The organism is Streptomyces sp. NPDC056835 (genome assembly GCF_042789485.1).
Lineage (GTDB): Bacteria > Actinomycetota > Actinomycetes > Streptomycetales > Streptomycetaceae > Streptomyces.
Genome location: NZ_JBHUBB010000009.1, coordinates 57,672 through 173,014 on the forward strand (window position 1 = coordinate 57,672; position 115,343 = coordinate 173,014).

Below are 115,343 nucleotides of genomic sequence, written 5' to 3' on the forward strand. Positions count from 1 at the left end.
CGGCCGGCGTCGACCTCCAGGACGCGGTTCATGTACCGCGACAGGTCCAGGACGAGCCCCGGTCCCACGGTCTGGCCGGCCAGACTGGTCCCGGCCCCGCGCGGCACCAGCGGTACGCCGTACTCCCCGGCCGCCGCCACCGCCGCCCGCACATCGTCGGTGTGGCGGGGGAAGACCACACCCACCGGGGTGATCGCGTACATGCTCGCGTCCCGCGAGAACAGATGCCGGGTGTAGTCGTCGAACCCCACATCACCGTCGAGCTCCCGCCGGAGACGGTGTGCCAGGTCCTCCGCCGCCTTACCGCCGATCGCGGGGGCGTCCGAATTGGTCATTGTCATGTTCACTCGCTCCACATGGTTCGGACCGTCAGCGGGAACGCAGCACGTCGAGGGCGTCTCCCAGACCGCGCGGACTGATGGGTACGCCGGCGAGTTCGAGGCCCATCTGCACCCCGGCGAGCGTCCCGGCCAGGGTGAGGTCGTTGAAGTGGCCCAGATGCCCGATCCGGAAGACCCGGCCGCTGAGCTTGCCGAGGCCCGCGCCGAGGGACATGTCGAACCGGTCGAGAATGATCTCGCGCACCTTGTCGGCGTCCTGGCCGGTGGGCAGCAGCACCGCGGTCAGTGACCCCGAGTACTCACGTTCGTCGGCGCAGAGCACCTCAAGTCCCCAGCCCAGGACGGCGGCCCGGGTCGCCTCGGCGTGCCGGGCGTGCCGGGCGAAGACCGCGTCCAGCCCCTCGTCGGCGAGCATACGAAGCGCCTCCTCCAGGGCGTAGAGGAGGTTGGTCGCCGGGGTGTACGGGAAGAAGCCGCGCCGGTTGGCCTCGATGACGGGCCCCCAGTCCCAGAAGGACTTGGTCAGCCGGGCCGTGCGCGAGGCGGCGAGCGCCTTGTGGCTGACGGCGTTGAAGCTGAGGCCCGGGGGCAGCATGAGCCCCTTCTGTGATCCCGCGACCGTGACATCGACGCCCCATTCGTCATGGCGGTAGTCGATCGAGCCGAGCGAGGAGATCGTGTCGACGAGCAGCAGCGCCGGGTGCCCCGAGGCGTCGATCGCCTGCCGGATCTCGGCGACACGGCTGGTCACGCCGGTCGAGGTCTCGTTGTGGACGACACAGACCGCCTTGATCGTGTGTGTGAGGTCGGCCGCCAGCCGCTGGGCCACGGTTTCCGGGTCGGTGCCATGGCGCCAGTCGCCCGGCACGAATTCCACCTCCAGACCGAGGCTCAGGGCCATGTCCCGCCACAGCGTGGCGAAGTGGCCGGTCTCGAAACAGAGCACCCGGTCGCCCGGGCTCAGGGTGTTGACCAGCGCGGCTTCCCAGGCGCCGGTACCGGAGGCGGGATAGATGACGACCGGGCCCTCGGCGCCGAACACCGGCTTGATCGCGTCGAGCAGACGCAGGGTCAGGGCCGCGAACTCGGGGCCGCGGTGATCGATCGTGGGCGCCGACATGGCGCGGAGCACCTGGTCGGGGACGTTTGTCGGGCCCGGGATCTGGAGGAAGTGGCGGCCGGTACGGGAGGTCATGCGAGCGGCTCCCCTCAAGGGTTGTGCCGTGAGACGGCACGGCGTATCGTGTGGTGGCACGGCGGAGCATAGGGTTCGCTTGTGGAAGGAGTCAATGGATGCAGAACGTCCTCAACGCGCTCAGGGCGCTGGAGGAGGTGGCCGCGCGTCAGCCGGTCGGGGTCGCGGACCTGGCGCGGGCGATGGAACTCCCGAAGAGTTCCGTCCAGCGCGCGCTGGTCACCCTGCACACCGCGGGGTGGATCCGCCCGGCGGGCGGCGCCCCCACTCGGTGGGTGGTCACCACCAAGGCGCTGCATGTGGGCCGGCATGCCACCGGCGAACTGGGGCTGCGTGATGTCGCCGTACCGGTGATGGAGGACCTGCGCCGCCGTACCGACGAGACGGTCCATCTGGCGGTGCCCGAGGGCGGCAAGGTCGTGCTCATCGAACGGCTGGAGACGGCCCAGCCGGTGCGCATCATCCTGTCGTTGGGTCAGAATCTGCCGCTGCACGCCTCGGCCAACGGCAAGGCCGTGCTGGCGGCGAGTACCGCCGAGGTCGTCGACCGGCAGCTCGCCGAGGGACTGTCCGGCTTCACCGCCACCACGATCACCGATCCGGAGGCGCTGCGCGCCGAGCTGGCCGAGATCCGGGAGCGCGGTTACGCGACGAACGGCGGCGAATGGCGCACGGATGTCTCGGCGGTCGCGGCGGCCGTCATCGGCGGCTCGGGGCAGCCCGTCGCGAGCATCAGTGTCAATGTCCCGACCAGCCGTCTGACCAGCGAAGACCGGTCCGCCTACGGTCTCTTGGTGCGGGAGGCCGCGGCGGCGGTCGGCTCCGCGCTGGGGGGAGTGCGTACCCCGAGGGGAGGTGACGGTTCGTCAGAGCACGGCTCTTGACGCCTTCTGGCGCCGCTTCCATACTTCCGACTGCGGAATCGGGATTCCGTATTGCGGAAAAATTGGAGCCGGACTGAAGGCGAGGAAGCCTTGTGTCAGATCACGTCATCTCCATCATCGGTCTCGTATTGATCTTCACGGTCGCAACCGTATTCTCGGTGCATATGGGCGCACTGGCCATCGTGGTCGCGTTTGTGGTGGGAACCGTATTCGTGCACGAAACCGCGGATGACATTTTCGCGGGATTCCCCGGGGATCTATTCGTGGTGCTGGTCGGTGTGACCTTTCTCTTCGCGATCGCGAAGAATAATGGCACGGTGGCCTGGCTCGTCCACGGGTCCATGAGAGTGGTGCGTGGCCGGATCGCGCTCATCCCGTGGATCATGTTCCTGGTCACCGCCGTACTGACCGCCGTCGGCGCGGTGGTCCCGGCGGCCGTCGCGCTCGTCGCGCCGATCGGCCTGGGATTCGCGAAGCGCTACCGGATCAATCCGCTTCTGATGGGCCTGTTCATCATCAACGGCGCCAGTGCGGGAGGCTTCTCACCCATCAGTGTGTTCGGCAGCATCACCAACGGAGTGATGTCACGGAACGACCTGCCCGGAAATCCCGCGCTGTTGTTCCTCTGCTCCTTCCTCTTCAATGTCGCGCTCAGCCTCATCGTGTTCTTCCTGTTCGGTGGTCGCACACTGCTGGGACGGCGGGAGACGGTGGCCGGTCCGGGCGCTCCGGCCGGGGAGGCGCGCGACGGCGCCGGCGGGGGCGGCGTGGCCGGTGACGGCGGCGGCCGGACGGTCACCGCGGCATTGTCCTCCACGTCCTCGGGGCCCTCCGGAACCTCCGGGTCCTCGGCGGCGGCCACGGCGGTGGCGCCGGCGGGCGGCGGCGGCCTGGCTGTCGCGGTCCCCGACGGCCGGGCCACCGTCGAGGAACCACCGCTCACCCTCGACCGCGCCCGTGTGCTCACCCTCCTCGGTCTGCTCAGCCTGGTCGTCGGATCCCTCTTCTTCGACCTCAATGTCGGGCTGATGGCCCTCACCGTGACCGTCGTCCTCTCCCTCGTCTCACCGGAGTCGGCGAAGGGGGCGGTGGACAAGTGCGCGTGGTCGACGGTCCTGCTCGTCTGCGGCATCGTCACGTTCGTCAGCCTGATGGAGCGGATCGGCACCATCGACTACCTCGGCGAGGGTGTCGCCTCGGTCCGTACCCCGCTGCTGGGAGCCCTGCTCATCTGTCTCATCGGGGCGGTCGTCTCCGCCTTCGCCTCCACCACGGGCATCCTGGGCGCGCTGATCCCGCTGGCGGTCCCCTTCCTGCTGGGCGGTGAGGTCGGCACGGTCGGGCTGATCGTCGCGCTGGCGATCTCGGCCTCGGTGGTGGACTCCTCGCCGTTCTCGACCAGCGGCGCCCTGGTGGTCGCCAACTCACCCGAGGAGCGCCGGGACACGGTCTTCCGCGGTCTCATGGTGTGGGGCCTCGCCATGGCCGTGGCAGTGCCCCTCGTGACCTGGGGTGTGTTCGTCGTCCCGGGCTGGTTCTGAGGACGCCGGGGACGCGGTCGGTGTGCGCAGTGTCGTTTCGTCGATGAATTCGCTGGACCATACGGGTGAGTTCGTGGACGCGGGGCTGTCGCGGGCACCCGCGCACTGCCTTAATCCGGTGTTGTGATCAAGAACCTCGTGTGGCGCGGCCTTCCCGCGCTCGCCCTCGCGGCCCTGCCCATCCTGGCCGCCGTTCCCGCCGCTGACGCTGTGGAGAGCGGCCGCACCGTCCGGAGCGCTGGGCCCCAGGAGTCCCTGCGGAGCGATTCCCACTTCTACCCGCCCGCCACCCTCGGCAAGAACCAGGCGTGGACTTCCGGCAACGGCCGTACCATCCTGCGTGTCCAGAGCGACGGCAACGTCGTCCTCTACAAGGACAACCGTCCCGCCTGGCAGGCCCCGAACGTCTACCCCAACGCCGACCGCCTCGTCATGCAGGAAGACGGCAACCTCGTCGTCTACAACAGGGCCGGCAAGGCCCTCTGGGCCGCCGGAACCTGGCGCAAGGGCCGGTACCTCGCCGTCCAGGACGACGGCAACGTCGTCGTCTACAACAACGCCAACCAGCCCGTCTGGGCCACCAACACCGGCGACTGACCGACCTTCCCATGCGCTGAGCCCGCCGCCGTGAGGTGGCGGGCTCTCGTGGGCCCCGGTCACGGTACGCGGGGCCCGTGAACGCGCCGCTTCCCTGTTCGGTACCAATTAGGTACCGTAGGGGTATGCCGTCACTCAACATCAGCTTCACCGACGACGAGCTGGAGGCGGTCCGCGCCGCCGCCGCCGCCGAGGGCAAGTCGCTCAAGCAGTACGTTCACGACCTGCCCCTCCGTGAGCAGCAGCGTCTCCAGTTCGTCCGCTACGCCGTCAGCTGGGGCGAACAGCACCGGGGCGAGTTCGACGAGGCCTTCGCCAACGAGGTCCCACCAGCGCGCCACGACAGGCGGGCGGAAGCCGCCTGATGCCGGTGCTGTACATCGACGTGGCCTGGCTCCTGGACGTACAGGAACAGGCCGTTCCGGAAGATGTCTCGGTGGCCGACTACTCGGCGCTGGTCGCCGCTGTGGCCCGGCACAAGACCCGCATCCCGCGCCCGGCGACCAGCGAACCCGATGTGGCCTGGCGCGCGGCGGCCCTCATCCACACCCTGGTGCGCCTGGAGCCCCTGCCGTACCGCAACAGCCTGTACGCCTGCCAGGTCGCCGCCGCGTATATGCACGCGTCCGGCGAGGGGATCGATCCGCCGTACGGGGCTCTCGTCGAACTCGTACGGGCGATCCAGTCGGGAAAGGCCAGTGTGTACCAGGCGGCGGACCAGATCCGCGGCTGGCGCATCTGAGGCGCGCGAGCCTCTTCGGGGAGGTCTCCGCTCAGGTTCCCTGCGGCTGACGCCCGGGAGCCGGAGCGGGAGACGGGCCCGGTACGGCGGCCGGTCTGGGCGCGGTGACCGGAGCCCGCGCGGGTGCCGGGGCCCGGTCGACGCGTTCCAGCAGTGTGCTCACCGCGCCCAGCACCAGCGTGGTCACCTCGGTGGAATCCGCCGTCGACAGCGGTTCCTTGGGTGCCACCACCCGCAGCAGACCGATGCCCAGCAGCCAGGCCAGCACGAGATCCGCGCGCAGCGCCGCGTCCGGGCGGGCGGTCAGTGTACGCAGCACCCGTGCGTACTCCTCGCCCAGCTGCTCGCGCACCGCCGAGACCACCCCGCCGTTGCCCCCCGACCGCAGGAACGCCTCCAGGGACGGGTCCCGGTCGGCGGCGGGCGCGAGGAGATCACGCAGTACCGTGGCGAGCAGGTGCTCCGCGGGCGTGGTGGCCAGCTGTTCCCGCCCCACCCCCGCCATGACCTCCTCGAAAAGCGCCTCCTTCGAGCCGAAGTAGCGGAAGACCAGCGCTTGGTTCGCCTCGGCCAGGCCGGCGATGTCCCGCACCGTGGTGCTGTCGAAACCGCGCTCGGCGAAGAGAGTGGTGGCCGCGTCGAGCAGCGCCTGTCTCGTCTCCGCGGCATTGCGCCGTCTCTCGGGACCCTGGTGGGCCATATCGCACCTCCCCTACTCCGTGCACCGGACACGGTAATGCCCGGGGCGGGCCGATCCACCGGCCGCGAGGGCCCGGTTGACGGGACAGGACGCCCCTCCTACCGTTTGTAATCGAGCGCTTACATTCTGCGGCTCGCGCAGGGCCGACCCGTGCGCGGAACGAGCCGCGTCAACGACTCGCGATCGGGGCTCTTCGATGACCGATATACAGGACGCGCCCACCGAACCCGTCGGCTACCCCTTCAACCGGACCGACGGGATCGCGCTGTCCGAGGCGTACGCCCACGCCCGTGACCTCCCGGGGCTGCTGAAGGTCAAACTGCCGTACGGGGAGCCGGCCTGGCTCGCCACCCGCTACGCCGATGCCCGGCTCGTGCTGGGCGACCGCCGGTTCAGCCGCGCGGAGGAGGAGCGGCACGACGCTCCCCGCCAGTGGGCGGAGCAGCGCGACGGCGGCATCCTCGCCATGGACCCGCCGGACCACTCCCGGCTGCGCACCCTGGTGGCCAAGGCGTTCACCGTCCACCGTGTCGAGAAGATGCGGCCCGACATCAGCCGGCTCGCCGACGGGCTCGTGGACGATCTGATCGCCGCCGGGCCGCCCGTGGATCTTGTCGAGGACTTCGCGCTGCCGATCCCGGTCGCCGTGATCTGCCAGTTGCTCGGTGTGCCGGTGGAGGACCGCCCGCTGTTCCGCGAGTGGAGCGACGCCGCGCTGTCCACCAGCGGACTGACCGCCGAGGAGTTCACGACCAAGCGCGAGGAGCTGCGTGCGTACATGGCCGGTCTGATCGCCCGGCACCGGGAGGAGCCCGCCGACGATCTCATGTCCGGGCTGATCGAGGCGCGTGATGTCGACGACCGGCTCTCCGAGCCGGAACTCGTCGATCTGTGTGTCGGCATTCTGATCGCCGGCCACGAGACCACGGCGACCCAGATCCCGAACTTCGTCTACGCGCTGCTCGAACACCCGGAACAGCTGCGGCGGTTGAGCGCGGAGCCCGCGCTGATCCCGGGAGCCGTCGAGGAGTTGCTGCGGTTCGTACCGCTCGGCGCGGGCGCGGCGTTCCCCCGTTACGCCACCGAGGACGTCGAGGTCGGCGGCACGCTCGTCCACGCGGGGGAGCCGGTGCTCGTCGCGGTGGGAGCGGCCAACCGGGACGCGCTCAGGTTCAGTTCACCGGGCGTGCTGGACATCGAGCGCGAGGGCAACCAGCATCTGGGCTTCGGACATGGTGTCCACCACTGTCTCGGCGCGCCACTGGCCAGGGTGGAACTCCAGGAGGCGCTGCGCGCGCTGCTGACCCGGCTGCCCGGTCTGCGGCTGGCGGGCGACATCGTCTGGAAGCGGCAGATGATCGTCCGTGGCCCGCGCACGATGCCGATCGGGTGGTGACCGATGGCCTGGCAACTCCATGTCGACGGAGAACGCTGTATGGGGTCGGGCATGTGCGCGGGGATGGCGCCCGACCACTTCACCCTGGAGGACGACCGGGCGCGGCCCCTCGCCGGGAGCGTCGAGCCCCATGAGGCCGTGCTGGACGCGGCCGACTCGTGCCCGGCGATGGCGATCACCGTCGTGGACGGAAAACGCGAGATCGCCCCGCGCCCCTGACATGCCCTTCCGTCCCTGACACGCCCTTCCGGCCGTGATTCGGCCACCTCGTCCCCCGATGCGAGGCGGCCGAACCCAACACCGGAATTAGATCGCCTCACTCGGACGGATGACAGGCCCGGTCACTGGTCACGGTGCCCGAACTCCCCGGTGGGGTGTGCACGACGCACAGAGCGGCGCGCGGGTGGTGCGTCGTGCGCGGTCGGGAGGACGGCTCTCTGGTCACGGTGCACGGTCGGGGGCGAGCGGGATCTCGCCCAGCAGACCGAAGGCGTACACGAGATCGTGGACGCCGGAACCGGTCGTCAGCAGATCCCGGTTGAGCAGGCGCTCCGCGGTACGCAGATGCGCCGCGACGGTGGTACGGCTGCTGCCGAGGCTCCGAGCGGTTCGCTGCGCGTCGGTGTTCGTCTCGATCCAGGTACGCAGTGTGGTCCGTACCCGGCGATGGTCGGCGCCGCCGAGGGGTTCGAGGAAACCCTCGGCCCACGCGGCGGCCGCCCGGGTGTGGAACAGAGCTTCGGCGCCGGGGACGGCCGGGCCCCCGTCGACGGGTTCGGCGTCCTGATGCAGGCTGGTGATGGCGAGGGCCAGCGCGACGGTAGCGCGGGAACGGACCTCCCGGAGGTCGACACCGAGTGCGTCCTCGGCGCGTTTGAGATGGGCCGTGACGGTGTTGCGGCTGATGCCCAGCAGACCGGCCACACCGGATCGCGGGAAGTGCATCGCCAGCCGGGTCGTTTCGAGGGCGAGCGCGGGCAGCGAGCGCAGCGGCCGGAGAAAGGAATGGGCCCAGCCGACGGCCGCGTCGCGCGGGAGCAGTCGTTCCAGCGGCTCCTGGCCCCGGTAACCGGCCACCCTGCCGGGGGTGTTGCCCGCCACCGCGAGGGCGTGCTTGGCCTGTTCGTACGCCTCGGCCGTCGCGTGGAGCGGATGCGCGCCGCTGATGCCCAGCGCGTAACACGGAGTTTCCCCGACCAGCTCGCGCAGGGCCGCGCCCAGACCGCCGGGACCGCCTGGTCCGCCCAGCGCGTCAGGACACCGCCCTTCGTCGCCCCGCGGTCCGTCGTCCTCGGCGATCAGGCAGATCAGATGCTCGTCATAGACGGGGCAGCGCACCATCAGACCCCGGCCGTGGTAGCCCGAGGAGTCCTGGTAGGCCCGCGCGAGCCGGTCCCGGTCCTCCGGCGGGCAGCGCAGCAGATGGACCCGGATCAGGTCGCAGTCCAGCAGCGCGGGTACGGCCCCGGTCGTCATCCGGCGGGCCAGCACCGGATCCCCGGCCATGAGCGCCATGAAGAGGGCCACCCGCAGTTGGTGCGCCTTCTCCTGGTATCCGTGGAACGCCGTGTCGGCCGCGCGGGCGCGGTGCAGGATGCTGATGACGCTTCCGGTGTGCGACGCGAGGGACGAGGCCCGGGGGCTCAGCCCGGCGGGCCCCGCGAGCACCAGCACCCGGCGAGGTGACTCGGTCCCGACCGCCTCCAGCCGTAGGTGCACCGCCCCGATCTCCGTGGCGGCCGAGGCCATCCGGCCGGTGACCAGCCGGGTGAGCATCGGCCCGAGCGGCCCGAGGACCTCCTCGGGGAAGCGCGCGGTGGACAGCTCCATCGCGCCCGCGCCGTCGATGAGAGCGATCTCCGTGCCCAGCTGGCGGTGGAGCCAGTCGACCACGCCTCGCATCCCGGCGTCCGGCCGCCACGCCAACTGCCCGACCACATAAAGGAATTCATCGAGCCGGCCGTCGGGCGCCCGTCTCCCCGGGTCCCCTTCCATCAGTTGCTTCCCTCCGAGTCCGTACGGGACGAGTGCCCCTCCCGGCAACGTCCAGTCTAAGGCGCGTCGCCCCAGGGTGCGTTGCACCGAGGAGGGGCGTCGACGTCCCGCTCGGCGCTCCGGCCGGACGCTTCCGCATCCCCACCGGGCGTGCCGGACTCGGCACAGGCTGTGCCACGGGGGTGGGCGGGAGCATGACCGGCAAGGCAGCGGGCCCCTCCGGGCCGGGAACGGACCGGCGTTCCGCTCTAAGCGGTCCCCGGCCTCAACTGTGAGGCCCGCCACCGAGTTGCCATGACACCCCGACCCGACCCGACCCGACGCCCTCCGTTCGTGGCCGTATCGGCGGTGACTCCGTCGGCTCGCTCAGCCGGTGAAGTGATGCCTCCCGGAACCGGCGGCGAACACGGCGCAGCCGTCCTCCCGGCGCAGGAACGTGGCGGTCTTGTGCCGTACGTCCGACCCGCCCTTCCCGGTCGCACCGGTCGCCGTGCCGCCCTCGGGGATCCACACCTCGGCGGTGGTGTTGGCGGGCAGGGAGACGGTGAGCCGGAAGCCGTCGGAGTCCGTCGTCCAGTGTGTGGTGACCGGGCCGTAGAGCGAGTCGTAGCGCCCCTCGGCCTCCGTCACCCCGCCACCGGGCCGCGGCCGTACGACGATCTTCCGGAACCCCGGGCCACCCGGGGCGATACCGACGATGTTCGCGTACATCCACTCGCCCACCGAGCCGTACGCGTAGTGGTTGAAGGAGTTCATCCCGGCGTCCTGGAAACCGCCGTCCGGCCTGATGGAGTCCCACCGCTCCCACATCGTCGTGGCGCCCTGGTCGATCTGGTAGCCCCAACTGGGGAACGTCCGCCGTGTCAGCAGCCGGTAGGCGACATCGTTGTGACCGGTGGCGGTGAGGACCGGCAGCAGCCGCGGGGTGCCCAGGAAGCCCGTCGACAGATGCCAGTCCTTGGCCCTGATGAGCTCGACGAGCCGGTCGGCGGCGCGCCCGCGGTCGGTGTCGGCCAGCAGGTCCATGGACAGGGCCAGGACGTACGCGGTCTGCGTGTCGCCCTTCACCCGTCCGCCCGCGGAGACATAGGCCGCGCGGAAGGCGTCGCGTACGGCGCGGAACAGGGCGGCGTACGGCGCCGGGTCCTTGCCCAGGACCTCGGCGACCCTGGCGACGAGGTCGGCGCTGTGCGCGAAGTAGGCCGTGCCGATGACGTCCTTGGGTGTCTCGTCCTGGATGTTGAGCCAGTCGCCGAACCCGTCGGCGGGACGCAGATAGCCGCTGCTGTGCGCCTCCAGATAGTCGAGCCACTTCAGCATGGAGGTCCACGACTGCTCCAGCACCCGGACGTCCCCGTACGCCTGGTAGAGCGCCCAGGGCACGGTGACCCCGGCGTCTCCCCAGCCGGCGGCGCCGCTGCCGACCCCGGCGATATCCGGGGCGACATGGGTGAGGGCGCCGTCGTCCTCCTGCGCGTCCCGCAGATCCCACAGCCACTTGGTGAGGAAGCGCGCCGATTCCATGGTGTACGCGGCGGTGGGCGCGAAGACATTGATGTCGCCGGTCCAGCCGAGCCGTTCGTCACGGGCGGGCGTGTCGGTGGGGACGGAGAGGAAGTTGCCGCGCTGGCCCCAAGTGATATTGCTGTGCAGCTGGTTGAGCATCGGGACGTTCGTTCTGAAGTCCATCGTGAACGGCGCCGACGTGTGGATGACACGCCCCACGACCGCGCCGGGCGATGGCGTCCCCGGATAGCCCGTCACCTCGACATAGCGGAAGCCGTGGAAGGTGAAGCGCGGCTCATAGGTCTCCTGGCCACCGCCCTTGAGCGTGTAGGTGTCAGTGGCGCGGGCGGTGCGCAGATTGTCCGTGTAGAGCGTGCCGTCCGGGTTGAGCACCTCGGCGTGGCGCAGCCGTACGGTGGTACCGGCCGCGCCGGAGACGGTCAGCCGGACCGCGCCGACCATGTTCTGGCCGAGATCGAAGACGAAGACGCCGGGCCGGGGTTCCGTCACCTTCTTCGCGGGCAGCTCACCCGCCACCCGTGAGGGACCGTCCACCTCCGCCACGAGCGCGGCGGTGACCTCGTCGACGGATTCGGCCGCCAACCAGCCGGTCGCGTCGAACCCGGGGCGCGTCCAGCCCTCGGTCTCCAGCCGGGCGTCGTACTCCTCGCCCGCCATCAGATCGGCGCTGGTCACGGGGCCGGTCGCAGCGCGCCAGTCGGTGCCCGACAGCACCCGCTCAGTCGTGCCGTCGGTGTACGTGACCTCCAACTGGGCGAGCAGGGCGGGCCGTTCGCCGTACTGGTGCGGGCCGAACCAGGCGATGTTCCCCGCGTACCAGCCCGCCGCGACCGTCGCCCCGAGGGCGTTGGCACCGGATCTGAGCAGCCGGGTCACGTCGTACGTCTGGTACTGGACGCGCTGGTGATAGTCGGTCCAGCCGGGCGCGAGCCGGTCCTCGCCGATCCGCTCGCCGTTGAGATACGCGTCGTACAGCCCGAGTGCCGTGGAGTAGAGCCGGGCGCGTGCGACCTTCGCCCCGCTCCGCAGCCGGAACTCGTGGCGCAGCTGCGCGGCGGGGGAGTAGGAGACCCGCACCGCGCCCCAGGGGCCCGAGCCCCACGCGGCGAGCGTCTTGGCGGCGGGCCACGCGGCGTCGTCGTAATCGGTGCTCTGCCAGTCGCCGGAGGGCTCCCGGTCGGTGGTCCGCCAACTGCCGTCGGTGGCGAAGGCGGTGGTGCCGTCCGCTGTCGTCAGCTCCAGCAGACCGAGCAGACCCGCTGGACCGGTGGTCGCGTTGGTGGCGGAGACGGCGATCACATTGGCGCCGGGGCGCAGTTGGCCGGTCACATCGACGACGACGGGGCGTTTCCAGTTCTCCGCGGGGCCGTTCGCCTCGGTGTGCGCGACACGGACGCCGTTCACCGAGGCGGTGCAGCCGTCGTCGGCGGTCATGACCAGCCGGGCGCGGGTGACGCCGGCCGGTATCTCGGCCCGGCCCCGGAACCAACGGGTCGCCGCCGGGGCGCTGCTCGCCGGATCCCCCTCGGGGAACCAGATCCAGGAGGCGCCGTCCAGTGCGGGCGCGCCGACGAGCGCGGCCGGCGCGGCGATCCAGCGTGCCGACCAGTCGGAGGCGTCGGTGAGTCCGGTCTCCCACCAGGACGGCGCGCTCCACCCCGACGCCCTGCCGTCGGCGTCCCACACCCGCACCGACCAGTGGTAGCGGGTACGTGCCTTCAACTCAGGGCCCGCGTACGGGACCAGGACCGATTGCGAGGAGGTGATCCGCCCGCTGTCCCAGACGTCGGGCGTGGCAAGACGTTCCGGAGAGGTGGCGACCCGTATCTGATACGCGCTCTGCCGCACTCCCGGCCGGTCCGACACCACGGGCCAACTCAGCCTGGGACGCGGGGTGTCGAGGCCGAGCGGCTGGCGGACGTACTCGACGGTCGGTTCGCTGACGCGCGCGCCCGCCCCGGCACTCGGCCCCGCGGCGGGGGCCATGGACCGATCGGCTCCGGCGGCCGGAACGGTCCCGGCGACAAGCGCTGTGCCCAGGGCGGTGGCGGACGTGCCGAGCAGTCGTCTTCTGCTGATCACAATGCGACTCCGTTACGACTCGAAGATGAATCGTTTCACTTTTGTGAAAGTAGGGAGACGCGTGTGGCCTGTCAAGGGTTCTGTGGCGACCTTGCCACGGCCGGGAGAATGACAAGTTCCCCCTATTGACGGGGTGGTTGGCGTTGCTCTAGCTTCCCTGGAGGATCGGTTGAATCCTTTCATGTTCCTTGTATGTGTCCACTCCACGCGATCTTGAGATGTCTCAGTGCCTAGACTCCTGGCCAAAGCTTCGATCGGGACCTGGAGTGAAGATGGCGCAGCAGGAGAATCCAGTACGGCGGATCGACACGGGCGAGGCGCATTCGGCCCGCGTCTATGACTACATCCTGGGCGGAAAAGACAACTACCCGGTCGACAAGGAAGCCGGAGACGCGATGTGCCGCGAGTGGCGGGCGCTGCCGGTGCACATGCGGGCCAACCGGGAGTTCATGCATCGCGCGGCCCGGCATCTCGCGCGGGAGGAGGGCATCCGGCAGTTCCTCGACATCGGCACGGGCCTGCCCACCTCGCCCAATGTGCACGAGGTCGTCCAAGAGGTCCGCCCCGACGCGAGCATCGTCTACGTCGACAACGACCCGATCGTGCTCGCGCACGCGCGGGCGCTGCTGACCAGTTCCCCCGAGGGCCGCACCGCCTATGTCGACGCCGATATGCGCGACCCCGACGCGATCCTCGGCTCGCCCCAGTTCCAGGAACTCCTCGATCTGCGCGAACCGGTCGGGCTGCTGATCATCGGCATCCTGCACTTCATCCTCGACACCGACGACGACCACGGTCTCGTCCGGCGCCTGCTGGACCCGCTGCCGGCGGGCAGCTTCCTGGCCATGACCATCGGCACCGCCGACTTCGCCCCGCAGGAGGTGGGCCGCGTCGCCGCCGAGTACGCACGCCGCGGTATGCCCATGCAGCTGCGTACACACGCCGAGGCCGAGGCGTTCTTCGACGGTCTGGATCTGGTCCAGCCGGGCGTCACCCAGGTCCACCACTGGCGGCCGGACGCCGACCAGGAGGACATCGACGACCGCGACATCGCCATGTACGGAGGCGTCGCCCGGAAGAACGCCTGAGTATCACCTGCCCGGTCGCCGGCCGATGCCCATGCGAACGCTGTCGCATGGGCATCGGTGTGCCAGTGCGTCAACGTGTCAACACACCATGTCCGTACGTCAGTTGATGAATACGGACGGGCTGCCGGACTGGCTCGTGTCCTTGACCGGGCCGTACTTGGCGGAGAAGTAGCTGGAGCCCGGGCAGGTGGCCGGCCCCGACGACTTGCTGAACAACTGGTTGGCGAAGGTGATGGAGTTGTCGGTGTTGGATGTGGCGCCGCTCAGCCCTGTGGAGGTGTAGACGCAGGTCGTCAGGCCGAGCAGGGTGTTCAGCTTGACGGTCGTCTGTACCGCGCCCGCCGCTCCGGCGCCCACCGTGAGCGGCCCCCCGGAGGTGACCGTCGTGTTGTAGGGCAGCCGGTCGACGGTGATGCCCTGAACCCCGGTGGTTCCCAGAATGTTCGATGTGCAGCCGCCGAAGGTGTGCGCCGTCAGCGACTCGGTGGCGGTTCCCGGCGCGGCCGGATTGCCGGTGACGGTCGCGGTGAACTGCGACGTCGTGCAGGTGATCCCGGTGGATCCGCCGGCAGTGGTACGGATCGCGACGCTCGCGCCGCCGCTGAGCGAGGAGGTGAAGACGTCCCCGACCGCGACGGCGGGGCCGGCCGCGCTGCCGTAGGTAAGGACATTGCCGGCGGCGGCCCCGATGGCGGCCGTACCGGTGGTGGACGTCGTACCGGTGGCGGAGGCCGTTGCGGTGGTGGTGAGCGCGACAGCGGCGCTGACGCCGGCGACGGCGAGAACAGTGCGCCGTAAGCCCGTGCGAGTACCCATGCGAAGTCCCTTTCGCGAGCGGTGAGGTGAAGTGAGGTGTGAGGTGTTACGTACGCGCTGTGGCGGCTCGGCCGGGCGCGTCGTCATGGCCGGCGAGGGATGCGGCCGGCTGTGGCACCCGCTCCTCACAGAGTGGCGGAGCGGCAGGACGGTGCGAGAGGGCGGTGCCCGCGGGGCAGCGCCGAGAGGGCGTGTGGGGTGAACGGTCGCGGTACGGGACCGGCGCCACGGACCCGCACCGCGCCGCGGACGAGCGCGGCACAGAAGGAAACCCAAGAGGGTTGTAAACCTGTCCCCTGCACGGAGTCAAGGCCCCGAGAGGGAAGTCGCCGATGAATGTTACCCACGGTACCCAGACGTCAGCGGCACTGCCGGGGGCGCGCACCGGGCCTCGTGCGCGATCAACACCCAATTTTCACAAGGTGGTTGACCGCGTGGATACCTGGGAGTAACTTTCCGGGTCGACTCCCATGGCCGCGCCGTCAGCCAGGGTGTGTCTTCAAAGCAGCGCCGTCCGCCCGCCGGGCGGGCGGGGCTTTGAATACATGCTCCGGTTCCGGGGAAACCCCGCCGGCGCCGGGAGCCGTCCGCGCCAGGACATCGCCGCGCAAGCTCGTTCCGGTCATCACACCATCAGGAGCAGCTCATGGCCACGTCCGAAATCACCGGCGGTGAAACGCCAGAGGAAGCCGAACGGCGGGGGAGAGTGCGGTTCCGCCGCGCCGCGCTCATGGGCGTACCGGCGGTCGCCGCGGCCGCCACCCTCGGGATCCTCACGGCGCAGGGCGCCATCGCCGCTCAGTTCGCCATCTCCGGCATGCCCTTCACGGTCACGGCCGACCGCCTGGAGGGCGAGGGCTTCGAGCAGTTCGGCGGCATGGACAACATGGCGGAGGGCAGCCCCAACGCCGGTGACACCGGAGGCCAGGTCCTGGTGGTGGTTTCCGCCATCAAGAAGGCCAAACTCACCAAGCTCTGCCAGAGCGTCGAAATCGGCGGCACCTATCTGCACATCACCGCGGGCGACAAGGGGACACCCGTGTCCGCGACCGATCTGACCACCGACTCCACGGTCCTGACGGGCAATCAGGCCGATTTCGACAACATCGAGATCGGCGGCGACGCGAGCACCTTCACCAAGGCGGGCGTCAAGGGGCCCCTCGGCGTCTTCGGCCAGCAGGCCGACACCGTCACCATCACCAATCTGCGCCAGACCAACTGGGCTACCACCGCTGCCAAGTTCCGGCTGCCCAACCTTCATCTCAACTTCAGTTCGAAGGGCTGCTGAGCGTGGCTCCCCTCGAAACGAACCCCCCGGCCGGGACCGCCGTCCCGGCCGGGGGCCGCCATCCGCTGCGTGCCTTCACCGCCTGGCGCGGACGCCGCCCCTTCTGGGGCGGGGCGCTCCTGCTGCTCGGCGGAGTGGAGATCCTGCTCACCGAACAGGCCTCGATCTCGGTTGTCCTGCAGGCGGGCGCGGGAGGTATCGCCGCCTATCTGCTTCCGCTGGTCATGGCCGTATGCGGGTTGCTGGTACTGCTGAACCCGGGGCAGCGGCTGTTCTATTCGGTCATCGGTGTGCTGGTCACCCTGGGCACCTGGGTCACGTCCAATCTGGGCGGGTTCTTCGTCGGTCTGCTGCTCGGCGTCATCGGCAGCTCGCTGGCCTTCGGCTGGCTGCCCGACCAGGAGCCGCGCCACTGGCGGCGGCGGGCTCCACGCGAGACGGTGTGACGGTGCGGACCGATGACGCGTACAGGCCGGTCCATAGGTAGGTGACGGTCACCCGGTCGTGGTCACCCGTGCGCCGGAGGGCAGCCGGGCCGTGAGCAGGGCCCGTACCCGGTTGACGGGACGAGTGCCGAGACGAGCCCGATCGGCCGGACGTGCCGCTGCCACCTGTCAGGCATCCCGGGTCGCCTTCGTTCCTGGCCGGGTGACGCCCCGTCACCAGTGTGGGGGGACAGCCGGCGCATCGGGATGTGCTGAACGGATCGTGTCCGGGCGGCGTGCCCCGGGCCACCGTCTCGATTACGCCATGTCCACGACAAGGAGCCTCGGATTGTCCCCGCCCCCAAGGGACATGGCGCGGTTCAGCCGGCTTCCTGAACGCCGGACGCGCGCTGGTCGGGGACGCCGCCGGTCGCGCCCGGGGCGCGGGCCTCGTACTGTTCCGGAAGGGCCTGCGTACGTACCCGGCGCACATAACCGTCGACGAGCCGCTGGAGCACATCGACGGTGGTGGCGATGTCGCGTTCCTCCACGCCGTGCAGGGCCCGTTGGAGACTGTCGCGGTTGGCCCGGTGGAGCTGGGTGAGCAGAGCCGTGCCCTCCGCCGTGATCACCACCCGGCGGGCGCGGCCGTCGAGCGGATCGGGTGTGCGTTCGACGAGCCGCTGGGCCTGCAACCGGGCGATCTGACGGGTGACATGGGAGGGCTCGACCATGAGCCGGTCGGCGAGATCGCCGACCCTGCTGCCGCCTTCGCTCTTGTCGAGGGCCAGCAGCAGATACACGTCCGAGCGGCGCGCGGTGACGCCTGCCTGCGAGATCTGCTGGTCGTGCGCCTGGGAGCGGGTGAGCAGATACGACAGCAGAGCCAGCATCTTCTCCAATGCGGCTGTGGGTTCCGGGGCGGTGTCGGCGTCCGGCATGGAGGAACTGTAACGGCATCACCGCGCAAGGGGGCGCAGTCGGCGGCGGTCGGCATTCGGCCAATGTGGAACCCGCTCCTCTGCCCCCTTCCTTCAGTACGTACAGGCGCGTTAGCGTGACCGAGAGTTAATTGCTTTTGTTAGGCAATTCGCTCGCCCGGTCTCCCTGGAAGTCCATCCGCACCCTGTGCGAAGGAGAACCCCCCATGACCGTCACCGACCACCCCCCGCTCCTCACCGCCCCCGCCTCCCGGGGCGGTTGTCCCTTCGCCCCGCCTCCCTCGTACGAACAGGCACGCGAGGAAGCCCCCGTGACCCGGGTGACGCTCTGGGACGGCTCCCAGTGCTGGCTGATCACCCGTCACGAAGACGTCCGCGCGGTCCTCGGCGACCCGCGGTTCAGCGCCGAGGCGACCCGCCCCGGCTACCCCTTCCTCACCCCCGCACGCAAGAAGGTGGCCGAGGGCGAGTCGAGCTTCATCCGGATGGACGACCCGGACCACGCCCGGCTGCGCCGGATGCTCACCGCCGACTTCATGGTCAAGAAGATCGAGGCGATGCGCCCGGAGATCCAGCGCCTCACCGACGATCTGCTGGACCGGATGACCGCCTCCCGGTCGGCGGCCGACCTGGTCACGGAGTTCGCGCTGCCGCTGCCGTCCCTGGTGATCTGCCGGCTGCTCGGGGTGCCCTACGAGGACCACGACTACTTCCAGGCACGCAGCCGCGTCCTGCTGCACAACGATTCGACGGAGGCCGAGGTCCTGGTCGCCAGGGACGAACTGGTCGAGTATCTGACCACGCTGGCGAAGTCCAAGGAGCAGGCGCCGGACGACGGCATCATCAGCCGGCTGATGGCCCGGGGCGAGCTCACCATGCCCCAGACGGCGGCCATGGGGCTGCTGCTGCTGGTCGCCGGTCATGAGACGACCGCGAACATGACCGCGCTGTCCGTGCTCGCCCTGCTGCGCGAACCGGACCAGTGGACCCGGCTCCAGGAAGACCCCTCCCTGGTGAAGGGGGCGGTCGAGGAACTGCTGCGCTATCTGACCATCGTGCACAACGGGGTCACCAGGGCAGCCACCGAGGATGTCACCGTCGGCGGCCGTACGATCCGCGCGGGCGAGGGCGTGATCTGCACGCTCAACACCGCCAACCGTGACGCGGATGTCTTCCCGTCCGGCGGGGACCTCGATGTGACCCGGGACGCCCGCCGCCATGTCGCCTTCGGCTTCGGCGTGCATCAGTGCCTGGGCCAGCCGCTGGCCCGGGTGGAGCTCCAGATAGCGCTGGAGACCATCATCCGCCGGCTGCCCGACCTGCGGCTCGACGTGCCGTTCGAGGACATCCGCTTCCGTGCCGACATGGGCGTGTACGGGGTGTACGCGCTTCCGGTGGCCTGGTGACCACCGGAGCGGAGAGGGAGAACATGGAAGTTCAGCTCGACCAGGACAAGTGCTGCGGAGCGGGACAGTGCGTCATCGCCGCCCCTGAAGTGTTCGACCAGCGGGACGAGGACGGCATAGCATTCGTACTCGACGCGCGGCCGCCGGTCGTGCTGCACGAGCAGGTACGCGAGGCCGCGCTCATCTGTCCGGCCGCCGCGATCCGACTGGAGCCATAGTGAGCGGAGCGGGAGTGAGCGAAGTCCGGCATGTGACCGTCGTGGGCGCCTCGGCGGCGGGTATGTCCACCGCCGAGGGGCTGCGCCGGGCCGGCTTCGAGGGGCGTATCACCCTCATCGGTGAGGAGGTCCATCTCCCCTACGACAGACCGCCGTTGTCGAAGCAGCTGCTGTCCGGCGCCTGGGAGCCCGAGCGGCTGCGGCTGCGCGGCGAGGACGTACTGAAGGACCTCCGGCTCGATCTGCGGCTCGGTGTCCGGGCGACGTCCCTGGACACGGCGGGGCGCGAGGTCGTCCTGGCCGACGGTGAACGGATCGGCTACGACGCCCTCGTGGTGGCGACGGGCGCCGCCGCCCGGCGGCTGCCCGGTACGGAAGGCATCGCCGGGGTGCATGTGCTGCGCACCCTGGAGGACGCCCTCGGGCTGCGGGACGATCTGCGCGGCAGGCCGCGGCTCGTCATCGTCGGGGCGGGCTTCGTCGGCTGCGAGGCCGCCGCGGTGGCCCGTGAACTGGGCAGCGAGGTCACCATGGTCAGCGATGTCCCGATGCCGCTGTCCGACGTACTCGGTCCGGAACTGGGCACGATGCTCTCCGAGGTGCACCGCGACCACGGAGTACGGCTGGAGACAGGCGTGCTCGTCGAGGGGATCAGCTCCGAGGGCGGCCGGGTCACCGGGGTACGGCTGGCCGACGGCCGTACGCTCCCCGCGGACGCGGTACTGGTCGGGATCGGGGCCAGGCCCAGCACAGCCTGGCTGGAAGGGAGCGGGCTTCCGGTCGGCGACGGAGTGGAGTGCGATCCCACCCTGTACGCCGGGTCGGGGGTCTGGGCGGCCGGCGATGTCGCCTGCTGGCTGCACCCGCGCACCGGCGCCCCGACCAGGATCGAGCACCGCACGAACGCCGCCGAACAGGGCCTGGCCGTCGCCAGGAACATCCTCGCCGGGCCCGGTGACGCCGTTCCGTTCGCTCCCGTTCCGTATGTCTGGTCCGATCAGTACGACCTGAAGGTGCAGATCTTCGGCCGTACACGGGACGCCGACCGGATGCGCGTCGTCGAGGGCGCGGTCGCGGACCGCAAGCTCATCGCCCTCTACGGGCGCGACGGCCGGGTGAGCGGCGCGGTCTCCGTCAACATGGCGCGGGCGGCCCGTCCGTACCGCGCGCTGGTGGCCGAGGGTGCCGACTGGGAGACCGCGGTCGGCGCGCGCACGGAGCTGGTGACATAGCGGCAGTCACTCTCGTGTGAGCGGGTCCGGCCGGTCGGCCGGACCCGCTCTTCGTGAGGGTGGGTGTCGAAGCGCTTCGATCCGACTATGGACAGGTCATAGACATGCCATCTAGTCTCGAAGGCGGATCTGTCGAAGCGCTTCACGCCTCAACCGGCCTGCCTGGAGAGCTGAATGGTCACCCTTGCCGATGTCGCTCAGCATGCCGGAGTGTCCGCCAGCACGGTGAGTTATGTCCTCAGCGGCAAGCGGTCCATCTCGGCCTCCACCCGGGAGCGGGTCGAGCGCAGCATCGAACAGCTCGGCTACCACCCCAACGCCGGTGCCCGCGCGCTGGCCAGCAGCCGGTCGAACATCATCGCGCTCATGGTGCCGCTGCGCACGGACATGTACGTACCGGTGATGATGGAGATCGCCATCGCGGTCGCCACCACGGCCCGTACCTTCGGCTACGACGTGCTGCTGCTGACCGGCGAGGAGGGGCCGGCGGCGGTACGCCGGATCGAGGGGAGCGCCCTCGCCGACGCGATGATCCTGATGGATGTGGAGCTGCACGACGACCGGCTGCCGCTGCTGCGGGAGGCGCGGCGCCCCTCGGTACTCATCGGACTGCCCGCCGACACCACCGGACTCAGCTGTGTGGACCTCGATTTCGCCGCGGCCGGCGCCGTGTGCGCGGAGCATCTGGCGGGGCTCGGCCACCGCGAGATAGCGGTCATCGGCGAGGCCCCGGGAGTGTACGAACGCCTCACCGGCTTCGCCGAACGTACGCTGAGCGGTCTGCGTGAGCGCAGCGGAGAACTGGGGCTGCGGCTGCTGCACCGGCCCTGCGAGGGCAGTTACGCGGCCGTCTCCGCCACTGTCGGCCGGATCTTCGACGAACGTCCAGGTACCACCGCGTTCATCGTCCAGAACGAGGCCGCCACCGACCCGCTGCTGGCCCTGCTGCGCCAGCAGCGGCGCGCCGTACCGGAGGACATCTCGGTTGTCGCCATCTGCCCCGATCAGGTCGCCGTCCATGCCTCCGTCCCCCTCACCTCGGTCGCCGTCCCGGCACAGGAGATGGGACGGCACGCGGTCGAGCAGGTGGTCGCGAAGCTCGCGGGCCGGGGCGCGGACGAAGTCGTGCTGCTGCGGCCCGAGTTGACCGTACGGGAGAGCGCGGGTCCCCGGGCCGTCGCCGGGAACCCGCTGCCCCGGTCGAGCTGATGTGGCGTCAGCCGCCCGAGACCGAGAAGCCGGCCCATACACCCCAGTTCGAGGAGGAGTTGGCCCCGATGGTCCGGGAGCCCGCCCCCGAACCTCAGATGCTGTCGTAGAGCGTTCGGCGATTCATCCGTGGTTCGGTGGTTCAGTGGCTGAGTGGCTGAGTGGCTGAGTGGCTGACCGGTTGGGTGGTTCAGTGGTTCATCACGGCGTCAGCTCGGGCGGAGGATCGCCACACCGTGGCGGCCGAGCTCCACCGCGCCGTCCACCGCGCGATCGCCGAGCAGCTCCCGGTACGGGCCGCCGACCGCGACGGTGGCCTCCTTCACGCCGTGGTTGAGCAGAAAAAGCAGCTCGCCCCGGCGTACCGCCTCCACCCCGTCGGGCAGTCCCGCCAGCACAGGCCGGACACCCGCGCCGTCCGCCACCCGGGCGAGCAGCGCACGCAGAGCCTCCGGCTCGGGGAGCGTCGAGACGTACCAGGCACGGCCGTTGCGCAGGACGGCCGGAAGCCCGGCCAGCTCTCCGCTCGTGTACGAGCTGACGGTCTCACCCGTCGACACCTCCAGCTCCTCGGACCACAGGGTGGCCCGGAAGCCGTCGCACTCCACGGTCTCGTCCGCGTCCAGCGGCCACCACTCGTGGACGGTGCCGATGCCGAACAGGTCGCGCAGCCGGGCGTCCATCCCGCCCGCCCGGACCCGGTCGTCCTCGTCCGCGACGCCCGTCAGAAAGCCCGACACGAGGGTGCCGCCGTCGCGTACGTAACGGACCAGGTTGTCGATCGCCGCGTCGGTCAGCAGATACAAGTGCGGCACCACCACGAGCCGGTACGCGCTCAGATCGTGATCGGGACGGGCGAAGCCGGTGCGGAGGTTCGACTCCCACAGGGCGCGGTGCCAGGCGCGCAGGACCTCCGGGTAGTCGAGCCGGGACGAGAGCCGGCCGTCCTGCTGGTCCGCCCACCAGGAATCCCAGTCGTGCAACACGGCGATCTCATCGCCGGTGTGCGTGCCCGTCACTTCCGGTCCCAGCAGGGCGAGTTCCGCGCCGACGCGTTTGATCTCCCGGAAGGTGCGGCCCCGTTCGCCCGCGTGGCCGAGCATCCCGGAGTGGAACTTCTCCGCGCCCTGCCGGGACTGGCGCCACTGGAAGTAGCAGATGGCGTCGGCGCCGCGTGCCACCGACTGCCACGACAGCAGCCGGTTGAGGCCGGCCGGCTTGGGGTGGTTGACGCCACGCCAGTTGACCGGTCCCGCCGCCTGTTCCATCAGTACCCAGGGCCCCCGCGCCTGGGAGCGGGTCAGATCACCGAGCATCGCGTTGTACTGACCGCCGTACGGATCCCTCGGGTCGGGGTAGATGTCGACGGACACCACATCCTCGCGCTCCGCCCATCCCCAGCCGTCCTGACCGCTCCACAACGGCATGAAGTTGCTGGTCACCGGTATGTCCGGGGTGTGCCGCACGACGATGTCGCGTTCCGCGGTGTAACACTCCAGCAGCGCGTCCGAGGTGAAGCGCCGGAAGTCGAGGGTGTGCCCGGGGTTACGCAGATACTGGGCGCGCCGCGGCGGGATCACCTCGTCCCAGCTGTCGTAACGCTGGCTCCAGAAGGCGGTGCCCCAGGACTCGTTGAGCGCGTCGAGACCGCCGTGCCGGGCGCGCAGCCAGTCGCGGAAGTGGCGTGCCGTCCCGTCGCACCAGCAGTGGGTGCAGTACTCGTTGTTGATGTGCCACATGCGCAGCGCCGGATGGCCGCCGTACCGCGCCGCCAGATCCTCGGTGAGGGCGGCGGCGTACGCACGGTAGACGGGCGAGCTGGGGCAGAACTGCTGCCGGGAGCCCCACCACACGGTCCGGCCGTCCTCGTCGCGCGGCAGGGTCTCCGGATGGCGCGACCCCATCCAGGGCGGCGGGGAGGCGGTCGGGGTGGCCAGGACGACCCCGATGCCGTTCTCCGCCATGAGGTCCATCAGCCGGTCGAGCCAGCCGAAGTCCCGTGCGCCCGGCCTGGGTTCCAGCTTCGCCCAGGAGAAGACGCCCAGGGTGACGGAGTTGACCCGGGCCTCTCTCATCAGCCGCACGTCCTGGGCCCAGGTCTCCTCGGGCCACTGCTCGGGGTTGTAGTCGCCGCCGAAGAGCACGCGGCCCCGTGTGGCGTCGTCCAGGGAAGGCATCAGACGGGGTCTCCGTACTGGATACCGCGGCCGTTGGTGCCCAGATAGACACGGCCATGGACGCGCGGATCGCCGGCGATCACCTCACCGGTCCAGCCCCACTGATGGGCGTCGTCGTTGATCCGGATCCAGCCGGCCCCCGCGTCGTCGGAGCGGTACACCCCGACGAAGTCCTCCGTCGCGCCGGTCTGGAAGACGGCGGGATAGGCCGCTCCCGGGGCCGCCCTGCCGAAGCCGAGGGCGTACGAGGCCCTGCAGCTGGTGACCTTGGTGAAGGAACCACCGCCGTCGGTCGACCGGAACAGTCCGTTCCATTTGGCCGACAGCCAGAGATCACCGGTACGTCCCGGCGCCGCCGCGATCCGGAACTGGACGTCCCCGGAGGGCAGTCCGCCCGCGCCGCGCACAAACGTCGCGCCGGCGTCCGTGGAGCGGTACACGGCGCCGGCGTCCGTGTCGTACACATAGAAGCGCCGCGGGTCGACCGGGTCGGCGACCGGCACCGCGCCCCTGGGGAAGGTGGCCACCTCACTCCAGCCGGCGCCCCCGTCGGTGGAGCGGAAACCGGGATGCCGCGTACCGTCCCAGTGGACGAACGACCACAGCAGCGTGGCGCCGTCGGCGCTCACCGCGATCGGTCCGGGAGCCGTCGACGCGATCGCGGGCTGCCCCGCGAACGGGCGCCAGCTCTGGCCGCCGTCCGTCGAGGAGGCGCCGTTCCCGTGGTCGCCCCAGCCGGTGCGCACCACATAGGACGGCTTCAGCGTGGCCAGCGCCAGACCGGTCGCCGAGCCGAAGACCGGGTTCGTGGCCATGCCCCGGGAGGGGGAGACGGTCAGCGACTCGTGGTACATCACCCCGATATCGCCGAGACCGCTGAGAAGAGACGCGGCTCCGGTGGCGGGTGAGACCAGCTGTCGTACCGCGGACTCCTCCAGTCCCCGGATCCAGGGCGCCCAGCGCACCAGATCGCGGGTCGCGAACAGGGTGGCGCCCGTGCCGTACACGAGGTGCTTCGAGTCGTACGGATCGATCGCCACGGCCTGGATCCACCAGCCGAACTTGGGCGTGGCGCCCCAGCCGAGATAGGGCGTCTCCCGGATGTCGAGCGCCGCGGTGTCCTTGAGCGAGGCCCAGCTCCCGCCGCCGTCGGTGGAGCGGTAGAGGGTGTCCACCGGGCCCCAGCGGTTGTTGGTGGAGACGACGACCGTACCGGGGACCCTGGCGTCGACGGCCACGCCCCCGTAGCCGAAGGCATCGCCCCCCGAGGGCCGGACGGGCGTCACCTCGCTCCAGACGCCGGTGGCGGTATCGAGCCGGTGGACCGACCCGTCGGTCTGGTTGTTGGGGCCCGGCGCGTTGGCGTAAGTGACATACAGGGAGAGGGCGTTCGCGTCGAAGGCCGCGCGGATCGGCACCCGCGCCGACGCGCCCGACGGCTGACCGGGGACGGCCTCCCACGCCACGCCGTCGCTCGTACGGTAGAGCGCGCCGCCGCCGTCGCCCCACCCCGCGTACACCACACGCCCGGCGGCCACCAGAAAGGTGATGCCCTGGCCGGAGGCGCCGGCGGCGGCGGGGAAAGCGGCGGTGGCCCAGCTCGCGCCCCGGTCGGTCGATTTGAGCAGTCCGTCATGGCGGGTGCCGAGATAGAGGGTGTCGCCGTCGCGCGGGTCGACGAGCAGCCGCTCGCCCGCGCCCCGGCCGTCCTCGTTGCCGCCGAGTTTCACGGGCAGAGCGGTACGGCTCCAGGTGGCACCCCGGTCGGTGGAGCGCAGCACGGCGCCGTTGCCCGCCCAGGACTGCGTATAGGCGCCGAGAGCGAGATAGAGCCGGTCGGGCTGGTTCGGATCGACGGCCATGGCCTCGACGCCGAGCAGATGGTAGTCGTCCCAGCCGAGATGGTCGGTGAGCGGTGTCCAGCGCTGGGCAGCGTCGTCCCAGCGGTACGCGCCGCCGATGTCGGTACGGGCGTAGGCCAGCCCCTTCACCGCGGGATGGAAGAGCACACCGGTGAGGAAGCCCGTGCCACCGATGGTGACCGTGCGCCAGCGGTACGGCTGCTCGGCCGCCGCCCGGTCGGCGGCGACGGGGGAGTGCCGGGGCACGGCCATCGCCGGGGCGCCGGTCAGCGCGAGGGCCGCCGCTGTCCCGGAGGCCGTGGTGAGCACCGTACGTCTGCGGGGTCCGTGCGTCGGATCGGACATGACGTCACCTTCCGTCGTGGGGGAGTGCGCGCCGGGGCGGCACCCGGTGAGGTCGTGCGCGAGCAGGCCCGGGGGCGCGTCAGCCCTTGACAGCGCCGGTGAGCATGCCCTTCCTGAAGTGCTTCTGGACAAAGGGCGAGGCGACGGCGACGGGCAGCAGCGCCAGCACCATGACGGCCATCTGCACGGAGAGCGGGGAGAGCTGACCGGTCTTGATCCGCTGCCCCAGGCCCGTCGGCGGTTCCTGCTTCTGCACCAGCTGGATCATGACGTTCTGCAGCGGCATCATGTCCTGGTCCGTCAGATAGATCGACGCGTTGAACCAGGCGCTCCAGTAACCGACCGCGTAGAAGAGCGCGATGACCGCGATCACGGCACGGGAGAGCGGTACGACGATCTGCCACAGGATCCGGAGATCGCCCGCGCCGTCGATCCGCGCGCTGTCCAACAGCTCCGGGGAGATGTTCATGAAGAACGAGCGCAGGACCAGGACATTGAAGACGCTCACCGCGCCCGGCAGGATCAGCGCCAGATAGGTGTCGGTCAGCCCCAGCGCCTGGACCAGGAGATAGGTAGGGATCAGACCGGCCCCGAAGAACATCGTGGCCAGCAGCGTCATCAGGATCCAGCGGTGCCCGACGGAGTTCGTACGGGAGAGTCCGTACGCGCACAGGACGGACACCACCATGCTGAACGCCGTGCCCACGGCCGTCACTCCCAGGCTGACCAGAGCGGCGCGCTGTACCTGACCACCGCTCAGCAGCTCCTCGTACGCGATGAGGGTGAGGTCCTTGGGCACGATCACCAGACCGCCGGCCGCGTCGATGGTGCGCCGCGAGGACAGGCTGGTGACGATCACGATCCAGAGCGGGAAGAGGATCGCGAGACAGGCGGCCGAGAGGGCGATGCCCTTGCCCGCGAGTCCGGCCCTGGTGGGCTTCTCCTCCCAGACCGGACGTGTCGGGGCGGCCCGGAAGCGGCTCCCCTGCCGGCGCCCACGCGGGGCGGCGGTCCCGGAGCCGGTGGGGGCGGCGGTGTCGGTGGCGCTCACTTCTTGTACACCCCCTGCTCGCCCATGAGATGGGCGACCTTGTTGGCCGTGAGAACCAGCCCCAGACCGATGACGCCCTTGACCAGACCGGCGGCGGCCGCGTAACCGAAGTCCTGGTTCCGGATGCCCGTCCACCACACGAACGTGTCCAGGACCTCCGCCGCGTCGCGTCCCACCGCGTCACGCTGGAGCAGGATCTGCTCGAAGCCGACGGTCAGCGCGTCCCCCACGCGCAGCACCAGCAGCAGAGCGATCACCGGGCGCAGCGCGGGCAGCGTGACATGCCACATCCGGCGCCACCGGTTCGCCCCGTCCATCGCCGCGGCTTCGTACAGCTCGTGGTTGACGGAGGCGAGCGCCGCGAGGAAGACGATGATGCCCCAGCCGGCGTCCTTCCAGACGCCCTCGGCCGTCAGCAGGAACTTGAAGAGGCCGGGGTCGGTCATCAGGTCGAAGCCCTCGACGCCGTGGCGCCGCAGTGTCTGGGCGATGATGCCCGCGCCGCCGAAGATCTGCTGGAAGACGGTGACGACCAGGACCCAGGAGAAGAAGTGCGGCAGATACATCACCGCCTGGGCGACCGCACGCACCCTGGGCCGTACGACGCTGTTGATCAGCAGCGCGAACAGGATCGGGACGGGGAAGTAGAGCACCAGCTGGAGGAAGAACAGCACCAGGGTGTTCTGTACGGCGGCCCAGAACGCGGAGTCGCCGAAGATCCGTGCGAACTGTTCGAAACCGACCCAGGGGCTCTCCAGCATCGCGACGAAACCGTTGTCGCTGAGGTACGGGTCGTAGTCCTGGAAGGCCACCACATTGCCGAGGATCGGCAGATAGCTGAAGACGAGCACCAGCAGCACGGCGGGCAGCGTCATCAGGATCAGTGCCCGGTCCCGGCGCAGCCGCACCCGGAGGGCCGGTCCGCAAGTCCTCCCGCGCTTCGGCGGCCGGTTCCCGCCCTTCCGCCGCGGCGGCCGGAGCGAGCTCCGCGCACGCCGGCGTACGTCCGCGTCCGGAAGCGTGCTCTGCGACACCTGCACTCCCTGCCGTCGTGTGCCGTGGGTCAGTTCGCGGCCGGTCCGGACTCGTCGAGCAGCTTCCGGTACCAGTCGCGCAGCCGGTCGCCGCCCCCGCTCCGCCAGTCGGAGACGGCACGCCGCATGTCGCCGACCTTCTTCCGGCCGCGGACGATGTCGTCCTCCAGCTGCTCGAAGTCATCGGCGAGATTGGTCCAGCGCGTGGGCTCGGTGATGGTCAGCCCGTAGAAGGAGCTCTTCTTGGTGAAGGCCCCCATGCGCTGCTGCCACTCCACCTGCGCCCTGGCGATATCGGGACGGTCGGGGTGGGCGACATACGCGGCCGGGTCACCGGTGTAGTCGAAGGTGCCGGCGACCTCGATGGTGCCCTTGTCGTTCTTGACGGGCAGCCCCTTCTCGACCGTGTAGTGCGTGCCCTCGACGCCGTAGTCGGTGAGCATGCGCTCCTTCGTCCCGTACGGCGCGGCGGTGAAGTTCGCCATGGCCAGCACGTCCCTGACCAGCTTCTCGGAGGAGCCCTTCCTGACGAAGGCCCAGATGCTCGCCGGCTGGACGGCGTAGAGCGTCGGGTCACCGCCCGCGTGGCCGAAGAGGTCCAGGGCGCCCATCGCGAACCCGGGGGTGGCCGCCTGCTCGACGGTCTTCGCGTACCAGTGGGAGAGATCCTGGTTGTAGATCAGGACCTGGCCGGCCGTGAACCGGTTGCCGGCGTCGCCCTGTACGGCCTTGGCGTCGGGGTGGACCACCCCGGCGGCATACAGCGTGCGCGTCCACTCCAGGGCCTCCAGATACGCGGCGGTCTCGACCCGGTTGACCAGCTTGCCGTCGACCAGGTCCCACCCCAGGGCCTTGTCGTTGCCGGAGAGCGCCCCGAACATACTGAAGGCGGTCCACTTCATGTCGTCGCAGGCCCACACCTTCGCCCTGGCGCTGGTGATCTCCTTGGCGAGCGCGAGGAATTCATCGGCCGTGCGGGGCAGTTCGTATCCCCGCTTGTCGAAGAGGTCCTTGCGGTAGAAGGGCGCGATGTTCACGACGTACGAGGCGGGCATGGGGATGCCGCGGAGCGCGCCGCCGAAGATCGAGCGCTGCCACGCGTCGGTCGGTACGGCCGCGAGGTTCGGGAAGTCCTTGACCTTGTCGCCGGAGAGATACGGTCCAAGATCCTCGAACTTGGCGTTGACGGCGCCGGGGATCTTGCCGGTCAGATTCCATCCGGGCACGACCACCACATCGGGTATCCCGCTGGAGGCGAGCACCGCGCCAAGCTTCTCGTCGTAGGTGTTGCCGTCCTGGTTCTGCCAGACGGTCCGCACCCCGATCGCGTCGTTCATGGCCGCGTAGTACGGGTTGTCACCGGCCGGCGGGGTACCCCAGTACGGAGACATGACGGTGATGCGGCTGCCCGCGCCGAGCTTGTCCGGCACCGAGTCCTTGAGGTCCGCGGCGGCGATCGCCCGGGTGAATCCGGCGGAAGAGCCGTTCTCGGGCGGGATGTCCGGCGCCACGACGCTCTGTGCCACGAAGGCGGGAAGGATCTTCCGCGCCTCCTTCCCGGAGGTGGTGCCCTCCTTCTTGCCGCTCCGCGTACCGCCGCAGGCGGCGAGCAGCGGGGCGCCGCCGGCCACGGCGGTGGCGGCGACCGCGGTGGAGGCGAGGAAGCTTCTCCTGCTCGGTGCGGAGGAGGACTTCGGCGTCATTGCGTCAAACCCTTCGTGGTGCGCAGGAACATACGGCGGAAGCCCACCGGGCAGCTGCGGAGTCGAAGATTTGTCGAAGCGCTTCGATGTTGCTGCGAGGTTAAATGAACCCTTCGGGAGGCACAAGAGTCACCTCCAAGATTCCTTGCCGCTCGGTCATCCTCGCTCAACAAGCCTGAGAGGAACGGAAGTTGTCCGAGTGTGGGGCCGGTGCCCGGCGTCCCGGGATGTCTTGACAGTAGACCGGTGGACTCGGAGCATCGAAGCGCTTCGAAAGATATTCGGCAGTCTCTTCCGGCCCTTTCGGCCCTACCGACCTTCTCCAGGGAGAACCCTCCGTGACCGAGGACCAGCCGCCCTTCCGTGACCCCGGGGTGACCCGTGCCGCGCGCGTCGAGGATCTGCTCGCGCGGCTGACACTCACTGAGAAGACCGCCCTGCTGCACCAGTTCGCTCCGGCGGTGGAGCGCCTGGGCGTCGCCGCGTTCCGTACCGGACAGGAGGCACTGCACGGTGTCGCCTGGATGGGGCCCGCGACCGTATTCCCGCAGGCCGTCGGGCTCGGCGCGACCTGGAACGAGGAGCTGGTCCGCCGGGTCGGGGAGGCCGTCTCCCAGGAGATACGGACGATGCGCGCGCGGGACGGCCGGGTCGGGCTCAACGTCTGGGCCCCGACGGTGAATCCGCTGCGCAACCCGCTCTGGGGACGCAACGAGGAGGGGTACTCGGAGGACGCCGGGCTGACCTCCGCCCTGGCCACCGCCTATACCCGGGGTCTGCGCGGCGACCACCCCGACTACTGGCGTACGGCTCCGGTGCTCAAGCACTGGCTCGCGCACAACAATGAGACGGACCGGGCCACCACATCCTCCTCCATCCGCCCCCGTGTCCTGCACGAGTACGATCTGCGCGCCTTCCGCGGGGCCGTCGAGGCGGGTGCGGTGGCCGGGGTCATGCCCGCGTACAACCTGGTCAACGGGCGTCCCAACCATCTTTCGCCCGCGCTGCGCGAGCACTTGCGCGGCTGGACCGACCAGGAGCTGCTGGTCTGCTCCGACGCGGGCGCGCCGAGCAATCTCGTCGACGCCGAGGCGTACTTCGGCACCCACGAGGAGGCCACCGCGGCCGCGCTGCGCGCCGGCGTCGACAGTTTCACCGACCACGGCACCGACGCGTCCCTGATCACCGGGCGGATCCGCGCCGCCCTGGAACGGGGACTGATCGGTGAATCCGATATCGACACGGCGGTACGACGGCAGCTGACGGTGCGGTTCGCGCTCGGGGAGTTCGACCCGGAACGCGATCCGTACCGGGAGACCTCGGCCTTCGACACCCCCGGACACCGCGCGCTCGCCCAGGAGGCGGCCGAGCAGGCCGTCGTCCTGCTCAAGAACGACGGACTGCTGCCGATCGCACCGGGCCGCCGTATCGCGCTGGTCGGCCCGCTCGCCGACGAGTGCAAACTCGACTGGTACAGCGGCACCCTGATCCGACGCTCCACCCCGCTCGACGGGCTCCGTGAACGCTTCGGCGCCGACCGTGTCACCTTCACCGACGGCGCGGACCGGGTCAGGCTCAGGGCCGTGACGGGCGGCTGGGTCCGGGTGCCCCCGTCCGGGACGGTGCGGGAGACAGCCCAGGAGACGGCGGAGGAGGCACGAGGCGCCGAGGGCGCGCTCGACCCGGCGCTGTCGGCGGGACGTACCGACCTCCCGCCGCTGACCTGTGACGCCGACGGGTCCGGCGAGGCCACCGAACTGGTTCTGACCGACTGGGGGAACGGGCTGATCACACTGCGCGCGCCCGACGGCCGCTATCTGTCCGTCGCCGAGGACGGGTACGTACGGGCCTCCGCCGATCAGCCCGGCGGCTGGGTGGTCCAGGAGACCTTCCGGCTCGAAGAGCACGAGGGCGGGCACCTCCTTGTACACGCGGGGACCGGCGGGTACGTAACGGTCGCCACCGACGGCCTGAAGGTTGCCGGCCGCGGCACACTTCTCGAACTCGTCGTCATGGAGCGCGGCGAGGACGCGGTGGCCCGCGCCGCGGCCGGCGCCGAGGTGGTCGTCGTCGTGGCGGGCAATGACCCGCATATCAACGGCCGGGAGACCGAGGACCGTCACACCCTCGCCCTGCCGGCGCGCCAGGACCGGCTGTGGCGAGCCGCCCACGCCGCCAATCCGCGCACCGTACTCGTGCTGACCTCGGGCTATCCCTACGCGGTGGCCGACGCGCAGGCCCGGCTCCCGGCGCTGCTGTGGACCGCCCACGGCGGGCAGGCCGGCGGCGCCGCGCTGGCGCGGGTACTGGCCGGTGATGTCTCACCGGCGGGACGGCTGCCCCAGACGTGGTACGCGGACGACGCGGATCCGGCCGGTCTGCTCGACTACGACATCATCGGCTCGCGGCAGACCTACCTCTACTTCGACGGCACCCCGCTGTACGCCTTCGGCCACGGGCTGTCGTACTCCTCGTTCCGCTACGACGCCCTGGAGGTCGGCCCGGATCTGGTGGCACGCGTCACGGTCACCAATACGGGCTCGCGCGCCGCCGACGAGGTGGTGCAGCTGTACGCCCGGCAGGCCGTCCCGCGCGTCCCGCGTCCCCACCGTCAACTGGTCGCGCACGCCCGCGTACCGCTGGCGCCGGGGGAGTCCCGTACCGTCGAACTGGCCGTCAGGAGAGACGAACTGGGCCACTACGATGTGGCGCGCGGCGCGTGGACCGTACCGGAGGGAACGTATGTGTTCGAGGCGGCGGCCTCCAGCGCGGACATCCGCCGCTCGGTCCCGCACACCGTCCCGGGCGACACCCCGCGCGCCAGGGACCTGCGGCGGAACGGACTGGCCGCGGCCGACTACGACGAGCAGACCGGCACCGAGATCGTCGACCGGACCAAGGTGTCGGGCGACGCGGTGACCCCGCTCGGCTCGGACGGCGAGCGGAAGGCGGGCGAACTGCTCTTCCGCGACTGCGACTTCGGGGACGGCGCGAGCGGGGTCACCCTCGACGCGGCGGGCGAGGGGGAGGTCACCCTGACCACGGCCGACGGCGGGACACTCGCGGTGATCGAGGTCCGGGCGGGCGGCGGACCGTACGACTACCGCACCACCCCACGCGCCGAATTCGCCCTCTCGGGCGAGCACGACCTGCGGGTCACCCTGTGCGGACCGCTGCGCCTCGCGCGGATCGATCTCACCGGATGAGCACGCGGACGGGGGTCCGGGCGGCTCGCACCGCCCGGACCCCCTGGCCGTCGAGGGGCCGTAGAAGGGCCGTCGAGGGCCACGATCCAGAGAGCCGGGAATCAACGACCCGCGAATCAACGACCCGCGAATCAACGACCCGCGAATCAACGACCCGCGAATCAGGGAGCGTTGATCAGGTCATGCGCGGGCACGGTCACCTTGCGGGCGCCCTCGGTGCCGCTCAGCACCACCTTGCGCAGCGCGGTGTTGTTGGACAGGCTGGTCTCGTGAAGCCGGCGCTCGGGGTTGGCGAGCACCTCGATGTAGTACGTACCGTTCGGCAGGTCGGTGATGTCGAACGACTGGCCGGGGCGGTACTGGGTGTACGTGTCGCCGGAGCCGACGTCCAGCACCTCACGTACGGAGACGGAGCTCTGCACACCGCAGGCGGTGGACAGATCGGTGTTGTTCGGGTGCCAGTTGGCGTTCTTCACGGTGTAGTCGATGGCATCGGTGTTCGCCAGACAGAAGGCTTCCTTGCCGCTGCGCACGGCCTCCTTCTTGTCGGCGCTCAGCAGGCGGTAGCTGGCGAAGTCGGTGAAGTGCCAGTGCTCGTGGCCCTGTCGCGCGTCCCACTCCATGGTGCCGGCGGGCGCGTAGCCGACCTGCTTGCCCTTGGCGTCGTGGAAGTACTGGTACGCGTCCATCAGGTCCTTGCCGGGGCTGCGGAAACCGTCCACGACCAGTGGCGCGGGACCGGCGTTCCACACATTGGCGCTGAAGGCCAGATAGTCCTTGCCGGGGACGTCCCCGTCCTCGCCGTCGGTGATGGAGATGTCCCACGCCGGCAGCGCGCGCAGATCGGGCTTGGGTACGTCGGGCACGCTCGCGCGGCCGGCCGGACGCTTCGCGTTGGGCTTGAGCGCGGGCGCGATCCGGGAACCGTCGGTGTGCCCGGGGCCGTCGCCCAGATGGGCCGCGGCCTTGCCGGAGGTGAGCGCGTTCGGCAGCGCGGGCGGCGCCGGGGCGTCGGCCCCGCGGCCGTTGCTGCTCATGTGCGCCGAAGCGCCGGGGTGCCCCGCAGCCGCTCCGTGACCGCCATGACCGCCGCCATGCCCCCCGCCGTGACCGGCGGCCCTGGCTCCCGAGGGCGCCGCTCCGACCCCGCCTCCTTCGTCCCACTTGCGGTCGCGCACCGTCACCTTGATCGACTTCGACGTGTTGGGCATGCCGAACAGGTCGCGGTACTTCTTGGTCACGGACACCTTGGCGGTGTACTCCCCGGCCGGCAGGTCGACCGGCTCGGAGTAGTAACCCAGGTTCGTGTTGGTCGCCCAGCCGTTCTCGACACCCCACACCGAACCGAGTGTGAAGGGGTTCGTGGAGCAGCTTTCGGGATACTTCGAGGTGGACGGGGCGTCCGGACGGATCCGGCCCGAGGCGTTGTTCGGGCAGAACGTCTCGGTGGTCTTCACGACCGCCGCGCCCGCCGCGTCGCTGACGGTCACCTGGAGGAAGCCAGGCAGGCCGGAGAAATCCTTCACAAGACCCTTCGGCAGGGTCTTGGTCCGTGTCTTCTTCCCCTCGCGGATGATCTGCTTGGCGACCACGGGTTCCTTGTAGGACGCCCGCGTCACCCGGAACTCCAGAGGCCCGCCATCGGCGGTGACATACGTACCGAGGTCCAGATAGACCCCCGGTTCGCCCTCGTAGCGGTCGATTATCACGGAGTTGGAGGCGGCGATCAGGGAAAGCTCGGGGCCCGCCGGGGTCGCCGCTCCGGCGACGGGCGCGGCTCCCGCCACGCCCGCGATCACCGCGAGCGCCGCCCCGGCGGCGATCGCCGATCGGCGCGTACGGCTGTAGTGGTGAGGTCTGGTCATCGGTTCCTCGTCTGCGAGTGCCACAACAACAGTGGTGCGCACGGATGGCGCGGGGTCCATCGGCCGGGAATATCACGACGTTTCGTGACAGGACCTATGCGTCATCTATGTGCCACCTGTCAGATCGGAAGTACGTCACTCCGGGTTGCCCGCGGACCCGCAAGTCGCCCATGGTTGGCCGGAATTGTGCGACGAACCTCAGATCAAGCCATCAGTGCGTGATTCCTGTCCCATGAACCCCTCGGCTGTGCTAATGAGGTCGGGAGGGACAAGGGGTGGAGTCGCGCGAGTGCTGGGCTCGCGCATCCCGCCGCGGCGGGAACGGCCGGTGCGGGAGCGGACAGCGGACAAGGAGCGGCTCCGTGGGCACAGTGGTCGATGACGCCACCGCTGCCGAGTTCCACGCGTTCTTCGAGCGGCACTACGCCGAACTGTCCCGGCTGGCCTATCTGCTGACGGGCGACGCCGACACGGCCGACGATCTGGCCTCGGACGCCCTGCTCGCGATGTGGCGCCGCTGGGACCGGGTACGGGCCGCCGATCACCCGGTCGCGTACGCCCGCGGGGTGGTCGCGAATCTGGCCCGCTCCCGGATCCGGAGCGCGGTACGGGAGCGCCGCCGCGTCTCGCTGTTCTGGTCGCAGCGGGGCGAGCGCTTCGACGATCCGGACGTACCGGCCGTGCTGGATGTCCGGGCGGCGTTACGGCGGTTGCCGTTCCGCAAACGCGCCTGCGTGGTGCTGAGGTATGCCCTGGACCTCTCCGAACGGGACACGGCGCTTGCCCTGGGCATCTCGGTGGGCACGGTGAAGAGCCAGTCGTCGCGGGGGATGGCCGAGCTGGGACGGCTGCTCGGGCCGGGTGCCACGGCGGAAGAGGTGCAGGCGACGGTGGCCTCGCAGCGTGCCGCGGCGCCCACCCCGGCACGTGGTTCCGCGCGCGCCTCGACACGTGCTGAAGGCAGGGGCTGATGGACGAGCTGCACAGGCGGCTGAAGGAGACGGCGCGGGCCCACCGCCCGGACCGGGAGCGGATGCTCGCGCGCGTCGAGCGGGGCATGGCCGGGCCGGGGACGCGCCCCGCCGGGGCGCCGGCCCACCGCCCGGCGTCCTGGTTCCGGGTCGCCACGGCGGCGGCAGCGGCGGCCGGCGTCCTCGCCGCCGGCGCGCTCGCCCTCGCGGCCGTCATGGACGACGGCGCCGAGCGGGCGGGGACGGTGGCGACCACCCCGGGCCCGTCGGGCGGGACATCCGACGGCCCGCCCGCGGACGCCCAGGACGGCTATCTCTGGTCGGACGGCGCGCTCGACCCGAACAGCAACGCCTACTGGGCGCAGAGCAACATCACGCTCAGAACGGACCGGCCACTGACCTCACTGACCCTCGAACTGCGTGTCGCGCAGACCGGAGGGGTACGGGACACCGGCTCCTGGCGGTCGCTGCCGGAGGAGGACTTCACCGTCTCCGTACGCCCCGAGACCGGCGCGCTGGTCTACCGGTGGACGCTCAAGGACGGTGTCACGGTCCCGGCCGGCGAGCATGTCTTCGCTGCGCAGTACGACCACGCGGAAGGCGCGCGGGACGCCCGGAACGACCGGTACACGGCGGTCGCGACCGGCTCCGACCGGACCGCCGAGGTCCGGGGGGACTTCACCGCGGCACGGTAGCGCGCCGGCCGGGAAGCGCCCCGCTCACAGCGGGCGCAGCGTCCATGACCAGCGATAGGTCCCGGCGCCCAGCCGGTAGCGGGGCAGTGTGTCCGGCCCGCAGGACGCGGTGCCCAGACCCCGGTGGGCGGCGTCCAGATGGACCACGCAGTGCGGCAGCGGTACCAGTTCGTCGTGGTGCGTGGCGGCGGCGAGAGAGGCCGCGCGGTGGCGGGTGACCGAGACCTGCCGGGGCGCGTCGAGCCGTACGGTCAGCCCGGCCCCGGATCCGGTCTCCTGCGACAGCAGCGAAAAGCTCCGTACGCCGGCGCGCCCGCCGCTCTCCTGCGGGCGCAGATACGGGGTGAACAGCCGGTCCACCGGGGCGCGGTGATGGCCGACCGGGCCGCCCGCGCGCCGATCGGGATAGGTCTCCCACGGCCCTTGCCCGTACCACTCCATCCGGTCGAGACCGCTGACCGTCTCGAAGACCGTGCCCACGCGCGCGGCGTCGGTAAGCCCCTCCGGGAGGACCGCGGTCTCCTCGACCAGCAGTCCGCCGCCGCTCAGCGGGGTGAAGACCTGCTCGTGCGCGACGGCTCCGGCGGCCGTCGGGTACGTGACGCGCACCGTGACAAGGCCGCCCACGCGCTCGACCGAGGCCCGTTCGCGTACGAGCCGGTCGAGGCCCAGTTTCCGCCAGTGCTCCGCCGCGCCGCCCAGCACATCGTTGTCGGTGGGCGCGCGCCACAGGCTCAGCGCCGGCGGGGAGGACAGCAGCGGATGCCGCAGCAGCCCGTCCGCACCGATCACCGCCCAGTCCTCGTCCCAGGCCCCGCCCCCGCCCCCGGCCGCGGGCCCCACGGCAGGGGTGCAGCGCCGCCTCAACCGGATCTGCGGGGTGCACACTTCGGTGCCGCGCGGCGCCCATGGCTCATCGTCCCGGGTGGTCACGCGGAGCGTCAGCCACATCTCACCGGCGTCCCCGGCCGGTCCGGCGAGGAGCCCGTCAGGGAGCGGAACGTTCGCCCATCCGCCGGGCGGCACCTCGGGCAGGACGGCCGGCGCGGTGCGGGTGGCCGCCTCCTCCGAGGACAGCACCCATTCGGCGGTCAGCCAGGACAGATCGCGGAAGTGCTGGGCGTTGGTGATCCGCATGTCCCCGTCGTGCCCGTACGACGGCCCGTGGGACGGCCCGTGCGAGAGCCGGACGGGGGCGGCGATCTCGCGGTGCTCGTACATCGCGGGCTTCGGTGTGCGGTCGGGGAAGACGAGCCCGTCCGCACAGAACGCGCCGTCGTTCGGGGTGTCGCCGAAGTCCCCGCCGTACGCCCAGCGATAGCCCTCCGCCGCCACCCCGTCCTGGTACGCGCCCGCGCCCGCGAGGCCCGCCGGGCGGCCGGGATCTTCCCCGTCGTCGGTGCGCTGGAGGATTCCGTGGTCCCAGAACTCCCAGATGAAGCCGCCCTGGAGCCCGGGGGTGGTCTCGATGGCCGCCCAGTGGTCGGCGAGCGTCCCGTTGCTGTTGCCCATGGCGTGCGAGTACTCGCACAGGATCAGCGGCTTGGTCTGCTCACCGGAGGCGGCGTGCGCGGTGATCTCGTCCAGTGACGCGTACATCGGACAGAGGATGTCGCCGGCGACTTCCTGCGAGGACCAGCCGGTCTTGGCGGCGCCCTCGTACTGGAGCGGACGGGTCGGGTCGTAGCGGCGCAGCCAGCCGGCCGCCGCGTCATGGTTCGCGCCGTAGCCGCTCTCGTTGCCCAGCGACCAGACGATGACGCTCGGATGGTTCTTGTCGCGCAGCGCCATCCGGGAGACCCGCTCGGTGAAGGCCGCCAGATAGCGCGGGTCGTCGGCGAGTTCATGGGCGTGGTGGTGGCTCTCGATGTTCGCCTCGTCGACGAGATAGAGCCCCAGTTCGTCGGCGAGATCGAGCAGCGCGGGATCGTTGGGGTAGTGCGAGGTGCGGACGGCGTTGAAGCCGAAGCGCTTGATCGTCTCCAGATCGGCCCGCATCTCCGCGGCGGTGACCGTCCGTCCGGTGAGCGGATGGAAGTCATGCCGGTTGACGCCCCGGACGAACACCCGTTCGCCGTTGACCAGCAGGTCCTTGCCGGTGATCTCGACCGTGCGGAAGCCGGTCCGGTGGTGGGAGGTGTCGGCCACCGAGCCGTCGGGGCGGTGCAGGCGGAGCGTCAGCCCGTACAGCGCGGGTGTCTCGGCGGACCAGGCGCGGACGTCGGGTACGGTCGCCCGCAGCCGGGCCTCGCCGAGGAAGTCCGAGACCCGCGCCTTTTGGGCGCACCACTCGGCGTACTCCCGGTCGGGGACGAGTTCACCGGCGCCCTCGATCCGGCCCGAGACCCGCCAGCCCTCGGGCAGCGGGCCGTGGGCCGCGCGTACCTGGGCGTCGACCACCAGCCGGCCGTCGGCGGGCGCGCTGATCCTCACGTCGGCCAGCCAGAGTGGATCGGTGGCGTAGAGGAAGACGGAGCGGGTGATGCCGCCGTGCCACCACTGGTCCTGGTCCTCGATGTGCGAGGCGTCGGACCACTTGATCACCGTCAGCCGTACGGTGCCCGTCGCGCCGGGGCGTACGGCCGAGGTGATGTCGAACTCGCTCGCCAGATGCGAGTCCTTGCCCATCCCCACCGGGCGGCCGTTGACCTCGGCGATCAGCACGCTCTCGGCGGCCCCCACATGGAGCACGACACGGCGGCCGGCCCAGTCGGCGGGGACGGTGAACTCCCGCTCGTACACCCCGGTCGGATTGGCCGCCGGGGACAGCGGCGGGAACTCCGGCCACGGCATACGCCAGTTGGTGTACCACGGCGGATCACCGGTGTCCTGGGTGGTCCAGCTGCCCGGTACGACGGACTCCGTCCACTCCTCCGACAGGGGCGCGTCCGGCGCGGCCAGCAGCTGGAAACGCCAGGGACCGTCCAGCGGGAGGCCACCGGAGCGGCGGTCCACGGCATGCATGGGCAGCCGCCGCCAGGAGGTGAGTTCGGGGGACTCCCAGGGACGTACGGTCATCGGCGATCCGGTCATCAGCGAATGGCCCCCTTGGCCGGGCCCGCCACGATCCGGCGAGCACCCATGAAGAACATGACGAGCAGTGGCATCGTAGAAGAGCGGCGCGGTCAGCACCGGAATGGCGAGGTCCGCGGCCCCGAGGATCTTGCTGTGGAGCTGACCAACGTCCCCTCGGACCCGGCCACCCGCGCCGCGCCGGGGGCTGCCGGTGTAGAAGTGGTTCAGGTATGAAGTCGGCTCAGGCACCGAAGGCGGTTCAGGCGTGAGGCTCACCATTCTCGGCGGCGGCGGATTCCGGGTGCCGCTGGTGTACGGAGCACTGCTCGGCGACCACGCGGAGGGCCGCGTCACCGACGTCACCCTGCACGATCCGGACGCCGCGAGGCTGACGGCCGTCGCCCGCGTACTGGCCGAGCAGGCCGCGGCCGTCCCCGACGCACCGGCCGTCACGGCCACCACCGACCTCGACGAGGCTCTGCGCGGCGCCGACTTCGTCTTCTCCGCCATCCGCGTCGGAGGACTCGAAGGCCGCGCGGCCGACGAGCGCGTCGCCCTGGACCAGGGCGTGCTCGGCCAGGAGACGGTCGGCGCCGGTGGCATCGCGTACGGACTGCGCACGGTCCCCGTCGCCGTCGACATCGCGCGACGCGTGGCCCGGCTCGCCCCCGACGCCTGGGTCATCAACTTCACCAACCCGGCCGGCCTGGTCACCGAAGCCATGTCCCGGCATCTCGGCGACCGTGTGATCGGTATCTGCGACTCACCCGTGGGTCTGGGCCGTCGCGTCGCGCGCGCCCTCGGAGCCGACCCGGACGAGGCGTCGATCGACTACATCGGCCTCAACCACCTCGGCTGGCTGCGCGGGCTGCGTGTCGCCGGACGCGACGAACTGCCCCGGCTGCTCGCCGACACCGAAGCCCTCGGCTCCTTCGAGGAGGGCAAGCTCTTCGGCACCGAATGGCTCCAGTCCCTCGGCGCGATCCCCAACGAATACCTCCACTACTACTACTTCAACCGCGAAGCGGTACGCGCCTACCAGGAGGCCGAGCAGACCCGCGGCGCGTTCCTCCGCGACCAGCAGGCGCGCTTCTACGACGAGATGGAGCGGCCGGGCGCCCCCGCGCTCGCGACCTGGGACCGTACCCGCGCCGAACGCGAGGCCACCTATATGGCGGCGAACCGCGAGGCGGCGGGCGTCGGCGAGCGCGAAGCCGACGACCTGGAGTCGGGCGGCTACGAGAAGGTCGCGCTCGCCCTGATGCGCGCCATCGCCCGCGACGAACGCGCCACGCTCATCCTCAACGTCCGCAACCGCACCACCCTGCGTGTGCTGGACGAGGAGGCCGTCATCGAAGTGCCCTGCCTCGTGGACGCCAACGGCGCCCATCCGTTGGCCGTCTCCCCCCTGCCGGATCACGCCACCGGCCTGGTGTGCGGCGTCAAGGCCGTCGAGCGCGAGGTCCTGGCCGCCGCCGAAAGCGGCTCACGCGCCACCGCGGCCAAGGCATTCGCCCTGCACCCGCTGGTGGACTCCGTCACCGTCGCCCGCCGTCTCGTGGACGGCTACACGCGTGAGCACCCCGGCCTCGCCTATCTCAACCGGAAGTAGCGCTCGGCGACCGGCCGGTCGTCAGCGGGTCGAAGGCGATCCGCGTCCATCAGGCGGCCCGCGGCAGACCGTCGGCGGCGGCCTCCCAGCGCGCGCGGGTATGACCGGTGTTCGGGCTCAGCGTCCGGTCTTCGGCGGGGAGTTCGGACACGGGCTGTGCGGGCGCGGCCTGTACGAGGGGTGGGGTCATGCGAGGAACGCCAGCCTTTCGCGTCGTACGGGATGGGCGAAGCCGTCGCCCGCGGCCCAGCGTTCGACTTCGCCGACCGCCAGATCCGCCAGCCTTCGTGTCTCATTGCCCTGCGAACCGGCGAGATGCGGGGTGATCAGCGCGTTCTCACAGGTCCACAGCGGATGGTCCGGTGGTAGCAACTCCGGCTCGGTGACATCGAGGACGGCCCGGATCCGGTCCTGCCTGAGGACATCGGTGAGGGCGTCCTGGTCGACGACGGCGCCGCGCGCGGTGTTGATGAGCACACTGTCCCGGCGCATGGAGGTGAGCAGTTCCCGGCTGACGAGCCCGCGGGTGGCGGGCAGCAGGGGAGTGTGGACGCTCACCGTGTCGCTGCCCGCGAACAGTTCGGCGAGTCCGACCGGCCGGACACCGAGCGCCGCCGCCTCCTCGTCGGAGACATACGGATCGTGCAACAGCACCTGGAAGTCGTACGGCCGCAGCAGCTCGATGACGCGCCGGCCGATCAGCGAGGCGGACAGAATGCCCACGGTACGGCCGTAGTTGCCCACGGTGCCGTCCATGCCCGGCGAGCCGTCGCGATCGCGCGCGGCGCGGTAGTCACGGGCCCGTTCCAGCGCGCGCTTGCCGGAGAGCAGGATCATCGCGACGGTGTACTCCGCCACCGGCAGGGCGTTGGCCGCGGCGGCCGAGGACACCTCGATGCCCCGCTCCCAGCAGGCTTCGGTGATATGGCCACGGATGGTGCCCGCCGTATGGGCGACGGCGCGCAGCCGGGGCGCCAGCTCCAGTACGGCCGGGTCGAGGGGCGGGCAGCCCCAGCCGGTGATCAGGATCTCCACATCCGCGAGCGTGGCGCGGGCGCGGTCGGTGGTGAAGTCGTCGAGTACGGGCGGTGGTGTCAGATCGCAGACCGCGCCGAGGGCGGCCAGGGTCTCGGGTCCGAGGACCGCGGCGGCGGCATCCGGTTTCATGGCGAGGGCGGCGCGCGGACGGGGACGTACGGTCGGTGCGGTGGGCATCTCTCTCCTGGGACGGCGGACGGCGGACGGCGGACGGTGGGCCGGCCGGACTACTTGACGGCTCCGGTATGAGACACGGGGAATCCTGATCGGCTGATCGGAAGGGGTCAATAGATCGCTCAGAAGAAAATCAAAGCGGTCAAACGCTCAGTTTTCTTCGAGGGTTGGGAGGGGCGCCGCCCATCGGCACGCGACGCCGCCCCACCTATCCGCGCGGCCTCTTGGTCGAACCGCGTACCTTCAGCGTCGGCAGCAGCTCGATCCTGCGCACCGGACCGGCGGCGGCGCCGAGCGGCCGGGCCAGCCGGTGCAGCAGCAGCTCGGCGGCGGCCCGCCCGACCTCCGCCTTGGGCGGGGACACCGCCGTCAGCGGGGTGCTGCCCAGCGCCGCGACCACATCGTCGTACGCCACGACCGAGCAGTCACGCGGCACCCGCACCCCCTGATCCGCGAGCCGCTGCACCAGCATCAGCGCGTCCACGTCGCCGTGCAGGACGGCGGCCGTGGCCCGGCGCTCGGCCAGCAGCGCGGCGAGATCGAGGGGGGTGCGGTCACCCGCAGCGCCGCCGAGCCCGGCGGAGTCGTCGTCCTCAGGACCCGGCACCGCGTCCGGCGAGCTGAGGACCACCGACCAGTCCTCCACCTCGGGCCGGGCGGCGGCGATCTCGGCGAAGGCGCGGCGTACGCTGCGCGCCGTGGGACTGTCGTCGCGGGCGGCCAGCACGATCCGGCGGTGTCCCAGCGCGACCAGATGATCGACCGCGAGATACGTCCCGTACCAGTGATCGGAACAGACCGAGTCCAGGGCGTGCAGTGGGCTGCCCGGCCGGGGGCGCCGCTCCATCAGCACCGTCGGCACCGCCACCTCGGACAGCCAGCCGTAATCCGCCGCTTCCGAGACCGCGCCGCGCCAGCTCGGGGCGATCAGCAGCCCCCGCGCGCCGGCCGCCAGCGCCGCTTCCACCAGGGGCCGTTCCGCGCCGGGCGCCCGCGGCGCGATATGCAGGGCGATACGCATCCCCGCCTCTTCCAGCACGGGCCGGGCGCCGTGGGCCGCCTCGTACAGATACGTATGCCGCTCCGGCACCACCAGCGCGACCGGGCCGCCGTCCCGCCCCGGCTCCTCGGCCCGCGGCGCGGGAACCGTGACCTCCTCGACGGCCCCCACCACCGGGCGGGCCACGCCGTGCCCGCGCCGCAGCCTTCCGGCGCGGGCCAGCTCCTCGACGTCCCTCCGGACCGTGACCACCGAGACATCCAGCTCCGCGGCGAGCACACTCACCTTGACCGCGCCCCGCGACCGCACCACCGCCAGGATCCGCTGACGCCTGAGCTCGACCGGCTCCCGCATACTGTTGGCCCCTCGCCGCCACCATCGCGCTCTGTTCGTTCGAGTGTTTCGTATGAGCGCTTGGAGCCGCAGCATAGCCATGTGCGGAATGAATTTTCCGCCGGCCCGCGTCCCCGGGGCCTCCATGGCTACCGGAACGGGGCCGCGAAGCACATCGGGCCCGGTGCTGATTTCTCAGCACCGGGCCCGACCTGCTCGATGGTTTCTCTATCCCGCCGGTTTCTCCATCCCGTCGTGGTTACGCCGGGTCGATGCGGGAGACCTTGCCGGCGATGTCGAGCAGGTACAGCTCGCCGTCGCCGTCCTGCACGAACGAGATGACCTGGCCGCCGTTGACTCCGAGGTCGCTCTCGCCGGTCACCTTGCCGTTATCCATCCGCAGAGCGCGGACGGTGCCGTCGCAGTAGTCGCTGAACAGGTACTGCCCCGTGAGGTCGGGGATCGCCTCGCCGCGGTAGACGTATCCGCCGGTCACCGAGCAGCCCAGCCCGTTACGGTCGTACTCGTGGACCGGTGGCACGTGGTTCGCGGGCTCCGTGCCGCCACGGAAGGGATGGTTGCCCTCCATCGAGGCCCAGCCGTAGTTCTCGCCGCCCTTGCTGTCCGCCGGGGCCCAGTCGATCTCCTCCCATTCGCTCTGGCCGACGTCACCGATCAGCAGATCGCCCGTGCCCGCGTCGAAGGAGAACCGCCACGGGTTGCGCAGCCCGTACGCCCAGATCTCGTCCTTCGCGTTCGGGTCGTTCACGAACGGGTTGTCCGGCGGGATCGCGTACGGCTCGCCGCCGCGCGGGTCGATCCGCAGCAGCTTGCCGAGCAGTGTGTCGAGGTTCTGCCCGTTGCCGTGCGGGTCGCCGCCCGAGCCGCCGTCGCCGAACGCGATGTAGAGGTAGCCGTCGGGGCCGAACCTGATGTCGCCGCCGTTGTGGTTGGAGTACGGCTGCGTCTGAGTGAGGACGGTGCGCCTGGTGTTCGGCTGGATCTTGCCGTATCGCACTTTGAATTCGTCCACGGTGCTCGTGCCTTCGAGGTCCGTGTACGAGATGTAGAAGTGCGCGAGCCGCTTGTCGAACGCGATGCCCAGCAGGCCGCGTTCGCCGTCGGTGGTGGTCTCGTCGGATATGTCGAGGACGGGCTCGCTGAGCCCCTGATCGCCCAGGACCCTTACGGTGCCCGCGCGTTCGGCTATCCAGACCGCGTCACCCGGCCCGGCGGCGCCGGCGGTCGGATTCTGTGCTGTGGCCACTTCCTTGAGCGTGACCTCCGCCGCCCGAGGTGGAGACGCGGACTCGTCGGCTGACGCCGTGGCTAAGGTGAGGGAAGCGACGAGGCAGATGGTGCCGATGATCGCCGAGCTTCTGGTGCGAACTTTCACCGTGACCCTCCTGGAGGCGGTGAGTGGGGGTGATGACCCGGCTGCTTGGGGCAGAGTTGTGTGGGTGTCGCCCGCGCCAGCACGCAACCTGGGTGGGGGGATTGTGTGTCACTGGCCACGGATGAGGATATAGGGACAGGGGCGGTTGGCGTAGACCAATGCTCCGTTCATTTACCTCTGTTCCGCATTTCGTCGTGCCCTGGTGTCTCCTCGCCCCGGGGCCGCACCCGCTGGGACGAGGTCTTACGTGGGCGTGGTTCGTCGGGCTGAACAGGGGCCGGGACGGGTCAGGACAGCAGGTTCAGGGCTCCTGGCAGCACACGTGCCGTGACCGGCAGGCCGGCCTCGACCTCGCCGTCCGCGCCGTAGGGAAGGTCCCGGTCGCACTCGATCCGTATCTCCCGCCCTCGCAGGGTCTCCACCTGCCGCCGGTCCACGTGTCTGCCGCTTCTGAGCTCGTTCATCACGGCGAAGAACAACAGGCGTGAGGCCTGATGGATGATGACGACATCGAGCAGGCCGTCGTTCACGGCCGCGGCGGGTGCGATGCGCCGGCCGAAGCCGTAGTAGCCGGAGTTGGCCACGACGACGGTGAATCCCCTGCGGTGATGGACGGTGCCGTCGACGGTGACGCGGTAACCGGCCGGGCGCCAGCTCATCACGGCACGCATCCCTCCCACGTAGTAGGAGGCGGCACCGCGCAGCAGACGGCTGTGGTTGGCATGGCGGTTGGTCAGCGCGTCGACGCCGGCGTAGACGCTGCCGAGGACGGGCATGCGGTCGTGAACGGCCGACTCGACCTCGATGACGTCCGTCGCCTTCGGTTCGCCGCGCAGGAGCAGTTCGGCGAGCCGGGCCGGCTCGGCGGGCAGCCCGACCGCGCGGGCGAAGTCGTTCCCACGACCGGCGGGCACGATCCCGCCGACCGCGTCGGTCCCCGCGAGAGCGCCGACGACGCGGCCCGTCAGCCCGTCTCCGCCGACGCCGAGCACGATCCGGCCCTGTCCGGCGGCTCCCAGGGCCAGTTCTCGCGCATGACCGAGACTGCGGCTGTACTCGACTTCGAGCTCGGCGCCGGCCTCACGCAGCAGTCCGGCGAGGGGGATGAGGGCCGCCGCCGATCCGGCTCCCCCCGCGCTCGGGTTGACGACGGCCGTGAACTGTCGCATGGCTACGCTCCGGTGGCCGGGGGCCGCATGGGGGGCAGAAGGATGCCGGGGTTGAGGATGCCGGACGGATCGAGCCGGCCCTTCACCGCGTGAAGGATCTCGACGCCGAGAGGGCCGATCTCCTGGGCGTACCCGTCACGGTGGTCGGTACCCACACCATGGTGATGGCTGATGGTGCCGCCCGACGCGAGGATCGCCTCGCCCGCCGCCCGTTTGGCGAGCGCCCAGTTGGCCACCGGGTCCTCGCCCTGTGCACAGAGCACGGTGAAGTACAGCGACGCGCCCGTCGGGTACACGTGCGAGACATGGCACATGACCACGGGGGGAGTGCCCGCGCCGGCCAGGGTGGTGGTGAGCGCGCTCCGCACGTTCTCGTGGAGCGCGGGAATGCCGGACCAGAACGCGGCGGTCTCCAGCGTCTCGGCGAACGCCCCGATGTCCAGCAGGGCATCGCGCAGATACGGTGCGGAGAAGCGGCCCTCGGCCCACTTCTCGCCGGGTGCCTCACCGAGGAACACTCCGCCGCGGTCGCGCAGTTCGGCCTGGGTGCGCGCCCTGCGTTCCGAGACCTCCACCGCGGTGCCCTCGTAGCCGACGACCGCCAGGCAGCCCGGGCCGGTGCCGGGGTCGGAGGCGGTGCCGGGGACGGTGCCGATGGAGCCGGGGTCGGCCAGGCCAATGGCGGTTTCGGTCTCGTCGGACAGCCGCAGTACGGTGGGCGGGGCCCCGTTCTGGGCGAGCGCCCGCAGCGCCTCGCGGCCCGCCGCGAACGAGCCGAAACGCCAGCCCTCGTAGGCGCGGGTCTCGGGAGCGGGGTGCACGCGTACCGTCACCGACGTGATCACCCCGAACGCGCCCTCGGAGCCCAGTACCAGCTGCCGCAGGTCCGGCCCGGCGGCCGAACGCGGAGCGCGCCCGATGTCCAGGGTCCCCTCGGGCGTGGCCACCCGCAGGGCCGTCACCATGTCGTCGAAGCGGCCGTAACCCGCCGACGCCTGGCCGCTCGAACGCGCGGCGGCGAAACCGCCGATCGTCCCCCACTCGTAGGACTGGGGGAAGTGGCCGAGGGTGAAACCCTGTTCGGCGAGCAGCGCCTCGGCCTCGGGCCCCCGCAGCCCGGGTTGCAGGACCGCGGTACGGGAGATCGTGTCCAGGTCGGTCAGCCGGTTCATTCCGCGCAGGTCGAGAGCGATGAAACAGTCATGGGTGCCGGGTGTGAGACCACCGACCACGCTGGTGCCGCCCCCGAAGGGGACGACCGCGACCCGATATTGGGAGCAGGCCCGCAGGACGGCCAGTACCTCGTCGTGGTCGGCGGGCACGACCACCGCGTCGGGTGCGTCGTCGACCGCGCCGGCACGTATGCGCAGCAGGTCGGTGGTGGACTTGCCGCGCGTGTGCCGGACCCTGCTCTCGGCGTCGGTGAGGACATGTCCCGCTCCCACGATCCGCGTGAGCGCTTCCTCGGCGTCGGCGGTAAGCCGGTGGGCGCGCGGTTCGACGTCCGCCAGTTCCACCGGCCGTCCGTCGGCGGGCCGCACGCCGAGCAGTTCGGCCAGTACGCCGGTGACCAGGCCGGGCAGAGGCGCCGCTCTGCCCGGGTCTCCCCATCCACTCCACAGCATGTGCGTCGGGTCCATCCGATTCCTCGCTTGTCCGGCTGATCAGCCTTGTCCTCGCGGCCGTCGGGCCCGCGCGCGACAACGGACTCTCCCTTGCCGTCGCCGCCCACGTCGTTACACTGTGACATGTGACGGCTAAACGAAACACCCCGCGGGACGACAATCCTGTCCTCGACGCGGCGCGGGACTGTGTCCTCGCGGTCGGTGTGCGACGAACGACCCTGACCGACGTCGCCCGCAGGGCAGGGGTGTCGCGCATGACGCTCTACCGGCGCTGGCCCGATGTACGCGCCCTCGTCGGCGACGTCATGACACGTGAATGGGTGGCGGTCACGCTGGGAGCGGTGCCGCCGGACGACGGAACCCGGCAGGTACGTCCCCACCTGGTCGACACGCTCGTGGCCGGACTCCGGGCGCTGCGCGGCCACCCGTTGCTGCGCAAGATCCTCGACGTCGACCCCGAACTGCTGCTCCCCTACCTCTTCGACCGGCGCGGCGCGAGCCAGGACAGGGTGCTGGAGTTCATCGAGGACGCACTGCGGCGGGGGCACGCGGACGGCTCCATCCGCGCGGACCATCCGGTACGGCAGGCGCGTTGCCTGCTGCTGGTACTCCAGTCGTTCGTGTTCTCGACACGGACCATGACCGACGACGCCGACCCCGAGCTCACCGAGGCCGCCTTCCACGACGAACTCCGGCACCTTCTCGAAAGGACCCTGGCCCCGTGAGCCCCGCTGCCCGCCCGGACTTCTCCCTCAACGCGGCACGCCGGTCCCGCGAGCTGGCCGAACTGGCCGCGGGGAGAACGGTGGACGTTCTGGTGGTGGGCCTCGGTGTCACCGGCGCGGGTACGGCGCTGGACGCCGCCTCACGCGGGCTGTCGGTCGCCGCGATCGACGCGCACGACCTGGCTTTCGGTACTTCCCGCTGGAGTTCCAAGCTCGTCCACGGCGGCCTCCGTTATCTGGCGTCGGGTCAGATCGGCGTCGCCCACGAGAGCGCGGTGGAACGCGGGGTGCTGATGGAACGCACCGCTCCCCACCTCGTACGCGCCCAGCCCTTCGTCATGCCGCTGACCGCGCTCGTCTCACAGCGGAGCGCCGCCCTCGCGGAGGCCGGACTGCGCGCGGGTGACCTCCTGCGCGCGGTGGCCGGCACCGCTCGCCGCACGCTGCCGGGACCACGGCGCCTGTCCGCTGTCGAGACGCTGCGAGCGGCACCCGGCCTGCGCGGGCACGGTCTGCGCGGCGGACTGTGCTCCTGGGACGGCCGGCTCGTGGACGACGCACGGCTCGTGACCGCGATAGCGCGTACCGCCGCCGGTCATGGCGCCCGAGTGCTGACCCGCACGCGCGCTCTGTCCGTCAACGGCGCCGGAGCCCTGGTACGCGACGAGCTGACCGGGCAGGAAACCCGGATCCGAGCCCGGATGGTCATCAACGCCACCGGTGTCTGGGCCGGCCGGCTCGTCGAGGACATCCGGCTCCGCCCGTCCCGCGGTACCCATCTGGTGCTCCGCGCCGAGAGCCTGGCCGGTCCGCACACCGGCCTGCACATCCCCGTCCCGGGCGAGACGAGCCGCTTCGTGCTGGTCGTCCCCCAGGACGACGGCAGGGTGTACGTGGGCCTGACCGACGAACCGGTCGACGGCCCCGTGCCGGACGTGCCCGAGGTTCCGGAGTCCGACATCGGCTTCCTGCTCGACATCCTGGGGACCGTACTGGACACGCCGGTTCGACGCCGTGACGTGGTGGGCGCGTTCGCGGGGCTGCGGCCTCTGCTGGACACCTCTCACGGGGCGGATACGGCAGGCCCGCGGACCTCCGACCTGTCACGCCGGCATGCCGTGGTGACCTCCCGGGAAGGGGTGGTGACCGTCGTGGGCGGCAAGCTCACCACCTACCGTCGGATGGCCCAGGACGCCGTCGACGCCGCGCTGGCCGCCCGTCACCTGGACGCCCCGCCGGGCGGTGGCACAGCCCGCCTTCCCTTGGTCGGCGCCGCTTCACGGGCGGGCCTGGCGGCTCTTTCCGCCCCCCGCAGACTGATCGAACGCTACGGGACGGAGGCGACCGCGATCCACGCGCTGGGGGAGAGGGAACCGCGTCTCCGCGCGCCTGTGGCCGACGGCCTGGACGTCACGCGGGCCGAACTCCTGTGGGCGGTGCGGCACGAGGGCGCTCTCGACGCGTCCGATCTCCTGGACCGCCGCACACGCGTCGGCCTCGTACCGGCCGACCGCGCCGCCGCGCTGGACGCCGCGCACGAGGCCCTGGCAGCGACGGCGCCTTACGCCACGGGTATCTGAGCGGGCTCCCTCCGGAGCGCGAACCGCTCGCGAGCGCCCCTCACGCAGGGCGGGCGGCCCGGACGGTGTGCGACTCGGACGGTGAGTGATCCGGGCGGTGAGCGACCCGGTTCCGGGTGCGGGACACGTTCAGCTGTTCGGCGGCGCGGGCGAGGCGGGCACTGCCACGGCCGGTGATGATGGCAAGGGCGCCGTTTCCCCGGTCTCGCGGAACAGCCGCCCCGCGCGTTCCAGAAGCTCCGGAAGTCTCAGGAGCTCCAGGAATAGGCCGCGCGGGAGCCTGGTTGGCACGGTCACGAGTTGGCACGGTCATTACTGGATTCGAGTCCGAGCGGGAGACGACACGATGGTGAATCTGCGGGAGTCCGTGGGTCGTTACGGGATCTGGAGCCTGGAACTCCGCTCCGAGGACGACGCTCTGCGCGGGGAGATTCCCGAGGCCGCCGCCGAACTGGAGGAGCTCGGCTTCGGCGCCGTCTGGCTGGGCGGCAACAGCGGTGTCGAGCACGCGGTGCCCCTCATCGGGGCCACGTCCCGACTCACCGTCGCCACCGGCATCCTCAGCATCTGGCAGTACGAGGCCGCCGACGCGGCAGCCCGCTTCCTGAAGCTGGAGTCCGGGCACCCGGGGCGGTTCCTGCTCGGGATCGGCGCCAGCCACGCCAAGCTCGCCGAGCAGTACCGGCGCCCCTACTCGGCGATGGTCGGCTATCTCGACGCGCTGGACGCGGCAGGAGTGCCGGCCGGGCGGATCGTACTGGCCGCCCTCGGGCCGAAGATGCTCGAACTCTCCCGTGACCGCGCGGGCGGCGCGCACCCGTACCTCGTCACCCCCGAACACACCGCCCAGGCCCGTGAACTCCTCGGCCCCGACCCGCTGCTCGCCCCCGAGCTGAAGGTCGTCCTGGACACCGATCCGGACACCGCCCGCGCCACGGCCCGCGGTTATCTCGCGATGTATCTCGGCCTGCCCAACTACACCAACAGCTTCCTGCGGCTGGGGTTCACCGAGGACGATTTCACCGGCGGCGGCAGTGACCGGCTGATCGACGCCGTCTACGCCTGGGGCGACGCGGCCCGGATCCGGGACCGTATCGACGCCTTCCACACGGCGGGCGCCGACCATGTCGCTCTCCAGATCGTCACGGGCGACAGCTCTCCCGGCGCGCCGGGGGCCCTGCCGCGCGCCGAGTGGCGTCGGCTCGCCGAGGTCCTGGCCTGACGCCTGGCCTTCGATGGCTCACGCCCGACGACTGGGGCCTGGCGCCCGACGCCCGAGGCCCGACGCCGGGGACGTCAACGCGCGCACGCGGCCACAGCCATCGTGGAGAGGGTGACCGCGCTCCGGCGACAGGTGCCGGTCACCTTGGCCGGTTGTCGCCATCCTCGGCGCCCGAGGTGTGAAGTCTGTCCCTGGGGATCAAGGTGAGGGAGACGGGCCGGACCGGCCCGCTGGGACAGCGCCCGCGCGCCTGCCGATCGGAGGGAACACCCGTGCCTCGTATGGACGCTGTGCGAAGACTTCTGATTCCGGTGGCAGCCGTTCTCGCGACGGTGCTGTTGTCCACGAGCGCGCGAGCGGGCCCGGCGACCGGAGCAGCCGCCGGCCCGGACGCGCGGCCGCTCGACCGTACCGTCTGGCTGTGCCGGCCGGGGCTGGTCAACAACCCCTGCGGGCAGGACGCCGAGGGCATGCCTCAGTCGGCCGGCCCCGAGCTGGTCACCCGGTATCCGAGCGGTGGGACCCGGCTGCTGGACGCCACCCGGTTCGCCGCCGGCGGAAGCGGGAAGCGCGAGCCGTTCACCGTCACCAAGAAGCCGCCCGTCGACTGCTTCTACGCCTATCCGACGGTGGACCTCCTGCCCAACCCACCGCTCCAAACCGGCAGTCGGCCCCCGGTGCCGCAGGACGTCCATCAAGCCGTGACCCTCATGCAGGGCGCCCGCTTCGCCGGACTGTGCCGGATGTTCGTGCCGGTCTACCGCCAGGTACCGCTGCCCGCGCTGCTCGCGGGGATCGTCACCGGCTCGGGCGCCGACCTGACCACGGCGATCATGGACATTCGGGACGCCTGGGACGACTACTGGGCCCATGACAACCGCGACCCGGAGACCGGCGAGCGACGCGGGGTCGTCATCCTGGCCCACTCCCAGGGCACCGCGGTCGCCGCCGCGTTGATGCGGGAACGCCTGGACGAGCGCCCCGGGGTACGGCGGCAGCTCGTCGCCGCCGCGCTGCTCGGCGGGAACATCGAGGTGCCGGAGGGCCGGGACGCGGGCGGTGGATCCGACCCCGCGTCGACGTTCCAGCACATCCCCGCCTGCCGACGGCCCGCCGGCGCCCCGATACCCACCGGTTGCGTGGTCTCGTACGCCACCTACTCGCTGCCCGGGGGCTCCCTGCCCGCCGTGATCGGCAGAACGGCGAACCCCGGCCACCGCGTGGTCTGCGTCAACCCGGCGGCGCTGCTGCGTGGCGAGGCCGGCGGCGCCCGCGTACCGCTCGATCTGTATCTGCCCACCCGGCGGCTGGTCGGCGGCAACGCGCTGCTGCCGAACGGACCTCTGGCGGTGCCCCTGAACGGCTACCGACTCCCCGACCTGGCCACGGGCTTCGCCCACCACCCCGACGCGCTCACGGGCGAGTGCACCCACGCCACCGACGGCACGGTCAGTGCGGACTGGCTCCAGGTCAGTGGCGACCTCTCGCACTTCCCCGCCTCCGCGCCCGCCGGACTGACCGGTCTGCACGCCATGGACTTCAATGTGGCCCAGGGCGACCTGATCGCACTGGCCACGGCACAGACCCGCGCATGGCTGGACCGCCGGAACCCATGACCGTACGGTCGCCCCGCCGCGCCCCGAGCCGGTGGCGCGCCCGGCTCGGACGGAGGACGCGGTCCGTTCTCGGGGCGGTGTCCCCTCTCCCGTCCGCGCCGGTCAAGGTGCGGACGGGGCCGGGGTGGCCTTGGCTGGGATGGCCGGGCTGTTACTCGATGACCAGCTCGACGGGGATGTTGCCGCGAGTGGCGTTGGAGTACGGGCAGACCTGGTGGGCCTGGTCGACGAGTCCCTGGCCCAGCGGGCCTTCGAGGTGCTCGGGCAGCTCGACCCGCAGGACGACGGAGAGCCCGAAGCCCGAGGCCACATCGCCGCCGATGCCGACCTCGGCCGTCACGGACACGTCTTTGGTGTCATGACCGCCCGCGCGGCCGACCGCGCTCAGGGCGCTGGCGAAGCAGGCGGCGTAGCCGGCGGCGAAGAGCTGCTCGGGGTTGGTGCCCTTGCCGTTGCCGCCCATCTCACGCGGCAGTGCCAGCCCGACGTCCAGGAGACCGTCGGAGCTGACGGCCCGGCCGTCGCGGCCGTTCGCGGTGGCGATGGCGGTGTAGTGCGTCGTGGTCATCGGATCTCCTCAAAGAGTGGCGCGGCATGGCTGCGGGTGCGGCCGGCGACGGGGTGTCGTGCGACCTCCACGAGAATAGCGTAGCGCAATTAAATTGTGCACAACTAAAGAGTACGATGGCCTTATGGAACGCACAGCGGACACAGCCCTGGAGGACGGGGCGGCCCACCCCACCCCGTCGGTACGCGGGGCAGCCCGCTCGGAGGAGCTGCTACGCCTGGACCGGCAGGTGTGCTTCGCGCTGCACGCGGCGTCCCGCGCGTTCGACGCGCTCTACCGGCCGCTTCTGGCGGAGCTGGGCCTGACCTACCCGCAGTACCTGGCCATGCTCGCCCTCTGGGAGCACGACTCGCTGACCGTCAAGGAACTGGGCCTCGTCCTCCGCCTCGACTCCGGGACCCTCTCGCCCCTGCTCAAGCGGCTGGAAGCGGCCGGACTCGTGGTGCGCGAGCGCAACCGCAGCGACGAGCGCTCGGTCAGTGTCCGTTTGACCACCTCGGGCGCGGCGCTCAAGCGGCGCGCCCGGGTGCTGCCCGAGACGGTCCTCGCCTCGACCGGCTTCGACGAAGGTGAACTCACCGCGCTGCACCAGTCGCTGGGCAGGCTCACCGCGGCTCTGGACAGCGCCACCGCGCGTCGTTCCTGAGGGCTGTCCTGGCGAAATGTCCGTACGGGCTGTCCGTACGGGATCAGTGGGGCGTGGCCTCCGAGGGCAACGCCGCGGTCGCGGCGGCCAGGGTCTCCGCCGCCTCCGCGCGTACTCGCTCGTCGGGGTGTGTCCCGGCGTACTCGGCGGCCGCGACGATGCCGGGCAGCGCGGCGCGGCAGCCCAGGACGGCGCGCGCGAACAAGGCGTTGGAGCGCACCTCGTCGTCGTAGAGGAGATACGCGACGTCCTCGTCCTCGTTCCCGCTGTCGCCGTCATCGTCGACAACGTTCACCTCACCGGACTCCAGCATCGCGGCGATCTCGGCCTCGATGTCCCGACCGGCGGGGAGGGCAAGGGACTCGATGTCGTCCTCGGCGCCGATCGCGGCGGACTCGGCGACCTCCCCCAGGAAGCGCAGGAGCATCACCAGCGTCGCCTCATCGGTAACGGCGCCGCGCCGGACTATCGCGCTGACGTACTCGGTGGCCGGTCCGGTGGCGGTCCATGGCGTGCCCTGGTGCACGATCGCGGAGTTCAGGTGGTAGACCGCCGCGTCACGGGCCACGGGGTCTTCGGCCGCCAGCGCGTCGAGATGGCCCGGGGTGTCCACGGCCCGGCCGTAGGCGTGCAGCAGCAGATCAAAACGCGGCGGGTTCGAAGAGCTCAGCGAGTTCACCGTCACAGTATGGAGGCGGGGTCCGACAGCGCCGTTCCGACGGTGTGGTCGTGGACCTGAGCCCGTCGCCGAACGGCCGCTTCGCGAGATGTGCCGCACAGGGGTGTGCCACAGAGTGGGAGGTGGGGGAGGACGGGATCGAACCGAGAGGACGCACGGACATGTTGGCAGTGGAGTACGCGGAGTACGGCGACCCGTCGGTTCTCGGGGTGGCCACCATGCCGGAACCGCACGCCGGTCCCGGACAGGTCCGCATCGCGGTGTACGCCGCCGGGGTGAACCCTGTCGACTGGAAGACGCGGTCAGGAGAGCTCAAGCACCTGATGCCGCGGAAACTGCCCGCGATTCCCGGTAAGGAGGCGGCCGGTGTCGTCGACGAGGTCGGCGAGGGCGTCGACGCGGTCGCCGTGGGGGACGAGGTGTTCGGGCTCGGCACCGCGACCGCCGCGCAGTTCGCCGTCCTGGATCACTTCGCTCCGAAGCCCGCCTCGCTGGACTGGTCCCAGGCGGGCGGGCTCGCGTTCGTCTCGGAGACCGCGGCGCGCGCCCTGGAGATCCTTGATCCGTCCCCGGGACAGACGCTTCTGATCGACGGTGCCGCGGGCGGGGTGGGCAGCGCCGCCGCGCAGTTCGCGCTCGCCGACGGGGTCGCCGTGATCGGTACGGCCGGTGAGTCCAACCACGCGTATCTGCGCTCCCTCGGCGCCGAGCCCACCACCTACGGACCGGGACTGCCCGAGCGCGTGGCCGCCCTCGCCCCGAACGGGGTCGACGCCGCGCTCGACACCGTCGGCAAGGGATCCCTGCCGGACCTCGTCGCGATCACCGGTTCCGCCGACAGGGTGGTGACCGTCGCCGACCTCTCCGCCGCCGAGCACGGCGTACGGTTCACCACCAAGGCGTCGGCGTTCGACGCCCTGGCCAAGGCCGCGCGCCTCGCCGACGAGGGAAAGTTCGACGTCCGTATCGCCGCGGAGTTCACGCTCGCCGACGCGGCGAAGGCCCACGAGATCAGCCAGGGCGGACACGTCATGGGCAAGGTCATCCTGCGGCTGACCGGGGTCTGAGCAGAGCCTGACCGGAGCGCGACCGGAGTCCGGCCGGACCACGACCCGAAGTCGGGCGGAGTCCGGCCGGGACGGACGAGCGGCTGGGCCGACGGGGGAGACGAGGGTGCGGTGCTCGGCGGGCCGCGGGGCACTGGCATGATCGGTGGCATGGCTGAACGCGTTATCGCCGCGTGTGACGGGGCGTCGAAAGGAAATCCCGGGCCCGCCGGCTGGGCCTGGGTCATCGCCGAGGGCGATGGGACCTCCGTACGGTGGGAGGCGGGCCCGCTGGGCACGGCGACCAACAATGTCGCGGAACTCACCGCGCTGGAGCGCCTGTTGACGGCGGTCGACCCCGGCGTTCCGCTGGAGATCCGGATGGACTCCCAGTACGCCATGAAGGCGGTCACGACCTGGCTGCCCGGATGGAAGCGCAAGGGCTGGAAGACGTCCGCCGGCAAGCCCGTCGCCAACCAGGAACTGGTCGTCCGCATTGACACGCTGCTCACGGGGCGCTCGGTGGAGTTCCGGTATGTGCCCGCGCACCAGGTGAACGGCGACCGGTTCAATGACTTCGCCGACCGTGCCGCCAGCCAGGCGGCGATCGCCCAGGAGGCCGCGGGCAGCGCGTACGACTCCCCGGCGCCGCCGGCCGCGCCCGACACCGTACGTTCGGGTTCGAGCGGCGCGGCGAAGGCGGCCCCGTCGCGGCAGCGCACCTCGGGGAACTCGAAGAGGACGCTCAACGCCAAGTTCCCGGGGCGCTGCCGCTGCGGGCGCTCGTATGCCGCGGGCGAACCCATCGCCAAGAATCCGGACGGCTGGGGCCACCCGGCGTGCGCCACGGCGACGACGCCCGCCTAGGCATAGAGCGGCGCCGGGCGACGACGCCGGGTGGGGCTCTCAGCGGGCGTCGCTCAGCCGTCAGTGGCCCGCCGCGCCGAACAGCCGCTCCGCCAGGGGATCCCCGCCCAGGAACGCCGCCAGCTCCGCGCGGTCCGGCGCGGTGGCCGGGCCGCGGCGCCCCACCGCGTACGCCGCCGCCGCGTTGGCTCCGTGTGCGGCCGTCAAGGGGTCGTGGCCCTGGCTGAGCAGAGCCAGGAACGAACCGACATGCGCGTCCCCCGCCCCGTTGCTGTCGACCGCGTCGACCGGGAATCCCGGCACATGCCGCGGCGCCTCACCGGGCGCCGCGAGCCAGCAGCCGTCCTTGTCCGCCCGTACGAGCACCCCCGCGCCCGGAGCCAGCCGCTCCCGCAGTGCCACCGCCGCCGCGCGCGGATCGTCGTGGCCGGACATCAGCCGGGCCTCGCGGGCGTTGCCACTGAGCCAGTCCGTACGGGCCAGGACCGGGGCGAGCACCGCCTGGGGAATGTCGGCCACCAGGGGCGCCGGGTCGAAACAGACCGTGATGTCGGCCGGCAGCCCCGCCGTGAAGCGGGACAGCAGCGGGCCGTTGACCGGCATCACCAGTCCATAGCCGGAGAGCTGCACCACATCGCCGGGGAGCAGCCGCGCGGCGACCGCGTCGACATCCGCCTGTGTCAGCTGCGCGTCGACCCCGAAGCTGGTGACGAAGGTACGTTCACCGCCGCTGTCGACCAGGGCCACGGTGAAGCCCGTGTCGCCGTCCGTACGGGCGGGCAGCAGGGCTCGGATGCCCTCGGCGGCAAGCGCCTCGCGTACGAGGTCACCGTACGGCCCCGTGCCGTGCAGTCCGGCGAAGACCGCTTCCGTACCGAGGCGGCGGGCCGCGACCAGGGTGTTGAAACCGCCGCCCGCGGTCAGTTCCGTACGCGTGCCGATGACATCGCCGCCGCGTTCGGGCAGCGCGGGGACCTCGATCACCAGATCGGCGATGACATTCCCGGCGAGGATGAGACGGCCGCTCATCGTCCGGCCTCCTGGAGGGCGGGGGAGACGGGCTCGTTCCCGGTGCCGGTCGTGGCGCCGGTACGGCGGCCGAACAGCGTGAACACCGCCGCGCCGACGGCCATCGAGATCGCCCAGCCCAGCCCGTTCACGCCGAACCAGGTGTCGGCGAGCGGGCCCGCGAACCAGACGTCGGTCTCGCTCGTCGACGCCTTGGTGAAGAGCAGACCGGCCACGATGGCGGCGGCCCAGCCGAGGACGGCCGGAAGGTGGAAGCCGCCCGCGTACCAGTAGCGGCTGGTGCGGGTGGTGTCCATCAGCGCCTCGGAGTCGTACGTACGCCCGCGCAGCGAGTCCACCGCGATCACTCCGATCCAGGCCGAGATGGGTACGGCCAGCAGGGTCAGGAAGGTGGAGAAGGGGCCGTAGAAGTCGTCGGCGATCAGCATGAAGTAGATACCGCCCGCGAACATCAGCACCACATCGAGGGCGACGGCGACGGGGCGCGGTACCCGCAGCCCCAGCGTGATCATCGTCAGCCCGGCCGAGTAGGTGGAGAGATGGTTCGACATCAGCAGTCCGCCGAAGGCCGCGATCAGATAGGGGATCGCCATCCAGGAGGGCAGCATCGCGTTGATGGCGGCGACTGGGTCGGAGGCTGTGGCGAGCGTCGGATCGCCCGCGGAGAGCAGCGAGCCGAGTGAGATCAGCAGCACGAGCGGGATGCCCGCGCCGAACGCCGAGGCCACGATCAGCCGTCTGCCCGGAATCTCGCGGGGCAGATAACGGGCGTAGTCCGCGCCCGCGTTGGCCCAGCCGATACCGGTACCCGCCGCGATGAAGCCGATGCCCGCGATGACACCGCTGGTCGGACCGGTCGGGGCGTCGAGGACCTTGGTCCAGTCGACGGTCGCGACCAGGAAGCCCATCACGATCAGATTGAGGACGCCGAAGACGACCGTGGCCCACTTGTTGATCCACATGATGGTGGCGTGGCCGAGACCGCTGATGAGCAGTGTGCAGCTGATGAAGACCAGCAGACAGACGAGCGTGAGCACGGTGTTCCGGCCGACACCGAACGCGATGCCGAGCAGCGCGAGCAGCGCGTACGCGGCGGTGGTCGTGGTGATCGTCTCCCAGCCGACCCGGCTCAGCCAGGTGATCAGGGTCGGACCCGCGTTGCCCCGCTGCCCGAAGACCGCGCGGGAGAGGGTGAGCGCCGGTGCGCCGCCCTTCTTGCCCGCCAGGCTCAGGGCCCCCACCAGCGCGAAGGAGCCGAAGGAGCCGACGACGGCGACGAGCATCGCCTGCCAGATGTTCAGGCCGCGGAAGGCGACGAGGGTCGCGCCGAGCGGAAGCCCGAGGATGCTGATATTGGCGGCGAACCAGGTCCAGAACATCTGGCCGGCCTGGCCGTGCCGTTCGTTGTCGGGGACCGGTTCGATCCCTCGGGTCTCCATGGCACCGACGCGATCGTTCGTCTTCGAAACGGCCATGACGGAACCTCCTAGCAAGGTGCGAAGGGGCGGGTGGTTGATACGGGTGGTTGATGCGGGTGCTTACGGCGGAGGAGCGGGGCCCGGGTGCCGCAGACCAGGGGTCCGCGCGGCACACAGCGGTCCCGGGGCGGCTCAGCGGAGGGCGAGCAGCCGGGCGGTCAGGGGTTCCAGGGCGAGGGAGTTGACGGTACGGAGTGTCCGGACGGCCTCGGACGGCAGCGCCGAGAGCCCGGCGACCGACCCGGCGATCGCGCCCGCGATGGCGCCGATGGTGTCGCTGTCACCACCGAGGTTGGCGGCGAGCAGGGCGGCGCGCCAGGGATCGCCGTCGGCCACGGCGAGTACCGCGAAGGCGGCGGGCACCGACTCCTGGCTGGCCACGCTGGTACCGATGAGCGCGCAGATCCGGTCCAGCGCCTCGGCCTCCGGGAGGCCCCGTACCAGCTCCCACGCCCACTCGATCCGGGACGCGATATCGGCCCCCGCGATCCAGTGCCCACGCCGCGCGCCGGCCCGGGCGGCGGTCACCGCGGTGGCGACGGCCTTCCCCAGTGTGCCCCCGCCGACACCCGTGCTGACGGCGGCGGCGACGGCCGCCGCGCCGGCGATTCCGATGGTCGTGTCATGGGTGACCTGGCAGGACTCCACGACATGGTCGAGGAAGGACTCCAGCGGCTCGACGGCGAAGGCGATCCCGACCGGGGTGACGCGCATCGCGGCGCCGTTGGTCGTGCCGTACCTCCCCGCCTCGTGCGTCGGTACGCCACGCGCCACCGCGTCCAGAGCGGCCTTGGTGGACGGGCCGAGGAGATCGAAGGAGCCCTTGGCCTTCATCTCCTTCTCCCAGGCGAGCAGTTCATGGGCGAGCCGCAGCGGATCGATCCGGCCGCGGCCCTCGTCGATCAGCCGGCCGACGATGACGGCCTGGTCGGTGTCGTCGGTGACGGAGCCGGCCGGCATGCCCGCGCTGACCGGGTTGTCGGGGAGGGCGGGCTCGAAGCCGGTGAGGGTGCCGTAGACCCGTACGACCTCCTCCCGGGACATCACCTGTGTGGGCATGCCGAGAGCGTCGCCGAGGGCGAGTCCGTAGTACGCGCCGAGGGCGCGGTCGAGTCGGTCGGTCACAGTCGGCCTCCTCGGCCCGAGCGCACGTGCAGTTCGAATCTGGCGGGGTCGAGCAGACTGGTGACCTGCTCGGTGACCGAGCCGTCGGCGGCCCGGTAGACCTGCGCGAGCCGCAGGAAGGACTCCCCCGGGGAGCGGTGCAGTACGGCGGCTTCCGCCGCGTCGAGCCCGGTGACCGACACCAGGCCCTCGCCGGAGTCGGTGATACGGCCCGCGGCGATCAGCGCCCGGTTGAGCGAGCCGCCGTCGAGGCCGCGCTCCGGCAGCCCGGCAAGGTCCCCGGTGACGGGGACCCTGCTGTGTTCGAGGGAAACGCCCTGTCCGTCGGCGAGCCGTCTGACCCGGTCCAGAGCGAGGAACGTACTCGACGCGAGCTCCAGTTCGGCGGCCAGCCCCGGGTCGGTCACCTCTTCGAAGCGCAGGGTCTCGGTCGTCAGCTCGGTGCCCTGCTCGGCCAGCGCCCGGGTCCAGCCGAGGCGGTTGTCCAGCGGTGTCCCGTCGAAGGTGACGAACGAGCCGATCCCCGCGTGGGTGGAGATCAGCCCCTCTTCGCCGAGGACCTGGAGCGCCTGCCGCAGGGTGGTGCGGCTGACGCCGAACCGCTGGGTGAGCGCGTGCTCCCCGGGCAGCCTGCTGCCGTCGCTATGGACGCCGGAGCGGATCTCGTCGGCGAGAACGCGGGCGATGCGATGGTGCTTGTGTACCTGTCCAGGCATGTCTAGAAGGTAAACGGACAGGATCCTTCCGGTCCATAGCCCGCGGAGATTTTCTTTCGTCGGTACGAGGTGGCGAGTTCCGGGGCAGGGATTTTCAGTGTCTGCATGGCTTGCAGTTCATGAAACGTTCTGGCTACGGTCGATCATGTGACACCGACATCGAGGCAGCGAACGGGGAGGCCCGAGGGCCTGCGCGAGCGCAGGCGGCGCGAGACCCACCGTCTGCTGGCGTCCACGGCGCTGCGTCTGGTCGTCGAACGCGGCCTGGACCGGGTGACGGTGGAGGACGTCAGCGGCGCCGTCGGCGTCTCCTCGCGCACCTTCTTCAACTACTTCGCGACGAAGGAGCACGCGCTGCTCCTGCCCTACCCGGACCAGGCCGAACGCTCCGTCCTCGTGGCCGAGGCCGTTGTCACGGCCCCGGACGGACTCACTCCGCTGGACGCCGTCGCCCGTGCCTGGCGGCCGGACATGGAGCGCGTCGACGCGGACCGGGACGAGTGGCTGGCCCGGATGTCCGTACTGGAAGACCATCCCTCGCTCGTCTCCCGGATGATCGCCATGGGGGCGGGGGACGAGCGGCGCATGGTCGAGGCGATCGCCCGCCGTACCGGTCTCGCCGCGGACGACCCGTACCCCGCGCTCCTCTACTACGTCGCCGGCGGGGCGCTGCGCGCCTGTCTGCGTCGCTGGCAGCGACTCGGCGGCGCGCAGCCGCTCGTTGGGCTGATGGACCACGCGGTCCGCGTGGTGGCCGTCGGTCTGCCCCAACCCCCGGTGCCGAGGGCCGGCCGTCGGCGCTGACGCCGGTACGGCATCCGGAGTCCCGCCCACGCATCAGCCCTCGGAAGGGGCGAGTTGGCGCGCGAAGGACGGGTGAGCATTCGGCCACAGCCGAATCACCCGGAAGTGATTTGGGTCACAGTCGCGGTACGGGTGGGTGTGCGGGCCGGAAATCGCCGCCCCTCGCTGGTGTGCGTGCGAAGGGGGCTGCCCTGGCTCCGGGTGACGGATGTCACGCCCGGGCATGATGTATGTCAGGAAATGGATGTTCTCGTTCCTCATTTCACTGTGACCTGCGTCATATGAACCGGGGTTGGGTCGGTGCTTACATCCGTCCGCACGGTGTGGTGATCGGTTCAGCGAACACAGCCCGTGGGCTGTCCCAGCCGCTCTCCCCGACTCCCGTGCCGAACAGCGCCGATGCTCAGAAGCCCAGGATTTCCTGCCACCCAGGACCGAGAGGGAGAGCGCGTGACCGATCCAGCCGAGCGCGACACGGCACCGCTCGCCGTACGCGAGGCCGCCTGGTATCTGCCGGAGCCGATCGTGCCGGTCGCCGGGCTGGCGGCATGGGACGAGACCGAACTCAGCACCCGCGGCAGCCTGGGGATCGACACCGTACGGGCGGACGACCGGGTGAGCGCGGTGGACCTCTGCGAGCGCGCCGCGCGCCGCGCGCTCGACCGTTCCGGGCTGGACGCCCGGGAGTTGGGTGCTCTGATCCTGGTCGAGTCGCGGGCACCGGAGACCCTGCTCAGCTCCGAGGCGACCCGGCTGCAGCGGCTGCTCGGCGCCGACGCGGCGACGACCCTCACGGTGGGCGGGCTCGGCTGTGTCTCGATCAGCGCCGCGCTGATCACCGCCCGCGGGCTGCTGGCCGGGGACACCGCCATGGACAACGTCCTGGTCGTACACGGCAGCAAACCGGCCGCGGCGGTGCGCTACCGCCACCCCGTGACGGTCAACGGCGACGGCGGCCAGGCGCTGCTGCTCTCCCGGCGCGGACCTGTCCGGATCCTCGATATCGCGCAGCGGACCAACGGCCGGTACTGGGACCTCTTCCAGGTGAAGTACCGGGACCGGCCCACCGCGCAGTGGCGCGAGGAGTGCGGCGACCCGGCCACCTACTCCTTCCGGCTCGCCATGGAGACACGCGGCGCGCTCTCGGCGATGCTGCGCGGGGTCCTGGAACGCAACGGTCTGCGCCCGGCGGACATCCGCGGCTACCTCAGCCACAACCTGTCCGAGGGCAGTTTCACCTTCACCGAGGAATCCCTCGGCATCGACATCCTGCCCGTCTGCCGGGAGAACCTCCGGCGCTACGGACACCTCGGCTCGAACGATGTCTTCCTGAACCTCTACACGGCCCTGGAGCGCAAGGAACTCGCCACGGGGGACCGCGTCGTACTGATCAACGCCAGCCCAGTGGCCGCCTGGAGTCTGCTGCTGGTCGAGATAGGACCACGGGAGGGTGTGGCGTGAACGGCATCACCGGGATCACCGAAGAGGTCACTCAGTTCCTGACCGCGGCCCTCCGCCGGCCGATCGGCCCGGACGACGACTACTTCGCGATGGGCCTCGCGGACTCGCTCTTCGCGCTGGAGCTGGTGACCTTCGTCGAGGAGCGCTTCTCGTTCACCGTGGAGGTGGACGACCTCGACCTGGACAGCTTCCGCACAGCCACCCGCATCACGGAGTTCGTGCTCCGCAAGACAGGGGCCGACCGGCTGACGGAAACCCATGACCAGGGTGCCTGACGCCGGGCCGCCCGGAGCCGGGCCGCCGCACGACACCCCGCCGCACGGCACCCTGCCGTACGACACCCCGCCGTACGACACCCCGGTGCACGACACCCTGATGCACGACGCGCCGGTGGTCGGTGGCCGGCCGGGAGAGGGTCAACAGGCCGCCGCGGAAGGGTCCTTGGTACGCGCTGCGGCCGAACTCGCCGCCGGGGCACGCGGTCCGGCGGCCGACTGGGACCGGGCCGGCGGACTGCCCGACTCCGTACGGAAGGACATGGCCTCGGCGGGGCTGCTCGGCGCCGATCTGCCGCCGCGGTACGGCGGAGCGGGCCTCGGCCCCGCGGCGCTCGGCGAGGCGGCCGCACACCTGGGCGGGGCGTGCAGCGCGCTGCGCGGGCTGCTGACCGTCCAGGGCATGGTCGCGGCGGCGCTGGCGCGCTGGGGCACCCGTGAGCAGCGCGCCGACTGGCTCCCGAGGCTGGCGAGCGGCGAGCTGACCGCGGGCTTCGCGGCCACCGAGCAGGCCGCGGGCAGTGCGCTCGGGGCCGTCGAGACCCGTATCGACGACCCGGGCGACGGCGCGGACATCGAGGTGAGCGGTCGCAAGAAATGGATCACCTTCGGGGCGGTCGCCGATGTCTTCCTGGTGCTGGGGAAGAGCCGGGGCAAGCCGGCCACCGTCCTCGTCGAGGCGGACCGTACGGGCGTGAGCCGGGAGCCGGTGACCGGCCAGCTGGGCATGCGCGCCGCGTGGATCGCCCATGTCACCTTCGACGCGGTGCGGGTCCCCAGGAACCATCTCGTCGCCCCGCCGGGGCTCGGGCTGTCCCATGTCGCGGCCACCGCGCTCGACCACGGACGCTTCACGGTCGCCTGGGGATGCGTGGGCATGGCCGAGGCGTGTGTCGCCGACGCCGCCTCGCACGCGGCCACCCGCTCCCAGGGCGGTGTGCCACTCGCCGACCACCAACTGGTCCGCTCCCTGCTGGCCCGCTGCGCGGTGGACACCGCCGGCGCGCGTGAACTGGCCCGCAGGGCGGCGGAGTTCCGCGCGCCGGGCCCCGGCCGGGGCGTCATGGAGACCATCGTCGCCAAGTACGCGGCCGCCGCTGCCGCCGCCTCGGTCAGCCGCGACACCGTACAGATCCTCGGCTCGGCCGGCTGCGAACCCGACAGCAGAGCGGGCCGCCACTTCCGGGACGCCAAGATCATGGAGATCATCGAAGGAGCGCAGCACGTGTCCGAACTCCACATAGCCGATCGCCTTCTGCGCCAGTTCGGCGCTCCGCCCGCCTCCGGCACGCGCCATCCCGGGGAGCCGGCATGACGCCGGACCAAGGCGCCCCCACGCGCCCCCCGCTGACCGCCCCCGTCGTCAAGTGCCTGGTGTGGGACCTGGACGACACGCTGTGGGACGGGGTCGTACTGGAGAACGACGACCCGGAGCCCTTCCCCGAGGCCCTGGAAACCCTCAGCGCCCTGGACAAGCGGGGCATCCTGCACGCCGCCGCCAGCCGCAGCGAACACACCGCCGTCACCCGCCATCTGACGGAACGCGGCCTGGACGACTGGTTCTGCGCGGTGCGGATCGGCTGGGGCGACAAGTCCGGCGCGCTGCGCCGTATCGCCGAAACCCTCAACATCGGCCTGGACACCCTCGCGTTCGTCGACAACGACCCCGCCGAGCGTGCGGAGGTCGAGGCGGCGCTGCCCATGGTCCGGTGCTACCGGGCCGACGAGGTCGGCCGGCTCCCGGACCGCGCCGAATTCCAGCCGGAACAGGTCACGGAGGAGGCGTCCCGGCGACGCGCGCTCTACCGCACCGAGTGGCGGCGCCGGGAGGCGGAAGAGGAGTTCGGCGAGGACCGGCAGGCCTTCCCATCAGCTCAACAGCACCGGCCTGACCTACGACGCGGACGAACTGCGGGCGCTGAGCGCGTCCCCGGACCATCAGGTGCGGGTGGCGCGGCTCAGCGACCGGTTCGGTGACTACGGGATCATCGGCCTGGCCGTCACCGAACTCACGCCCGCGGACTCGGTCCTGCGGCTGATGCTGATGTCCTGCCGGGTCGCCTCACGGGGTGTGGGCGGTGTCCTCCTCAACCATCTGGTCCGGGAGGCACTGGCGGAGGGCCGCCGGCCCGTCGCGCACTTCGTACCCACCGACGTCAATCGGAACATGCTGGTCACCCTCCGGTTCGCGGGGTACCGGCCGGTCGCCACCGAGGACGGCCACATGGTGCTCGCGGTCCCTCAGGACCGTCCCGTTCCGGAGCACCCCGGCCACACCCGTGTGATCACTGGCGCGGAGTGAGAAGACGGAGTGAGGAGACGGAGTGAGAGAGGGGGAGAGCACGGTGGTGTACAGCTACGCGCGCGACCGCGACGGAGCCGCCGGGACACGAGCCCAGGCGCTGACCACGGCGGAACAGGCGCCGACCACGGCGGGACAGGGCGCGATCGCGGCGGATCAGGGCTCCGTCCTGGCCGCCTTCCGGCGACAGGCCGCCCGCTCGCCGGAGACGACCGCCCTCATCATCGGGGACGCGGCCCTCACCTACCGCGAACTCGACCACGCCTCGGCCGGGCTCGCCCAGCTCCTGCGGAAGCGCGGCGCACGGCCGGGCCGGGTCATCTGCGTCCGCGTCGAGCAGAGCGCGCTCGCCGTGATCGCGGTACTCGCCGCCCTGCGGACCGGTGCCGCCTGGGCAGCGCTCGAACCGGACCTGCCGGTCTCACGCGTACGGGCGCTGTTCCGGGACACCGACTGCGCGGTGGTGCTGAGCACGGGAGACGACCCGGCCATGACGGGCCCGGTCAACCCGCCGGAACGGCTCGAAGCCGCCGGACTCCGGTTACCCGACCTCATCGCGACGGGCGCACGCGTCACGGACGCCGACGAGGCGGATCCGCCGGTCTCCGAGGACGCCCCCGCCTATCTCGTCTACACCTCGGGATCGACCGGGCTCCCCAAGGGGGTCATGGTCAGCCGTGCCCAGCTCGCGGCGTCCATCGGCCCCCGCGCCGGGGTCTACGGCACCGAACCCTCCACCTTCCTGATGGCGATGCGGCTGTCGTTCGGCGGCATGCTCGGCGGCATGTTCTGGTCGTTCCGCAACGGCCACACCCTGCTGCTGCCCGATCTGCGGCAGCTGAGACAGGTTCAGGAACTGGCCCGGCTGGCCGGCAGACACCGGGCGACCCATCTCATCGTCGTTCCCTCGTACTACCGGGCGCTGCTGGACGAGAGCCGGCTGCTCCCCGATTCGCTGCGCCTGGTGGTGGTCGCGGGCGAGGTCTGTACGCCGGAGCTGGTGCGTACCCATCACGAGCGGCTGCCCGGGGTGCGACTCGCGAACGAGTACGGCCCCACCGAAACCATCATCTCCTGCACCGTCGAGCCCGACCCGGACGCTTCCCGGCCACGGATCCCCATCGGCCGGCCCTGGCCGGGCGCCGAGGCATGGGTACTGGACGACCGGCTGCGCGAGGTACCCGCCGGGGTGGAGGGCGAGCTGTACATCGGCGGCGCGTTCGTGGCCCTCGGCTACGCCGGACAGCCCGGCAAAACGGCCGAGCGGTTCGTCGCGGACCCGTTCGGGCGGCCGGGCGCGCGCCTGTACCGCACCGGTGATCTCGCCCTCGTCGACGAACGGGGAGCGCTGCACTACCACGGCAGGACGGATCTCCAGGTGAAGATCCGTGGCACGCGTATCGAACCCGGCGAGATCGAAAACGTCCTTGAGCGCCATCCCGCCATCGGCCAGGCGGTGGTGGTTCCTGAACCGGCCGAGGACGGCGAACCGCGGCTGATGGCCTTCATCACGCCCGCCGGGCCCCAGGTCACACCGCCCGGCGGCATGGCGCTGCGCCGGCACTGTCTCGAACATCTGGTGGAACAGGCGGTGCCCACGATGTTCGTGCCGGTCGCGCGGATGCCGCTGAACGGCAGCGGCAAGGCCGACCGCGCGGCGCTGCTGCGCGACTCGGTCCCGGCGGGCGGAAGTGCGGGGGGACCCGGTGACGGGTCCGGACGACGGCCGGACGGGCGCCGACGCCCCATGGGAGGGGTGGACCGGCCACCGGCGCACGATCGGCGCCATCTGGGCGGCCGTCCTCAGACAGTCCGAGACCGGGCCCGACGACAACTTCTTCGCGGTCGGCGGGAGTTCCCTCAAGATCATCGATTTGTACTCCCGGCTCAACCGGCGCTGGCCCGGGGTACTGCGCATGGGGGAGCTGTTCGACCTCATCACCATCTCCGCCCAGGCGGAGGCGATCACGAGCCGCGTGGACGCGGGCGCGGATGTACGGCGAGAAGACCTCACACCCCCGACCGCTTATGAGCTGTGAAGGCAGGGTGGCGCATGAACGGGATGGTGACATGAGCGGGACGGGCACGGCGAACGAGAGCGACGCGGCGCGGGAATACGGTGCGACGCGGGCGAGGCCGGCCGTCGCGGTCATCGGGATCGCCACGCGCTTTCCGCAGGCGGACAGCCTCGACGCGTTCCGGGCGAATCTGCGCGATGGCGTCGACTCGGTGCGCCCGATACCGCCCGAGCGGGTCGAGTCCACCTGTCTGGACCCCTCCGTGGACTACCCGGAGCTGGGATATCTGGACCGGATCGATCTCTTCGACCATGAGTACTTCGGTCTGTCGCGGCGCGAGGCGGAGGTCACCGACCCGCAGCACCGGCTCGCCCTCGAACTCACCCACGAGGCCCTGGAGAACGCCGGATACGCCCCCGAGGGCCTGCGCGACAGCCAGACCGCCGTGATCTTCAGTTCCCCCAGCAACGGTTACGCGCCGCTGGTCCGCGAGCACGGCACGCTCAGCATGATCGGCAACATCCCGTGCGGACTGCCCGCCCGGGTCTCCCACATCTTCGGGCTCACAGGGCCCTGCTACGGCGTCGACACCGGCTGCAACGGATCGCTCGTCGCCGTACACCAGGCCTGCCGGGAGCTGCGTGACGGCGACGCGCGGTACGCGGTGGCCGGCGGGGTGAGCCTGCGTCATATCGTCGCCCCCGCCGCCACCGCGGCGGCCTTCCCCGGCATCAGCTCGCCGACCGCCAGGTCCCGTGCGTTCGACCACGCGGCGGACGGAGCGGGCGGCGGTGAGGGCGGCGCGGTCCTGCTGCTCACCACCTTGGAGCGGGCGATGGCGGACGGCGCGTTCATCCACGCCGTGATCCGCGGCAGCGCCGTCGTACACAACGGCCGGCACTCCGCCACCATCAGCACACCGAGCGCCCGGTCCCAGGCGGAGGTCATCCGCAAGGCGTGGCGCAGCGCGGACCTGGACATCAAGACGGCCGGGTATGTCGAGGCACACGGCTCGGGTACGCGGCTCGGCGACGCCATCGAGGTGGAGGGACTGGCCCTCGCCCGCCCCGGCGACCGGCGCGGCCTCGCGGTCGGATCGGTGAAGACCAACCTCGGACATCTGGACCACGCCGCGGGAATCGCCGGGCTGGTCAAGGCCATCCTCAGTGTGCGGCACGGTGAGTTGTACCCCTCGCTGCATTTCGAACGGGCGCCGGAGGAGATCGACCTCGACGGCGCTCGTCTCGATGTCGTGACGTCGGTCAGGCCCTGGCGGGACGAGGTGCGCCGCGCCGGTGTCAGCTCGTTCAGCCTCGGTGGCATCAACGCGCACTGCGTGGTGGAGCAGGCGCCGCCGACAGCCGTACGGCACGCACCGGACACCGGCGATGACGAGGCGCGGTTGGTCGGCGTCTCCGCCCGTACGCCCGCCGAACTCATCGCCCAGTGCGAACGGCTCTCGCTCGAACTGCGCCACAGCACCCAGCCGTTGGCCGATATCGCCAGGACTCTGAACGAGGGACGGGAGCATCACCCCTACCGCGTCGGCGCGGTCGCCCGCCGGACCGCCGAACTGGCCGTCGTACTGGCCGCCGAGGCCACCTGGCGGCGGCTGGAGGCCCCGGGCACGGCGGTGTCCCCGGGGGCCGGCCGGACCGAAACCCGGCGCGCCGCCGCGCCCCGCGTGGTGTTCCTGTTCTCCGGGGACGCCGACCCCGGCCGGTCGCCGGAGACGGGCCCCCTCCCGGACCCGCTGCCCGAGCGATTGCCCGTACCGGCCGATCGCGCCGCGATGGTACGTGGCCAACTCGCCGCGTACACCCGGCTCACCCGGGCCGGAGTGACCCCCGACGGGCTGATGAGTTCCGGGATCTCGCGCTACACCGTCCGGCATCTCCAGAACACCCTGACGCGCGCCGACACCACGGCGCTGGAACGGGCCACGAGCGGCCAGGACCCGGCTGTGGCGGGCAACGCCCTCCGGCTGGAACAACTGCGGGCGGCGGCGGACGAACAGCTGGGGGCCGGTCCCGTCGTCTTCGTCGAACTGGCGGTCCGTGGCGAGCTCGGCGAGCGGCTGTCGGAGTATCTGGACGGCCGCCCCGCCGCCCGCGTCCTGACTCTGGAGTCCGGTAAGGACGGGGCGCTCGACGTGCTCGCCCGGCTCTACGAGCTGCGGTGGGATCCCGACTGGCCGGCGCTGACGGCGGCCGCGGGCGGACGCGGGGGCGGCGCGGGCCGCCGGGTCCCGCTGCCCGGCCACCGGCTCCGGGGCGTCCGCTGCTGGGCCCGGCCCGTGGGCGACCTCATTTCCTTCGAGGGGTTCGGAACGGCCGCGCCGACGGCGGCGTCCACCGAGGCCGCGCTTCCCCCGGCGCCCATCGCCGAGCCTGTCCATGTCCCGGCGCCTGTGCGTGTCCCCGCGCCCAGGCCCGTTCCGGCACCGGTCGCGGCCCCCGTACCCGTCCCCGCGGCCCCCGACGCGCTCGCGTCCGAGCCCGGTCCGAGTGCGCCGTCCGGCTCCCGGACCCAGACCGTGCTGAGCTGGCTCCAGGAATCCCTCACCGATCTGCTGCGCGCGGACGAGGTCCCCGCCGACGCCGACTACTTCTCCATCGGCGGGAACTCCGTCATCGCGCTCCAGCTCGTCCAGGGAATGGAGCGCCGCTACGGCGCTCACCTCAAGCTGGTCGACATCTACGACCACCCCGTCGTCGGCGACCTCGCGGACGCCCTCTCGGCCCGGCTGCCGCAGCCCGTGGCGCCCGCCGCCCAGGGCGACGGCCCCGCGCTGCCGCCGATCCTCCCGGGCGAGGAACTGGTGCTGTCCTACGGGCAGGAACGTATGTGGTTCCACCACCAGCTGGACCCGACCACCACGCTCTACAACCTGCCGGGCGTCTCCCGTCACCGCGGCCCGCTGGATCCCGACGCCGTACGGCTCGCCTGGGAAGATCTCGCCCAGCGGCACGAGACCCTGAGATCCAACTTCGTCGAGGCCGACGGGCGACCCCGGCTGGTGATCCGGCCGGAGCTGGGCGACTTCTTCCGGTACGAGGACGTCTCCGCCGGCCCGGACCCCGAGGCCGCGGCGCGCGCGGTCATCAGGACCGAGACCGGCTGGGTGTTCGACCTCGCACATGACTCGCTGGTCCGGGTGACGCTGGTGCGCGTCGCGCCCGACGAGTATCTCTTCTGCTGGGCGATGCACCACGCGGTCAACGACGGCTGGGCGCCCCAGATCCAGATGAAGGAGTTCCTGGCGTTCTACACGGCCCGCCTGGCGGGCCGCGTACACCGGTTCGAACCGCTGCCCGTGCAGTACAGGGACTACGCGCGCTGGCAGCGGGAACTGCTGGAGGGCTCCCGGCTCGACGGTGAACTGGACTACTGGCGCGGGCGATTGAGCGACCCTCCCGCGCTCGAACTGCCCACCGACCGGCCGCGCGCCACACGGATGGACTTCGCCGGCGCGTCCCACGGGTTCACCATCCCCGGCGAACTGGTCAACGGGCTGAGGGCCGTGGGCGGCCGGGAGACCGCCACGCTCTTCATGGTGCTGCTCACCGGCCTCAATGTGCTGCTCTCGCGCTGGTCCGGTCAGCGGGACATCGTGATCGGCACCCCGACCATCGGCCGCAGCCGCCCCGAACTGTGGAACCTGCTCGGCTTCTTCAACAACACCGTCGCCCTGCGTTCCGACCTCTCCGGCGACCCCGGCTTCCGGGAACTGCTGCGCCAGGTGCGCGGTGTGGTGCTCGGCGCGCTGGACCATCAGGAGATCCCGTTCGACAGGATCGTGCGTGAGATCGCGCCGGAGCGCGATCCCAGCCGGAACCCGATCTTCGATGTGATGTACGTCCACCAGACGCTTCCGGCGGGCCTCGCGTTCGGCGAGGACCTGTTCGGTCCGGCCGGACACGAGGACACCGGTCCCTACTTCCCCGGACTGCCGAAGGGAACGGCCAAGTTCGACCTCACGGTGGTCGTCGCCGAGCGGGCGGGCGAGGAATCCCTCGACGTGGTGATCGAGTACGCCACGCAGCTCTTCGACGCCGGCACGGTCGAGGCCCTGGCGGCGTCGCTGATGGAGCTGCTGCACGCCGTCGCGGCGGACGAGGACACCCCGTACGGGGAGATACCCGTCCGGCCGGCCCCCACCCGGCGCACTGTCACCGTGCCGGCCGGCGGCGAGCCGGCCGTCATCGAGTCCGCCGCCCCGGACCCCCCGGCACCGTCCGTCGTCTCCGGAGACCCGGTCAGCGTCTGCCTGGAGCTGCGCGGCGAGGTGGACGGCGCGCGGCTGCGGACCGCGTTCCAGGAACTGGCCGAGCGGCACGCGCTGCTGCGCCCCGTACGCGGTGACTTCTTCACCGCCGTCGACATCTCCGACCGGGACGAACCGCGGTCCGCCGCGCGTGAACTCGCGCTGGCGGAAGGGCGGCGGCCGCTGGGACCGGTGGCGGGCCGTCCGCTGCGCGCGCTGCTGATCACCACGGGCCCCACCGAGCACGTCCTTGTGGTGACCACCCACCCCGCGGCCTATGACGGAGGGCAGCCCGGTGTGTTCTTCCGGGACCTGTTCGCCCTGTACGGCGCACGACTGCACGGACACCCGGCGCGACTGCCCGCACTGCCCGAACTCCCCCTCCCGTACGAGGAGTACGCGCGAGGCCAGGACGATCCGCCGGCGGACGGGCCGCTCAACGGCCGGCTCGACCACTGGAAGCACACCCTCGCCGGGCTGCGCGCCTTCGACCTGCCCGCCGACCGGCCGCGCCCGCTGGCCGGTACGGGCGCCTGCGCCGCCCACACCTTCCGGATTCCGGGAGAACTCGCCGTCGAACTGGGCCGCGCCGGGGCCCGGGAGGGGCTGCTCGCGGGTATCGCCACACTCCTCGCCCTGCGTTCCGGGACGGAAGAGGCGGTCATCGGACTCACCACGGCGCCGGACGCCGGGGATCCGGGAGGCGCCGGGGATCCGGGAGGCGGCGGGAATCCGGCGGGCGGCCGGGAGCGGACCGGGACCGACGAGTTGATCGGCCCCTTCGCGCGCACGCTGCCGCTGCGCGTCCCGCTCGCCGACGCCCCTTCCTTCGACCGGCTCACCGAGCGGATCCGAGAGGTGGTCGCCGACGCCGAGAGCGACCGGGATGTGCCGCTCGCCGATATCGTCCGCGCCGCCGGTGTGCCTCAGGAGCCCGGGCGGGCGCCGCTCTTCGATGTCGTCTACGCCCACTACCGCCTGCCCGTGGCGCTCGGCGCGGCGGCCGGCGTCGAGGCCGGGGCCGTGCGCTGGCCGGGGGAGGAAGCGGGACGTCTCACCCTGCCCACCACCGGTACGGCCGGTCACGATCTGGCCTGGTCCGTTGTCGAAGGCCCCGGACCGGAGGTGTTGCAGGTCTCGGTGGAGTACCGCACCGAGCTGTTCGACGCCTCGACGGTCACCGCCTTGGCCGACGATCTGGTCGCCCTCGTACGCGCCGCCCTCCGTGAGCCCGCCGCGCCACTGTCCCGCCTGTGGTTCAGCGCCGCCGCCTCACTCGCCGACTGACATCCCGGACAGAGCCGAAGGAGATCCGTAACCGTGCCCGAACGCGAGGACAGCGAGCCGGCCGTGACCACTGGCGCGCCCGTGGGCGTCGTCGGCGCCGGAACCATGGGGGTCGGCGTGGCGCAGTGCTTCGCGGAGGCCGGGTATCCCGTGGTGGTCGTCGATCCCGATCCGGCGGCACTCAGCAGCGGCCCGGCCCGCCTCCGCGCGGGGGTGCGGATGGCGAAGCTGCTGCGCCGGCGCTCCTCCCCGTCCCTTGAGGACCGCGTCATCTGGTCGGAGGACGTTCCGGACCTGGCCCCGGCTCTCTTCGTGGTCGAGTGCGCGCGCGAGAAGGTGCCGGTCAAGGAGGAGATCCTGCGGCGGCTGGATCAGATATGCGGTCCGGAGACGGTCTTCGCGTCCTGCACCTCGTGCATCCCGATCACCCGGCTCGGCTCCTTCACCGGCCGTCCCGACCGCGTGATCGGCACCCACTTCATGAACCCGGCTCCCCTCAAGGACGCCGTGGAGGTCATCCGCGCGCCGCGTACCAGCGAGCGGACCGTCCGGCGGACCGTGGACCTCCTCGCGGAACTCGGCAAGCGGGCCCTCGTGGTCCGTGACGCGCCCGGCTTCGTGACGAATCGGGTGCTGATGCTGACGCTCAACGAAGCCGCGGCCGTGCTGGGCGAGGGAACGGCCGACGCCGAGACCGTGGACCGCGTCTTCCAGGACTGCTTCGGCCACCCCATGGGGCCCCTGCGTACGGCGGACCTCATCGGGCTGGACACCGTACTCGACTCACTCGACGTGCTGCGCGAGTTCACCGGCGACGAACGATTCCGGCCGTGCGCCCTGCTGGCCCGCCATGTCGCGGAAGGCAGCGTCGGCCGCAAGTCCGGCCGCGGTTTCTACCAGTACCCGGAGCAGAGGCAGCGTCCGGAACACCATCTCGTCCCGCGGGGAGGAGCCAGCCATGGCTGACCAGCAGAGTGCGCGCACCGCGATGTCCGCCGCGGGCCGGGAGGTCTGGCGCGACGCGTCGGCCGATCCCTGGGGGCCCGGCCTGTTTGTCGCGGAGGTCGTGGAGATCCACGGCGCCCTGGACGTCACGGCGTTCGAGAAGGCGCTGGCCCACGTCGTCCGGGAGAGCGACGCGCTGCGCGTACGGCTGCCCGGGAGCGATCCGGGTGCGCAGGGGCCACCGGCCCCCCAATACGCCGACGGCCTGCCGCTCCCCCTGGTGGACGTCAGCGCGGCGCCCGCCCCCGTCACCGCCGCCGAGGAGTGGATACGGGCCCAGCTCGCCCGCTCGCCCCGCCCGGCCGGGAACGCGGCATCGGCGCAGGCACTGATCCGTCTCTCGGCGCACCGCTTCCACTGGTTCCACCGGCATCACCGCTCGGTACTCGACGGATTCGGCTGCTCGCTGATCACCCGCCGGGTGGCGGAGGTCTACACGGCGCGCGCCGAGGGATGGCCGCTACGGGATTCGGCGTTGGCGTCACCGGCGGTGCTGCTCGCGGAGGAGGCCCAGTACCGCGCGTCGGACGACCGAGGCCGGGATCTCGCGTTCTGGCGGGAGTATGTCGCGGGCCGGACCGAGCCGGTGAGCCTCGCCGGGGAACCGGCGCCAGGCGCCGTGGGCGCCGCTGCCAGGACTCCGGCCGAGCCCTCGCTCCCGGTCGTCCTCACCACCGCCGACACCGACCGGGTGCGTGCCGCGGCCCGCTACAGCGGAACGGCGCCCCGGGCCGTGCTGCTGGCCGCCGTCGTCGCGTACACGCACCGGATGAGCGGCGGTACGGACCTGGTGCTCGGTCTGCCGGTCGACGGGCGGCCGAGCCGGGTCTCCCAGCGCGTGCCGGGCGCCGCCGAGGACATCGCGGCGCTGCGGCTGACGGTGGGTCCCGGTATGGGCTTCGGCCAACTCGTCCAGCGGGCGGCCGAGGAGAGCCGCCGCGTCCGTGCCCGTCAGCGGCTGCGGCACGAGGAGCTGTGCCGGGAGCTGGGAGTGCCGGGCACCCGCCCGCGGCTCTACGGGCCCGTCGCCGATATCCGGACCCCCGGCCCGGAGATCCGGTTCGGCGCGCTGCCCGCCGTCGCCCGCGTGGTCGGTCATGAACCGGTCCAGGATCTGCGCGTGGTGATCGACGAGCACCCCGGCGACCGCCGTCCGAGGATCGCCTTCCTGGGCGCCCCTGGCCGGTACACCGCTGCCGAACTGACCGCCCACGGGCAGCGTTTCGGGCGTCTGCTGTCCGCCGCCGTCGCGGCTCCCGGCCTGCCGGTGGGCTCCTTCGACCTGCTGGACGCCGCCCGGCGGGCGACCGTACACGGCTGGACGGGGGCGGTCGAGCGGCGTACGCGGCAGGGCACGCTCACGGAGCTGCTGGAGAGCGCGGCGGCCCGGCATCCGGACGCGATCGCCGTCCGGGACCGCACGACGCGGCTCACCTACGGCGAACTCCACGAGCGGGCCAATCGCCTCGCCCATCTGCTCATCCGCCGCGGTGCCGGACCCGAGCGGGTGGTGGGGCTGTTGCTGCCCCGGTCGGCCGAGACGATCGTCGCGATGCTGGCGGTGCTGAAGACCGGCGCCGCCTATCTGCCGCTCGACCCCGCCTACCCGGCGCGGCGGCTCCGCTTCATGATCGACGACGCGCGGCCCCGGTGTGTGGTGACCGACGCCGCCGGCGCGGACCTGGACATCGACGGTCTGCCGGGCGAGGTGCTGGTACTGGACGACGCGAGGACCGCCGACGAACTGGCGGGCTGCTCACCGAAGCCGCCCGCCGACGCGGACCGCGTGGCGCCGCTGCTGCCCGCGCATCCCGCGTATGTGATCTACACGTCGGGGTCCAGCGGGACGCCGAAGGGTGTCGTCGTCGCTCATCGCGGGGTCGTGCCGCTGATCGCCTGGGTGGCGGCCGAGTTCGGCGCGCAGGCCCTCGCGCACACGCTGGCCGCCACCTCGTTCAGCTTCGATGTGTCGGTGGCCGAGATCTTCCCCGCCCTGGCCACCGGCGGCAGTGTCGAGGTGGTCGGCAATCTGCTGTCGCTGCTCGACGGTGACCCGCCGCGCTGGTCGGGCGGGCTGCTGTGCGCGATTCCCTCCGTGTTCGCGAAGCTCATGGAGTTCGGCGGCGTGGAACTGTCCGCCAAGACGCTCGCCATGGCCGGAGAGGCGCTTCCCGCCTCCCTCGCCGCCCGCGTGGCGCGGACCATGCCGGGCAGCAGACTGCTCAACGTCTACGGACCGACCGAGGCCACCGTGTACGCCACCGCCTGGTCCTCCGACGAATCCCCGTGCGACGAATCCCCGTGCGACGAATCCCCGTGCGACGAATCGCCGCGCGATGACTCACCCTCCGGTGACCCACTGTCCGGCGGTGCGCCGCCCATCGGCCGTCCGCTGACACATGTGCGGGCGTACGTACTCGACGGGGCGCTCCAGCCGGTGGAGCCGGGACGGCGGGGCGAGCTGTATCTGGCGGGAGCCGGGCTGGCCCGAGGCTATCTGCGCAGGCCGGGACTGAGCGCGGAACGCTTCGTGGCCGATCCGTTCGGTCCGCCGGGCAGCCGCATGTACCGGACCGGGGATCTCGCCCTCTGGCGCGAGGACGGACAACTCCGGTTCCTGGGGCGGGCCGACGCTCAGGTCAAGATCAGCGGATTCCGGATCGAGCCGGGCGAGCTGGAGACCGTACTCGCCGCTCACCCCGGGGTGCGCGAGGCCATGGCCGCGGTACGGAAGGACGCGGCCGGTGACGCACGGCTCGTCGCCTACGCGGTGCCGGTGACGGGGGCCGGGCGTCCGGACCCCGAGGCGCTGCGGGAGTGGGCCGCCGAGCGGCTGCCCGCGTATCTGGTCCCGGGGGAGGTACGGCTCACCGAGTCGCTGCCGCGCACCCCCAGCGGCAAACTCGACCGCGACACGGAACCCGTCATCGCGCCGGAGACCGCGGCCCCGGCACCGGTCGCCGTACCCGCCGTCCCGGCACCGGCACCGGCACCGGCACCGGCACCGGAATCGGCACCGGCATTGGCAGCCGTGCCTGCCGAAGCCGTCGCGCCCGTCGCGCCCGTCATGCCGGAGCCGGCGGCTCCGCGGGCGCCCGTGGTGACGGCCGCCGAAACCCGCGTCGACCAGGTCGCGCGGGTGTTCTCCGAGGTCCTGCGGCAGCCCGAAGTTCCCCTGGACGCCAGCTTCTTCGACCTCGGTGGCGACAGCATCATGTCGATCCAACTGGTGAGCCGACTGCGCCAGGTGGGGCTGGTGCTCACCCCCCAGGACATCTTCGAGTACAAGACCGTCAAGGCGCTGGCCGGGGCCGCCCGTGAGACCACGCGTGCCCGGTCCGCGGGTGCCGGCTCGGGCGTCGGTGACGTACCGCTCACCCCGATCATGCACTGGCTCCGCGAACTCGACGGCCCGGTCGACGGTTTCCACCAGGCCGTGCTGCTCCAGGTCCCCGGCGGGGTGCGCGAGGACCGGCTGGCGGCCGCAGTACAGAAGCTCCTGGACCACCATGACGCCCTGCGGCTGCGGCTCGACCGGTCGTCGGCCGAGTGGCGGCTCTCGGTACGGCCGCCGGGCTCGGTGTCCGGTGCGTCGTGTGTGCGGCGGGTCGATGTCAGGGGTGTCGATGATCTGGGGCGGGTCCTCACGGAGGAGGCCGGCCGGGCGAAGGGCCAACTGGACGTCCAGGCGGGCACGATGGTGCGTATCGTCTGGCTCGACGCGGGGGACGATGTACCGGGCCGGCTGATGTTCATGGCGCACCACCTTGCCTGTGACGGAGTGTCGTGGCGGATTCTGGTGCCCGATCTGGTCGGGGCGTACCAGGATCTCGAAGCGGGCCGGACCCCCGCGCCGCGTCCGGTGGAGACGTCGTTGCGGCACTGGAGCCGCGCGCTGTCCGCGCAGGCGCGCGAGGAGCGCCGTACGTCCGAACTCCCCCTGTGGACCGGGATATTGGCCACGCCGGGGCTCCGGCTGGCGAAGCGACCGCTGGACCCGGCCGTGGACACCACGGGGCGCGCGCGCTCCCGCGCGGTGACCTACGGCGCGGACCGGGCCCGGCATCTGTTCAGCACGATTCCGGCGGCTTTCCACTGCGAGATCAACGATGTGCTGCTGACCGCCCTGGCACTGGCGGTGCGGCGCTGTGCCGGCAGTGAGCGGGATGTGGTGATCGATGTGGAGGGGCACGGCCGTGAGCCGGTCGTTCCCGGCGCCGATCTGTCCCGTACGGCGGGCTGGTTCACCAGCATGTACCCGATACGGCTCGCGCCCGGCGCCGTCGGCACCCCGGGCCGGCGCGACTCCCGCCAGGAGCTGGGCAGGGCGCTGCGGCGGGTGAAGGAGCAGCTGCGGGCGATCCCCGACAAGGGCATCGGTTTCGGTCTGCTGCGCTTTCTGAATCCGGAGACCTCGGGCGCGCTGGCCGCCGCCGCGCCTCGGGAGATCGGATTCAACTACTTCGGGCGGTTCCTGCTGCCCGCGGCGTCGGGGGAAGCGGACTGGGGTCCCGCGCCGGAGACGGGCATGAGCGCGGGGGCCGACGCGGACATGCCGCTGGCGCATCCGCTGGAGATCACCGCCCTGACCCAGGACACGGCGCGGGGACCGGAACTCGGCGTCAGTTTCACCTGGCCCGAGGGCATTCTCGACGAGCGTCTTGTCGATGAGCTGGCGGACACCTGGTTCGAGATCCTGGACGCGCTGGCGGCGCATGCCGCGGAGCCCGGGGCGGGTGGCCGTACGCCGTCCGACTTCCCGTTGGCGAACCTCAGCCAGGACGAGGTCGAGCGGCTGGAGCGCGACTATCCGGGCCTGGAAGAGATTCTGCCGCTGTCGCCGCTGCAACAGGGGTTGCTGTACCACGTCCTGGTCAGCGGCTTGGGCACCGATACGGACGCGGACGAGGGTGCGCGGGCGGGAGCGGGTGAGGGAACGGGCGAGGCGGACGTACCGGCCGGCGAGCACAGCGTCTACACCGTGCAGGTGTGGCTGGAACTCATCGGCGATCTGGATCCCGACCGGCTGCGTGCCGCGGGCCGGGCACTGCTGCGGCGTCACACCAACCTGAGCGCCGCCTTCGTCCACGAGGGCCTGGCCGAGCCGGTCCAGGTGTTCGGCGCCGCCGCCGAACTGCCCTGGCGGGAGGAGGATCTGCGCGCGACGGCGGAGGACGGCCGCGAGTCGGATATCGACCGCCTGCTGGATCTGGAGCGCAGCCGCAGGTTCACCCCGACCGCCCCGCCGATGATGCGGATGATGCTGATCCGGTTGGGCGACGACCGCCACCGGTTCGTACTGACGACGCATCACATCCTGATGGACGGCTGGTCATTGCCCATCGTGCTGCGGGAGTTGTTCGCCCTCTACCGGGAGGCGGGCGGCGAGGGTTCCGTCCCGGCCACGGACGTCCCGGCCACGGACGTCCCGGCCGGGGGACTCCCGCCGTTGGCTCCAACGCCGGCTGATCTTCCGGCCACCACCCCCTTCCGGGAGTATCTGTCGTGGCTCGGCCGGGTCGACGGTACGGAGGCGGAGGCCGCCTGGCGGGAGGCGCTGTCGGGGCTGACGGCGTCGACCCGGGTCGCGCTGGAGGAGGGCACGGCGGAGCCGATGGCGCCGCGCGATGTCACCGTGCGACTGAGTGCGGAGACGACCGTCGCCCTGGTCGACATGGCCCGCCGCCACGGCGTGACGACCAACACGGTGCTCCAGGCTGGCTGGGGCATCCTGATGGGCCAGGAGACCGGTAACACGGATGTGGTGTTCGGCTCCGTGGTCTCGGGCCGGCCCGCGGAACTCACCGGTGTGGAAACGATGGTGGGACTCTTCATCAACACCGTCCCGACGCGGGTGCTGCTGGATCCGGCGGAGTCGCTGGGCGCGCTGCTGGTGAGGCTTCAGCGGGAGCAGGCCCGGCTGCTGCCCTACCACCACATCAGCCTCGGTGAGATCCGCCGGATCACGGATGTGGGGAACCCGTTCGACACCGTCATGGCGTTCGAGAACTACCCGCTCGACACGGAGGAGCTGGCGGAGCCCGCACCGGGTCTGAAGCTGGCGCGGGCCTATGGCGACGATGCCCCGCACTTCCCGCTGAATCTGGTGGTGTCCGCGCGGAGCGAGCGGCTGCTGCTGCGGTTCGACTACCGTCCGCATCTGATGGAGCGCGCGCGGGTGGAATCGCTCGCGGACCGGTTCGTCCGGCTGCTGACGACGGCGGCGACCGAGCCCACCCGGAGCGTCGGCGGCTTCATGGCACGTGGCGAGAGCGCCGGCGAGTCGGCCGGTGAGACCGCCGAGGGTACCGGGGCGGCGGCCGAGGCGCTGCTCACGGGTACGCAGCGGGACCCGGGGAGCGGCATCGGCGTCCTGCTGCCGCTGCGCGAGTCGGGTGACAGGCCGCCGTTGTTCTGTGTCCACCCGGCGGCCGGAATAGCCTGGTCGTACGCCGGTCTCACCGGGCCGCTGGGTACGGACCAGCCGGTGTACGGCCTCCAGGCGCGGGGGCTGGACGGGGAAGAGGTGCTGCCCGCGTCCCTCCAGGAGATGGCGGCGGACTACGTGGATCACGTCCGCTCCGTGCGGCCCACGGGCCCGTACCACCTGCTGGGCTGGTCGTTCGGCGGGCTGGTGGCGCACGAGATGGCGGTACAGCTCCAGTTGAGCGGGGAGGAGGTCGGGCTGCTGGCGGTTCTGGACGCCTACCCCGCGGACCGGGCCAGGGACAGCGCGGGCGGGCCGACGGCGCGGGTGACCGGCGGGGATGTGCTGGCGATGGTGCTGGAGTTCTTCGGTTACGACCCCTCCGGCTGGGCGGGCGAGTCGCTGACCTATCCGCGGTTCGTGGAGATCGCCCGCGAACAGACGGGGCTGCTGGCCTCGTTCGACGAGCAGCGGGTCGCGGCGGTCGCCCGGATCTTCGCCAACAACTCGGCGCTCTCCTACGCCCACAAGCCGGGCCGGTTCACCGACGGCCCCCTGGTCTTCACCGCCCGGGAGACCTCCCCGGAGGTCGCCCGTGAGCTGTGGCGGCCCTTGGTGGACGCCGGCGGAGTGGAGATACTGCCCATCGACCGCACCCACGGTGAGCTGGGGCGGCCCGGCCCGCTGGGCGATGTCGCCCAGGTGCTCTCCCAGCGGCTGAAGGCCCGTTCGGCCACACCGGGGAACGTCGTATGAGGCAGGGTACGGAGCCGGGGAGCACGGCGGACCGCCCCGGCTCCGTCCCACTTTCCACCGCGCAGTACGGGGTCTGGCTGGGGCAGCGGTTCGCCCCGCCGGCCCGGTATCACGTGGCGGCCGGTTTCGAGGTGTCCGGAGATCTGGACCCCGGGCTGTTCGAGACGGCTTTCCAGCTCACGGTGGCGGAGTCGGAGCCGCTGCGGGCCCGGTTCCCCGCCGGAGAGGGGGAGGAGCCCCGGCAGTGGGTCGGGCCGCTGTCGTCGTGGGGCGTGCCACGGGTGGATCTGCGGCGCGAGCCGTTCCCGATGGCCGCCGCGGTGGAGTGGATGCGGGCCGACGCGGCGCACCCGTTCGACCTCGCGGCCGGTCCGCTCTTCCGTACCGCGTTCATCCGCCTCTCGGACGAACGGGTCTGCTGGTATCTGCTCTGTCATCACCTGGTGATGGACGGGCTCGGGGGCGCGCTCTTCGCCCGGCGGCTCGGCGAGATCTACGCGGCGCTGGAGCGCGGGGAGGCCCCGGAACCCGGCCCCCGGGTCCCGCTGGAGGCGCTGCTGCGGGCGGAGGCCGACTACCGGGCCTCACCGGAGTTCGGCGCCGACCGTGCCTACTGGACCGACAGGATGGCGGACCTGCGGACCGGACCGGGCCGGGCCGGGACTGATCGCTCCGGGGCGGGCGGCCCCGGGACGGCGGACGCGCCGGACGCGGTGAGCGGGGTGAGCGGGGTGAGCGGGGTGGCGGCGCGCGGTGTCGCCCGGCTTCCGGGGGCGGGGCTGACCGAACTGCGGCTGCTGGCCCGTCGGCTCGGGGTCCGGTGGCCGGTGGTGGCCACGGCCGCGGCGGCCCTGCTGGCACACGCGCGCGCCGGAGCGGGTGGTGGCGAGGAGGTGGTGCTGGGACTGCCGGTCGCCGGCCGTACGGGTGCCGTCGCCCGCGCCGTGGGCGGGATGACGTCGAATGTGCTGCCGTTGCGGGTAGCGGTCCGCGTGGGCCGGCCGGCGGCCGAGCTGGTGCGAGCCGTGGACGCCGAGATGACGCCCGCTCTCGCCCATCAGCACTACCGTGCCGAGGATCTGCGCCGCGATCTGGGACTGACCGGCACCGGGCGGGCGCTGTACGGGCTCACCGTGAACGTGATGCCCTTCAGTTTCGGACGGCGGTTCGCGGGCCGGCCGATGACGATGCACCATCTCGCTGTCGGCCCGGTGGAGGACCTGTCCGTCACCGTCCACCCGGAGACGTGGCGCTCCGGTCTGCGCGTCGACCTCTACGCCGACCCGGCCCGATACGGCCCGCGCGAGGCCGCCGCCGAGGCACGCCGGTTCGTACGGCTGCTGAGCGGCCTGCTCGCCGAACCCGACCGTCCGGTGGGGGAGTTGGGACTCCTGTCGGCCGGGGAGCGGCGGCGGACGGTGCCCCGCGCCGCCACCCCACCGGTCCGGCCCGCCGTCACCCTGCCGCGGCTGGTGGAGCGCTGGGCCGCGCGGACCCCGGGGGCCCCGGCGGTCACCTGCGGGCCGGACGTGCTGTCGTACGGAGACCTCAACGCCCGTGCCAACCGGCTGGCCGGGGCGCTGATCCGGCGGGGCGCCGGTCCCGGGAACACGGTCGCCGTCCTGCTGCCCCGCTCGGTCGAACTGATCACGGCGATCCTCGCGGTGACCAAGACGGGCGCGGCGTATCTGCCCATCGACCCGGCCTGGCCCGCCGACCGCGTCGGCATGATCATGGCGGACGCGCGGCCGGTGTGTGTGCTCACGCCGGACGATCCGGCCGGGCCTCTGGAGGACTTCCCGTCCGCCGACCCGGTGGACGCGGACCGTACGGGGCCGCTGACGCCCGGCCACGCCGCGTATGTCATCTACACCTCGGGCTCCACCGGCCGGCCCAAGGGCGTGGTGGTGGAGCACCACAGTGTGGTGTCGCTGCTGGAGTGTGCCGCGGCCGACTTCGGGTTTCACCCCGGGGACGTGTGGACGATGTTCCACTCCTGCGCCTTCGACTTCTCCGTGTGGGAGATGTGGGGCGCGCTGGCGCACGGCGGGCGGCTGGTCGTCGTTCCCCATGAGGTGAGCCGGTCGCCCCGGGAGTTCCTGGGCCTGCTCGCCCGGGAGCGGGTGACGGTGCTGAACCAGACACCGTCCGCCTTCCACGCGCTGGCGGCGGCGGACGACGAGGAGCCGGACCGGGGCCGGGACCTGGCGCTGCGTTGGGTGATCCTCGGTGGTGAGGCGCTGCGGCCCGCGCGGCTGCGGTCCTGGTTGCGGCGGCGCGGTGACGCTTCTCCGGTCCTGGTCAATATGTACGGCATCACCGAGATCACGGTCCACGCCACCCGGCTCGATCTGGACGCCCGTCACGCCGGGGAACCGGGCAGCCCGGTCGGGACGTCGCTGCCCGGTACGCGCCTGTACGTGCTGGACGGCCGGCTGCGTCCGGTGCCGCCCGGGACGCCGGGGGAGCTGTATGTGGCGGGCCCGGGGGTGGCCAGGGGGTATCTCGACCGGCCCGGCCTGACCGCGTCGCGATTCGTCGCCGCCCCCTTCGGCCCGCCGGGATCGCGGCTGTACCGTTCGGGCGACCTCGTACGGTGGCGGCCGGACGGCGGCCTGGATTACCTCGGCAGGTCCGACGATCAGCTCAAGGTCCGTGGCTTCCGTATCGAGCCCGCCGAGATCGAGAGCGCGCTGCTGGGCGTGTCCGGGGTCGCGCAGGCGGTCGTGGCCGCCGTACCGGACGACGCCGAGCACGGCGGCGGTGGCGGTACCGGTGACACGCGGCTGGTGGGTTATGTGGTTCCCGCGCGCGGTGTGACGGCGGCGGTGGCCGATCCCGGCCCCTTCACCGCGCGTCTGCGGGAACACCTGCGCGAGCGGCTGCCCGGCCATCTGGTCCCCGCGCTGTTCGTGGTCCTTGAGTCATTGCCCCTCACCGCCAACGGCAAGCTGGACCGGGCGGCGCTGCCCGCTCCGGTCCCGCCGGCGCCGGTACGCGTCGCGGGCTCGCCCGGTACCCCTCAGGAGCGGCGGCTCGCCTCCCTGTACGCGGAACTCCTCGGTACGGGGCGGGTCGGGCCGGAAGACGGTTTCTTCGATCTCGGTGGCGACAGTCTCCGCGCGACGCGGCTGGTCAGCGCGTTGCGCGCGAGGTTCCGGGTGGAGCTGGACGTACGGGATGTGTTCGCGCGTCCGACGGTGGCGGATCTCGCCGCGCATCTGTGGGGGCACGCTCCGGACCTCGGCCCGGACGCGGAGACGGACGGGACCGAGGGCTCGGATCCCGCTTCCGACGCGGTGCCGGACGGCCACCCCGAGCACATCGCGCTCTCCTTCGCGCAACGGCGGCTGTGGTTCCTGCACTCGCTCACCGGGCCCGACAGCGCGTACAACGTCCCCTTGGTGCTGCGGTTGACCGGGGAGGCCGACGAGGTGGCGCTGCGGGCGGCGCTCACGGATCTGACGGTACGTCATGAAACATTGCGCACCATCGTCCAGGAGGTGGACGGCCGGCCGGTCCAGCGGATCCTGCCACCGGCCCACGCCCGCTCCCGGCTCACTGTGACGCGGACCGGTGCGGAGGAGCCGGCGGAATCGATCGCGGCGAGTGCCCGGTACACCTTCTGGCTGGATGCCGAATGCCCGCTGCGGGCCGAGCTGTTCCTCACCGGGTCCGGTGAACAGGTGCTTCTGCTTCTGCTGCACCACATCGCCTGCGACCACGCGTCCCTCGCCCCGCTGCTGGCCGATTTCCGTACGGCGTACACAGCCCGCCTGCGGGGCCGGGCGCCCAACTGGGCGCCCCTGCCGGTGCGGTATACGGACTTCACCCTGTGGCAGCGCCGGACACTCGGTACGGACGGCCGCCCCACGCCACGGGCCGAGCGCGGGCTCGCCCACTGGACGCGGGTACTCGACGGACTGCCGGACCGTATCCAGCTGCCCACCGACCGGACAGCGGCGGTGGACGGCGGGGACACCGTGGCGTTCCGCGTCCCCGCACCGGTGCACCGCGGGCTCGCGGAACTGGCCGCCACCGAGCGCGCCAGTGTGTTCATGGTGGTGCACGCCGGGCTGGCGGCACTGCTCACCCGGCTCGGCGCCGGTACGGACATCCCGGTGGGTACAGCGGTCTCGGACCGCGCCGAGGCGCGCTGGGACGGGATCGTCGGATTCTTCGTGAACACACTGGTGCTGCGCACCGACACCTCCGACCCCTCGGGCACGATGACGTTCCGTCAGCTGCTCGGGCGGGTCCGGGAGGCCGATCTGGCCGCCTTCGCCCATCAGGACACCCCCTTCGACCTGGTGGTGGAGGCGCTCGCACCGCACCGCTCCGCGAGCGGGCGGGCGCTGTTCCAGGTGATGCTGGTCGTCACCGCGCCGCCGCCACGACGGCTTGAACTCCCCGGCCTGTCGGCCGAGATCGGTACGGTCGGCACCGGAGCCGCCAAGTTCGACCTCTCGTTGAGCCTGTACGAACACCGCGGCCCGGATGGCGCCTGCCTGGGAATGGACGGCGTACTGGACTACCGGACCGGGCTGTTCGACCGGGCGACCGCACAGGCGATCTGCGACCGCTTCGCGCGTCTGCTGGAGGGCGTCTGCGCCGGGCCCGACCTCCCCGTGCACCTGGTCGGCATCCTGGAGAGCGGGGAGCGGGAACGGCTGCTCACCACCTGGGGCACTTCCCCGGTTCCCGCGCTGCTCACGCATGACACCGTGCCGGGGAGATTCGCCGAGCAGGCGCGTCGCACGCCCGACGCTCCGGCGGTCCGGGCCTCGGGGCAGGTGCTGACCTACGCGGAGCTGGACGCCCGGACCGACCGGCTGGCCGCACTGCTGGCCGCGTACGGCGTCGGCGCCGAGATGCCGGTCGCGGTGCTGATGGAGCGGGGCGCGGATTTCGTGGTGGCCGTGCTGGCGGTCCTCAAGTGCGGTGGCGCGTATGTGCCGTTGGACTCGCGGTCGCCGCGCGCCCGGCGGGACCGGGTGGTGGCCGAGTCGGGCGCGCGGGTGCTGGTCGTGGGCGAGGGCACACCCCGCGACGACGTGCGCTCCGGCGGCGGGCTCCCGGGTGGCGACGGGCCCGATGGCGGTCCGCGGATCATCGACGTACGGGACGTGGGCCCGGACGCGGCAGATACGGAATGGACGCTGCCGGTGGGCGGCGCGGCGGGTCCCGTGAGCCCGGCGGGTCTGGCCCAGGTCATCTACACCTCCGGCTCGACCGGTGTGCCCAAGGGCGTGGCCGTCACCCATGGCGATGTGCTCGCCCTCGCGCTCGACAGTTGCTGGCAGGACAGCCGGCCGCGGCGCGTCCTGATGCATTCGCCGCTCTCCTTCGACGCGTCGACCCTGGAAACATGGGTCCCGCTGCTGAACGGCGGGGAAGTGGTGGTGGCCCCGCCCGGCGAACTGGACCTGGCGACGCTGGAACGCCTGATCACGGGTACCGGGATCACCACGCTGTGGCTCACCGCCGGTCTCTTCCACCTCGTCGCCGAGGAGAACCCCGGTTGTCTGCGTGAGCTGGACGCGGTGTGGACCGGGGGAGACGTGGTGGCGCCGCGCGCCGTGAGTGCGGTGCGCCGGCACTGCCCCTCCACTCTCGTGGTGAACGGCTACGGGCCGGCGGAGGCGACGACGTTCGCGACCCGGCACCCGCTCACCGGCCCCGTGCCCGCCGGTCCCGGGGACCGGACCCTCCGGTCGGGCGTGCCGATCGGGCGTCCGCTGGACGGTGTCCGTGTCTACGTACTCGACGACTTCCTGCGGCCTGTGCCCGCGGGGGTGACGGGTGAGCTGTATCTGGCGGGTGCGGGTGTCGTACGGGGTTATCTGAACCGGCCCGGGCTCACGGCCGAGCGGTTCGTGGCCGACCCGTTCGGCCCGCCGGGGACACGGATGTACCGTACGGGCGATCTGGCCCGGTGGCTGCCCGACGGCGTGCTGGCCTTCGCCGGCCGTGCCGACGGCCAGGTGAAACTGCGCGGATTCCGTATCGAGACCGATGAGGTCGCCGCGGTACTGACCGGGCACGGCGGGATCGGCCAGGCGGCGGTGGTGGTACGGGAGGACCGGCCCGGCGAGCGGCGGCTGGTGGCGTACGCCGTCCCGGAGGAGGGCCGGAGGGTTGATGAGGCGGCGGTGCGGGAGTACCTGGCCGGTGTGCTGCCCGAGTACATGGTGCCGGGCGCTGTCGTCGTCCTGGACCGGCTGCCGCTGACCCGTCACCACAAACTCGACCGGGCCGCGCTCCCCGCGCCACCCCGGCCAGTGCCGCGTTCGGCGGCGCCACGAACCGCGCGTGAACAGGTGCTGTGCGCCATCGTCGCGGAACTGCTCGGCGAGGAGTCGGTGGGCGTCGACGACGGCATCTTCCGCCTCGGGGGCGACAGCATCATGGCCATTCAGCTGGTCAGCCGGGCCCGCGACGCGGGTCTGCGGATCACCGTGCGCGATGTCTTCCGCTACCCCGGCATGTCCCGACTGGCCGAGAAGGCGGAGGCGTTCGAGACGGGTGCCGCCCCGGTGCCGTCGGGGGAGGGTGACGGCACCGGTGTGCTGCCGCCGACTCCGATCATGCGCTGGTGGCGGGAGCGGCCGGGTGGCGATCCGGCCGCCTTCAGCCAGTGCGTCACGCTGCGGACCCCGCCGGGTTTGACCCGTGAGCGGCTGGCCGCCTCCGTGCAGGCCCTGCTGGACCACCACGCGGCGCTGCGGCTGTGTCTGAGCCCCGGCGGCCCGGCCGAACCGGACAGCCCGGCCGAACCGGACCGGCTGGGAGGACCGGACCGGCCCGGAGGACCAGGTGGTTCTGCTGATACGGCGGGCTGGGCGCTTGAGGCTCCCCCGCCCGGCGCGGTGCGGGCGGGGGACCGCGTACACCGGGTGGACGCCGCCGACCACTGGGCTCGGCTGCCCGTACTGCTCTCCGACGCGGTCCGCGCGGCCCGGGGCAGCCTGGATCCGGCCGTGGGAGGGATGGTGGCGGCGGTGTTCCTCGACGCCGGGCCCGCCCGGCCGGGCCGGCTGGTCCTCGCCGTCCATCATCTGGCCGTCGACGGGGTCTCCTGGCGCGTTCTGCTGCCGGACCTGGCCGCCGCCCACCGGGCCGTTGTCGCCGGCCGCCCTCCCGTACTGCCCTCCGCCGGGACCCCGTTCCGCGACTGGGCCGGTTATCTCGCCGAGCAGGGCGAAAATGGCGCGCGGCAGGGCGAGTTGGCCCTCTGGAAAGAGGCGCTGTCCGGGGGAGACGCGCTGACGGACGCCCTGGAGGGGGTGGGGGGAGCCAAGCGGCGGTTCTCGGCGACCCTGCCGCCGGAGCGCACCCGCCCCCTGCTGACGGAAGTGGGCGCGGCCTTCCGGTGCGGTGTGGAGCCCGTACTGCTCACCGGGCTGGCCCTCGCGATGGAGGAGTGGCGTCGCCGCCGGGGCCGGTCGCCCGGCGGGGACTCCCGTGGTGTGGTCGTCGAGCTGGAATCCCATGGACGTCCCGAGCTGCCCGACATGGACCTGTCGCGGACGGTGGGGTGGTTCACCAGCATGTTCCCGGTCCGGCTGGAGAACACCGGATGTGTCTGGACGGATGTGTGGACCGCGGGCCCGGCGCTCGGCCGGGCCCTGAAGCGGGTCAAGGAGCGACTGCGGGCCGTACCCGACCTGGGTATCGGTTACGGCGTACTGCGTCATCTCGACCCGGTGGCGGCCCCGGAGCTGTCCGCTCTGGGTACGCCCCGGGCCGGGTTCAACTACCTGGGCCGGATCGCCGCGGAGGGCCGTGAGGACTGGGACATCACCGCGGAGTTCAGCACACTGCCCGACACGGACGGGACACTCACACCGCCCGGCGGACACCTCCTCGGACTCGACGCGGTGACCGTCGACGGTCCGGCCGGACCGCGGCTGAACGCCGCGTGGTCCTGGGCGGAGGCGGCGTTCACGGAGGCGGAGATCCGGGAGCTTGCCGAGCTGTGGTTCACCGCCCTCGACGCCCTGGTCGTGCATGCCAGAACCCCGGGGGCGGGCGGACACAGCCCGTCCGATCTGCCCCTGGTCGCGCTTCAGCAGCCGGAGATCGAGCACCTGGAGTCGGCCTACCCCGGCCTCACGGACGTCCTGCCGCTGACGCCGCTCCAGCAGGGGCTGCTCTTCCACTCGCTCTACGCCCCGGACAGCCCGGACGTCTATCAGGCGCAGCTCGTCCTGCGTCTCCGGGGCGAGGTGGACGGGGAGGCGCTGCGCGCGGCGGCGGCGGTGCTGCTGGAGCGGCACCCCAATCTGCGGGCGGCGTTCGTCCATCACGAGCTGCCCCGTCCGGTCCAGGTGGTGCCGGGCGCCCTAGGTCCTGTCTTCAAAGTAGCGCCGTCCGCCCGGAGGGTGGGCTCGGAGGCGTCCGGTGCGTGCGATCGCAAGGCGGAGGGTCACCCCAGTACTGGATGTACTGGGGTGATCCCGACAACGCGGCGAGCGTGCGTGCCGGACGCCTCCGAGCAGGCGGGACTTTGAAGACAGGACCTAGTACCGGAGTGGCGTGAGACGGATCTCGGGATGGTGTCGGCCGGACGCCGCGAGCGTGTCTTCGACCGGCTCGCGGCTGCCGATCTGCGCCGGCGTTTCGAGCTGCACAGGCCTCCGCTGCTCCGCTTCACACTGTTCGCGTGGGGGCCGCACGAGCACCGGCTGGTGCTGACACATCATCACCTGGTGCTGGACGGGTGGTCGGTGTCGTTGCTGGTCGGTGAGTTGTTCGCGCTGTACGCCCAGGGGGGAGCCCCTGGCACGCTGCCCGCGGTGACGCCCTACCGCGAGCATCTGTCCGTGCTGGCGGCCCAGGACGGTGACGCGGCCCGGGACGCCTGGCGGGCCGCTCTCGCCGGCGCGGAGGCGCCGTCCCTCCTCCAAGGCACCGGCGCTGGGACCGTTGTCCGTGGTGGCGCGGTGCCCGTACGGTCCGTGGAGTTCACACTGCCCGATGCGCTGACCGCGTCGCTGCGCGACCTCAGCGCGCACGGTCTCACGCTCAACACCGTGGTCCAGGGCGCCTGGGCGCTCCTCCTGGCCCGGCACGGCGGGGTGCGGGACGTGGTGTTCGGCACCACCGTCTCCGGTCGTCGGCCCGAGATCGCCGGGATGGAGTCGATGATCGGACTGTTCATCAACACCGTTCCGGTACGCCTGCGGATCGACCCGGCGGAGACCGTACTGAACCTGCTGGCGCGCTTCCAGGACGAGCAGGCCGCGCTCCTGCCGCACCAGCATCTGGGGCTGGGAGACATCCAGCGGCTGGTGGGCCGGCGTGAGCTGTTCGACACGCACGTCGTCTTCGAGAACTACCCCCTCGACCGTGTGAGCCTGGCCCGCGCCACCCCGGGCCTGCGGCTGGTGCACAGTGAGGGGCGCGACGCCACGCACTACCCGCTGACGCTCGCGGCCTTCGCCGGCGACGGCCCGTTGACGCTACGGCTCGGCCACCGCCCGGACGCGGTGGAGCGTCCCCGGGCCGAGCGGATCGCCACGGAGCTGGAATACCTGCTGGGGGCGATCGCCGCGGCGCCCCGTGACGCGGTGGCCGGCCTGCTCAGTCCCGAACCTTGAGCCCGGAGCCCTTGCGCCCGCCCCTTCCCTCCCCGGAGCCCCGCCCCTGCCCCCTTCTCCACGCCCTGTCGCCTTGTCCCGAACCCGTGAAAGGAATGAACCTCTGTGAGCACCAACCCCTTCGACGACGCCGACGGCGTCTTCCACGTCCTGGTCAACGACGAGGGCCAGCACTCCCTGTGGCCCTCTTTCTCCCCGGCCCCCGCGGGCTGGACGGCCGCGCTGCGCGACGTGGACCGCGACACCGCCATCGCCTACGTCAACGAGCACTGGACCGACATGCGTCCCCGAACCCTGCGCGAGACATCGGACACTCCCGCCTGATACCCGGTGGCAGCACCAGGGCATCGGATGGTACTGCTGACGGTGGAGCCGATTTCGGCCCGTAACTGACGGATCGTCCGTCTGCCGGAAGCGGGCCCGCTTCCGGGAATGTGCGAGGGGGCGTGTCCGCCGGTGACGCTGTTGAAGTGCCATGGCCTGGTGTTCGGTGCCGGGCTGCTGTGCATCGTGGTGAACGTCCGGGGCATCGGGCCGTTGTGGTACGCGGGTGTCGCGCTGCTCGCGGCCGGGATACTCCTGCGCTGGGCCCTGGTGCGTACCCAGCGACCGGCCCGGGACCGGCAGCCCGTGCTGGTCCGGCTGCCCGTCACCGGGCGCTGGACAGCGCTCAACGGGCCCGCGACAAAGATCCCCAGCCATACGCACAGCCACGCCCAGACCTACGCCATCGACCTGAAGTACGACCCGCCGCCGGACGCCGCGGACGCGCCGCGCACCCCGCCCTTCAACTGGCTCTGGCCGGTTGGCCGGCGGCCGCGGTCGTATCCCTCCTTCGGCAGGCCCCTTCTCGCCCCGGCCGACGGAGTGGTCGTCGCGACCGCGAGCCGGCAGCGGGACCATCTGAGCCGGACGTCACTTCCCGGCTTCGCCCTCCTCGGCCTGGAGAGCTTCCTGCGCGGCTTGGGATGGCCGTGCCTCTTGCTGGGCAATTACCTCGTGCTGGACATCGGCGACGACGTGTACGCGGTTCTCGCCCATCTGCGGCGCGGCTCCCTCCTCGTGACGGCGGGCGACCGCGTCACGGCCGGGCAGCGGCTCGCCGAGTGCGGAAACTCCGGGAACTCGTCCGAACCCCATCTGCACTTCCAGCTGATGAACGGCCCCGATGTGATGACCGCGCGCGGCGTTCCGTTCGAGTGGCGGTACCGCGATGACGACGGGGCCGAACGCCGCGGCGTGCCGGAGGACGCCACCCACTTTTGGGCCGGTCAGCCGACCGGGGCAGCACATGACGGCTGACCGGCGCGGGGCGGTGAACGGCACGGGTCACAGCGTGCTCGTGGTGCAGAACACGCCGGCCGGCGGTCCCGGCCGTGTCGGCCGCTGGCTGCGGGAGGCCGGACTGGACCTGGAGGTGGTCCGCGCGTACACCGGTGCGCCGCTGCCCCAATCGCTCGGGGACCGGGCCCTGATCGTGCTCGGCGGCGGATTCCTCCCGGACGAGGACGGGCGCGCGCCCTGGCTTCCCGCGGTCCGTCGTCTTGCCGGACAGGCGCTGGCGGACGGCAACCCGGCGCTCGGTATCTGTCTGGGCGGTCAGCTGCTGGCTCATGTCGCGGGCGGTACGGTGCGCGGCCGGTCCGGCGAGCCGGAGTGCGGGAGTACGCCGGTCCGGCTGCGCGACGAGGCGCGCGAGGATCCCCTCTTCGGCGGGCTTTCTCCCGTGGTGCCCGCCATGGAACGCCATGTGGACGCCGTGACCGAACTCCCGCCGGGGGCGGTCTGGCTGGCGGACAGCGAGCGATGCCGGTATCAGGGGTTCCGCCTGGGGGAGCGGGCCTGGGGCGTGCAGTTCCACCCCGAGGCGGAAGCGGCGGATGTCCTTCGCTGGGACCGGGACTGGCTGCGGTCGCGGGGCTTCGACCCGGACGGGCTCTATGAGCGGGCGGTGGCCGACGAACCGGTGTCGTCCGCGGCCTGGGAGGGGTTCACCCGTCGTTTCGCCGCGGTCGTAGCCCAGCGGTGACCCCGCGTGTTGTGCGGGGGGACCCGCGCGACACGCGGGTGCGCGCCGCCGTCCGACGGTGAAAGCCCCGTGTCCGACGACGCCCGAAGTTCTTCCCTGCCGGTGTCGCGGCCGCACGAAGGGACGTGGAGCCGCGACACCGAGTCGGATGGGTCAGCCGCCGACAACCTGAAGTGATTTCGGCCAGCCGTTCCTGTTGAGGTTCCGGAAGAGCTTCTTGATGTCTTCGGGGCGCATCTTGATGCACCCGTTGGACTTGTAGTCGCCCGTACCGTCCCAGCGCCGGCTCTCGGTACCGCCCTGTCCTCCGGAGCGCGTCATCTCACTGTGGATGAACAACTCCGTGCGGGGTGTGCCGTTGTGACACTTCTTGCTGCCGAGATCGATGGCGTAACCCTTGATCACCCTGCCGTTGTAGGAGGTGTAGTGCCCCTTGATGGTGTAGGTGCCGTTGGGGAGCCAGCCCTTGTTCCGGACACAGGCGTTGGTGCTGATTCCCGATCCGGCGCGGAAGTTGGCCACCGCCTTGCCGTTGCGGACGATGGACAGGGTCGAGTTGGTGGTGGAGCGCTTGACGAATCGCAGCTGATACGAGCCGGCCGAAACCGGAGCTTCGGCAGTGGTACGGCCGTTCGAGAAGGCCGCGGTCGCCTGTCCCGCGGGTGCGAGCAGGGCCAGCGCGGTCAGGGCGGCGCCGCCCATCATGGCGCGGGGCGCACGGAAGAGTGATGTGCGGGTCATGGGATTACCTCCTGCGAGGGAAAGCCGGGAGTCGAATCCCCTGTCTCGGACCGGAATCCGCGCGGCCGGAAGTCTCCTGCGAGCTGCGCGCATACGAATCAGGGAAGGGGGCGCGGCGGTCACGCCGGGCGCAGAACAACCATGGGGCCTGATCGCCGACCACACCTAGCATCTGCGCGATACAGAACATGCACCGCATGCACCGCTCGCGGACAACCCTCCGGCCAGCGGTTATACAAGGCATCTGCATCGAGGAGCGACAGTGGGCACGGCACGTGGCAATCACGACGCGCAGGAAGCCGGCGGGCCAGGGGCGGAACTCGCCTCGATGCTACGAAAGTGGTGGGACGACTCCGCGCGCGACGGGCAGCCCAAGGCGACTCAGCAGTCACTGGCCAAACAACTCGTCATCACCCAGGCGACGCTGTCCCGGTACCTCAACCCCCGCCACCCCTCCAACGCCCCCCTCCGGGTCATCGCCCAACTGCACACCCATCTGGGCGCCCCCGTCGAAGAACTGGAGCGTGCTCGCGCCCTGTACGAGGCGGCCGGCACGGAGCCGCCGCGCAGACGCACCGGGCCCGACGACACCGGTGCGGTCACCGGCCCCGCCGGGGCCGAAGCCTCCGCGCCGGAGACGGGTGACACCCCGGCGACCGAGTGTCCGCCCGCCGGGGCGCCGGCCCGCCGGCGGAGCGTTCTGCGGGCCGCGGCCGCCGTGCTGGCCGTCCTCCTCGCCGGCCTGGCAACGTGGTGGGCCACCACCGCACCGGCCTTCCGCCCGGACAACGGCAAGAGCGGCACCCACGCGCTGTCGGCGGACCGGACGCCGGGGCGGGCGACATGGCCGCTGATCCGCGAAGGAGACCGGGGCGGGAGGGTGTTCGTCGTACAGCACCTCCTCGCCGAGCACGGCTACCGGCTGAACGCCGACGGCATCTTCGGCAAGATCACCAAGACCGAGGCGAGGAAACTGCAGCGCCGCGCCGCGCTGCTGCCCGACGGCGAGATCGGACCGGACACCTGGCCCCACCTGATCGTTCCGGTCGACTCCCGCTCGAAAGGGCATGCCGTGGAAGCGTTACAGATCCTCCTGCACCACGCGGGGCACCGGACCAGCATCACCGGTGACTTCACGGCGGCGACGGGAGAATCCCTCAGAAGTTTTCAGGGCTCCCACGGACTGACGGTCACAGGCGTCGCAGACGAGGAGACCTGGCTGCTGCTGGTGACATCGCAACGGCCCGCCATCCACTCCTAAGAGGCCGCGCGGATACGTGTCGCGCGGCGCGCACCGGCACGCCCCACCTGGTACGGCGACCGCATGCAGGCGACGGCGGACCGCGTCGAGGCCGCCTACGGCGTGGACCTCGCCGACCTGTGGCCGCGACTGTGGCTGATCCTCCCCGAGTCCGCGGGGCGCCAGATCCAGTCGGCCCGCGACTCCTGTGGTGTGTGGCGGGCCGGCACGACGGCGTGGTGGTCGAACTCGACGCCCACGACAACGCGCCGACGGCGGTATGGCGAACGAAAAGCCATCCGCCACTGTGCCCGCACAGATATCGCCTGCCCCATATCCGTTATCGGCGACCGGTCGAATGAAATGACCTATGGCGGCACGGAATTTTGCCGCCATTTTCCTCAACCACCTACAACCATCGGGTCTATTGGCCCGCCCGGACGCATGATGAAAGTACCTCGGAAATTCGGGAACCCCTTTCTCTTCCATACGGTCTTAAGCGATGACCGAGGCCCGCGAGAAGCCGATACCGCGGAGCCGAACCACGGGGAAGGTCCCTTCGTATGCGTAATGGCATTCGCACCGCGCTCATCGCCTCCACGGCTGTCGCCGCCGCTCTTTCTCTGACGGTGATCACACCGGCACTGGCCGGCACCACCACTCCCGCCAGGGCCGCCGGGGGCACCTCGCACGACGTGACGGCCGCTCCCCCGGCTTCCGAGGGTGACCCGCGCTCCGTCACCGGCCGCGTCGCCGACTTCTACGGCTCCTACATCGACTCCGTGTACGACAACGAGGACCCGGCGGCGGGTGCCAACGCCCAGGCGCTGCGCACGTTCTACCTGAGCGCCGCGGCGCGGAAGGCGGTCGCCGCGTACGAGGCGAAGGAGCACGCCGACGGGATCCTCTTCGCACAGAACGTCCCGGTGAAGTGGAAGGTCACCTACACCGGCTCCGGAGCGGGGCACGCCACCTCGCTGGTCACGCTGACCTGGAGCGATGGCGCGAACCCGGAGGTCACGCAGATCAAGGTCCAGTCCGACCTGAAGACCCGCAGGATCACCGCCCTCTCCCCGGCCGGCTGACCGGGGAGCCGATGGCCTCGATACGGCGGAACCCGCCCGCGGACACGCTGTCCGCGGGCGAGTCGTCTCCTGGCCCCCGGTCCAACTCCGCCACGGTGTGGCCGGTCCCCGCCGGGGCTCCCCGGTGGTCCGGCGCGGGCCCTCCCGGCAACGTTTGCCCCGTCGCGGAGCCCACCACCCGACCTGCGAATTCCTCTCGGACGCTCAGCCCGGACCATCAGGACATTGAGCGTGAGACGGGGTACGGCCTGATAGCCTGCGATCTTCGCCGGTCGCCCGGACGGAGTACCCCGGCAGGTTTTCATGTCTCGCGACGAGCAGCTCATGACAGTTCTCGATGCCCTGGATCGCGCCTTCGCCTCAGAAGAGCCCTTCCTCGTCACAGGGTGCACGTACTGCTACGGCGAGCAGGATCTCGCCGAACTCTCCGGGCCACTGCACCTCATATCCGACGACCTGGTGTCCTCGGTCGCCGCGGAGGTACCCGATCATTGGGACGACTTCCCGCGTCTCTACCGCCGTCTCGTCCCGCGCGTCATCCGCCCCCTCGTCACCGGCCGGCTTCACGTCGATGAAGAGCTCATCGCCTCCCGCCTGGTTCAGGCGGGCTGGACCACCTGGGACGCGCCTTTGACCGAGGCTCTGCGCGACGTCTGGTCCGCCTGGTGGCTGAGCATTCTGCACACACACCCCAGCCCGGTGACCGTCAGGGAAGCGCTCAGCCTCATCACCGTCGCCACCAACAGCCTGCGCCCTTGGCTGAACGCATGGACCGCGACCCATACCCCGGCCGCCGACACGCACCTGGCAGACCTCGTTGACGACGTGATGTTCGAGTTCGAGATCACCGACCTGCGCATGGGCTTCTACGGTGAGTACCACGCCACTGCCGAGCTGATCGGCTGGCTTCTCACCGATGTACGCGACCGCGTCACCGACGCACGTTTCGACGACCCCGAACTCCTTGAACATCTCCGGACAACTGCTCAGCTCCCCAACTGACGGGGTCAGCCATCAGTACCTTTGATCATTCAGGCAAGAGCCTCTGTCGGGGCAGATCTCCCCGGCCAACTGACACGCTCACAGTGGCCAACTGAAACGCACACTGGTTCGGCCCCGGGGCTGAATGCGATTTCCTCGCCTGCCCGGGACGAGAACACCCCGGCCGAGCGGCGCGAGACCCACCGCGCGCCGGCGGACACCCACGTCCTGTCCGGACGACGAAGAGTGCGGTTGAGTCAACGGACTTCCGGCGTCCTCAGAGTCCGGCGCAGGCGACGCCGATCGCCTGGTCCAGAATCGTCAAGCCGAGCGAAAGCTCGTCCTCGGTGGCGGTCAGCGGCGGCGCGATCCGCAGGACTCCGCCCATGCCGGGAAGCTGGACGATGTTCGTGTGCAGGCCGAGTTCGAGGCAGTGCCGGGTGACCCGTGTGCCCAGTTCGTCCGAGGTCTGCTTCGTCTCGCGGTCGGTGACGAGTTCGAGCCCGGCCAGCATGCCCCGGCCGCGGATGTCGCCGACGACCGTGTGTCGGCCGGCGATGTCCGCCAGGCCGTGGCGGAGAAACGCGCCCAGCGACCGCGCGCGTTCGTCCAGCTTGTCACCGATCAGCACGTCGAGGACGGTGTTGCCGACCGCGGCCACCAGCGGATCGGCGACATGCGTGGTGAAGAACAGAAACCCGCGCCTGTGCGCCTCCTGCTCGATCTCGGCGCTGGTGATCACGGCCGCGAGGGGGAGTCCGGCGCCGAGCGTCTTGGACAGCGTGAGGATATCGGGCACGACTCCGTCGCGCTCGAACGCGTACCAGGTCCCGGTGCGGCAGAGGCCCGTCTGGGCCTCGTCAAGGATCAGCAGCATGTCGCGTTCCCGGCACTTCTCTCGCAGGGCCGCGAAGTACCCGACCGGCGGCTCGATGATTCCGCCCGAGCTCAGAATCGGTTCGACGAGGCACGCGGCCAGGCTGCCGGTCGACTGAGCGTCGATCAGGTCGAAGGCGAAGTCGAGCTGGCGGTGCCAGTCCAGCGAGCCGTCGGCCGTGGTGAAGTCGGGCCGGTACGCGTTCGGCACGGGGATGGCGAAGTTTCCGGGCGCGGCCGGGCCGTAGCCCTTGCGCCCCGTGCTGTACGTGGCGGACGCGGCGGCCTGCGTCATGCCGTGCCAGGACCGCGCGAACGAGACGATCTCGTGCTTGCCGGTGACGAGCTTGGCCATCCGGATCGCGGCTTCATTCGATTCGGCGCCGGTGGTCAGCAGCAGCACCTTTTCCAGCGGCGCGGGCAGCGTATCGGCCAGCCGTCGGGCGAGGTCGACCACCGGGCGGCTGAGCATGCCGCTGTAGAGGTGATCAAGGGTCGCGATCTGCCGCTGGACGGTCGCGACGATCGCCGGGTGCGAGTGGCCGAGGAGCGCGCTCATCTGGCCGGAGGTGAAGTCGAGGATCTTCCGGCCGTCCGCGGTGAACAGGAAACTCCCGGCGGCGCGGTCGATGATCTCGCGGGTGAACTCGCCGCCATAGCGGACGAGGTGCCTTTCGGCATCGGACCAGAATGATTCGGCGGACGGCGGAGCGGTCGAAGCAGCCATGCGTCCGACGGTAAGTCGCGCTGAGCGACACGTCCATCTCGCAATCCCGGCTTTCCTGTTCGGTAGAACCGCACAGCAATGGGGGCGTCATGAACCCGTGGAGGCTTCGGCCGCTGAGCCGGCCGGACACACTGGGCGGCATTCGGGCGGTCGCGAAAGCCGCCGAGCTGAGCCCGTCAAACGTCTCCCACGTCTCCCATCAACTTGCCCTGCTCGAAGCCGAGACGCGCACCCAGCTCCTGGAGCGAACGGGACGCAGGGTGCGACTGACCCCGGCCGGGCTGATCCTCACGCGGCGGCGCGCGCCTGGACGATCCTCACGCCGGCACGAGCGTGACCACCTCCCGGCACACCGTGCGCGGGTGCTCGGAGATCACTTCCAGTACCCAGGTCCCCGGACCGCCCTCCAGCTCCGCGCGGAACCCCTCACCGTCGGGGACGAAGGCGACGGGATCGCCGTACGGAACACCGTCCCGGCGCAGTACCGCCCGCAGATTCCGGTCCCCGAGCCCGGACCCCACGGCCCGGACCTCGAAAGGCTCTCCCGCCGCCGCGCACTCGGGGACGTCGAGGCCGAACTCCTCGTCGGCCGCGAGCATTTCGCGGGCCGGCAGGCCCTCCCTGATGACCGCGAGCTGGTGGCCCACAGCACCGCCGCCGGCCATGTCGGCGTGGCGGTAGCCGTTCCAGATCCCGTCCTCCTTGTAGTCGAGTGCCCAGCCGGCGAAGGCGGATTCCTGTGGCACCGTCCCGTCGCCGGACCACGGACGGCTGACATCCAGATCCGTGGTGAACCGCAGCCCGTCGGGCGACAGCTCGACTCCGTGCACCGTCGGGTGCGCCATTCCGCCGAGGCAGTGCACGCGGTAGGGCAGTCGGCCGCCCGCGTCGCCCCGGCGATTGGTCTCGCGGGCGTCCCGGAACTCGTCGTCGAAGGCGAAAGCGTCCTTCACCAGCGCCGTGGGCAGGTCGGGCACCGGGTGACGGGTGTCGTTGAGGTAGCGCCGTCGGTTCTTGCCCGGAATGCGGACCGCGTCGTACACGGGCAGCAGCTGGGCCACGGAGGGCAGGGTCAGGGCGAGTTCGCGCAGCGCTTCGTTCACGACACGGCCGGTCGCGCCGAGGCCCACCCGGCGCAGCCTGCCGTCACCGGGCAGCGGTCCCACCCCGTTGCCGGTCAGGAACCGGACGGCCTTGGCGGCGCCGCGGTGCGGTGTGCCCAGCGTGACCAGGGTGCGGGCGGTTTCCCTGCCGCCCAGGCACTCCAGGTAGTAGCGGCCGATCAGACCCCCCATCGAGTGACAGACGAGAATGACCTTCGGTTCGTCCGGGCGGTCCGGGTAGTGCAGACCGACACGCTCGCGCCACCGGGCGAGCTCGCGCTCGACGCGTTCCTTCAGATCCTGGGCGGCCAGCCGGTTGGAGAGCCGCCAGTCGTACGCGAAGGGTACGTACTGGCTCTCGGCCAGGTCGCCGAGCGCGGCCCGGACATCCGGGTAACCCAGACAGGAGAGCAGCCCGGGCATGGCATCCGGGGACTTCAGCAGCCCCTCCGCCACCAGCCGGTGCTCCTCGTCGGGCCGGTCGTCGCCGATGTCCGGCGGCAGGGCGATACCCGCCATGGCCCGTCCGGGCCGCCGGAGCTGGAACAGGGCCTGCCTGGACTGGTTCCAGACGTCCCTGCCGTCCCTGGTCAGCCGACTGCCGAGGATCCCCGGTACAAACACCACGAGGTCGTGCTTCACTGTGCGCTCTCTCTTCTCTGTCCGTGCCTCACGGCTGTTCTGACGTACTCGCGGTCGTGATCCGGTCCGCGAAGAAGGCGTGGGGCAGCCGGATCAGGTCGCAGCGGTTCTCTCCCCGCAGGGCCACCACCAGACCCTCGGGGTCCGGCGCGGCGTCCGCCGCCCGGACCGCGTAACCGCGAAGGGGCACCCCGTCGCCGTGCAGCCACCTCTCGTCCCGCGGGTCCCACACCGCCGGCGCCCCGCGTTCGTCGCACACCAGCAGCAACGGCCGGTCCGGCGCACCGCGGAAGACCAGCGAGGTCACTCCCCGCACCGTGCCCGGCAGGTTCTGCCACGTCGCTCTTCCGCCCGTGAACTCGGCCACCTTGACCTTGTCACCGTCCACCCAGGCCAGCAGCGGGAAGGACTCCTCGTCGTCCGGGTCATAGAGCTCACCCAGCGTCAGCCGGGTGGCCCCGGTGTCCTCGTCCCGGCCGGGCAGCGCGACGCGCGCGGTGACCTCCAGTCGGCCCTCCCGGTGCTCCCACAGGCGCAGTTCGTCCCCCAGGTCGGCAGCCAGCCACACCGTGCCGTCCCGCATTCCCCGGGCATCGACCACACAGGAACGCAGTCCCGCCGGGACCGGCTCGCCTCTGCGCCACCCCCGCGAGGCGTCGATGGGCATCTCCGCGTGATCGATGCGCTGCCGGTCCGGCGCGTAGACCCGAAGCCTGTCGGCCGCCCGGTCGATGACCAGGCCGAGCGACGGCACTCGGTTGCCCGCGTCGCCGCCCAGCGTCAGATCGTGCTCGGCCAGTACGGACAGATCGTCGGCCAGCCGCCAGAGCCGTACCGTCCGCCGCGCGGCCGCCACCACGATCCACGTATCCGCGCAGCGCACCGCCCGGACCGCGGTCACCAGCGCGAGATGGGCAAGGACCTCGGCCGGGCCGGTGGCGGGAGCGCCGCCGCGGGGCCGGGACACGAGGATCCGCTCGCCCCACACGCGGCACAGCAGCGGTGGGCCGTCGGGCGCCCCCGCCAGCGCGACCAGCGGCTCTTGATCGTGGCCGCGCTCGGGCAGGCCGTGGCCCGGTGCCATCACCGGTCCGACCTCCAGCATCCGGATGTCGGGACCGTCGGCGAGGGCCAGCACTCCCTGTCCGCCGGGTTCGAAGGCCATGGCCTCGTCCCGCGGGGCGCTCAGCCGGAACCGCGCTTCGTACCGCTGGTCCTCGACGTCGAGGACGCGGACCGTGAGGTTGTCGAGCAGGGCCAGGAGCGTGCGATTGCCGTGGTGTCCGAAGGCCATTCCCCGGGCCGGGGAATCGAGGAGCCGCACCTGTTTCACCACGGGCGGCGCCGAAGGTGCCCGGTCGTCCGTCTCGCACCGCCAGACCCGGACCTGGCTGCCGTCCGCGGCGGCGAGCCAGCCGAGCTTCCCGCCTTCCCTCGCCGAGGCCGCACCCTCGGGTGCCGCGGCCGCGGCGGCGGCCAGCGCGGGCGCCGTGAGGTCGCCCAGGTCCACGCCCTCGGGCAGCAGGCCGCCCGTCCTGCCGGTCCTCCGGTCGGTCTCGTACAGCACCGCTCGCAGCCCCACCGCCAGGGCGAACAGGCGGGAACCCAGCACGAGCGTGGCCAGCCGCTCGGCGTCGGACATGCTGATGTCCACCAGGCTTTCGTCCCCGCGGCGCGTGCCGCCCCGCTGCCAGCGCCATACCCACACACGCCGGCCGTCGGCGGCCAGGACGACGGTCTCCTTGGCCCGTTGGGCGGCGGCGAGGCTGCGCACCGCGCCGCCCCAGCGATAGACGTACTCGGGCAGTCGCGAGTCGGACCGCCAGAAGTAGAGGGCCCGGCCGTCGCGGGCGACGGTGATCCAGTGCGGCCCCGTGCCCACCTCCCGCACCTCGGTGAGCGCGTCGCCCCGCTCCCGGTCCGCGCTGTGTGTCCGGCGGGTGAGCAGCCGTCGGCCCGACTCCGGGTGCAGTACCAGCACCTCGCCCCGGCCCCCCGCGGCCAGGGTGTCCCCGGACAGCGGTTCCGTCGGCCCCGTACCGCCGCGCCAGCTCAGTGTCCTCGCCCCGCCGAGCGGAGCGGGCCTGCGCCACTCGACCGGGTCGGGCAGCTTGTCCGTCCAGTACTCCTGCCACGGCAGAAACCCGTCGATCCGCTCCAGGGCCTGGTACGACCGTTCGCGGTGGCTGACGAACGCGGTCGCCCGTAACAGTGCCTTACGGGTCGTGAGGTCCGGGGCATCGCGGAAGGCATGCCCGACCCGGCCGTACAGAGCCGCACCGTCGCACGCGCGGGCCAGCGTGGACGCGAGCGGCAGCATGACGTCCGGACTGGTCCGGAACAGGAACTCGACGTCCTCGAACAGCGCCCGCAGTTCCTCCACTCCGACCTGCGCGGCGTGCGCGCCCAGATAGTGCAGCGTGTACGCGTCGGCATCGGCCCAGCCGTCCCCGGCCCGCGCGCGCAGTGCCCGCACCACGGTGCGGTGTGCCTGTTGCGCGTCGATGCCGGCCCGCCGCAGGAAGTACGCCCCATAACTGGGGTGGGCCAGGTGATGGACGGTGTCCTGGGTGTCGGGCGCGGGCTGGGCGGAGACGATACCGCCCGCCGCGCTCAGCACCACGCGCCGCAGATCCCCGGCCGTCAGTTCCGGACTGCCCGCGTCGCGCAGCGCGTTGGCGAGTACCAGCCACGGTCCGCGACGGGACAGCCCCCGCCCCTGGACGACGGCCAGCGGGCGCAAAAGTTCCTCAGCGCGCTCCGCGTCCAGCTGGGCGGTGAGATGGCCCACCTCCTCGGCAAGGCGCTCGCTCAGGTCCATCCCTCCTTGAGCCATCCACTCGGCGAGTTCCGCCTCTGTCACCGCCCGCAGCCGCCGGGCGAGTTCCCGCGCGGCGAGCCGGGCCACCAGGAACGAGCCATGGCTCTCGGCCGCGACGCGTCCCGCGATCCACTCCCGCTCGTCGCGGTGCTCCTCCCCGTGGTAGGGCGAGCCCACGCGGTCCAGGACGGACGCGGCCATGCCGGTGATGCTGTGCCTGGCCTCCTCGTCGTCTCCCAGGACCAGAGGAGCGACGCTCTGGTCGAGGGTGTCCAGCAGTGTCTCCTCCAGCAGCCGCGCGCTGGTACGCCGCCGGGGCTGGGGGCGCGTGGCGACGACCACCCGGACCCCCCACAGCGCGGACAGGGGGTTCAGCAGATGCCGGGCGATGTCGTGCGCCTGCTCCGGCATCGCCTCGTCGAGGGCGTCGAAGACCAGGTTCAGGGAGCCCGCACGCCGGACGAGTTCGTCGACCGCCGCACGGCACTGCTCCGGCGTCACCGCCGCGCCCGGCAGTGGGTCCATGCCGTCGAGCCGGGACAACACCTGCCACAGCGCCGCCGTGAGCGAGTGCAGCGACTGCCCCCGGCAGGACAGGGCCGCCTGCACCGTTCCCGCTCTCGGCAGGGTCGAGGGCGCCAATTCCGGGCCGATGGCCTCACGCCACGCCGGCAGCGAGGTCAGGGCGAGCCGGCCGAGCAGGGCCGTCTTGCCGGCACCGGCGGGCCCGGTCACCGCGAGCAGCCCCCTCGGATAGGTGTCCATCCAGCGCACCACACGGCTGAGGGCTCCGTGCCGTCCGGCGAAGTGACGCCGCAGATGGCTGTCGTCCTCAAGTCCGAACTGCTCGGCACCCAGCCAGGGTTCCCGGCCGCGCAGCACCGCGGGGGTGTAGACGCGCCGTTTGCCCTCGACGAAGAACGGGTTGTCCAGGAAGCTGTTGGGCAGCGACCGTACCTCCGTGTGGCCCGGGCGCTGCGCCGGCTCGTCGAGGCCCGAAGCCGCCGCCGCCGAGGCGACCGCCTCGATCAGGTACGGAACGGGCAGGTACAGCGCGGCGCTGTCGAAGGGGCGGGCGTGGTCCGCCGCGACGAAGTCCGGGGTGGCCAGGACGTCCTCCAGCCATCGGACCCAGCGCCCATCGGGCACCGACACGTCGATCCCGGACGTGCCGATGACGACGAACCCGGTCCTTCGGTTCCTGCGCGCCCACCGCACGCTCGCCCGTTCCGAGGACAGGGCCTGCTCCAGCGCGTGGGACAGGTGACCGTGCGAGAAGCAGGCGTCGACAATCAGCAGCGTGTCCGTCTCGCAGTCCGGTCGCAGGAGCCGGTCCACGAGATCGGTGAGCGCGATCGCCCGCTCCGGGGCGAAGGATCCGTCCCGTGCCGAGTCCTCGCAGGCGAGGAAGTAGCCCTCGCGGCGCATGTCGACTCCGTGGCCCGTCCAGTAGAGGATCTTCCGCTCGGCGTCATGGGCGAGGAAGCTCTCCAGCCCCTCCCAGAGGCGCCGCCGGGTGGCGCCCTCCTCGTCGATGCGGACCGCGTCGCCGAACTCCAGCCTCTTCCGGGCGACTTCGGTGAACCGTTGGCGCACCTCCGCCACGTTCCGCAGGTCCGGCAACAGGGGGCGGCCGCCCGGGGGATGGGCATAGCGGGACACCGCCACCGTACCCACCAGAGCGGCCGCGCGTCGCTCGGATCTGATCAATGCCAGGGGCTCGACCACAGCACGTCCGTATCATGTCCGGGTCTGGTCTGCGGAGACACATTCCAGCATTCAAGTCATCTGCTGCAAAGGAGTATTGATGATTCCTCAGGTGCATCGGGACAGATTCACCGTGGTCGGCCGAGAAACGGACTGTCACATCTTCGAGGGCGACGGTACCCGGCCCATCAAGGAGGACGACGTCCGCGTCAAGTACCGTCCGCGGCGGGTGGAGTTCCCGGAAGAGATCGGCGGCTGGCGGCACGCCATACAGGAGGCCGAGGAACGCAAGGAGGCCCTTGGCCGGCCGTTCCGCTGGAACAACACGCGCTTCGCCGTCGAGCGCGTCGTCGTGACCCGCACCCACCTCGTGGAAGACCCCGTGGTCACCCTCACCCTCCAGGACGCCGACTACTACGACTTCCTCGCCACGTCGATCAACCTGGACCGTACGCAGCAGAACGGGCTGACCCTGCGCGAGCAGTACCTGGAGAGCCGGGACCCGGTCCAGGCACCCCCGTTCATGAACTGCAGCTTCGGTGTGAACGTGGCGCTGGAGACGGGCCGGGACGGCAAGATGCTCTTCTCCCACCGCAGCGCCCAGGTGGTCGGACCGAACCGCTCTCGCTGGAACGCCTCCGCGAACGAGGGCCTGGCCCGCGACCATGACCTCCCGGAGGACGGCAGTCCGATCAGCCTGTACGCGGTCGCCCGGCGCGCCATGTTCGAAGAACTCGCCGTGCACACCAGCGACGCGCTCGACCTGGAACTCCTTGGCTTCGGTCTCGACCTGCGCAACAACCAGTGGGCGGCCTTCTTCCGCGCCGTGCTGCCCGACCTGGACGAAAAGGCCCTGCGGCTGCGCTGGACGCGCGGTGTGGGCGACAAGTGGGAGCACGACCGCTTCGAGTTCATCACCGCCGACCCCGACTCGGTACTCGACTTCATGGCGGAACAGCCGGCCGAGACCTGGACGCCCTGCGCCCCGGCTCTCTTCTATCTCGCCCTGGTACGGGGTGCCGTACGGCGGGCGGGGGGCGACCCCGCGGCCCGCTTCGAGGTGGAGGAGGCGGAAGAGCGCGTCGTCGAACGCCGAGGCCTGTGAGCCTGCCCCTGAGCTGAAGCCGCCGTGGTCCGTCGCGGGATGCCCGCCCCGATCTTGTGTGCGCCGGCGACACCTGGCGAGCGATCCCCATCGCCGGAGGCGTGGCCCTCAGAGGGGCGTGCGGCGGCGGCTCGGGTCCGGCCCTTCCCGACGGACCGGAGAGCCGGGCTCGGCCCGTACGGTGTTACCGGCGTCCACCGACATCCACAGGCGTGCCGGGGCCCGCGCACGAGTTCGTCTCCAGGGCGGTGGCGGCCGGAGTGCGCCGGTTCGTGCTGTTGTCCAGCCGTGGTGCCGACGCCTGGGGCGACTCTCCTTTCGGCAAAGATATCCTCGTCGAAGTTCTGGTTGAAGTTCGTCGGGCGCGGAATCGGCCACTCGACACCGGACGCCGGCCTGAGGCGACCGCGGGACCTTCTCCCGGATGCCGTCCGCCGACCACCGGTCGGACCAGTGATGTGTGCGAACGCCCAGCAGAGGACTCCTGGTCACACGCTCTGCTCGGCGGCGGCCACGGGGTCTTCGGTCTCCAGCGCGCGCCGAGGCGTACCCCGCTCTTTGGCGCCGAGCCGTGGCGGCGGAGGTGACGGCGTAAACGCGGTGTTGACGAGGGCTTTGGCGATATCCGCGGCGGCCTTGGAGACGCTGGGGTCGTGGTCCAGCCACGCCGAGACGCCGGCCCCGTCGTAGATCACGACCAGTTGCCTGGCCAGGGTTTCGGGCGCGGTGGCGCCGGCGGCGTAGGCGAGGTCGAGGAAGAGCGAGTGCACCCAGAGCCGGTACTCCTCGGTCTCCTTCTCCACGGCTTCGCTCGTGTCGGACTCCGCGCTGGCGCACATGAACGCGCAACCTCGGAAGTCGGGCTCGGCGAACAGTTGGCCCTGCACCTCGAAGACGCCGCTCAGCCGTTCGCGGGGGGTGCGGTAGCGGGCCTGGAGTTCCCGGGCCATGCGCTCGCGGGTCTGGGTGTGGCGGCCCTTGAGGTAGGCGCGGACCAGTTCTTCCTTGCTGCCGAAGGTGTTGTAGAGCGATGCCTTGGCCACGCCGGCTCTCTTGATCACCTGGTCGATGCCCACCGAGTTCACGCCTTCGGCGTAGAACAACTCGTCGGCAGCGACCAGCAACCGTTCACGGGCCGACGCCCGCGTCTTCGTCTCCTCGGTCATGGGCACATCGTACCGGACCGTTCTGTCTATCCCATTGATGACCGAACAAGCTGGACCGATCGGTTCAGTAGATCTGTCCAGGCCGGTCTGGTGGACTGCGTCGTGCTCCTTCGGTGTGACATCCGAATTTTGGCGTTCAACTGCAAATTTTTGACCCTGAAGCGCATCATGTGCAGGTGGGGCGAGTCCGTCGCAGGGGAGATGGCGGCTCCGTGTGGCGGTTGACTGGGGTAGACAGATCGGTCTACGGTGAAAGCACCCAGTGAGGCGGTGAGTCTGATCCCTGAGGCGAGGGGGACCGATCATGCCGGACGACACAGGGGTCATCTATTCCGGCGCCAACCATGGCGCCCACTTCCCATACCCCGACCTGTTCCTCAAGCACGCTCGCCTGTTCCTCGATGGGACGAGCAGTAGCCAGCAGGAGCAAGAAACCCAGCAGGAGTGAGAAACATGGACACGCCCGTCATCCTGATCACAGGAGCGCTCACCGGCATCGGCCGCGCCAGCGCCGTCGCCTTCGCCAAGAAGGGTGCGAAGGTCGTCGTCGCCGGTCGCCGCGACGAGGCCGGCAAGGTACTCGCCGAAGAGCTGCGCTCGACCGGAGCGGAGGCCGAGTTCATCAACGCCGATGTCCGCAACGAAGACGACGTGCGCGCCTTGGTCGACCAGACCGTCGCACGGTTCGGCCGCCTCGACATCGCGGTCAACAACGCCGGCACCGAGGGAAAGCCCAGCCCGATCACGGACCAGACCGCTGACACCTACGCCGCGACGTTCGACACGAACGTCCTCGGCGTGATCCTGAGCATGAAGCACCAAGTGCGGGTCATGGAGGAGCAGGGCAGCGGCAGCATCGTCAACATCTCCTCGACCTACGGGCACGTAGGTGCCGCGGGAGCCTCCGTCTACGTCGGCAGCAAGCACGCCGTCGAGGGCCTTACCAAGTCGGTGGCGCTGGAGGTCGCCAAGTCGGGAATCCGCGTGAACGCCGTGGCGCCCGGCCCCACGGACACCGGCATGCTCACCCGCTTCACCGGCAACCCCGAGAACAAGGCGGCCCTGGTCGCGGAGGTTCCGCTGGGCCGCCTCGGCCTCACCGAGGAGCTTGCCGACGCGATCATGTTCATTGGATCGGACGACGCCTCCTTCATCACCGGACATGTCCTCAACGTCGACGGCGGTCACTCCGCCAGCTGATGCGCGCCGCGCGCGGAGGGCCACTTCGCGCCCGACTGGGGACGTGGACCGATGGGAAGCGAAGCCAGGAACAGCAACAAGAACAGGAACAGGAACAGCAGCAGGAACAGGACAGACACATGACAGACCACGAGCCCAAGATCCCCGGGCCCGACCACCCGATCTCCATCGAGAAGACCGGCCTGCGCGTGCCGGCCCGCGTCGGCGCGCATCTTGTCGCCGACCGCGTGGAAGTCGTGACCGAGCCGGTGTGACCGGGCAGCGCCTCGCAGAGCGGCACTCGTCCAGCGCGAAGTCGGCACGCTGCGCGAGCGCACAGGTCGTGTCAGCCCCTGAACGGTAGTGGCGGTGAGCGTTCTTCTACCCTGATGGGACGTGCGACCAGGACCACCGTCGTCAAGGGAGATGCACATGCTCAGTAAGCAGGAAGCCGCCGAAGCCGTACGTCAGGCCAAGGTGAAGACCGGTGTCACATGGGCCCAACTGGCCGAAGCGCTCGGCAAGCCACTGGCCTGGACCACGGCAGCCCTGCTCGGCCAGCATCCGATGGGCAAGGAAGAGGCAGCCGCGGCGGCGGCACTGCTCGAACTCGGCGACGACGCCGCACTCGCCTTCCAACTTCAGCCGACCCGGGGCGCCCTGGACGCGGCCGTCCCCGTGGATCCCACGATCTACCGGCTCTACGAGGTCGTCCAGGTCTACGGGCCGACCATCAAAGAGCTGATCCACGAGCAGTGCGGCGATGGCATCATGAGCGCGATCAACTTCCGGCTCGACGTCCAGCGCGTTCCCGACCCCGCGGGCGACCGGGTCGTCATCACTCTCGATGGGAAGTACCTGCCTTACCAGTGGTAGTGAGCGCGCCCCTCCGGGTTTCGCTGCGGGCGCCCGGTCAGCCGGCCGGCAAGCAAGCGCGGCCGACTGGCAAGTGCGGGGATTTCAGGGCGGATTCGTGGCTGGTGTAGGCGAAAGTCTGTGCAACAGAATGCTGAAGCTCAGTGGGTCCTCGCAGCCTGGCGGGCCCTGACGGGCCGGCTCGCCGAGCGGAGGACGAGGAAAACGGTGCGGGTCTACGAGTTCTTGGTGAGGCGGGTCCAGCCTGCGGGTGGTGCCAGGAGCGTGCGGGTGTGGGGCTTCCATTTCCGGACCCGCACGTTGCCCCGGTAGCGACGGAGGATGAGGTGGCCGAGATACTCAAGCGCTTTGATGGCGAAGCCGTTTGCCGGGCACATCTCCTCACCTCTACCGAAAGGGAGATAGGCTCGTCGCTGGTGATCTTCCAGCTTTTCCCAGCGTGCGGGATCGAATTCCAGCGGCTTGTCCCACACGGCTCCCGACCGGTGGATCGCGTGTGTGCCGATCAGGACATGTTCACCCTTGCTGACCGGCACGCCGCCTATTTCATGATCAGTGGCCGCTTCTCTGCTGAGGCGCCATGCGGTCGGGTAGAGGCGTAATGTTTCCCTGACCAGAGAGCGGATCTGTTCCGGCCGTACTGCTGGAGTGTTGTACCCGTGCTGGATGCCGAGGAGTACTACCCATTCGAGGGTGACTCCGGTGAAGCCGACCGTGGAGAGTATGAGCCGCTGCATCAGTTGCGCGCGGTGCGACGGGGACAGTTCTTCCTGCAAGCTCAATACCACATCGACCAGGTCCCTCGCTTCCGTATCGGTTCCTCGTTCTGGAAGCCGTCTCAATTGTTCGTCGAAGCCGGCGCGGATGCGGGTGACCGAACGATGTGAGCGTCCCGCGATGCGGCCGACAATGTCGTCGGCAATGATGCTCGATTTTATATATGCGTCGACAAGCGAGTTGAGTTCGATATGACGCTGGTGTGCGATAACGGGCGCGAAGTACCGCCTGACCAGCCCGACTCCCCACCTGTGGTGCCGCAGGCGGCCGCGGCTGTCACTCAACTCATGAATGGCGGAGTCAATGTCAAATGACGACTGGAGATCATGATGGCTCAAGGCTTTGAGTAGTTCGCGTGACGCTGCTGTCCGAAGCGTCTGAGGGAGAGGGGTGGGGCCAATGCGGAAGAATCCGGACTGTGGTACGTAATGGTCGGCCGAGTCGACCAGGATTTCCCGGGCAGCATCCACGTCGGTGACGAACAGCGTCCCGAAGCGTAGCCTGAACGGGCCATTGGCATCCGCCGCCAGTTTTTCCCACCGCTGTAGGTGGCGCCAAAGGCTCTGTCTGTCCATGAACATGATTTCTTATGCCCGTCGAACGAGAGATGGGATGCGGCGATCGGCTACGCACCCCATCCCATCCCGCACCGGGAGTGAATCAATCGGTCCGACCGTATCTGTCACCGTACTGGTTTCGCCGTGCGCGCATCTCACCGCTGAACGCTCGGAGCTTTCTTTTGATCCATGACATCGCCGGTCCTCCTTGTCGAGCAATACTCGATCCAGCAAGTCGCTACCCAGGAAAGGTGAATTCGTATCCGTTCTGATCTTCAGCAGGCGCCACAAGGCCGCCGGAGCGCATAGGCCTCACCTATTGCCTCACCGCTTTGGCCACGACACTACCCACATCGCAGAACCGGTGAACCGGCGAAACCGGCCACAGTCGGTGCTGCCACGGAGGCCACTGCTGCCCTACGAGGCGCAGGCTCCCCAAGGACAGCACGGGCGACGCCCTACGAAGATCACGATCTGCGGCCGGACCACCAGGGGCGTGGCAGCCGGGTCCTGAGCGCGGCACTGGCCCGCTCGGGCCGGGAGGGCCTTCGACGGGCGGCCCGTGCCGGGCGGGCCAACTCGTGAAGGTAGGTCGCGGCGTCGGCTTCGAGCTGCAGAGCGCGGGCGATGCTGTCGAGGACCTGGTCGGACGGGTGCTGGTCACGGCCCTGTTCCAGACGCAGGTAGTACTCCACGCTGATGCCCGCGAGCAGTGCGACCTCCTCCTGGCGAAGACCGGGCACTCGTCGGCGGTCCCCACCGGGCAGGCCGACATCGTCGGGGCGCACCCGCTCGCGGCGGGCCCGCAAGTAGTCACCCAGGTTGCTTGCCGTTGCCATGGTTCCAAGGCTAGGACGCGTCGGCGTGGAGACCGCTCGCGCGCTGGCCGACGCCGGAGCCGCTGTGGTGCTCGGCGTACGCAATGTCGACGCGGGCAAGCGCGCCGCCGCCCGGATCTCGGCTTCGACGGGCAACCAGGACGTCTCCGTCGCGCCGCTCGACCTTGCCGACCTCCGCTCGGTCCGCGAGTTCGGCGATGTCTGGAGCGGACCGCTGCACATGCTCGTCAACAACGCCGGAATCATGGCCGTACCCGACCTGGAACTGACGCCGGAAGGGCACGAGCTCCAGTTCGCCACCAACTTCCTCGGCCACTTCGCACTGACCACGGGCCTGCACGCCTCCCTCGCGGCAGCCAACGGCGCGCGGATCGTGTCGCTCAGCTCCAACGCCCACATGTTTTCGCCAGTGATCTTTGACGACCTGGACTTCCTGATCCGCCCCTACGACCGCTGGTCGGCCTACGGACAGTCCAAGACCGCCGACGTACTGCTCGCGGTGGAAGCAACCCGCCGATGGTCCCAGGAGGGCATCTTCGCCAATGCCCTCAACCCCGGCGCGATCGCCACTGGCCTGCAAAAACACACCGGTGGCCTGCGAACCCCCGCCGACAAGCGGAAGACCCCCGCACAGGGCGCCGCGACCTCCGTGCTGCTCGCGGCATCGCCGCTGGTGGAAGGCGTCGGCGGGCGCTATTTCGAGGACTGCAACGAGGCTCCGGTGCTGCAGCGGAAGCCCGTGATGTTCGGAGGCGGAGTCGCCCCGTGGGCGCTCGACGCCGACAACGCGGAGCGGCTGTGGGACACCGCCACCGAACTCCTCGGGTAACCGCACACCGGGCGCGGAACCCCTGACAGGACACGCGTTCCGCCCCGGGCCGTCCCACCGGAACGCGTGGCCCTTCCTCTTTCCGTGTCGCGGTGTCGCCGAGAAATCGGATTGCCGTGAGGCCGGAGCTCACGTTGGCTGGGCAGCATGGCTGAACTGCGCACCGATCGCCTCACCGTCCGTCGATGGCGGGACTCCGACCTCGAACCATGGGCGGCGATGAATGCCGATCCTGAGGTTCGCGAGCACTTGGGAGACCTGCTTACCCGCGAACAGAGCGATGCCTCCGTGGGGCGGTTCCAGGCCGAGTTCGACCAGCGGGGCTACGGATGGTGGGCGGTTGAGGTGCAGGCCACGGGTGAGTTCATCGGCTTCGCGGGCTTGGATCAGGTGGATGACCACATGCTGTTCACAGGAGTGGAGATCGGCTGGCGGCTCGCCCGTTCGGCCTGGGGCCAGGGTTACGCTTCCGAGGCCGCGTTGGCAGTTCTGGCCTACGGCTTCGACACTCTTGAACTTCCCGAGATCCTTGCTGTGACTACGGCCACCAACCTCCGCTCACAGGCGGTGATGCGCCGAATCGGCATGACGCGGGACCCGGCCGACGACTTCGACGACCCCACCGCGCCCGAAGGTCCACTGCGTTCGAACGTGTTGTACCGCATCGCCCGTAGTACGAGGGCCTGACGATCTCCGCTGCGGTGCTTGGTCAGGCTGCGGCTTGGAGGGGCCGTCCGTCCCAGCGGATGCCTTTCTCGATGTGGCTGCGGATGCGGATGCGGATGCGGATGCGGGCGTGGGCGCGTTCCCTGCGCTGCGCTGCGCGGCGAGAACGGCGGGGTAGCCCGATTTCCGGCCGATCGCGGACGCGGCGATGAGTTTGTCCGGCCCGTAGAGTCACACCACCGCTATCGACAACATCAGGAGGAACACGTGGCTCAGCTACTGAGAGTCCAGAACTTCACCGTCTCAAGTGACGGGATCGGTGCCGGTGAGGATCAGAGCTTTGAGAGGCCGTTCGGCCACGCCGATCCCGGGAAGCTGTTCGCCTGGGCCGGCGCCACGGCGAGCTGGCCCATGCGCACCGACCCCGGGGGGAGCCGGGGCCTCGACGATTACCTCACGCGGGATTACACACGCAACATCGGTGCCGAGATCATGGGCCGCAACAAGTTCGGGCCCCAGCGCGGCCCCTGGCACAACCATGAGTGGCGCGGCTGGTGGGGCGACGAGCCCCCGTTCCGTACCCCGGTGTTCGTCCTGACCCACCACAAGCGTCCTTCGTTCACGCTCTCCGACACCACGTTCCACTTCGTCGACGGTGACCCGGCCACGGTCCTTGAGCAGGCGCGGGATGCGGCGCGGGGCAAGGACGTCCGCCTCGGCGGCGGGGCTACCACCATCCGGCAGTTCCTTGACGCCGACCTTGTCGACACCATGCATGTGGCGGTCTCGCCGGTGAAGCTCGGGTCCGGAGTTCGACTCTGGGAGTCCCCCGACGAACTGCTCGACCGGTTCCACCTGGAGGTCGTTCCCAGCCCGAGCGGCGTGACGCACCACCTCTTCTGGCGAAAGTGACCCCGCCTTGGAAGGGGCGCTCGTGCCAGACGTGGACGGCTACGTGAAGGATCGCTCCGCGCACGTCGGTCTCGCCGCTTTCGAAGGCCGTCAGGGGCGTTGCCGACGATCAGTCGGAGTAACCCCGTGGCTACGAAAGGTCGTTTGACTCGCTCGGCCTTCGGCGCAGCAGTCAGCCGTACGGCGGCGAGGTAGCGGCTGAACGTTTCCTGGCTGTCCGGTGTGAACGGGTGCTGGATCATGAACTGGCGGAGTTCGGTCTCCGGCAGCCAGCACCTCGCCGCGTTGTCGGAGTCGCCCAAGTACGTCCACTACGTGGGCGATCCTCCGCCTTGCGATTGCACGCACCAGACGCCGCGGCCTGATCCGCGAAGATCGACCGGGCAGGGCCGAGGAGATGGGCGAGACGCGTGTTCGTCGCCAGCGAAAACGGTCATGAGCCGCGGCTGCCGCTGCCAGGGTGTGCCCATGAATACGACACCGGATGGACGGTCTATCCCGCCCGCGCATGCCGACGAAGGCGCCATGCTGGAGGCATGGCTGGACTTTCACCGTGCGACTCTCGCTCTGAAGTGTTCGGGCCTCAAAGATGATCAATTACGGCTGGCTGCGGCGTCGCCTTCGTCAATGACGCTGCTCGGTCTCCTTCAGCACATGGCCGAGGTGGAGCGCAAGTGGTTCCAGCGTGTATTCGCAGGTCAGGACGTGCCGACGGTCTTCAAGGAGGGCAGCCTCGATGGTTTCGCCCTCCAGCCGGAACGAGGAATCGACGAGGTGATGGCTGCCTGGCAAGCGGAGGTCGCCCGAGGCCGTGAGCTGATCGCAGACGCATCGCTGGGGGACTCCGGCCGCCTGTCCGAACAGGACGCGAGTATGGTCGGCGACCAGGGAGTCTCCCTGCGCTGGATCATGGTGCACATGATCGAGGAATACGCACGTCACAACGGTCATGCCGACCTCATTCGCGAACAGATCGACGGAGTCACCGGTGCATGAGATGTGCTTGCGCGGTCGCAAGGACCGCGCAAGCACCCGGCTCCCGCTCTCAGCCGGCGGCGGCCTGCTCAGTCAGGGCCTTGATCGAGCCGTT

At 71.0% G+C, this 115,343-nt stretch carries 86 protein-coding genes and 4 pseudogenes (2 of these 90 cut by a window edge); 55 read left to right on the top strand and 35 right to left on the bottom strand.

Annotated features, from left to right (window positions below):
• Together ACFRMN_RS12400 and ACFRMN_RS12405 are read right to left on the bottom strand one after the other, a co-directional pair.
• Nucleotides 1-341 carry the beginning of an FAD-binding and (Fe-S)-binding domain-containing protein gene (locus ACFRMN_RS12400; RefSeq protein ID WP_383017390.1) on the bottom strand. 2,623 nt of this gene lie to the left of the window's left edge, so only the first 341 of its 2,964 coding nucleotides appear in the window; its start codon is at nt 339-341; the stop codon falls past the left edge of the window.
• A gap of 28 nt (nt 342-369) precedes the next feature.
• Complete coding sequence (locus ACFRMN_RS12405; RefSeq protein ID WP_383017393.1) at nt 370-1,536, bottom strand: pyridoxal-phosphate-dependent aminotransferase family protein; 1,167 nt, start codon at nt 1,534-1,536, stop codon at nt 370-372.
• Nucleotides 1,537-1,634: 98 nt separating this feature from the next.
• On the opposite strand from ACFRMN_RS12405, the gene ACFRMN_RS12410 reads away from it, so the two are divergent.
• The 5 genes from ACFRMN_RS12410 (at nt 1,635) to ACFRMN_RS12430 (ending at nt 5,300) form a co-directional block, all read left to right on the top strand.
• Nucleotides 1,635-2,420: an IclR family transcriptional regulator gene (locus ACFRMN_RS12410; protein WP_383017396.1), complete on the top strand. Its 786-nt coding sequence runs from the start codon at nt 1,635-1,637 to the stop codon at nt 2,418-2,420.
• Nucleotides 2,421-2,512: 92 nt separating this feature from the next.
• Nucleotides 2,513-3,961 carry an SLC13 family permease gene (locus ACFRMN_RS12415; RefSeq protein ID WP_383017399.1) on the top strand — a complete coding sequence of 483 codons (1,449 nt, stop codon included), beginning with the start codon at nt 2,513-2,515 and terminating at the stop codon, nt 3,959-3,961.
• 123 nt (nt 3,962-4,084) lie between these two features.
• Entirely contained in the window at nt 4,085-4,558 is a 474-nt protein-coding gene (locus tag ACFRMN_RS12420) for a hypothetical protein (RefSeq protein ID WP_383017402.1), read from the top strand.
• A 125-nt stretch (nt 4,559-4,683) separates the two neighbouring features.
• Nucleotides 4,684-4,923 carry a hypothetical protein gene (locus ACFRMN_RS12425; protein WP_249953645.1) on the top strand — a complete coding sequence of 80 codons (240 nt, stop codon included), beginning with the start codon at nt 4,684-4,686 and terminating at the stop codon, nt 4,921-4,923.
• Entirely contained in the window at nt 4,923-5,300 is a 378-nt protein-coding gene (locus ACFRMN_RS12430; protein WP_249953644.1) for a toxin Doc, read from the top strand. Before ACFRMN_RS12425 ends, ACFRMN_RS12430 begins: the two co-directional genes overlap by 1 nt.
• 31 nt (nt 5,301-5,331) lie before the next feature.
• Here the strand turns inward: ACFRMN_RS12430 and ACFRMN_RS12435 are convergent, their stop codons facing one another.
• Nucleotides 5,332-6,000 carry a TetR/AcrR family transcriptional regulator gene (locus ACFRMN_RS12435; RefSeq protein WP_383017406.1) on the bottom strand — a complete coding sequence of 223 codons (669 nt, stop codon included), beginning with the start codon at nt 5,998-6,000 and terminating at the stop codon, nt 5,332-5,334.
• Nucleotides 6,001-6,196: 196 nt separating this feature from the next.
• On the opposite strand from ACFRMN_RS12435, the gene ACFRMN_RS12440 reads away from it, so the two are divergent.
• Nucleotides 6,197-7,396 carry a cytochrome P450 gene (locus tag ACFRMN_RS12440; RefSeq protein ID WP_383017409.1) on the top strand — a complete coding sequence of 400 codons (1,200 nt, stop codon included), beginning with the start codon at nt 6,197-6,199 and terminating at the stop codon, nt 7,394-7,396.
• Between the two features lie 3 nt (nt 7,397-7,399).
• Nucleotides 7,400-7,615, top strand: coding sequence for a ferredoxin (locus ACFRMN_RS12445; RefSeq protein ID WP_383017412.1), 216 nt, complete (start codon nt 7,400-7,402; stop codon nt 7,613-7,615).
• Nucleotides 7,616-7,837: 222 nt separating this feature from the next.
• Here the strand turns inward: ACFRMN_RS12445 and ACFRMN_RS12450 are convergent, their stop codons facing one another.
• Nucleotides 7,838-9,391, bottom strand: a complete 1,554-nt coding sequence (locus ACFRMN_RS12450) for a helix-turn-helix domain-containing protein (protein WP_383017415.1) — start codon at nt 9,389-9,391, stop codon at nt 7,838-7,840.
• 366 nt (nt 9,392-9,757) lie between these two features.
• Nucleotides 9,758-13,000, bottom strand: coding sequence for an alpha-L-rhamnosidase (locus tag ACFRMN_RS12455; protein ID WP_383017417.1), 3,243 nt, complete (start codon nt 12,998-13,000; stop codon nt 9,758-9,760).
• Between the two features lie 272 nt (nt 13,001-13,272).
• On the opposite strand from ACFRMN_RS12455, the gene ACFRMN_RS12460 reads away from it, so the two are divergent.
• Nucleotides 13,273-14,088 (top strand): SAM-dependent methyltransferase, encoded by an 816-nt coding sequence (locus tag ACFRMN_RS12460; RefSeq protein WP_383017419.1) that lies wholly within the window; start codon nt 13,273-13,275, stop codon nt 14,086-14,088.
• A gap of 99 nt (nt 14,089-14,187) precedes the next feature.
• Here the strand turns inward: ACFRMN_RS12460 and ACFRMN_RS12465 are convergent, their stop codons facing one another.
• Nucleotides 14,188-14,904, bottom strand: coding sequence for a Tat pathway signal sequence domain protein (locus ACFRMN_RS12465; RefSeq protein ID WP_383017422.1), 717 nt, complete (start codon nt 14,902-14,904; stop codon nt 14,188-14,190).
• Nucleotides 14,905-15,550: 646 nt separating this feature from the next.
• Here ACFRMN_RS12465 and ACFRMN_RS12470 point away from each other — a divergent pair.
• Together ACFRMN_RS12470 and ACFRMN_RS12475 are read left to right on the top strand one after the other, a co-directional pair.
• Nucleotides 15,551-16,192 (top strand): DUF6230 family protein, encoded by a 642-nt coding sequence (locus ACFRMN_RS12470; RefSeq protein WP_383017425.1) that lies wholly within the window; start codon nt 15,551-15,553, stop codon nt 16,190-16,192.
• A gap of 2 nt (nt 16,193-16,194) precedes the next feature.
• On the top strand, nt 16,195-16,638 hold the full coding sequence (locus ACFRMN_RS12475) for a DUF6114 domain-containing protein (protein WP_383017428.1): 444 nt from the start codon (nt 16,195-16,197) through the stop codon (nt 16,636-16,638).
• A 359-nt stretch (nt 16,639-16,997) separates the two neighbouring features.
• On the opposite strand, the gene ACFRMN_RS12480 is transcribed toward ACFRMN_RS12475, so the two are convergent.
• On the bottom strand, nt 16,998-17,558 hold the full coding sequence (locus ACFRMN_RS12480) for a MarR family winged helix-turn-helix transcriptional regulator (protein ID WP_383017431.1): 561 nt from the start codon (nt 17,556-17,558) through the stop codon (nt 16,998-17,000).
• 206 nt (nt 17,559-17,764) lie between these two features.
• Between ACFRMN_RS12480 and ACFRMN_RS12485 the strand changes: the two genes are divergently transcribed.
• From ACFRMN_RS12485 to ACFRMN_RS12500, 4 genes are all read left to right on the top strand, one after another.
• Complete coding sequence (locus ACFRMN_RS12485) at nt 17,765-18,964, top strand: cytochrome P450 (RefSeq protein ID WP_383017434.1); 1,200 nt, start codon at nt 17,765-17,767, stop codon at nt 18,962-18,964.
• 23 nt (nt 18,965-18,987) lie between these two features.
• The gene (locus ACFRMN_RS12490; RefSeq protein ID WP_383017846.1) at nt 18,988-19,182 is read left to right on the top strand and encodes a ferredoxin; all 195 of its coding nucleotides are present in this window, start codon (nt 18,988-18,990) and stop codon (nt 19,180-19,182) included.
• Nucleotides 19,183-19,196: 14 nt separating this feature from the next.
• Nucleotides 19,197-20,414, top strand: coding sequence for an NAD(P)/FAD-dependent oxidoreductase (locus ACFRMN_RS12495; RefSeq protein ID WP_383017437.1), 1,218 nt, complete (start codon nt 19,197-19,199; stop codon nt 20,412-20,414).
• A gap of 174 nt (nt 20,415-20,588) precedes the next feature.
• Nucleotides 20,589-21,623, top strand: a complete 1,035-nt coding sequence (locus ACFRMN_RS12500; RefSeq protein ID WP_383017440.1) for a LacI family DNA-binding transcriptional regulator — start codon at nt 20,589-20,591, stop codon at nt 21,621-21,623.
• A 209-nt stretch (nt 21,624-21,832) separates the two neighbouring features.
• Here the strand turns inward: ACFRMN_RS12500 and ACFRMN_RS12505 are convergent, their stop codons facing one another.
• The 5 genes from ACFRMN_RS12505 to ACFRMN_RS12525 all read right to left on the bottom strand — a co-directional run bounded on the left by ACFRMN_RS12505 (nt 21,833) and on the right by ACFRMN_RS12525 (nt 29,795).
• Nucleotides 21,833-23,800 (bottom strand): beta-galactosidase, encoded by a 1,968-nt coding sequence (locus ACFRMN_RS12505; RefSeq protein ID WP_383017443.1) that lies wholly within the window; start codon nt 23,798-23,800, stop codon nt 21,833-21,835.
• Entirely contained in the window at nt 23,800-26,007 is a 2,208-nt protein-coding gene (locus ACFRMN_RS12510; protein ID WP_383017446.1) for a 1,4-beta-glucanase, read from the bottom strand. The genes ACFRMN_RS12505 and ACFRMN_RS12510 overlap by 1 nt, the downstream gene beginning before the upstream one ends.
• 79 nt (nt 26,008-26,086) lie before the next feature.
• Complete coding sequence (locus ACFRMN_RS12515) at nt 26,087-27,058, bottom strand: carbohydrate ABC transporter permease (RefSeq protein ID WP_383017449.1); 972 nt, start codon at nt 27,056-27,058, stop codon at nt 26,087-26,089.
• A complete protein-coding gene (locus tag ACFRMN_RS12520) occupies nt 27,055-28,092 on the bottom strand; it encodes an ABC transporter permease (RefSeq protein WP_383017452.1) in 1,038 nt (345 codons plus the stop codon). Before ACFRMN_RS12520 ends, ACFRMN_RS12515 begins: the two co-directional genes overlap by 4 nt.
• A gap of 29 nt (nt 28,093-28,121) precedes the next feature.
• Nucleotides 28,122-29,795, bottom strand: coding sequence for a Tat pathway signal sequence domain protein (locus ACFRMN_RS12525; protein WP_383017455.1), 1,674 nt, complete (start codon nt 29,793-29,795; stop codon nt 28,122-28,124).
• Between the two features lie 338 nt (nt 29,796-30,133).
• Between ACFRMN_RS12525 and ACFRMN_RS12530 the strand changes: the two genes are divergently transcribed.
• Complete coding sequence (locus tag ACFRMN_RS12530) at nt 30,134-33,001, top strand: glycoside hydrolase family 3 C-terminal domain-containing protein (protein ID WP_383017458.1); 2,868 nt, start codon at nt 30,134-30,136, stop codon at nt 32,999-33,001.
• Nucleotides 33,002-33,162: 161 nt separating this feature from the next.
• Here the strand turns inward: ACFRMN_RS12530 and ACFRMN_RS12535 are convergent, their stop codons facing one another.
• A complete protein-coding gene (locus tag ACFRMN_RS12535; protein ID WP_383017461.1) occupies nt 33,163-34,866 on the bottom strand; it encodes a lysyl oxidase family protein in 1,704 nt (567 codons plus the stop codon).
• Nucleotides 34,867-35,228: 362 nt separating this feature from the next.
• Between ACFRMN_RS12535 and ACFRMN_RS12540 the strand changes: the two genes are divergently transcribed.
• Together ACFRMN_RS12540 and ACFRMN_RS12545 are read left to right on the top strand one after the other, a co-directional pair.
• Entirely contained in the window at nt 35,229-35,837 is a 609-nt protein-coding gene (locus ACFRMN_RS12540; RefSeq protein ID WP_383017465.1) for a SigE family RNA polymerase sigma factor, read from the top strand.
• On the top strand, nt 35,837-36,532 hold the full coding sequence (locus ACFRMN_RS12545; RefSeq protein WP_383017468.1) for a hypothetical protein: 696 nt from the start codon (nt 35,837-35,839) through the stop codon (nt 36,530-36,532). Before ACFRMN_RS12540 ends, ACFRMN_RS12545 begins: the two co-directional genes overlap by 1 nt.
• 24 nt (nt 36,533-36,556) lie before the next feature.
• On the opposite strand, the gene ACFRMN_RS12550 is transcribed toward ACFRMN_RS12545, so the two are convergent.
• Nucleotides 36,557-39,565, bottom strand: coding sequence for a glycoside hydrolase family 2 TIM barrel-domain containing protein (locus ACFRMN_RS12550; RefSeq protein WP_383017470.1), 3,009 nt, complete (start codon nt 39,563-39,565; stop codon nt 36,557-36,559).
• 48 nt (nt 39,566-39,613) lie between these two features.
• Between ACFRMN_RS12550 and ACFRMN_RS12555 the strand changes: the two genes are divergently transcribed.
• Together ACFRMN_RS12555 and ACFRMN_RS12560 are read left to right on the top strand one after the other, a co-directional pair.
• Nucleotides 39,614-39,781: a hypothetical protein gene (locus tag ACFRMN_RS12555; protein WP_383017473.1), complete on the top strand. Its 168-nt coding sequence runs from the start codon at nt 39,614-39,616 to the stop codon at nt 39,779-39,781.
• Nucleotides 39,782-39,812: 31 nt separating this feature from the next.
• Nucleotides 39,813-41,159: a 6-phospho-beta-glucosidase gene (locus ACFRMN_RS12560; protein WP_383017476.1), complete on the top strand. Its 1,347-nt coding sequence runs from the start codon at nt 39,813-39,815 to the stop codon at nt 41,157-41,159.
• Between the two features lie 49 nt (nt 41,160-41,208).
• On the opposite strand, the gene ACFRMN_RS12565 is transcribed toward ACFRMN_RS12560, so the two are convergent.
• The 6 genes from ACFRMN_RS12565 to ACFRMN_RS12590 form a co-directional block, all read right to left on the bottom strand.
• Complete coding sequence (locus ACFRMN_RS12565) at nt 41,209-41,349, bottom strand: hypothetical protein (protein WP_383017479.1); 141 nt, start codon at nt 41,347-41,349, stop codon at nt 41,209-41,211.
• Nucleotides 41,346-42,374, bottom strand: a complete 1,029-nt coding sequence (locus ACFRMN_RS12570) for a hydroxyacid dehydrogenase (RefSeq protein ID WP_383017482.1) — start codon at nt 42,372-42,374, stop codon at nt 41,346-41,348. Before ACFRMN_RS12570 ends, ACFRMN_RS12565 begins: the two co-directional genes overlap by 4 nt.
• 205 nt (nt 42,375-42,579) lie before the next feature.
• On the bottom strand, nt 42,580-43,725 hold the full coding sequence (locus tag ACFRMN_RS12575; protein WP_383017485.1) for a substrate-binding domain-containing protein: 1,146 nt from the start codon (nt 43,723-43,725) through the stop codon (nt 42,580-42,582).
• 238 nt (nt 43,726-43,963) lie between these two features.
• Nucleotides 43,964-45,100, bottom strand: coding sequence for a PQQ-dependent sugar dehydrogenase (locus ACFRMN_RS12580; protein WP_383017488.1), 1,137 nt, complete (start codon nt 45,098-45,100; stop codon nt 43,964-43,966).
• A 287-nt stretch (nt 45,101-45,387) separates the two neighbouring features.
• Nucleotides 45,388-46,269: a diacylglycerol/lipid kinase family protein gene (locus ACFRMN_RS12585; RefSeq protein ID WP_383017491.1), complete on the bottom strand. Its 882-nt coding sequence runs from the start codon at nt 46,267-46,269 to the stop codon at nt 45,388-45,390.
• A 2-nt stretch (nt 46,270-46,271) separates the two neighbouring features.
• A complete protein-coding gene (locus ACFRMN_RS12590; RefSeq protein WP_383017494.1) occupies nt 46,272-47,909 on the bottom strand; it encodes an FAD-binding oxidoreductase in 1,638 nt (545 codons plus the stop codon).
• Between the two features lie 110 nt (nt 47,910-48,019).
• On the opposite strand from ACFRMN_RS12590, the gene ACFRMN_RS12595 reads away from it, so the two are divergent.
• The 4 genes from ACFRMN_RS12595 (at nt 48,020) to ACFRMN_RS12610 (ending at nt 53,037) form a co-directional block, all read left to right on the top strand.
• Nucleotides 48,020-48,619, top strand: a complete 600-nt coding sequence (locus ACFRMN_RS12595) for a TetR/AcrR family transcriptional regulator (RefSeq protein WP_383017497.1) — start codon at nt 48,020-48,022, stop codon at nt 48,617-48,619.
• Nucleotides 48,616-50,199: a glycerol-3-phosphate dehydrogenase/oxidase gene (locus tag ACFRMN_RS12600; RefSeq protein WP_383017500.1), complete on the top strand. Its 1,584-nt coding sequence runs from the start codon at nt 48,616-48,618 to the stop codon at nt 50,197-50,199. The genes ACFRMN_RS12595 and ACFRMN_RS12600 overlap by 4 nt, the downstream gene beginning before the upstream one ends.
• A gap of 346 nt (nt 50,200-50,545) precedes the next feature.
• On the top strand, nt 50,546-51,421 hold the full coding sequence (locus tag ACFRMN_RS12605) for an LLM class F420-dependent oxidoreductase (RefSeq protein ID WP_383017503.1): 876 nt from the start codon (nt 50,546-50,548) through the stop codon (nt 51,419-51,421).
• Between the two features lie 290 nt (nt 51,422-51,711).
• A complete protein-coding gene (locus tag ACFRMN_RS12610; protein WP_383017506.1) occupies nt 51,712-53,037 on the top strand; it encodes a DUF3089 domain-containing protein in 1,326 nt (441 codons plus the stop codon).
• Between the two features lie 151 nt (nt 53,038-53,188).
• Here the strand turns inward: ACFRMN_RS12610 and ACFRMN_RS12615 are convergent, their stop codons facing one another.
• Nucleotides 53,189-53,605, bottom strand: a complete 417-nt coding sequence (locus ACFRMN_RS12615) for an organic hydroperoxide resistance protein (RefSeq protein WP_383017509.1) — start codon at nt 53,603-53,605, stop codon at nt 53,189-53,191.
• Nucleotides 53,606-53,729: 124 nt separating this feature from the next.
• Between ACFRMN_RS12615 and ACFRMN_RS12620 the strand changes: the two genes are divergently transcribed.
• Entirely contained in the window at nt 53,730-54,251 is a 522-nt protein-coding gene (locus tag ACFRMN_RS12620) for a MarR family winged helix-turn-helix transcriptional regulator (protein WP_383017512.1), read from the top strand.
• Between the two features lie 43 nt (nt 54,252-54,294).
• Here ACFRMN_RS12620 and ACFRMN_RS12625 read toward each other — a convergent pair whose 3' ends face one another.
• A complete protein-coding gene (locus ACFRMN_RS12625; RefSeq protein WP_383017515.1) occupies nt 54,295-54,930 on the bottom strand; it encodes a hypothetical protein in 636 nt (211 codons plus the stop codon).
• 161 nt (nt 54,931-55,091) lie between these two features.
• On the opposite strand from ACFRMN_RS12625, the gene ACFRMN_RS12630 reads away from it, so the two are divergent.
• The gene (locus tag ACFRMN_RS12630; protein ID WP_383017518.1) at nt 55,092-55,997 is read left to right on the top strand and encodes an NADP-dependent oxidoreductase; all 906 of its coding nucleotides are present in this window, start codon (nt 55,092-55,094) and stop codon (nt 55,995-55,997) included.
• 138 nt (nt 55,998-56,135) lie between these two features.
• Nucleotides 56,136-56,843, top strand: coding sequence for a ribonuclease H (locus ACFRMN_RS12635; protein ID WP_383017521.1), 708 nt, complete (start codon nt 56,136-56,138; stop codon nt 56,841-56,843).
• A 60-nt stretch (nt 56,844-56,903) separates the two neighbouring features.
• Here the strand turns inward: ACFRMN_RS12635 and ACFRMN_RS12640 are convergent, their stop codons facing one another.
• The 4 genes from ACFRMN_RS12640 to ACFRMN_RS12655 all read right to left on the bottom strand — a co-directional run bounded on the left by ACFRMN_RS12640 (nt 56,904) and on the right by ACFRMN_RS12655 (nt 61,191).
• A complete protein-coding gene (locus ACFRMN_RS12640; RefSeq protein WP_383017524.1) occupies nt 56,904-57,872 on the bottom strand; it encodes a PfkB family carbohydrate kinase in 969 nt (322 codons plus the stop codon).
• On the bottom strand, nt 57,869-59,347 hold the full coding sequence (locus ACFRMN_RS12645) for a purine-cytosine permease family protein (RefSeq protein WP_383017527.1): 1,479 nt from the start codon (nt 59,345-59,347) through the stop codon (nt 57,869-57,871). The genes ACFRMN_RS12640 and ACFRMN_RS12645 overlap by 4 nt, the downstream gene beginning before the upstream one ends.
• 135 nt (nt 59,348-59,482) lie before the next feature.
• Nucleotides 59,483-60,475 (bottom strand): ADP-ribosylglycohydrolase family protein, encoded by a 993-nt coding sequence (locus ACFRMN_RS12650; RefSeq protein WP_383017530.1) that lies wholly within the window; start codon nt 60,473-60,475, stop codon nt 59,483-59,485.
• On the bottom strand, nt 60,472-61,191 hold the full coding sequence (locus tag ACFRMN_RS12655; RefSeq protein WP_383017533.1) for a GntR family transcriptional regulator: 720 nt from the start codon (nt 61,189-61,191) through the stop codon (nt 60,472-60,474). Before ACFRMN_RS12655 ends, ACFRMN_RS12650 begins: the two co-directional genes overlap by 4 nt.
• Nucleotides 61,192-61,338: 147 nt before the next feature.
• Here ACFRMN_RS12655 and ACFRMN_RS12660 point away from each other — a divergent pair, with 147 nt between their 5' ends.
• The 16 genes and pseudogenes from ACFRMN_RS12660 to ACFRMN_RS12735 all read left to right on the top strand — a co-directional run bounded on the left by ACFRMN_RS12660 (nt 61,339) and on the right by ACFRMN_RS12735 (nt 93,424).
• On the top strand, nt 61,339-61,995 hold the full coding sequence (locus ACFRMN_RS12660) for a TetR family transcriptional regulator (RefSeq protein WP_383017536.1): 657 nt from the start codon (nt 61,339-61,341) through the stop codon (nt 61,993-61,995).
• Between the two features lie 450 nt (nt 61,996-62,445).
• Complete coding sequence (locus ACFRMN_RS12665) at nt 62,446-63,456, top strand: 3-oxoacyl-ACP synthase III family protein (RefSeq protein ID WP_383017539.1); 1,011 nt, start codon at nt 62,446-62,448, stop codon at nt 63,454-63,456.
• Nucleotides 63,453-63,731, top strand: coding sequence for an acyl carrier protein (locus ACFRMN_RS12670; protein ID WP_383017541.1), 279 nt, complete (start codon nt 63,453-63,455; stop codon nt 63,729-63,731). The genes ACFRMN_RS12665 and ACFRMN_RS12670 overlap by 4 nt, the downstream gene beginning before the upstream one ends.
• Nucleotides 63,715-65,046 (top strand): acyl-CoA dehydrogenase family protein, encoded by a 1,332-nt coding sequence (locus ACFRMN_RS12675; RefSeq protein WP_383017544.1) that lies wholly within the window; start codon nt 63,715-63,717, stop codon nt 65,044-65,046. Before ACFRMN_RS12670 ends, ACFRMN_RS12675 begins: the two co-directional genes overlap by 17 nt.
• Nucleotides 65,043-65,708: an HAD-IIIC family phosphatase gene (locus tag ACFRMN_RS12680; protein WP_383017547.1), complete on the top strand. Its 666-nt coding sequence runs from the start codon at nt 65,043-65,045 to the stop codon at nt 65,706-65,708. Before ACFRMN_RS12675 ends, ACFRMN_RS12680 begins: the two co-directional genes overlap by 4 nt.
• On the top strand, nt 65,680-66,033 hold the full coding sequence (locus ACFRMN_RS12685) for a hypothetical protein (RefSeq protein ID WP_383017550.1): 354 nt from the start codon (nt 65,680-65,682) through the stop codon (nt 66,031-66,033). Before ACFRMN_RS12680 ends, ACFRMN_RS12685 begins: the two co-directional genes overlap by 29 nt.
• Before the next feature lie 46 nt (nt 66,034-66,079).
• A pseudogene (locus ACFRMN_RS12690) lies at nt 66,080-67,666 on the top strand (amino acid adenylation domain-containing protein); the annotation flags it as partial.
• Between the two features lie 73 nt (nt 67,667-67,739).
• Nucleotides 67,740-68,072, top strand: a complete 333-nt coding sequence (locus tag ACFRMN_RS12695) for a phosphopantetheine-binding protein (RefSeq protein WP_383017849.1) — start codon at nt 67,740-67,742, stop codon at nt 68,070-68,072.
• A gap of 31 nt (nt 68,073-68,103) precedes the next feature.
• Nucleotides 68,104-73,605: a condensation domain-containing protein gene (locus tag ACFRMN_RS12700; protein ID WP_383017553.1), complete on the top strand. Its 5,502-nt coding sequence runs from the start codon at nt 68,104-68,106 to the stop codon at nt 73,603-73,605.
• Nucleotides 73,606-73,638: 33 nt separating this feature from the next.
• On the top strand, nt 73,639-74,571 hold the full coding sequence (locus ACFRMN_RS12705) for a 3-hydroxyacyl-CoA dehydrogenase family protein (protein WP_383017556.1): 933 nt from the start codon (nt 73,639-73,641) through the stop codon (nt 74,569-74,571).
• Nucleotides 74,564-81,793 (top strand): amino acid adenylation domain-containing protein, encoded by a 7,230-nt coding sequence (locus tag ACFRMN_RS12710; RefSeq protein ID WP_383017559.1) that lies wholly within the window; start codon nt 74,564-74,566, stop codon nt 81,791-81,793. Before ACFRMN_RS12705 ends, ACFRMN_RS12710 begins: the two co-directional genes overlap by 8 nt.
• Nucleotides 81,790-90,306: an amino acid adenylation domain-containing protein gene (locus ACFRMN_RS12715; protein WP_383017562.1), complete on the top strand. Its 8,517-nt coding sequence runs from the start codon at nt 81,790-81,792 to the stop codon at nt 90,304-90,306. The genes ACFRMN_RS12710 and ACFRMN_RS12715 overlap by 4 nt, the downstream gene beginning before the upstream one ends.
• Nucleotides 90,307-90,339: 33 nt before the next feature.
• Nucleotides 90,340-91,395: pseudogene (locus ACFRMN_RS12720) on the top strand (condensation domain-containing protein); the annotation flags it as partial.
• 105 nt (nt 91,396-91,500) lie between these two features.
• On the top strand, nt 91,501-91,719 hold the full coding sequence (locus ACFRMN_RS12725; protein WP_383017565.1) for an MbtH family protein: 219 nt from the start codon (nt 91,501-91,503) through the stop codon (nt 91,717-91,719).
• 132 nt (nt 91,720-91,851) lie between these two features.
• The gene (locus ACFRMN_RS12730; protein ID WP_383017568.1) at nt 91,852-92,697 is read left to right on the top strand and encodes a M23 family metallopeptidase; all 846 of its coding nucleotides are present in this window, start codon (nt 91,852-91,854) and stop codon (nt 92,695-92,697) included.
• Nucleotides 92,687-93,424 carry a type 1 glutamine amidotransferase gene (locus tag ACFRMN_RS12735; protein ID WP_383017571.1) on the top strand — a complete coding sequence of 246 codons (738 nt, stop codon included), beginning with the start codon at nt 92,687-92,689 and terminating at the stop codon, nt 93,422-93,424. The genes ACFRMN_RS12730 and ACFRMN_RS12735 overlap by 11 nt, the downstream gene beginning before the upstream one ends.
• Before the next feature lie 153 nt (nt 93,425-93,577).
• Here ACFRMN_RS12735 and ACFRMN_RS12740 read toward each other — a convergent pair whose 3' ends face one another.
• Nucleotides 93,578-94,165: a L,D-transpeptidase gene (locus ACFRMN_RS12740; protein ID WP_383017573.1), complete on the bottom strand. Its 588-nt coding sequence runs from the start codon at nt 94,163-94,165 to the stop codon at nt 93,578-93,580.
• 262 nt (nt 94,166-94,427) lie between these two features.
• On the opposite strand from ACFRMN_RS12740, the gene ACFRMN_RS12745 reads away from it, so the two are divergent.
• The 3 genes from ACFRMN_RS12745 (at nt 94,428) to ACFRMN_RS12755 (ending at nt 97,492) form a co-directional block, all read left to right on the top strand.
• Nucleotides 94,428-95,426: a peptidoglycan-binding protein gene (locus ACFRMN_RS12745; RefSeq protein WP_383017576.1), complete on the top strand. Its 999-nt coding sequence runs from the start codon at nt 94,428-94,430 to the stop codon at nt 95,424-95,426.
• Nucleotides 95,427-95,968: 542 nt separating this feature from the next.
• The gene (locus ACFRMN_RS12750; protein WP_383017579.1) at nt 95,969-96,490 is read left to right on the top strand and encodes a hypothetical protein; all 522 of its coding nucleotides are present in this window, start codon (nt 95,969-95,971) and stop codon (nt 96,488-96,490) included.
• Between the two features lie 303 nt (nt 96,491-96,793).
• Nucleotides 96,794-97,492: a hypothetical protein gene (locus ACFRMN_RS12755; RefSeq protein WP_383017582.1), complete on the top strand. Its 699-nt coding sequence runs from the start codon at nt 96,794-96,796 to the stop codon at nt 97,490-97,492.
• A 256-nt stretch (nt 97,493-97,748) separates the two neighbouring features.
• Here ACFRMN_RS12755 and ACFRMN_RS12760 read toward each other — a convergent pair whose 3' ends face one another.
• A complete protein-coding gene (locus ACFRMN_RS12760; RefSeq protein ID WP_383017584.1) occupies nt 97,749-99,074 on the bottom strand; it encodes an aspartate aminotransferase family protein in 1,326 nt (441 codons plus the stop codon).
• 89 nt (nt 99,075-99,163) lie between these two features.
• Between ACFRMN_RS12760 and ACFRMN_RS12765 the strand changes: the two are divergent.
• Nucleotides 99,164-99,373 (top strand): annotated as a pseudogene (locus tag ACFRMN_RS12765) (LysR family transcriptional regulator); the annotation flags it as partial.
• A gap of 18 nt (nt 99,374-99,391) precedes the next feature.
• Here ACFRMN_RS12765 and ACFRMN_RS12770 read toward each other — a convergent pair.
• Both ACFRMN_RS12770 and ACFRMN_RS12775 read right to left on the bottom strand, forming a co-directional pair.
• Nucleotides 99,392-100,819, bottom strand: a complete 1,428-nt coding sequence (locus ACFRMN_RS12770) for a hypothetical protein (RefSeq protein WP_383017587.1) — start codon at nt 100,817-100,819, stop codon at nt 99,392-99,394.
• A gap of 28 nt (nt 100,820-100,847) precedes the next feature.
• Nucleotides 100,848-105,368 (bottom strand): peptidase C14 caspase catalytic subunit p20, encoded by a 4,521-nt coding sequence (locus ACFRMN_RS12775; protein WP_383017590.1) that lies wholly within the window; start codon nt 105,366-105,368, stop codon nt 100,848-100,850.
• A 91-nt stretch (nt 105,369-105,459) separates the two neighbouring features.
• Here ACFRMN_RS12775 and ACFRMN_RS12780 point away from each other — a divergent pair, with 91 nt between their 5' ends.
• On the top strand, nt 105,460-106,452 hold the full coding sequence (locus ACFRMN_RS12780) for a translation initiation factor 2 (RefSeq protein WP_383017593.1): 993 nt from the start codon (nt 105,460-105,462) through the stop codon (nt 106,450-106,452).
• A 488-nt stretch (nt 106,453-106,940) separates the two neighbouring features.
• Here ACFRMN_RS12780 and ACFRMN_RS12785 read toward each other — a convergent pair whose 3' ends face one another.
• The gene (locus ACFRMN_RS12785) at nt 106,941-107,618 is read right to left on the bottom strand and encodes a TetR/AcrR family transcriptional regulator (protein WP_383017596.1); all 678 of its coding nucleotides are present in this window, start codon (nt 107,616-107,618) and stop codon (nt 106,941-106,943) included.
• Nucleotides 107,619-107,922: 304 nt separating this feature from the next.
• Here ACFRMN_RS12785 and ACFRMN_RS12790 point away from each other — a divergent pair, with 304 nt between their 5' ends.
• Together ACFRMN_RS12790 and ACFRMN_RS12795 are read left to right on the top strand one after the other, a co-directional pair.
• Nucleotides 107,923-108,066, top strand: a complete 144-nt coding sequence (locus ACFRMN_RS12790) for a hypothetical protein (protein WP_383017598.1) — start codon at nt 107,923-107,925, stop codon at nt 108,064-108,066.
• A 5-nt stretch (nt 108,067-108,071) separates the two neighbouring features.
• The gene (locus tag ACFRMN_RS12795; protein ID WP_383017601.1) at nt 108,072-108,818 is read left to right on the top strand and encodes an SDR family NAD(P)-dependent oxidoreductase; all 747 of its coding nucleotides are present in this window, start codon (nt 108,072-108,074) and stop codon (nt 108,816-108,818) included.
• On the opposite strand, the gene ACFRMN_RS12800 is transcribed toward ACFRMN_RS12795, so the two are convergent.
• Nucleotides 108,803-108,937, bottom strand: coding sequence for a hypothetical protein (locus ACFRMN_RS12800; RefSeq protein ID WP_383017604.1), 135 nt, complete (start codon nt 108,935-108,937; stop codon nt 108,803-108,805). The genes ACFRMN_RS12795 and ACFRMN_RS12800 overlap by 16 nt on opposite strands.
• Between ACFRMN_RS12800 and ACFRMN_RS12805 the strand changes: the two genes are divergently transcribed.
• Both ACFRMN_RS12805 and cynS read left to right on the top strand, forming a co-directional pair.
• Nucleotides 108,938-109,072 carry a hypothetical protein gene (locus ACFRMN_RS12805; RefSeq protein WP_383017607.1) on the top strand — a complete coding sequence of 45 codons (135 nt, stop codon included), beginning with the start codon at nt 108,938-108,940 and terminating at the stop codon, nt 109,070-109,072.
• Nucleotides 109,073-109,229: 157 nt separating this feature from the next.
• A complete protein-coding gene (cynS, locus tag ACFRMN_RS12810) occupies nt 109,230-109,673 on the top strand; it encodes a cyanase (protein WP_383017610.1) in 444 nt (147 codons plus the stop codon).
• Nucleotides 109,674-109,888: 215 nt separating this feature from the next.
• Here cynS and ACFRMN_RS12815 read toward each other — a convergent pair whose 3' ends face one another.
• Together ACFRMN_RS12815 and ACFRMN_RS12820 are read right to left on the bottom strand one after the other, a co-directional pair.
• Nucleotides 109,889-111,025: a cytochrome P450 gene (locus tag ACFRMN_RS12815; protein WP_383017613.1), complete on the bottom strand. Its 1,137-nt coding sequence runs from the start codon at nt 111,023-111,025 to the stop codon at nt 109,889-109,891.
• Nucleotides 111,026-111,474: 449 nt separating this feature from the next.
• Complete coding sequence (locus ACFRMN_RS12820; RefSeq protein ID WP_383017616.1) at nt 111,475-111,846, bottom strand: helix-turn-helix domain-containing protein; 372 nt, start codon at nt 111,844-111,846, stop codon at nt 111,475-111,477.
• 25 nt (nt 111,847-111,871) lie between these two features.
• Here ACFRMN_RS12820 and ACFRMN_RS12825 point away from each other — a divergent pair, with 25 nt between their 5' ends.
• From ACFRMN_RS12825 to ACFRMN_RS12840, 4 genes are all read left to right on the top strand, one after another.
• On the top strand, nt 111,872-112,675 hold the full coding sequence (locus ACFRMN_RS12825) for an SDR family NAD(P)-dependent oxidoreductase (protein ID WP_383017619.1): 804 nt from the start codon (nt 111,872-111,874) through the stop codon (nt 112,673-112,675).
• 147 nt (nt 112,676-112,822) lie between these two features.
• A complete protein-coding gene (locus ACFRMN_RS12830) occupies nt 112,823-113,362 on the top strand; it encodes a GNAT family N-acetyltransferase (protein ID WP_383017622.1) in 540 nt (179 codons plus the stop codon).
• Nucleotides 113,363-113,608: 246 nt separating this feature from the next.
• Nucleotides 113,609-114,253: a dihydrofolate reductase family protein gene (locus ACFRMN_RS12835; RefSeq protein WP_383017625.1), complete on the top strand. Its 645-nt coding sequence runs from the start codon at nt 113,609-113,611 to the stop codon at nt 114,251-114,253.
• Nucleotides 114,254-114,721: 468 nt separating this feature from the next.
• Nucleotides 114,722-115,249, top strand: a complete 528-nt coding sequence (locus ACFRMN_RS12840) for a DinB family protein (protein ID WP_383017628.1) — start codon at nt 114,722-114,724, stop codon at nt 115,247-115,249.
• Between the two features lie 49 nt (nt 115,250-115,298).
• Here ACFRMN_RS12840 and ACFRMN_RS12845 read toward each other — a convergent pair.
• Nucleotides 115,299-115,343, bottom strand: a pseudogene (locus ACFRMN_RS12845) (ATP-binding protein) (its annotated part continues 241 nt past the right edge of the window); the annotation flags it as partial.

Excerpts from the sequence above, each read along its gene's own strand:
- ACFRMN_RS12490 (WP_383017846.1), top strand. The coding sequence starts at position 18,988 with ATGGAAGTTCAGCTCGACCAGGACAAGTGCTGCGGAGCGGGACAGTGC.
- ACFRMN_RS12500 (WP_383017440.1), top strand. The coding sequence starts at position 20,589 with ATGGTCACCCTTGCCGATGTCGCTCAGCATGCCGGAGTGTCCGCCAGC.
- ACFRMN_RS12550 (WP_383017470.1), bottom strand. The coding sequence starts at position 39,565 with ATGACCGGATCGCCGATGACCGTACGTCCCTGGGAGTCCCCCGAACTC.
- ACFRMN_RS12535 (WP_383017461.1), bottom strand. The coding sequence starts at position 34,866 with ATGACCAGACCTCACCACTACAGCCGTACGCGCCGATCGGCGATCGCC.
- ACFRMN_RS12470 (WP_383017425.1), top strand. The coding sequence starts at position 15,551 with ATGGCCACGTCCGAAATCACCGGCGGTGAAACGCCAGAGGAAGCCGAA.
- ACFRMN_RS12410 (WP_383017396.1), top strand. The coding sequence starts at position 1,635 with ATGCAGAACGTCCTCAACGCGCTCAGGGCGCTGGAGGAGGTGGCCGCG.
- ACFRMN_RS12480 (WP_383017431.1), bottom strand. The coding sequence starts at position 17,558 with ATGCCGGACGCCGACACCGCCCCGGAACCCACAGCCGCATTGGAGAAG.
- ACFRMN_RS12605 (WP_383017503.1), top strand. The coding sequence starts at position 50,546 with ATGGTGAATCTGCGGGAGTCCGTGGGTCGTTACGGGATCTGGAGCCTG.
- ACFRMN_RS12570 (WP_383017482.1), bottom strand. The coding sequence starts at position 42,374 with ATGCCCACCGCACCGACCGTACGTCCCCGTCCGCGCGCCGCCCTCGCC.
- ACFRMN_RS12585 (WP_383017491.1), bottom strand. The coding sequence starts at position 46,269 with ATGCGACAGTTCACGGCCGTCGTCAACCCGAGCGCGGGGGGAGCCGGA.
- ACFRMN_RS12700 (WP_383017553.1), top strand. The coding sequence starts at position 68,104 with ATGAGCGGGACGGGCACGGCGAACGAGAGCGACGCGGCGCGGGAATAC.
- ACFRMN_RS12740 (WP_383017573.1), bottom strand. The coding sequence starts at position 94,165 with ATGACCCGCACATCACTCTTCCGTGCGCCCCGCGCCATGATGGGCGGC.
- ACFRMN_RS12430 (WP_249953644.1), top strand. The coding sequence starts at position 4,923 with ATGCCGGTGCTGTACATCGACGTGGCCTGGCTCCTGGACGTACAGGAA.
- ACFRMN_RS12450 (WP_383017415.1), bottom strand. The coding sequence starts at position 9,391 with ATGGAAGGGGACCCGGGGAGACGGGCGCCCGACGGCCGGCTCGATGAA.
- ACFRMN_RS12565 (WP_383017479.1), bottom strand. The coding sequence starts at position 41,349 with ATGACCCCACCCCTCGTACAGGCCGCGCCCGCACAGCCCGTGTCCGAA.
- ACFRMN_RS12425 (WP_249953645.1), top strand. The coding sequence starts at position 4,684 with ATGCCGTCACTCAACATCAGCTTCACCGACGACGAGCTGGAGGCGGTC.
- ACFRMN_RS12485 (WP_383017434.1), top strand. The coding sequence starts at position 17,765 with ATGACCGTCACCGACCACCCCCCGCTCCTCACCGCCCCCGCCTCCCGG.
- cynS (WP_383017610.1), top strand. The coding sequence starts at position 109,230 with ATGCTCAGTAAGCAGGAAGCCGCCGAAGCCGTACGTCAGGCCAAGGTG.
- ACFRMN_RS12815 (WP_383017613.1), bottom strand. The coding sequence starts at position 111,025 with ATGGACAGACAGAGCCTTTGGCGCCACCTACAGCGGTGGGAAAAACTG.
- ACFRMN_RS12640 (WP_383017524.1), bottom strand. The coding sequence starts at position 57,872 with ATGAGCGGCCGTCTCATCCTCGCCGGGAATGTCATCGCCGATCTGGTG.
- ACFRMN_RS12545 (WP_383017468.1), top strand. The coding sequence starts at position 35,837 with ATGGACGAGCTGCACAGGCGGCTGAAGGAGACGGCGCGGGCCCACCGC.
- ACFRMN_RS12575 (WP_383017485.1), bottom strand. The coding sequence starts at position 43,725 with ATGCGGGAGCCGGTCGAGCTCAGGCGTCAGCGGATCCTGGCGGTGGTG.
- ACFRMN_RS12790 (WP_383017598.1), top strand. The coding sequence starts at position 107,923 with ATGCCGGACGACACAGGGGTCATCTATTCCGGCGCCAACCATGGCGCC.
- ACFRMN_RS12710 (WP_383017559.1), top strand. The coding sequence starts at position 74,564 with ATGGCTGACCAGCAGAGTGCGCGCACCGCGATGTCCGCCGCGGGCCGG.
- ACFRMN_RS12615 (WP_383017509.1), bottom strand. The coding sequence starts at position 53,605 with ATGACCACGACGCACTACACCGCCATCGCCACCGCGAACGGCCGCGAC.
- ACFRMN_RS12830 (WP_383017622.1), top strand. The coding sequence starts at position 112,823 with ATGGCTGAACTGCGCACCGATCGCCTCACCGTCCGTCGATGGCGGGAC.
- ACFRMN_RS12620 (WP_383017512.1), top strand. The coding sequence starts at position 53,730 with ATGGAACGCACAGCGGACACAGCCCTGGAGGACGGGGCGGCCCACCCC.
- ACFRMN_RS12655 (WP_383017533.1), bottom strand. The coding sequence starts at position 61,191 with ATGCCTGGACAGGTACACAAGCACCATCGCATCGCCCGCGTTCTCGCC.
- ACFRMN_RS12555 (WP_383017473.1), top strand. The coding sequence starts at position 39,614 with ATGAAGAACATGACGAGCAGTGGCATCGTAGAAGAGCGGCGCGGTCAG.
- ACFRMN_RS12645 (WP_383017527.1), bottom strand. The coding sequence starts at position 59,347 with ATGGCCGTTTCGAAGACGAACGATCGCGTCGGTGCCATGGAGACCCGA.
- ACFRMN_RS12715 (WP_383017562.1), top strand. The coding sequence starts at position 81,790 with ATGAGGCAGGGTACGGAGCCGGGGAGCACGGCGGACCGCCCCGGCTCC.
- ACFRMN_RS12840 (WP_383017628.1), top strand. The coding sequence starts at position 114,722 with ATGAATACGACACCGGATGGACGGTCTATCCCGCCCGCGCATGCCGAC.
- ACFRMN_RS12460 (WP_383017419.1), top strand. The coding sequence starts at position 13,273 with ATGGCGCAGCAGGAGAATCCAGTACGGCGGATCGACACGGGCGAGGCG.
- ACFRMN_RS12680 (WP_383017547.1), top strand. The coding sequence starts at position 65,043 with ATGACGCCGGACCAAGGCGCCCCCACGCGCCCCCCGCTGACCGCCCCC.
- ACFRMN_RS12635 (WP_383017521.1), top strand. The coding sequence starts at position 56,136 with ATGATCGGTGGCATGGCTGAACGCGTTATCGCCGCGTGTGACGGGGCG.
- ACFRMN_RS12805 (WP_383017607.1), top strand. The coding sequence starts at position 108,938 with ATGACAGACCACGAGCCCAAGATCCCCGGGCCCGACCACCCGATCTCC.
- ACFRMN_RS12405 (WP_383017393.1), bottom strand. The coding sequence starts at position 1,536 with ATGACCTCCCGTACCGGCCGCCACTTCCTCCAGATCCCGGGCCCGACA.
- ACFRMN_RS12795 (WP_383017601.1), top strand. The coding sequence starts at position 108,072 with ATGGACACGCCCGTCATCCTGATCACAGGAGCGCTCACCGGCATCGGC.
- ACFRMN_RS12510 (WP_383017446.1), bottom strand. The coding sequence starts at position 26,007 with ATGTCCGATCCGACGCACGGACCCCGCAGACGTACGGTGCTCACCACG.
- ACFRMN_RS12675 (WP_383017544.1), top strand. The coding sequence starts at position 63,715 with ATGACCAGGGTGCCTGACGCCGGGCCGCCCGGAGCCGGGCCGCCGCAC.
- ACFRMN_RS12760 (WP_383017584.1), bottom strand. The coding sequence starts at position 99,074 with ATGGCTGCTTCGACCGCTCCGCCGTCCGCCGAATCATTCTGGTCCGAT.
- ACFRMN_RS12590 (WP_383017494.1), bottom strand. The coding sequence starts at position 47,909 with ATGGACCCGACGCACATGCTGTGGAGTGGATGGGGAGACCCGGGCAGA.
- ACFRMN_RS12630 (WP_383017518.1), top strand. The coding sequence starts at position 55,092 with ATGTTGGCAGTGGAGTACGCGGAGTACGGCGACCCGTCGGTTCTCGGG.
- ACFRMN_RS12750 (WP_383017579.1), top strand. The coding sequence starts at position 95,969 with ATGCGTAATGGCATTCGCACCGCGCTCATCGCCTCCACGGCTGTCGCC.
- ACFRMN_RS12525 (WP_383017455.1), bottom strand. The coding sequence starts at position 29,795 with ATGACGCCGAAGTCCTCCTCCGCACCGAGCAGGAGAAGCTTCCTCGCC.
- ACFRMN_RS12440 (WP_383017409.1), top strand. The coding sequence starts at position 6,197 with ATGACCGATATACAGGACGCGCCCACCGAACCCGTCGGCTACCCCTTC.
- ACFRMN_RS12785 (WP_383017596.1), bottom strand. The coding sequence starts at position 107,618 with ATGACCGAGGAGACGAAGACGCGGGCGTCGGCCCGTGAACGGTTGCTG.
- ACFRMN_RS12505 (WP_383017443.1), bottom strand. The coding sequence starts at position 23,800 with ATGCCTTCCCTGGACGACGCCACACGGGGCCGCGTGCTCTTCGGCGGC.
- ACFRMN_RS12820 (WP_383017616.1), bottom strand. The coding sequence starts at position 111,846 with ATGGCAACGGCAAGCAACCTGGGTGACTACTTGCGGGCCCGCCGCGAG.
- ACFRMN_RS12445 (WP_383017412.1), top strand. The coding sequence starts at position 7,400 with ATGGCCTGGCAACTCCATGTCGACGGAGAACGCTGTATGGGGTCGGGC.
- ACFRMN_RS12435 (WP_383017406.1), bottom strand. The coding sequence starts at position 6,000 with ATGGCCCACCAGGGTCCCGAGAGACGGCGCAATGCCGCGGAGACGAGA.
- ACFRMN_RS12465 (WP_383017422.1), bottom strand. The coding sequence starts at position 14,904 with ATGGGTACTCGCACGGGCTTACGGCGCACTGTTCTCGCCGTCGCCGGC.
- ACFRMN_RS12755 (WP_383017582.1), top strand. The coding sequence starts at position 96,794 with ATGTCTCGCGACGAGCAGCTCATGACAGTTCTCGATGCCCTGGATCGC.
- ACFRMN_RS12735 (WP_383017571.1), top strand. The coding sequence starts at position 92,687 with ATGACGGCTGACCGGCGCGGGGCGGTGAACGGCACGGGTCACAGCGTG.